The 115,343-nt window shown below is 36.6% G+C and carries 109 protein-coding genes, 4 pseudogenes, 1 riboswitch and 1 other annotated feature (1 of these 115 running past the window's edge); of the genes and pseudogenes, 75 read left to right on the plus strand and 38 right to left on the minus strand.

Annotated features, from left to right (window positions below; translation table 11 throughout):
* Positions 1-244, plus strand: a pseudogene (locus AC3CH7_RS07070) (transposase); the annotation flags it as partial.
* A 123-nt stretch (positions 245-367) separates the two neighbouring features.
* Here the strand turns inward: AC3CH7_RS07070 and trhA are convergent.
* Positions 368-1,003, minus strand: a complete 636-nt coding sequence (gene trhA / locus AC3CH7_RS07075; RefSeq protein ID WP_036168196.1) for a PAQR family membrane homeostasis protein TrhA — start codon at positions 1,001-1,003, stop codon at positions 368-370.
* A 274-nt stretch (positions 1,004-1,277) separates the two neighbouring features.
* Between trhA and AC3CH7_RS07080 the strand changes: the two genes are divergently transcribed.
* The 5 genes from AC3CH7_RS07080 (at position 1,278) to msrB (ending at position 4,801) form a co-directional block, all read left to right on the plus strand.
* Positions 1,278-2,120 (plus strand): DegV family protein, encoded by an 843-nt coding sequence (locus AC3CH7_RS07080; RefSeq protein WP_031418146.1) that lies wholly within the window; start codon positions 1,278-1,280, stop codon positions 2,118-2,120.
* 198 nt (positions 2,121-2,318) lie between these two features.
* Positions 2,319-3,248 (plus strand): GDSL-type esterase/lipase family protein, encoded by a 930-nt coding sequence (locus AC3CH7_RS07085; RefSeq protein WP_227256843.1) that lies wholly within the window; start codon positions 2,319-2,321, stop codon positions 3,246-3,248.
* A gap of 4 nt (positions 3,249-3,252) precedes the next feature.
* Positions 3,253-3,834, plus strand: coding sequence for a YpmS family protein (locus tag AC3CH7_RS07090; protein ID WP_012294355.1), 582 nt, complete (start codon positions 3,253-3,255; stop codon positions 3,832-3,834).
* A 12-nt stretch (positions 3,835-3,846) separates the two neighbouring features.
* Positions 3,847-4,380, plus strand: coding sequence for a peptide-methionine (S)-S-oxide reductase MsrA (gene msrA / locus AC3CH7_RS07095; protein WP_031418147.1), 534 nt, complete (start codon positions 3,847-3,849; stop codon positions 4,378-4,380).
* A complete protein-coding gene (msrB, locus tag AC3CH7_RS07100; protein WP_012294357.1) occupies positions 4,373-4,801 on the plus strand; it encodes a peptide-methionine (R)-S-oxide reductase MsrB in 429 nt (142 codons plus the stop codon). The genes msrA (AC3CH7_RS07095) and msrB overlap by 8 nt, the downstream gene beginning before the upstream one ends.
* Before the next feature lie 218 nt (positions 4,802-5,019).
* Here the strand turns inward: msrB and AC3CH7_RS07105 are convergent, their stop codons facing one another.
* On the minus strand, positions 5,020-6,861 hold the full coding sequence (locus tag AC3CH7_RS07105; RefSeq protein WP_031418148.1) for a methyl-accepting chemotaxis protein: 1,842 nt from the start codon (positions 6,859-6,861) through the stop codon (positions 5,020-5,022).
* 247 nt (positions 6,862-7,108) lie between these two features.
* On the opposite strand from AC3CH7_RS07105, the gene AC3CH7_RS07110 reads away from it, so the two are divergent.
* Complete coding sequence (locus AC3CH7_RS07110) at positions 7,109-7,327, plus strand: YozE family protein (RefSeq protein ID WP_031418149.1); 219 nt, start codon at positions 7,109-7,111, stop codon at positions 7,325-7,327.
* Between the two features lie 111 nt (positions 7,328-7,438).
* Complete coding sequence (gene deoD, locus AC3CH7_RS07115) at positions 7,439-8,146, plus strand: purine-nucleoside phosphorylase (RefSeq protein WP_031418150.1); 708 nt, start codon at positions 7,439-7,441, stop codon at positions 8,144-8,146.
* An 846-nt stretch (positions 8,147-8,992) separates the two neighbouring features.
* On the opposite strand, the gene AC3CH7_RS07120 is transcribed toward deoD, so the two are convergent.
* From AC3CH7_RS07120 to AC3CH7_RS07130, 3 genes are all read right to left on the minus strand, one after another.
* Positions 8,993-9,334: a hypothetical protein gene (locus AC3CH7_RS07120; RefSeq protein WP_031418152.1), complete on the minus strand. Its 342-nt coding sequence runs from the start codon at positions 9,332-9,334 to the stop codon at positions 8,993-8,995.
* A gap of 322 nt (positions 9,335-9,656) precedes the next feature.
* Entirely contained in the window at positions 9,657-9,779 is a 123-nt protein-coding gene (locus AC3CH7_RS07125; RefSeq protein ID WP_257216131.1) for a hypothetical protein, read from the minus strand.
* Between the two features lie 709 nt (positions 9,780-10,488).
* Complete coding sequence (locus AC3CH7_RS07130; RefSeq protein ID WP_031418153.1) at positions 10,489-10,698, minus strand: YjcZ family sporulation protein; 210 nt, start codon at positions 10,696-10,698, stop codon at positions 10,489-10,491.
* A 184-nt stretch (positions 10,699-10,882) separates the two neighbouring features.
* Here AC3CH7_RS07130 and AC3CH7_RS07135 point away from each other — a divergent pair, with 184 nt between their 5' ends.
* On the plus strand, positions 10,883-11,353 hold the full coding sequence (locus AC3CH7_RS07135; RefSeq protein ID WP_036161589.1) for a GNAT family N-acetyltransferase: 471 nt from the start codon (positions 10,883-10,885) through the stop codon (positions 11,351-11,353).
* A gap of 62 nt (positions 11,354-11,415) precedes the next feature.
* Here the strand turns inward: AC3CH7_RS07135 and AC3CH7_RS07140 are convergent, their stop codons facing one another.
* Both AC3CH7_RS07140 and AC3CH7_RS07145 read right to left on the minus strand, forming a co-directional pair.
* On the minus strand, positions 11,416-11,688 hold the full coding sequence (locus tag AC3CH7_RS07140) for a hypothetical protein (RefSeq protein WP_036168217.1): 273 nt from the start codon (positions 11,686-11,688) through the stop codon (positions 11,416-11,418).
* Positions 11,689-11,739: 51 nt separating this feature from the next.
* Entirely contained in the window at positions 11,740-12,270 is a 531-nt protein-coding gene (locus AC3CH7_RS07145; protein WP_036216087.1) for a GNAT family N-acetyltransferase, read from the minus strand.
* Between the two features lie 186 nt (positions 12,271-12,456).
* Here AC3CH7_RS07145 and AC3CH7_RS07150 point away from each other — a divergent pair, with 186 nt between their 5' ends.
* The 3 genes from AC3CH7_RS07150 to AC3CH7_RS07160 all read left to right on the plus strand — a co-directional run bounded on the left by AC3CH7_RS07150 (position 12,457) and on the right by AC3CH7_RS07160 (position 14,364).
* Positions 12,457-12,591 carry a hypothetical protein gene (locus AC3CH7_RS07150; RefSeq protein ID WP_257216129.1) on the plus strand — a complete coding sequence of 45 codons (135 nt, stop codon included), beginning with the start codon at positions 12,457-12,459 and terminating at the stop codon, positions 12,589-12,591.
* A 200-nt stretch (positions 12,592-12,791) separates the two neighbouring features.
* Entirely contained in the window at positions 12,792-13,121 is a 330-nt protein-coding gene (locus AC3CH7_RS07155) for a GNAT family N-acetyltransferase (RefSeq protein WP_230584403.1), read from the plus strand.
* A gap of 214 nt (positions 13,122-13,335) precedes the next feature.
* Positions 13,336-14,364: a serine hydrolase domain-containing protein gene (locus AC3CH7_RS07160; protein ID WP_012294371.1), complete on the plus strand. Its 1,029-nt coding sequence runs from the start codon at positions 13,336-13,338 to the stop codon at positions 14,362-14,364.
* A 32-nt stretch (positions 14,365-14,396) separates the two neighbouring features.
* Here AC3CH7_RS07160 and AC3CH7_RS07165 read toward each other — a convergent pair whose 3' ends face one another.
* Positions 14,397-14,702 carry a hypothetical protein gene (locus AC3CH7_RS07165; protein WP_012294372.1) on the minus strand — a complete coding sequence of 102 codons (306 nt, stop codon included), beginning with the start codon at positions 14,700-14,702 and terminating at the stop codon, positions 14,397-14,399.
* 96 nt (positions 14,703-14,798) lie between these two features.
* Between AC3CH7_RS07165 and AC3CH7_RS07170 the strand changes: the two genes are divergently transcribed.
* Complete coding sequence (locus AC3CH7_RS07170; protein WP_488381644.1) at positions 14,799-15,359, plus strand: AAA family ATPase; 561 nt, start codon at positions 14,799-14,801, stop codon at positions 15,357-15,359.
* 28 nt (positions 15,360-15,387) lie between these two features.
* On the opposite strand, the gene AC3CH7_RS07175 is transcribed toward AC3CH7_RS07170, so the two are convergent.
* The 3 genes from AC3CH7_RS07175 to AC3CH7_RS07185 all read right to left on the minus strand — a co-directional run bounded on the left by AC3CH7_RS07175 (position 15,388) and on the right by AC3CH7_RS07185 (position 18,766).
* Positions 15,388-16,566 carry a Ger(x)C family spore germination protein gene (locus tag AC3CH7_RS07175; protein ID WP_012294374.1) on the minus strand — a complete coding sequence of 393 codons (1,179 nt, stop codon included), beginning with the start codon at positions 16,564-16,566 and terminating at the stop codon, positions 15,388-15,390.
* A 323-nt stretch (positions 16,567-16,889) separates the two neighbouring features.
* Entirely contained in the window at positions 16,890-18,269 is a 1,380-nt protein-coding gene (locus AC3CH7_RS07180; RefSeq protein ID WP_012294375.1) for an MATE family efflux transporter, read from the minus strand.
* Between the two features lie 17 nt (positions 18,270-18,286).
* Positions 18,287-18,766 (minus strand): DUF6530 family protein, encoded by a 480-nt coding sequence (locus AC3CH7_RS07185; RefSeq protein WP_012294376.1) that lies wholly within the window; start codon positions 18,764-18,766, stop codon positions 18,287-18,289.
* Between the two features lie 671 nt (positions 18,767-19,437).
* Here AC3CH7_RS07185 and AC3CH7_RS07190 point away from each other — a divergent pair.
* The 4 genes from AC3CH7_RS07190 to AC3CH7_RS07205 all read left to right on the plus strand — a co-directional run bounded on the left by AC3CH7_RS07190 (position 19,438) and on the right by AC3CH7_RS07205 (position 24,161).
* A complete protein-coding gene (locus tag AC3CH7_RS07190; protein ID WP_036161596.1) occupies positions 19,438-19,908 on the plus strand; it encodes a peptide-methionine (S)-S-oxide reductase in 471 nt (156 codons plus the stop codon).
* A 28-nt stretch (positions 19,909-19,936) separates the two neighbouring features.
* On the plus strand, positions 19,937-20,440 hold the full coding sequence (locus AC3CH7_RS07195; RefSeq protein ID WP_198695970.1) for an NUDIX hydrolase: 504 nt from the start codon (positions 19,937-19,939) through the stop codon (positions 20,438-20,440).
* A gap of 167 nt (positions 20,441-20,607) precedes the next feature.
* Positions 20,608-20,946, plus strand: coding sequence for a hypothetical protein (locus AC3CH7_RS07200; RefSeq protein WP_036161603.1), 339 nt, complete (start codon positions 20,608-20,610; stop codon positions 20,944-20,946).
* A 152-nt stretch (positions 20,947-21,098) separates the two neighbouring features.
* Positions 21,099-24,161: a hybrid sensor histidine kinase/response regulator gene (locus AC3CH7_RS07205; protein ID WP_488381645.1), complete on the plus strand. Its 3,063-nt coding sequence runs from the start codon at positions 21,099-21,101 to the stop codon at positions 24,159-24,161.
* 27 nt (positions 24,162-24,188) lie between these two features.
* Here the strand turns inward: AC3CH7_RS07205 and AC3CH7_RS07210 are convergent, their stop codons facing one another.
* The gene (locus AC3CH7_RS07210; protein WP_241740631.1) at positions 24,189-25,055 is read right to left on the minus strand and encodes a DMT family transporter; all 867 of its coding nucleotides are present in this window, start codon (positions 25,053-25,055) and stop codon (positions 24,189-24,191) included.
* A gap of 215 nt (positions 25,056-25,270) precedes the next feature.
* Here AC3CH7_RS07210 and AC3CH7_RS07215 point away from each other — a divergent pair, with 215 nt between their 5' ends.
* The 3 genes and pseudogenes from AC3CH7_RS07215 (at position 25,271) to AC3CH7_RS07225 (ending at position 27,032) form a co-directional block, all read left to right on the plus strand.
* Positions 25,271-25,741, plus strand: coding sequence for an Lrp/AsnC family transcriptional regulator (locus tag AC3CH7_RS07215; RefSeq protein ID WP_012294382.1), 471 nt, complete (start codon positions 25,271-25,273; stop codon positions 25,739-25,741).
* 576 nt (positions 25,742-26,317) lie between these two features.
* A complete protein-coding gene (locus AC3CH7_RS07220) occupies positions 26,318-26,602 on the plus strand; it encodes an ArsR/SmtB family transcription factor (RefSeq protein WP_481276398.1) in 285 nt (94 codons plus the stop codon).
* Positions 26,603-26,649: 47 nt separating this feature from the next.
* Positions 26,650-27,032, plus strand: a pseudogene (locus AC3CH7_RS07225) (VOC family protein).
* Between the two features lie 49 nt (positions 27,033-27,081).
* Here AC3CH7_RS07225 and AC3CH7_RS07230 read toward each other — a convergent pair.
* Both AC3CH7_RS07230 and AC3CH7_RS07235 read right to left on the minus strand, forming a co-directional pair.
* Positions 27,082-27,261, minus strand: a complete 180-nt coding sequence (locus tag AC3CH7_RS07230) for a hypothetical protein (RefSeq protein WP_036161610.1) — start codon at positions 27,259-27,261, stop codon at positions 27,082-27,084.
* Between the two features lie 82 nt (positions 27,262-27,343).
* Positions 27,344-28,186 (minus strand): copper amine oxidase N-terminal domain-containing protein, encoded by an 843-nt coding sequence (locus AC3CH7_RS07235; protein ID WP_031418166.1) that lies wholly within the window; start codon positions 28,184-28,186, stop codon positions 27,344-27,346.
* Between the two features lie 141 nt (positions 28,187-28,327).
* On the opposite strand from AC3CH7_RS07235, the gene AC3CH7_RS07240 reads away from it, so the two are divergent.
* Positions 28,328-28,492, plus strand: coding sequence for a hypothetical protein (locus AC3CH7_RS07240; RefSeq protein WP_171821090.1), 165 nt, complete (start codon positions 28,328-28,330; stop codon positions 28,490-28,492).
* A gap of 130 nt (positions 28,493-28,622) precedes the next feature.
* Here AC3CH7_RS07240 and AC3CH7_RS07245 read toward each other — a convergent pair whose 3' ends face one another.
* Both AC3CH7_RS07245 and AC3CH7_RS07250 read right to left on the minus strand, forming a co-directional pair.
* The gene (locus AC3CH7_RS07245; protein WP_197223966.1) at positions 28,623-29,105 is read right to left on the minus strand and encodes a DinB family protein; all 483 of its coding nucleotides are present in this window, start codon (positions 29,103-29,105) and stop codon (positions 28,623-28,625) included.
* Positions 29,106-29,196: 91 nt separating this feature from the next.
* Complete coding sequence (locus tag AC3CH7_RS07250) at positions 29,197-29,814, minus strand: LysE family translocator (RefSeq protein ID WP_012294389.1); 618 nt, start codon at positions 29,812-29,814, stop codon at positions 29,197-29,199.
* Positions 29,815-30,058: 244 nt separating this feature from the next.
* On the opposite strand from AC3CH7_RS07250, the gene fabZ reads away from it, so the two are divergent.
* Both fabZ and AC3CH7_RS07260 read left to right on the plus strand, forming a co-directional pair.
* Positions 30,059-30,484, plus strand: a complete 426-nt coding sequence (gene fabZ, locus AC3CH7_RS07255) for a 3-hydroxyacyl-ACP dehydratase FabZ (protein ID WP_197223965.1) — start codon at positions 30,059-30,061, stop codon at positions 30,482-30,484.
* Between the two features lie 857 nt (positions 30,485-31,341).
* The gene (locus AC3CH7_RS07260; RefSeq protein ID WP_036168261.1) at positions 31,342-32,088 is read left to right on the plus strand and encodes a polysaccharide deacetylase family protein; all 747 of its coding nucleotides are present in this window, start codon (positions 31,342-31,344) and stop codon (positions 32,086-32,088) included.
* A 56-nt stretch (positions 32,089-32,144) separates the two neighbouring features.
* Here AC3CH7_RS07260 and AC3CH7_RS07265 read toward each other — a convergent pair whose 3' ends face one another.
* Positions 32,145-32,417, minus strand: coding sequence for a hypothetical protein (locus AC3CH7_RS07265; protein WP_012294394.1), 273 nt, complete (start codon positions 32,415-32,417; stop codon positions 32,145-32,147).
* A 797-nt stretch (positions 32,418-33,214) separates the two neighbouring features.
* Here AC3CH7_RS07265 and AC3CH7_RS07270 point away from each other — a divergent pair.
* The 6 genes from AC3CH7_RS07270 (at position 33,215) to AC3CH7_RS07295 (ending at position 40,584) form a co-directional block, all read left to right on the plus strand.
* Positions 33,215-34,729, plus strand: a complete 1,515-nt coding sequence (locus AC3CH7_RS07270; RefSeq protein WP_031418171.1) for a lmo1851 family serine protease — start codon at positions 33,215-33,217, stop codon at positions 34,727-34,729.
* A 71-nt stretch (positions 34,730-34,800) separates the two neighbouring features.
* Positions 34,801-35,703, plus strand: coding sequence for a CobW family GTP-binding protein (locus AC3CH7_RS07275; RefSeq protein WP_488381646.1), 903 nt, complete (start codon positions 34,801-34,803; stop codon positions 35,701-35,703).
* 444 nt (positions 35,704-36,147) lie between these two features.
* Positions 36,148-36,834: a CAP domain-containing protein gene (locus AC3CH7_RS07280; protein WP_012294395.1), complete on the plus strand. Its 687-nt coding sequence runs from the start codon at positions 36,148-36,150 to the stop codon at positions 36,832-36,834.
* Positions 36,835-37,056: 222 nt separating this feature from the next.
* Positions 37,057-38,490: a spore germination protein gene (locus tag AC3CH7_RS07285; protein WP_488381647.1), complete on the plus strand. Its 1,434-nt coding sequence runs from the start codon at positions 37,057-37,059 to the stop codon at positions 38,488-38,490.
* The gene (locus AC3CH7_RS07290) at positions 38,487-39,515 is read left to right on the plus strand and encodes a GerAB/ArcD/ProY family transporter (RefSeq protein WP_488381648.1); all 1,029 of its coding nucleotides are present in this window, start codon (positions 38,487-38,489) and stop codon (positions 39,513-39,515) included. The genes AC3CH7_RS07285 and AC3CH7_RS07290 overlap by 4 nt, the downstream gene beginning before the upstream one ends.
* Positions 39,505-40,584 carry a Ger(x)C family spore germination protein gene (locus AC3CH7_RS07295; protein WP_031418179.1) on the plus strand — a complete coding sequence of 360 codons (1,080 nt, stop codon included), beginning with the start codon at positions 39,505-39,507 and terminating at the stop codon, positions 40,582-40,584. The genes AC3CH7_RS07290 and AC3CH7_RS07295 overlap by 11 nt, the downstream gene beginning before the upstream one ends.
* A gap of 40 nt (positions 40,585-40,624) precedes the next feature.
* On the opposite strand, the gene AC3CH7_RS07300 is transcribed toward AC3CH7_RS07295, so the two are convergent.
* The gene (locus AC3CH7_RS07300) at positions 40,625-41,974 is read right to left on the minus strand and encodes an MATE family efflux transporter (protein WP_099805155.1); all 1,350 of its coding nucleotides are present in this window, start codon (positions 41,972-41,974) and stop codon (positions 40,625-40,627) included.
* Between the two features lie 170 nt (positions 41,975-42,144).
* Here AC3CH7_RS07300 and murG point away from each other — a divergent pair, with 170 nt between their 5' ends.
* A complete protein-coding gene (gene murG / locus AC3CH7_RS07305; RefSeq protein ID WP_012294400.1) occupies positions 42,145-43,221 on the plus strand; it encodes an undecaprenyldiphospho-muramoylpentapeptide beta-N-acetylglucosaminyltransferase in 1,077 nt (358 codons plus the stop codon).
* Positions 43,222-43,293: 72 nt separating this feature from the next.
* Here the strand turns inward: murG and AC3CH7_RS07310 are convergent, their stop codons facing one another.
* On the minus strand, positions 43,294-43,842 hold the full coding sequence (locus AC3CH7_RS07310) for a GNAT family N-acetyltransferase (protein WP_012294401.1): 549 nt from the start codon (positions 43,840-43,842) through the stop codon (positions 43,294-43,296).
* 541 nt (positions 43,843-44,383) lie between these two features.
* On the opposite strand from AC3CH7_RS07310, the gene AC3CH7_RS07315 reads away from it, so the two are divergent.
* The 9 genes from AC3CH7_RS07315 (at position 44,384) to AC3CH7_RS07355 (ending at position 56,561) form a co-directional block, all read left to right on the plus strand.
* Positions 44,384-46,411: a sensor domain-containing diguanylate cyclase gene (locus tag AC3CH7_RS07315; protein WP_281486477.1), complete on the plus strand. Its 2,028-nt coding sequence runs from the start codon at positions 44,384-44,386 to the stop codon at positions 46,409-46,411.
* 113 nt (positions 46,412-46,524) lie between these two features.
* Positions 46,525-47,202 (plus strand): response regulator transcription factor, encoded by a 678-nt coding sequence (locus tag AC3CH7_RS07320; protein ID WP_036168245.1) that lies wholly within the window; start codon positions 46,525-46,527, stop codon positions 47,200-47,202.
* On the plus strand, positions 47,199-48,584 hold the full coding sequence (locus AC3CH7_RS07325) for a HAMP domain-containing sensor histidine kinase (protein WP_036161625.1): 1,386 nt from the start codon (positions 47,199-47,201) through the stop codon (positions 48,582-48,584). The genes AC3CH7_RS07320 and AC3CH7_RS07325 overlap by 4 nt, the downstream gene beginning before the upstream one ends.
* A 232-nt stretch (positions 48,585-48,816) precedes the next feature.
* Positions 48,817-51,642: a 2-oxoglutarate dehydrogenase E1 component gene (locus AC3CH7_RS07330; RefSeq protein WP_036168246.1), complete on the plus strand. Its 2,826-nt coding sequence runs from the start codon at positions 48,817-48,819 to the stop codon at positions 51,640-51,642.
* A gap of 91 nt (positions 51,643-51,733) precedes the next feature.
* The gene (odhB, locus tag AC3CH7_RS07335) at positions 51,734-52,990 is read left to right on the plus strand and encodes a 2-oxoglutarate dehydrogenase complex dihydrolipoyllysine-residue succinyltransferase (protein WP_031418188.1); all 1,257 of its coding nucleotides are present in this window, start codon (positions 51,734-51,736) and stop codon (positions 52,988-52,990) included.
* A 297-nt stretch (positions 52,991-53,287) separates the two neighbouring features.
* Positions 53,288-53,474, plus strand: a riboswitch (Lysine riboswitch).
* Between the two features lie 118 nt (positions 53,475-53,592).
* On the plus strand, positions 53,593-54,450 hold the full coding sequence (locus AC3CH7_RS07340; protein ID WP_031418189.1) for a transporter substrate-binding domain-containing protein: 858 nt from the start codon (positions 53,593-53,595) through the stop codon (positions 54,448-54,450).
* Positions 54,451-54,619: 169 nt separating this feature from the next.
* Positions 54,620-55,345: an amino acid ABC transporter permease gene (locus AC3CH7_RS07345; RefSeq protein WP_012294408.1), complete on the plus strand. Its 726-nt coding sequence runs from the start codon at positions 54,620-54,622 to the stop codon at positions 55,343-55,345.
* A 12-nt stretch (positions 55,346-55,357) separates the two neighbouring features.
* Positions 55,358-56,092: an amino acid ABC transporter ATP-binding protein gene (locus AC3CH7_RS07350; RefSeq protein ID WP_012294409.1), complete on the plus strand. Its 735-nt coding sequence runs from the start codon at positions 55,358-55,360 to the stop codon at positions 56,090-56,092.
* A 271-nt stretch (positions 56,093-56,363) separates the two neighbouring features.
* Positions 56,364-56,561, plus strand: coding sequence for a DUF6501 family protein (locus AC3CH7_RS07355; RefSeq protein WP_012294410.1), 198 nt, complete (start codon positions 56,364-56,366; stop codon positions 56,559-56,561).
* Positions 56,562-56,607: 46 nt separating this feature from the next.
* Here the strand turns inward: AC3CH7_RS07355 and AC3CH7_RS07360 are convergent, their stop codons facing one another.
* The 4 genes from AC3CH7_RS07360 to AC3CH7_RS07375 form a co-directional block, all read right to left on the minus strand.
* Positions 56,608-57,681 (minus strand): toxic anion resistance protein, encoded by a 1,074-nt coding sequence (locus tag AC3CH7_RS07360; protein WP_447402953.1) that lies wholly within the window; start codon positions 57,679-57,681, stop codon positions 56,608-56,610.
* Complete coding sequence (locus tag AC3CH7_RS07365) at positions 57,678-58,328, minus strand: 5-bromo-4-chloroindolyl phosphate hydrolysis family protein (RefSeq protein WP_012294412.1); 651 nt, start codon at positions 58,326-58,328, stop codon at positions 57,678-57,680. The genes AC3CH7_RS07360 and AC3CH7_RS07365 overlap by 4 nt, the downstream gene beginning before the upstream one ends.
* A 722-nt stretch (positions 58,329-59,050) precedes the next feature.
* On the minus strand, positions 59,051-59,332 hold the full coding sequence (locus tag AC3CH7_RS07370; RefSeq protein ID WP_031418192.1) for an acylphosphatase: 282 nt from the start codon (positions 59,330-59,332) through the stop codon (positions 59,051-59,053).
* A gap of 42 nt (positions 59,333-59,374) precedes the next feature.
* Complete coding sequence (locus AC3CH7_RS07375) at positions 59,375-61,102, minus strand: methyl-accepting chemotaxis protein (RefSeq protein ID WP_012294415.1); 1,728 nt, start codon at positions 61,100-61,102, stop codon at positions 59,375-59,377.
* A gap of 87 nt (positions 61,103-61,189) precedes the next feature.
* Between AC3CH7_RS07375 and AC3CH7_RS07380 the strand changes: the two genes are divergently transcribed.
* The 3 genes from AC3CH7_RS07380 to AC3CH7_RS07390 all read left to right on the plus strand — a co-directional run bounded on the left by AC3CH7_RS07380 (position 61,190) and on the right by AC3CH7_RS07390 (position 62,743).
* Positions 61,190-61,510 carry a DUF1033 family protein gene (locus AC3CH7_RS07380; protein WP_227256844.1) on the plus strand — a complete coding sequence of 107 codons (321 nt, stop codon included), beginning with the start codon at positions 61,190-61,192 and terminating at the stop codon, positions 61,508-61,510.
* A gap of 222 nt (positions 61,511-61,732) precedes the next feature.
* Entirely contained in the window at positions 61,733-61,933 is a 201-nt protein-coding gene (locus AC3CH7_RS07385) for a cold-shock protein (protein WP_004230088.1), read from the plus strand.
* A gap of 324 nt (positions 61,934-62,257) precedes the next feature.
* Positions 62,258-62,743: a YkvA family protein gene (locus AC3CH7_RS07390; RefSeq protein ID WP_036161631.1), complete on the plus strand. Its 486-nt coding sequence runs from the start codon at positions 62,258-62,260 to the stop codon at positions 62,741-62,743.
* 52 nt (positions 62,744-62,795) lie between these two features.
* Here the strand turns inward: AC3CH7_RS07390 and AC3CH7_RS07395 are convergent, their stop codons facing one another.
* Together AC3CH7_RS07395 and AC3CH7_RS07400 are read right to left on the minus strand one after the other, a co-directional pair.
* Positions 62,796-63,620, minus strand: a complete 825-nt coding sequence (locus AC3CH7_RS07395; protein WP_031418196.1) for a S1C family serine protease — start codon at positions 63,618-63,620, stop codon at positions 62,796-62,798.
* 61 nt (positions 63,621-63,681) lie between these two features.
* Positions 63,682-64,290 carry a hypothetical protein gene (locus AC3CH7_RS07400; RefSeq protein WP_036161635.1) on the minus strand — a complete coding sequence of 203 codons (609 nt, stop codon included), beginning with the start codon at positions 64,288-64,290 and terminating at the stop codon, positions 63,682-63,684.
* 169 nt (positions 64,291-64,459) lie between these two features.
* Between AC3CH7_RS07400 and AC3CH7_RS07405 the strand changes: the two genes are divergently transcribed.
* The 4 genes from AC3CH7_RS07405 (at position 64,460) to AC3CH7_RS07420 (ending at position 67,730) form a co-directional block, all read left to right on the plus strand.
* Positions 64,460-64,930 carry a DinB family protein gene (locus AC3CH7_RS07405; protein ID WP_447402954.1) on the plus strand — a complete coding sequence of 157 codons (471 nt, stop codon included), beginning with the start codon at positions 64,460-64,462 and terminating at the stop codon, positions 64,928-64,930.
* A 79-nt stretch (positions 64,931-65,009) separates the two neighbouring features.
* A complete protein-coding gene (locus AC3CH7_RS07410) occupies positions 65,010-65,567 on the plus strand; it encodes a TetR/AcrR family transcriptional regulator (protein ID WP_012294422.1) in 558 nt (185 codons plus the stop codon).
* A gap of 19 nt (positions 65,568-65,586) precedes the next feature.
* The gene (fabF, locus tag AC3CH7_RS07415) at positions 65,587-66,822 is read left to right on the plus strand and encodes a beta-ketoacyl-ACP synthase II (RefSeq protein WP_012294423.1); all 1,236 of its coding nucleotides are present in this window, start codon (positions 65,587-65,589) and stop codon (positions 66,820-66,822) included.
* A gap of 164 nt (positions 66,823-66,986) precedes the next feature.
* Positions 66,987-67,730, plus strand: a complete 744-nt coding sequence (locus tag AC3CH7_RS07420) for an amidohydrolase family protein (RefSeq protein WP_036161638.1) — start codon at positions 66,987-66,989, stop codon at positions 67,728-67,730.
* Positions 67,731-67,779: 49 nt separating this feature from the next.
* Here AC3CH7_RS07420 and AC3CH7_RS07425 read toward each other — a convergent pair whose 3' ends face one another.
* The gene (locus AC3CH7_RS07425; protein WP_031418205.1) at positions 67,780-69,384 is read right to left on the minus strand and encodes an ABC-F family ATP-binding cassette domain-containing protein; all 1,605 of its coding nucleotides are present in this window, start codon (positions 69,382-69,384) and stop codon (positions 67,780-67,782) included.
* 1,163 nt (positions 69,385-70,547) lie between these two features.
* Here AC3CH7_RS07425 and AC3CH7_RS07430 point away from each other — a divergent pair.
* Together AC3CH7_RS07430 and AC3CH7_RS07435 are read left to right on the plus strand one after the other, a co-directional pair.
* On the plus strand, positions 70,548-71,084 hold the full coding sequence (locus AC3CH7_RS07430; protein WP_036161640.1) for an RNA polymerase sigma factor: 537 nt from the start codon (positions 70,548-70,550) through the stop codon (positions 71,082-71,084).
* Between the two features lies 1 nt (position 71,085).
* On the plus strand, positions 71,086-72,687 hold the full coding sequence (locus tag AC3CH7_RS07435; protein WP_447402967.1) for a DUF4179 domain-containing protein: 1,602 nt from the start codon (positions 71,086-71,088) through the stop codon (positions 72,685-72,687).
* Between the two features lie 799 nt (positions 72,688-73,486).
* On the opposite strand, the pseudogene AC3CH7_RS07440 reads toward AC3CH7_RS07435, so the two are convergent.
* From AC3CH7_RS07440 to AC3CH7_RS07450, 3 genes and pseudogenes are all read right to left on the minus strand, one after another.
* A pseudogene (locus AC3CH7_RS07440) lies at positions 73,487-73,675 on the minus strand (DUF6262 family protein); the annotation flags it as partial.
* Positions 73,676-73,997: 322 nt separating this feature from the next.
* Complete coding sequence (locus tag AC3CH7_RS07445; protein ID WP_080695195.1) at positions 73,998-74,435, minus strand: DUF3021 domain-containing protein; 438 nt, start codon at positions 74,433-74,435, stop codon at positions 73,998-74,000.
* A gap of 4 nt (positions 74,436-74,439) precedes the next feature.
* Positions 74,440-74,886 carry a LytTR family DNA-binding domain-containing protein gene (locus tag AC3CH7_RS07450; RefSeq protein ID WP_012294430.1) on the minus strand — a complete coding sequence of 149 codons (447 nt, stop codon included), beginning with the start codon at positions 74,884-74,886 and terminating at the stop codon, positions 74,440-74,442.
* A 174-nt stretch (positions 74,887-75,060) separates the two neighbouring features.
* Between AC3CH7_RS07450 and AC3CH7_RS07455 the strand changes: the two genes are divergently transcribed.
* The 7 genes from AC3CH7_RS07455 (at position 75,061) to AC3CH7_RS07485 (ending at position 79,543) form a co-directional block, all read left to right on the plus strand.
* On the plus strand, positions 75,061-75,684 hold the full coding sequence (locus AC3CH7_RS07455) for a CPBP family intramembrane glutamic endopeptidase (protein WP_012294431.1): 624 nt from the start codon (positions 75,061-75,063) through the stop codon (positions 75,682-75,684).
* Between the two features lie 430 nt (positions 75,685-76,114).
* Positions 76,115-76,537, plus strand: coding sequence for a hypothetical protein (locus tag AC3CH7_RS07460; RefSeq protein WP_036161646.1), 423 nt, complete (start codon positions 76,115-76,117; stop codon positions 76,535-76,537).
* 307 nt (positions 76,538-76,844) lie between these two features.
* Positions 76,845-77,807, plus strand: a complete 963-nt coding sequence (locus AC3CH7_RS07465) for a helix-turn-helix transcriptional regulator (protein WP_012294433.1) — start codon at positions 76,845-76,847, stop codon at positions 77,805-77,807.
* Positions 77,808-77,883: 76 nt separating this feature from the next.
* Positions 77,884-78,516: a type 1 glutamine amidotransferase family protein gene (locus AC3CH7_RS07470; RefSeq protein ID WP_012294434.1), complete on the plus strand. Its 633-nt coding sequence runs from the start codon at positions 77,884-77,886 to the stop codon at positions 78,514-78,516.
* 216 nt (positions 78,517-78,732) lie between these two features.
* Positions 78,733-79,104: an IS3 family transposase gene (locus AC3CH7_RS07475; protein WP_081112813.1), complete on the plus strand. Its 372-nt coding sequence runs from the start codon at positions 78,733-78,735 to the stop codon at positions 79,102-79,104.
* Between the two features lie 3 nt (positions 79,105-79,107).
* Complete coding sequence (locus tag AC3CH7_RS07480; RefSeq protein WP_012294436.1) at positions 79,108-79,434, plus strand: IS3 family transposase; 327 nt, start codon at positions 79,108-79,110, stop codon at positions 79,432-79,434.
* Positions 79,376-79,543, plus strand: a complete 168-nt coding sequence (locus AC3CH7_RS07485; protein WP_080695197.1) for an IS3 family transposase — start codon at positions 79,376-79,378, stop codon at positions 79,541-79,543. Before AC3CH7_RS07480 ends, AC3CH7_RS07485 begins: the two co-directional genes overlap by 59 nt.
* Positions 79,544-79,646: 103 nt before the next feature.
* Here the strand turns inward: AC3CH7_RS07485 and AC3CH7_RS07490 are convergent, their stop codons facing one another.
* Together AC3CH7_RS07490 and AC3CH7_RS07495 are read right to left on the minus strand one after the other, a co-directional pair.
* Positions 79,647-80,303 (minus strand): response regulator transcription factor, encoded by a 657-nt coding sequence (locus tag AC3CH7_RS07490; RefSeq protein WP_012294438.1) that lies wholly within the window; start codon positions 80,301-80,303, stop codon positions 79,647-79,649.
* A gap of 184 nt (positions 80,304-80,487) precedes the next feature.
* Positions 80,488-80,847: pseudogene (locus tag AC3CH7_RS07495) on the minus strand (glutathione-dependent formaldehyde dehydrogenase); the annotation flags it as partial.
* 1,189 nt (positions 80,848-82,036) lie between these two features.
* On the opposite strand from AC3CH7_RS07495, the gene AC3CH7_RS07500 reads away from it, so the two are divergent.
* The 7 genes from AC3CH7_RS07500 (at position 82,037) to AC3CH7_RS07530 (ending at position 88,153) form a co-directional block, all read left to right on the plus strand.
* Positions 82,037-82,375, plus strand: coding sequence for an ETX/MTX2 family pore-forming toxin (locus AC3CH7_RS07500; protein WP_258858680.1), 339 nt, complete (start codon positions 82,037-82,039; stop codon positions 82,373-82,375).
* A 498-nt stretch (positions 82,376-82,873) separates the two neighbouring features.
* A complete protein-coding gene (locus AC3CH7_RS07505; RefSeq protein WP_012294440.1) occupies positions 82,874-83,854 on the plus strand; it encodes an epsilon-toxin family protein in 981 nt (326 codons plus the stop codon).
* A 160-nt stretch (positions 83,855-84,014) separates the two neighbouring features.
* Positions 84,015-84,344 carry a hypothetical protein gene (locus AC3CH7_RS07510; protein ID WP_012294441.1) on the plus strand — a complete coding sequence of 110 codons (330 nt, stop codon included), beginning with the start codon at positions 84,015-84,017 and terminating at the stop codon, positions 84,342-84,344.
* Between the two features lie 24 nt (positions 84,345-84,368).
* Positions 84,369-84,701: a DUF4288 domain-containing protein gene (locus AC3CH7_RS07515; protein WP_488381649.1), complete on the plus strand. Its 333-nt coding sequence runs from the start codon at positions 84,369-84,371 to the stop codon at positions 84,699-84,701.
* A gap of 1,019 nt (positions 84,702-85,720) precedes the next feature.
* Positions 85,721-86,158, plus strand: a complete 438-nt coding sequence (locus tag AC3CH7_RS07520; protein ID WP_036218312.1) for a helix-turn-helix domain-containing protein — start codon at positions 85,721-85,723, stop codon at positions 86,156-86,158.
* Positions 86,155-87,336 (plus strand): macrolide family glycosyltransferase, encoded by a 1,182-nt coding sequence (locus tag AC3CH7_RS07525; protein WP_036218308.1) that lies wholly within the window; start codon positions 86,155-86,157, stop codon positions 87,334-87,336. The genes AC3CH7_RS07520 and AC3CH7_RS07525 overlap by 4 nt, the downstream gene beginning before the upstream one ends.
* Positions 87,337-87,805: 469 nt before the next feature.
* On the plus strand, positions 87,806-88,153 hold the full coding sequence (locus AC3CH7_RS07530; RefSeq protein ID WP_243432493.1) for a DUF5839 family protein: 348 nt from the start codon (positions 87,806-87,808) through the stop codon (positions 88,151-88,153).
* 836 nt (positions 88,154-88,989) lie between these two features.
* Here AC3CH7_RS07530 and AC3CH7_RS07535 read toward each other — a convergent pair.
* A complete protein-coding gene (locus tag AC3CH7_RS07535) occupies positions 88,990-89,706 on the minus strand; it encodes a hypothetical protein (protein ID WP_197149045.1) in 717 nt (238 codons plus the stop codon).
* Between the two features lie 886 nt (positions 89,707-90,592).
* On the opposite strand from AC3CH7_RS07535, the gene AC3CH7_RS07540 reads away from it, so the two are divergent.
* A complete protein-coding gene (locus tag AC3CH7_RS07540; RefSeq protein WP_031415857.1) occupies positions 90,593-91,615 on the plus strand; it encodes an alpha/beta hydrolase in 1,023 nt (340 codons plus the stop codon).
* Between the two features lie 287 nt (positions 91,616-91,902).
* On the opposite strand, the gene AC3CH7_RS07545 is transcribed toward AC3CH7_RS07540, so the two are convergent.
* Positions 91,903-92,826 carry a GNAT family N-acetyltransferase gene (locus AC3CH7_RS07545; RefSeq protein ID WP_227256845.1) on the minus strand — a complete coding sequence of 308 codons (924 nt, stop codon included), beginning with the start codon at positions 92,824-92,826 and terminating at the stop codon, positions 91,903-91,905.
* Positions 92,827-93,443: 617 nt separating this feature from the next.
* Here AC3CH7_RS07545 and AC3CH7_RS07550 point away from each other — a divergent pair.
* The 3 genes from AC3CH7_RS07550 (at position 93,444) to AC3CH7_RS07560 (ending at position 99,192) form a co-directional block, all read left to right on the plus strand.
* The gene (locus tag AC3CH7_RS07550) at positions 93,444-94,943 is read left to right on the plus strand and encodes a methyl-accepting chemotaxis protein (RefSeq protein WP_012294449.1); all 1,500 of its coding nucleotides are present in this window, start codon (positions 93,444-93,446) and stop codon (positions 94,941-94,943) included.
* Positions 94,944-95,678: 735 nt separating this feature from the next.
* Positions 95,679-97,370 (plus strand): multicopper oxidase family protein, encoded by a 1,692-nt coding sequence (locus AC3CH7_RS07555; RefSeq protein ID WP_488381650.1) that lies wholly within the window; start codon positions 95,679-95,681, stop codon positions 97,368-97,370.
* Between the two features lie 673 nt (positions 97,371-98,043).
* Positions 98,044-99,192, plus strand: a complete 1,149-nt coding sequence (locus AC3CH7_RS07560) for a copper amine oxidase N-terminal domain-containing protein (RefSeq protein ID WP_488381651.1) — start codon at positions 98,044-98,046, stop codon at positions 99,190-99,192.
* Between the two features lie 138 nt (positions 99,193-99,330).
* On the opposite strand, the gene AC3CH7_RS07565 is transcribed toward AC3CH7_RS07560, so the two are convergent.
* Positions 99,331-99,531: a hypothetical protein gene (locus tag AC3CH7_RS07565; RefSeq protein ID WP_031415863.1), complete on the minus strand. Its 201-nt coding sequence runs from the start codon at positions 99,529-99,531 to the stop codon at positions 99,331-99,333.
* A 590-nt stretch (positions 99,532-100,121) separates the two neighbouring features.
* Here AC3CH7_RS07565 and AC3CH7_RS07570 point away from each other — a divergent pair.
* The 5 genes from AC3CH7_RS07570 to recQ all read left to right on the plus strand — a co-directional run bounded on the left by AC3CH7_RS07570 (position 100,122) and on the right by recQ (position 108,536).
* Positions 100,122-102,008: an FAD-dependent oxidoreductase gene (locus AC3CH7_RS07570; protein ID WP_031415865.1), complete on the plus strand. Its 1,887-nt coding sequence runs from the start codon at positions 100,122-100,124 to the stop codon at positions 102,006-102,008.
* 176 nt (positions 102,009-102,184) lie between these two features.
* Positions 102,185-102,404, plus strand: a binding site (T-box leader).
* A gap of 45 nt (positions 102,405-102,449) precedes the next feature.
* Complete coding sequence (gene argS / locus AC3CH7_RS07575) at positions 102,450-104,123, plus strand: arginine--tRNA ligase (protein WP_031415866.1); 1,674 nt, start codon at positions 102,450-102,452, stop codon at positions 104,121-104,123.
* 100 nt (positions 104,124-104,223) lie between these two features.
* A complete protein-coding gene (locus AC3CH7_RS07580) occupies positions 104,224-105,399 on the plus strand; it encodes an MFS transporter (RefSeq protein WP_488381652.1) in 1,176 nt (391 codons plus the stop codon).
* A 256-nt stretch (positions 105,400-105,655) separates the two neighbouring features.
* On the plus strand, positions 105,656-106,756 hold the full coding sequence (locus tag AC3CH7_RS07585) for a hypothetical protein (protein ID WP_488381653.1): 1,101 nt from the start codon (positions 105,656-105,658) through the stop codon (positions 106,754-106,756).
* Positions 106,757-106,763: 7 nt separating this feature from the next.
* On the plus strand, positions 106,764-108,536 hold the full coding sequence (recQ, locus tag AC3CH7_RS07590; protein WP_031415869.1) for a DNA helicase RecQ: 1,773 nt from the start codon (positions 106,764-106,766) through the stop codon (positions 108,534-108,536).
* Positions 108,537-108,613: 77 nt separating this feature from the next.
* Here recQ and msrA (AC3CH7_RS07595) read toward each other — a convergent pair whose 3' ends face one another.
* Entirely contained in the window at positions 108,614-109,135 is a 522-nt protein-coding gene (gene msrA / locus AC3CH7_RS07595; protein ID WP_012294459.1) for a peptide-methionine (S)-S-oxide reductase MsrA, read from the minus strand.
* 176 nt (positions 109,136-109,311) lie between these two features.
* Between msrA (AC3CH7_RS07595) and AC3CH7_RS07600 the strand changes: the two genes are divergently transcribed.
* The 3 genes from AC3CH7_RS07600 (at position 109,312) to AC3CH7_RS07610 (ending at position 111,961) form a co-directional block, all read left to right on the plus strand.
* Positions 109,312-110,262, plus strand: a complete 951-nt coding sequence (locus AC3CH7_RS07600; RefSeq protein WP_012294460.1) for an LCP family protein — start codon at positions 109,312-109,314, stop codon at positions 110,260-110,262.
* Positions 110,263-110,326: 64 nt separating this feature from the next.
* The gene (locus AC3CH7_RS07605; protein ID WP_012294461.1) at positions 110,327-111,526 is read left to right on the plus strand and encodes an AI-2E family transporter; all 1,200 of its coding nucleotides are present in this window, start codon (positions 110,327-110,329) and stop codon (positions 111,524-111,526) included.
* Between the two features lie 69 nt (positions 111,527-111,595).
* On the plus strand, positions 111,596-111,961 hold the full coding sequence (locus AC3CH7_RS07610) for a cupin domain-containing protein (protein WP_031415875.1): 366 nt from the start codon (positions 111,596-111,598) through the stop codon (positions 111,959-111,961).
* A 43-nt stretch (positions 111,962-112,004) separates the two neighbouring features.
* On the opposite strand, the gene AC3CH7_RS07615 is transcribed toward AC3CH7_RS07610, so the two are convergent.
* Positions 112,005-113,180 (minus strand): aminotransferase class I/II-fold pyridoxal phosphate-dependent enzyme, encoded by a 1,176-nt coding sequence (locus AC3CH7_RS07615; protein ID WP_012294462.1) that lies wholly within the window; start codon positions 113,178-113,180, stop codon positions 112,005-112,007.
* Positions 113,181-113,491: 311 nt separating this feature from the next.
* Between AC3CH7_RS07615 and AC3CH7_RS07620 the strand changes: the two genes are divergently transcribed.
* Entirely contained in the window at positions 113,492-114,307 is an 816-nt protein-coding gene (locus AC3CH7_RS07620; protein ID WP_012294463.1) for an ATP-binding protein, read from the plus strand.
* 250 nt (positions 114,308-114,557) lie between these two features.
* On the opposite strand, the gene AC3CH7_RS07625 is transcribed toward AC3CH7_RS07620, so the two are convergent.
* Together AC3CH7_RS07625 and AC3CH7_RS07630 are read right to left on the minus strand one after the other, a co-directional pair.
* Positions 114,558-114,878, minus strand: coding sequence for a hypothetical protein (locus AC3CH7_RS07625; protein WP_031415877.1), 321 nt, complete (start codon positions 114,876-114,878; stop codon positions 114,558-114,560).
* Between the two features lie 258 nt (positions 114,879-115,136).
* A protein-coding gene (locus AC3CH7_RS07630) for an enoyl-CoA hydratase/isomerase family protein (RefSeq protein ID WP_012294465.1) crosses the window boundary here: on the minus strand, positions 115,137-115,343 show its final stretch. 588 nt of this gene lie beyond the right edge of the window; 207 of the gene's 795 nt are visible here — the last part of the coding sequence; its start codon lies off the right edge, out of view — the gene reads right to left on this strand; its stop codon occupies positions 115,137-115,139.

The following is a 115,343-nucleotide window of genomic DNA, read 5'->3' on the forward strand; positions in this document are numbered from 1 at the left end:
TGTTGTGCCAAAAGATAACATGCTTCGCCAGGTCAATGAACTTGTTGAATTTTCATTTTTTTTAGAAGAGCTAAAAACAAAATATTGTTTAGATAATGGACGTAATACCATTCCTCCAATTCGCATGATTAAGTACTTATTATTAAAAGCGATGAATGATGTATCAGACGTCGACCTAGTAGAGCGCTCAAAGTATGATATGTCATTCAACTATTACTTGGATATGGCAACAGAAGATCCAGTGAGACAGAAATAAGGCACTTCCTGTTCAAAATTGAACAAGAAGTGCCTTATTTTTATCTGAAAAAGGTTCGATTTTATGAAAACATAAGTTTTTCAGTGCCCTCTTATGAAGGGAGCGACTTTTTTATAAATAGAAGTACACACAAGCGTACATGGAAGCACAGCCAGCTAGCACAAAAAGATGCCATATTGCATGGTTATAAGGTAGAGAGCGCCAAGCATAAAAGATGGCACCAATCGTATAAAACAGCCCACCCGCTAGCAATAAAGCAAAGCCGTAAAAGCCTAAGTATAGATAAACGGGCTTAATAGCAAAAATGATTAACCAGCCCATGCCAATATAAAATATTAAAGATAGGACTTCAAAACGATTGATGAAGAAACATTTAAAAAGAACACCTAGGACAGCCAATGTCCAAATAATACATAACAAAGTCAAACCTAATGTGCCACCAACGGCAATTAATAAAAACGGCGTATACGTACCAGCAATTAAAATGTAAATGGACGAGTGGTCCAAAATAGCGAAAAAGTGTTTATATTTTTCTGGCATACTGTGTAGCAATGTGGACATTAAAAACAAGATGATGACAGAGGCACCAAAAATACTAAAAGTAGTAATATGTAGAGCATTACCTGTTTGCACAGCTGTAAGCAGTAAAACAACTAGAGCCGGAATACTTGCAATAAAACCAATACCGTGTGTAATGGCATTCCACAGCTCTTCCTTCCAAGATTTATAGTCAAATGAATCAATCATTTACAACACTCCTTTCGTTCATGTATTTACTATACCCCAATAATTTATATATGAACATTTACATTTGTCATATATTTCATATCAAAAATGTCATAAGGCTGTCATATTCTTTTAGGGGCTTTGATAGACAAGAGATAAAGGAAACGCTATAGTATCAAAGGTAGCGTTTACATTCTAAAGAAATCAAGGCTTAACCTAATGACAAATGTCATGTTTACATAATGATTCATTAGTCTATATAATAAATTTTAATGAAGTAAAAGGATGTGTCGAAGTGGGACGAATTCATATAGTAACGGACTCAACTTGTGATTTAACTAAAGAAGAAGTAGCACAGCATGGCATACATATCGTGCCATTAACAATTCAAATTGATGGTGAAACATATATAGATGGTGTGGATTTAGAGCCACAACCTTTTTTAGGCTTAATGAAAAATGCTAAAAATTTGCCGAAAAGTTCGCAGCCTGCACCAGGGAAATTTAAGGAATTATATGATGAGTTAGGCAAAGATGGCGATCAAATTATATCCATCCATATGACAGGTGGTATGAGTGGCACGGTGGAGTCAGCACGACAAGCAGCTCAAATGACAGACGCCGATGTGACTGTGATTGACTCACGCTTTATTGCAATTGGTCTAGCTATCCAGCTACGTGAGGCTATAAAAATGCGCGATGCTGGAGCAACGGTTGAGGACATCGTGGCCCGTCTGGATAAAGTACGTGCAAACACACATTTGTATGTGATTGTGGATACCCTTGAGAATCTAATTAAAGGCGGTCGAATTGGTAAAGGAAAGGGCTTTATCGGCTCATTGCTGAACATCAAAGTTATTGCTAACCTAGAGGGTGGCGTTTACAATCCTGTTTCCAAGGTTCGTAGCCATAAACAGGTTGTGAATTACTTATTTAAACAATTCCAAGCAGATACGGCTGGGAAAACAGTTAAAACGGTCGGTATTTCTCATGCAGATGGCCTCATCACAATGGGTAATCCATTAAAAGAGTTAATCGAAGGAACTGGTTTTGATAAAGTTGAGATTGCCTTTACATCCCCAATTATTTCGACACATACTGGACCAGGTGCAATCGGATTTATTTATTTTGCAGAATAATAGTGAGGAGCTACTACATAAGTAAATGTAGTGGCTTTTTTTCATTTTTTACCTTTTAGCTGGATGCTTGTTCGGCATTTGGAAAAGAGGAAATTTGACAACAACACAAAATTATGGAGAACAGAGGGTAAGTCACTTTTCATTAGGGTATGAACTATTCTATAATAGAAGGTACAGAAAGGGATGGAAGGTGGTCAAATGGACATTTGGCGATTTATGTTGTCATGTTTGATCGTCTTAGTACTAAGTGGTTGTGCAATATCAATCGATGAGCCGAATCCGCAAGCAGAGCCTGACGGCGAGCAAGCAGAAACGGAGCAAGATATGACGCAGGATGAGCAACAAACAGTAGAAGAGGAAAAAACCTCCAAGAATATGCTGACGCAAATTTTTGAACATTTTTTTGAGCCATCAGCAGAGGATTTATCGCAAATTGATGAAGAAAATGCAAAGCAACTGCATTACTTGGCACTGGGAGATTCATTAACAGATGGTGTCGGTGATGAGTATAGTCAAGACGGTTATGTAGGAAGATTAGCAGATTCATTGCTTACGTGGCCTTCGATTTCCGAGGTGGATGTTGATAATCGTGGCAAACGGGGCAGACGTAGTGATCAGCTACTAAAATTAGTGAAAAAAGGGCATTATGATGAAGAGTTGCAGCAAGCGCAGCTCATTTCTTTAACAATGGGTGGCAATGATGTCATGAAAGTGGTTAAACAGGATTTGTTTAATCTGAAGCGTGACGCATTCGATAAAGAATTGCGGACCTATAAGCAGCGCTATAGCAAAATCGTTGAAGGAATTCGTGCAAAAAATCCGACAGTGCCTATCCTACTCATTGGATTCTACAATCCATTTTCGATTGTGACCAATGAGGCGAATGAATTCGATACAATTATCACAGAATGGAATAATGTGATTGAGGAAGTAGCGAGCGAAGATTCCAATGCATGCTACGTATCGGTGGAGGATTTATTTGATTCAAATGAAGAGCTCGTCTATCATACAGATTTTTTCCACCCCAATGCAAAGGGATATGAAAAAATGACAGAACGTATACTAGCAGCAATGGAGCAGTGTGGTATGGAAGAAAAGATTAACAAGGCAATAGGCTTCGAGGAGTGACAAAATGAATAAATGGAAAGTCGCGTTTTTCGCCTTAGCAGGCACAGTGCTTTTTGCAATCCTCCTCGTCGTTTTTTTAGCAACTAGACCAGTAGATGGAGTCGATGTTGCGAAGAGTTCAGCAGGTGAAAGTGAAAGCAAAGGGAATGTACTCGTGGTGCAAACCACAACAAAGGAATTAGAATCGATTTCCAAAAAATATTTAAAAGATGCAGCAAAAGGCTCGCCTTTACCACTTGATTTTACAATCGGCGATGATATTCAATTACGAAGCACACTTACCGTGTTTTATACGGAAATCCCGATTTCCATGAATTTTGATCCAATTGTGGATGACAAGGGCAATATTATTTTAAAGCAGACGGGAATGAATGTCGGGCTATTAAACATTCCGCCGGAGACGACCATGAAAATTATGCGGGATTCGGTGGAATTCCCTTCTTGGATTACCGTGAACCCCAATAAAGCAGAAATCTATATTGATTTATCGCGAATTAACATAGCATCAGGATCACGTGTCCGTGCTAAAGAATTAGACTTACCAAATGACAAAATTTTATTAGAAATTATTGTTCCTGGTGAATAAGGAGTGAAATGAATGGCAAAGCAATATGCAACATTTGCAGGAGGCTGTTTTTGGTGTATGGTCAAGCCATTTGACGAAACACCTGGCATTGAGTCGGTGCTATCAGGCTATACAGGTGGACATGTTGTCAATCCAACCTATGAGCAAGTGTGCTCAGAAACTACTGGACATGTAGAAGCCGTGCAAATCGTATACAATGATGATCTTTATAGCTATGAGCAACTACTATCCATCTATTGGACCTTAATAGACCCGACAGATGCAGGAGGCCAATTTTACGATCGTGGCGAATCCTACACAACAGCCATTTACTATCATAATGAAGAACAACGACAACTAGCAGAGCGTTCAAAGGCTGATTTAGAAGCCTCTGGAAAATTTGATAAACCGATCATGGTGAAAATCTTACCTGCTAGCACATTTTACCCGGCTGAGGACTATCACCAATATTATTATAAGAAAAATCCAATGCACTATGAACGCTATTCGGTTGGAAGTGGTCGCCGAGCGTTTCAAGAGCACCACTGGGGGAACAAACATGAATAAAGAACAACGTTTAAAAGAACTCACAGACATGCAATATTATGTGACACAGGAAAATGGGACAGAACCACCATTTCGTAATGAGTTTGATGAGCATTTTGAAGAGGGCATCTATGTAGATATCGTCTCTGGGAAACCACTATTCAGCTCATTGGATAAATACAACTCAGGCTGTGGCTGGCCAGCATTTACAAAGCCCATCCAAAAAGAAGAAGTAACTGAACACTTCGACACTTCCCACGGTATGCGTCGGGTAGAGGTACGCAGTAAAGAAGCAGACTCCCATCTAGGACATGTCTTCCCAGACGGCCCAAGTGAACTAGGAGGCTTACGCTACTGCATTAACTCAGCATCCCTACGTTTCGTAGCAAAAGAAGATTTAGAAAAAGAAGGCTACGGCCAATTCCTATCATTATTCAAATAAAATATCATCCTAGCAAGAGCGACCTTGCTAGGTTTTTTTGTGCATTAACTAAGTAGAGGATAGAATGTGTGAAGTGAGGATAGAACGAGCGGATAGCACCTCTGACCTTGGCTGATTCACACCTCGCCATATTGAAGCATCTCCTCCTCAAAAAATAAGAAGGAATCCTTTCATTGGAAGGATTCCCTCTTAAATTTACAATAACGTTTAGAAAAAACTTAAACTTTAAATGCTCCTACTAGATTTCGCAGGCTGTCAGCTTGTTGAGCAAGCTCAGTGGCAGCCGCGTTGATTTCCTGCATGGAAGCGGAGCCCTGTGTGGCAGCGGCGGCGGATGTTACGGTGTTAGCCGCGGACTGCTCAGCATAGGCATTGACGTGAATGAAGTCGCTCGCTACGGCATTGCTAAAGTCAAGTGTAGATGCAATTTTATCCACCATGGCTGCAATTATCGTTGTTGTTTCTTGTGTATGCGATAAAATGTTGGCCAAAGATTGATTGGTTTCATTGGTTACTTCTACGCCTCGAATGACCGTAGTGACTCCTTCATGGTTTTGAGCAATAATAGATGTAACTTCATCTTGAATAGATGTCACGATAGCAGTTACTTCCTTGGCAGCACTTTGGGATTGCTCAGCTAGTTTTCGAACTTCATCCGCTACCACGGCAAAACCTCGACCATGCTCGCCAGCTCGAGCCGCTTCAATCGCTGCATTTAAAGCTAGTAGATTTGTTTGCTCGGAAATGGCTGTAATGGTACCAATGATTGATGTAATGTCGGCAGATTTACGACCTAAAGCCTCGACCGTGGATGTTGTGGAAGCCATAGTTTCTTCGATTGATTGCATAACAAGCGAAGATTGCTCCACAGAAAGGCTTCCTTCATCGGCTGCTTGCTGCATGGCTATAGAGGCACGATGTACGGCACTGGCTTGTTCGTTCAATTGATGCATAGAGTGCTCTAAATCACTCATTTTTTGTTGTGCACTATTCATACTAGAAATGGTATTATCACTATCGCTTGCAATATCTGCAGTCGCATCCGCAATATCTTGAATGGTACGAGCATTTTCATCTGCTAGCGACATGAGCTCCTGACTACTGCTTGATACATGATCAGCCAGTTCACTTACACGTCGAATTAAATTGGAAATGGATTCAATCAACGTATTTGTGGAAGCAGCAATAATGGAAAATTCATCATGATTTCGCACTTTCACACGCCTCGTCAAATCGCCTCCTGCCTGAGCAATATCAAGGATGGAGTCATTAATCGCTTGTGTATTACGTTTCAAAGATTTAAAGAGCATAAAACCAAACATAACAATGGCTAAAAACCCTATAATAGATACGATAAAGAATGTAGTGATCGAAAGGTTTACTTGTTGATTAAGCTTGTCTAATTTAGCTTTATTCGATTCATCCATTACAATATTTATGGATTCAATATTATTATCAATATGGGTTTTCATTGTTTCCCCAGTAGCCCCCATCATAAGCTTACGGGCCTGCTCAAGACCAAGTTCATCACGCATAGTCATCACTTTTTTTGAATAATCCAAGTAATTTCTATAATACTGGTCAATGGCCTGTATATGACCAAGCTCAACTTCCCGATCCTGAAATTGTTCATTTAAAGCCGTTAATTTTTTATTAATAGTATCAATTTTCAAATGATATGAAGTAGAATAAATGCCATTACCTGTAATTAAGTAACTTTGTTCCAAATTCGTCAGCCTTGCAATCTCATACGCAAGTTGATTTACTGTTAACTGCTCTAAGACATTCTTCTTAGTGAAATCCTCCATCTCCTGCTGAAGCTTCTGTATATTGACATAAGACAATATACCCATTACACCATTAATTACAATAAGAAGTGCGAACATCATAAGCACTTTTCCTCTAATTAAATGGTAAAAACGTTGTCGTTTTACTCTATTAGGACGGGGATTGATCCCGTTTTTCTCTTGTATAGAAGCTTTCTTTCTCTTAAAAAAGCTAAAAGTGAAGAGAGTCGGGCGTTTTTTTGCTGCATCATGAATATTCTTAGTCTTTTTCATCGCATCACCTTCCTAATTTTTAGTAATCGATTTCCATTTTATCTTATTTTACTAGATATTTCTATTATTTTTTCTAAAAATTTAAATTTTTCTGATAGCTATAGCTGTGACAAAAGTCAGGATTGTCCAAGAAAATAGTGCTAAAACCTTGGATAGGTAATATATCTTAGTAGTGGAAATTATGACGAATAACGGTTTTTCTGATACACTATCGAAAAGTAAATGCAAGAAAAGGGGAAATTGTGTGATGAAAAAAAGTTTTTATTTATATGTCCTAACATTTCGGGGCGGCGACTGGTCAGACCCTAAGGTACGGTTTGCAGAGGAAATGTTTCATGAGCATAATTTTCCAAAGCAAAGCACAGACTTTAACGAACTATCCAACTACATTGAATCCTATGCTACAGAAAATTTAACAATTGAAGCTTTTGATCATTTGTGGGAATTATATGAGGGACAGGCATAATTGTACGAAAACTATAAATAATTTTTTAGTTGCTAGACGTCTAGCATTGCGTAAATGACAGAAACACAGTATTATTTATAGTGATAACTGACAGAAAAGAGGGATTGCAGTATGAGTGTTCATATTAATGCAAAAAAAGGTGAAATCGCTGACACAATTTTACTTCCAGGAGATCCACTTCGTGCAAAATACATCGCGGAAACATTTTTAGAGGATGTAACTTGCTACAACGAGGTACGTAATATGTTTGGTTATACGGGTACGTATAAAGGCAAACGTATTTCAGTACAAGGAACTGGTATGGGTGTGCCATCTATTTCAATCTATGCGACAGAATTAATGCAAGAATATGATGTTCAAAAATTAATCCGTGTAGGTACTTGTGGTGCAATTCAAAAAGATGTGAAAGTGCGTGACGTGATTTTAGCACAAGCAGCAACATCTGATACACGTATGAACCAAATCATTTGGGGTGGAGCTATCGACTTCGCACCAATCGCAGACTTTGACCTATTATTGAAAGCGTATAACGCAGGGAAAGATGCTGGACTTAACTTACAAGTAGGGAATATCTTCACAGCAGATTTATTCTACTCAGATGAGCATCAAAATGAAAAATTAGCACAATACGGTGTACTAGCTGTAGAAATGGAATCAGCAGCTCTTTACACATTAGCCGCTAAATTTGGCCGTAAAGCACTTTCTGTTCTAACAGTAAGTGACCACATCATTACAGGTGAAGTAACAACTTCAGAAGAACGTCAAACAACATTCAACGACATGATGGTTGTCGCATTAGAGGCAGCTATTCAAGACTAGTTGATAAAACAGCGTTTTCAACATGTATGAAATACCTTAATAAAAGCAACCGACCAAAAAACGACCATTTTTGTAAAATGGAGTTAAAGTAGTCGGTTGCTTTTTCTTTATCTTTCATAGTTAAGTGACTATAGTTAACTCCACTGTTCCTCTTTATCTTGTGCTACAATTTTTAATTAAATAACTTTTTCTTTAATCTCATCTGATATATATTTTATCTTCTCAAGTCTCTCAACTACGTAAACGTATTTTAGTTGAGTCGCTGTTGTGAATACACTCGGTAGGTCTTCATCTATACCATTGAATTTTTCGTATGCTAATGCAAGATTGTTATAGTCTTGTTGTACTTCGTTTGCTTTTCCTTCTGTTTTAGTAATTAAAGGATCGAAATCGCCATTCATTACTATTTGAATATATTCTTTTTCGTCTGCTGTAATTTCACGACTATAGGCTCCTACTATTTACACTCCTGTTTTTCTTCACCACATGCAGCTAAACAAGAGTGTAAAAGATGGGTGAAGGTTGTTCTTTGCGGGTTGAGACTAATCAATTGGATGGAATTTTTTTATGTTGCTATTTCAAAATTTAAGCTGGATGATAACAGGAATATAGAGGATGAGGTTAAGTTCGGAACCCGGATTAAGTATGGAAGTAATGAAAGAATTTCATCAAGTGCTGGGTGAGGCGATTGACCATCAAAAAGAAAGAGTAGCGTTGCCATAAGTAAAAATAAAAGGGCTAAAAAATAACTAAAGGTATAAAGAGTGCACTTCTTTATACCTTTAGTCCACAATAAGAGCCTGTTAAAAATAAGGCTCACACGTTTTTAAGCATAGATTTATAAAATTAAAGAATTTGCGTTAATTCTGAATTTACAAATCGTTGGGCATCGATAATTACACCTGAAGCTGTTCGACCGTACACACTGTATAATCCTCCAGTTTGATTAGGAACAATTTCAACCTCATATTGAGCAGAACCACTCACACTTGGAGTTACAAATGTAGAAGCGTTGGCATTAGCAGCAAAAGGAGTTGTTGATAATAACTGTCTCGTGCCGTTTAGTCTGAAAACCCTTACTACTCCTGTTAATAAACCTCCAGTAAGATTAAGAACTTTGATACGAACGCTAGAGGCATTAGCTGGTAGATTTCCTGTATTTTCAATTGGACCAGTAGTTAAAGGCATGTAATTTTCACCTCCTTTTAACTTAAGATTAATAATCTGCAGATTACATTTTCATAATATGCATTACGCTTCTACATTCTATAGACTTATTAATCAAGTTTCTTTAAAAACAAAGGTAAAGTGTGAATTGTTTAGTAGAAAATGTATTATTAGTGAATCTATAAACATAGGTGAATCCATATAAAAAGACAAAATACCCTAGTAGTTGCAAAATATAATATGGAGAGATCAAAAGAAAACGGACATATTGAGGAATAAACAAAATAGAGCGATTAAAATACATCGCTCTATAAGCCTATTATGTATGTATGCTTTAAAGAAATTACTGGCTTCTTTCGAGTTCGTCGATACGTTTTTCTAATTTTTTGATTTTAGAATCAGCTGAAATAGCAAAGACAAATGACAAACAAGCAAAAGAAAAAGCCATAAGTGCAAAAGAGTCCATTTAAATACCTCCTATTATAAAGAAAAAGTGTTGTAATTAATTTACGGATGCAAATGGAAAAGGTTTCAAATTTACGATTGAAAAAGAGAAAGCTTCAGCGTCTTCACACGCTACAGCTCGAATTGAGATACAAAGGTTACCACCATCAAAAAAATGCGAGCAGAAATGGTTATAGGGGCAAAAACAGCACAATACGGAATTGGGGTTACTTGACTAAAGGCAACTGGTGGCATAAGCAAACCACTTATGATGTGATGAATAAGATAGTGGTGAAATGGTAAATATCTTTTTGAAATACAGAAGCAATCCTACAAGTTCTGGGGCAATTAAAAAGAGACCACCTTTTTACTGGCGGTCTCCTTTAAAAGCAGTCGACTTTCGGTGACCAAAAGCGACCAACCTCTTATATTTAGTTAACGTAATAAAAAGGTAAACAATTTTAGTTGTATTTTAAATAGTGTAGAATGTTGTTAAATCAACATTCATGAAGTATCCTGTTCTTTAAAAAAGTACAAGTAATTCAACGACATGATGGTTGTCGCATTAGAGCCAGCTATTCAAGACTAATATCGTAATTTGTGAAGCAACCGACAAATGTTAGTCGGTTGTTTTTCTTTTTTTTCTTAGTGAAAATCCAAGGGCCACCTGGCTGTAAAGGACCCTTGGATGATTGACAAAAGAAGTTATAGTTATCTCTTATCACTAATGATTAGCAATCTTCTTTTTGCATGAATGTTGCGCCAACAATGATGAGTAGAATGAATAGAATCACGATTAAGACAAATGTTGAACTATTACCTTTGCCATGGTCCATGCAGTAGCCCATGTTATACTCATTACCATAACCGCTGTAACAGCAATTGTAATTACCTACACTACCATAATATCCTGCATTTCCTACGTTTCCGTAATATCCCATGAAAACCTCTCCTTTCTTCAATTTATAGTATGTAATTTGTCATTGAAGGGAGTGGGGTATTCGTCTAATGTCAGCTAAAAAAGAGTCACGGATAGATAAGGTCTATCCTGGATACATAAATAAACGCCAATGTACTCCAATTTGAGGTACTATAAAATTAGCAAAAGAAAAGGAGAAATAAAAAATGTTTACCTTTCATAAAAATGATAGGACATTCGTGGAAATCGAAAAGGATATTATGAACTCAAATCAGGAATATAATTTAATCGCCTATGATCAAAAGGTTCTTGGGAATGAGGATATTCTAGCTATACATGAAGAAACAGAAGAATTACAGGTTGAAAGATACTTGGTAAAAAAAGGGGATGACTTTCTAGCTATTTTGGATTATGGCATGTTAAGCCCTCGTCATCAAAAACCTTGGATCAGTCTATTGGCGGTCCATAAAAAATATCAAGGTTTAGGATATGCCAAAAAAATATACATGATGTACGAGGAATTAATGAGAAGTCAACGAGCAAACTGTATTCATATCGCAGTACATTCTACTAATAAAGGCGCTGTCAACTTCTGGACTTCGCTTGGTTTTATACAGTTTGACGAGAGAATTTACGAAGATAAAGTTATCCTAAGCTTTGAGAAGATTTTAATTTAAGCATTCTAACTGTACTCCTGTTTATTTTTAAAGAAGTAAAATATAAACAGGAGTGGTATATATTAAAATTTTTTGAATACACCGACGAGAAGTATAACCAGCCCAATGAGAAATAAAAAGGGGAACAAGATGACCATGAGTCCTACTGCTGCAAAACCGTCGCCTTCTTTTATGCCATACAAAATAGAAACCACCCAGGCAAACAGTGGTGCTATGACTACCATTAAAGTGATTCCCCAAATAATGAATGTTGTTTTCTTCGATTTACCGAGACATATAATGAAAACGATAGATACGATTAACACCAAAGCAATAACAACAACGCCAATCGCCAATTTCAACCCTCCTAATCTGTAGTTAAAGGCTGCCAATTCATTTGGGTGCTTTTATGCATCCCATAATAGTTCTACTACTTTATTGACATCATCCCATTCATAAACTAGCTCCTCTACTACTTTGCCCCCAATATTGATGTCTAGGCTTGTTAAAAGCTTTGCGCCAAAATGTTCGTAGAAATATTTTGATGTATTGTCAGCCAACACCTCTACATATATTTTGGAATAGTTTTTCTGCTGAAAGAAAAGAAATAGTTCTTTCAATAAAAGCTTACCTAGTCCGTTCCCTTGATAGGCTTCTAGGAGATAGAGTGTTTCTAAATAAATGGAATTGGGAATAGGTGCTGTTTCTCTTTGAGTCGCAGAAGAAAAGCCAATAATATCTCCGTCGTCATTTTCAGCTACAAGTATAAATTTAGTAAGATCTTCGAGATGACGTTCCCATAAAAGTGTTCGTTGTGTATAAGATAATTTTTCTAAAAATTCATCTGGAATTATATCTTTATAGGTTGTTCTCCAACTATCGACATGTACTGTCCCAATACCTGTAGCATCTTCGACGATTGCCTTTCTAATTTTCATCATGAACCCTCCCAACATCTATCTTTTAAGTAATATAACATACCATTATTTGGATGGATAATATAAAATAGGAGATACGTATCGTGCAAATTAGTGCAGAAACCTACAAACACCGCAATCATTCGTTATTTCTTGGTACAAGAATAAGAAACACATACATATCACTTATGAAATAGGAGGTTTACCATGAGTAGCAGCTATCAGGTAAGAGACAGCTATTTTATGATTGTTGATCCACTTTCAGTGATTATGATCGGCATGACTTTTTTATTTCTACTAATGTTTGTTTTAGTGTTGTGGAAAAAAAGAAACAACGTATAACATGCCTCGACTATATCCTTATTAAGGGAGTAGGGATAATTCATCCATCCCAACGCTTTTATGAAATAAAACAAGGTCTATCTGTATAACCATAATAGAAAGGTAGAGTGCATTGGAAATTATTCAACCTTATCCTATTCAACCCGCAGTGAAAGTATTATTATCCTATGCCACATCCAAAGCAAAGGTGGATCAGGCATATGATTTGTATGTACATTCCCTGGCATGGAAATTTATATGGCTATTACATGGATCAAGAACTTGTTGGCTGTATAGGAATTGAAATAGGTGATGCACATCCGTGTGTCATTAAACATATAGCCGTATCGCCAGCGCATCGTGGGAAAGGAATTGGGCGTAGGATGGTTCAGTCTATTCACCATCATCATTCATTTTCTTCCATTTATGCCGAAACGGATAGAGATGCTGTGATTTTTTATAAAAAGATAGGATTTCACATGACAAGTTTAGGAGAAAAATACCCAGGTGTGGAGCGGTTTGCCTGCCTATTAACGGGTCCTACATTGTAGCATACAGCTTTCAATTAAATACGTCATAAATTATCCATCTACATAGGGAAGAAAGGAGCGGCATCTATTAAAAAGATTTTCGGAGTGTTAGTAATTGGTCCCTTTACCTTATCCATAAGAGAGAACAATGTGAAACGTCATCGTTATGGGGAAATTTATGGTGCGGTAGTGAACAGTTATTTAAAAAAAATTTAATTAAATTAGGAGAAAATGGATGAATACAAATTTAGATAACATCATACTGGACATTCAACAGAAGATTAATTTTTCAGGTACCGTGCTTGTAGAGAATCCAAAGCAGGGTATCGTAGTCAACCAAAGTTTTGGGTATGCAAATCGTTCTGAGGAAATCAAAAATCATGCAAAAACTCGTTTTGGTATTGCCTCTGGCTGTAAGATTTTTACTGCAATAGCTATTTGTCAGCTAATAGAACAAGAAGAACTTTCTTTTGACACTAAACTATGTGAATGTCTCAATCAGTCATTTCCACATTTTGATAAGGAAATAACGATTAATCATTTACTGACGCATACATCAGGGATATCAGATTATTTTGATGAGGAGGAAATGGATGATTTTGAAGAGTTGTGGATTGAAAATCCAATGTATCAGCTTCGAACATTGAGTGATTTTTTACCTTTATTCCAAAATCGTCCTATGAAATATCAAGTAGGTGCTAGATTTCACTACAATAATGCAGGTTATATTTTATTAGGATTAATTGTTGAGCATATATCAGGTATGGTCTTTTCAGATTACATTCAACAATTTATTTTTGATCGTGTAAAGATGACGGAATCTGGCTATTTCTCATTGGACGCTCTACCTTCTAACACGGCCTTAGGCTATATCGACAATGCAGATGGTACATGGAAAACAAATATCTACTCATTACCTGTCAAAGGTGGTTCTGATGGGGGAGCATTTGTCACAGTAGGTGATATGGCGAAGTTATGGGATGCTCTGATGAACTTTGAACTACTAAATGAAGCTTTAACGAAGCAACTTCTATTAGCACATGTAGAAATGAGTGAAAGTAGTGGTTATGGACATGGCATCTGGATTAAGAAAAATAGTCATCAATCTATTTTGAAATATCATGTTATGGGGTACGATCCTGGAGTATGCTTCCACTCGGCATATTATCCAGAATCCTCTTTCAAGGTAGTGATCTGTTCCAATCAATCAAATGGAGCAATCGATATGATGAGAGGGATAGAAGAGGGGTTATTTTTAATTTAAGAACTTTGAATTGTACGTAGTCCCTAACAAATTTAAGGGGAAAACCGATTTTGTTTTTTTAGTTTTTTCTGCTTATATGTAATATAAGAGGTTTTCAAGGAAGCATAACTACCAATAGCTGCATAGCCATAAAACCAGCCCATAAACAAGCCAGCTAACAGGTGGTGGCGATGGCTGATGAAGACGGAAATGAGTAAGCCGATAACTAAAGCGATGAAGGGAACCCAAAAAGGTTTAATATGGCATAGCTTTTTCATCAACTGTGTTAGCATCATCACCACTGGAACAGCGATGACGGCATCCCAAAAGTTCGTATGTATTAGTGGGAAATGTTCCATTTATTTTTCACCTCGATTAGAACTATTTACAACTATTATTTGCTGTGAAAATTATTTTATACTCAAAAATTAAGAGCATTTTCTAGGAGGTAACAAATGAAATTTGTCCTTATATTTGGTCCTCAAGCTGTTGGGAAAATGACAGTTGGGCAGGAATTAGCCAAAATAACTAATTTAAAGCTATTTCATAATCATATGACAATTGATTTAGTTAGTCATTTATTTGACTACGGTACGAAAGAGGGGAAGAGATTAGTCAATTTATTTCGACAGGAGATTTTCAAAGAAGTTTCAGCTAGTCATTTATATGGATTAATTTTCACATTTGTTTGGGCGTTCGATGTTCAAGACGATTGGGATTATGTAAAGGGGGTTACTGAGCTTTTTGAATCCAAAGGGGGCAAGGTATACTATGTAGAGCTTGAGGCTGCTTTAGAAGAAAGACTGCATCGCAATAAAGGCTCGAATAGACTGAAGCATAAGCCTTCAAAAAGGGACCTTATTTGGTCTGAAAATGACTTGTTAACCTCAATAGAGAAAAACAGATTGAACTCTTTAGAGGACGAAATCCAATTCTCAAACTATATAAAGATAGACAGCACAAATTTAAGTGCGGAAGATGTAGCAAAAATAGTCCAAGAGCAATTTCACTTATAAAAAAAAACGCTTGGCTCCCAAGCGTTTTTTATTCAGGAGAACCCTGTCTTTTAACTTTAATGATTTCTGAAAACGTTTTGCGTCCTGGATTTATTTGCTGAACATCAATAGATATTTTACGAATAGAGTTCTCTTGTAAAGGGATTTTTCCTTCTTTTTCTATTTTTCTCCATGCTTTGACGTTATCTCGATAGAGTACCTCTGATAATCGAAAAATATCTACATCTAATTTTAATCCCTCCGTATAGGTTTCTCTGATTTCCTTTTTCACTTCCTGAATAATTTGTTTTTTCAATTCCTTTTCGCTGACTTTCCCTTTAAAGCCTTGGACGGTTGCATGAAGTTTTAATTCCACATCAAAATAAACATCCTCTTTATTTACAATAGGTATTTTTTCTACTTGTAATTTATTAATACTAACGGTCAACTCCTCGTTACCGTCAGTTCTTAATTTAAAGGTGATTTCACCTCGGTTTGTGTAATTATGCATCCATTGATTACCTCTAGCAGCCTCATCCTTCAAAAAACCTTTTACGCCGTCTTTCGACAAAATACCGACACCTGAAAAATACGTTTCTTCTACCTTTTCATCGACCGTTTGCCAATCTTTTTTGATGGAGACATAAGGTACAGTCACTTCGTGGTTTGGCTCATTTAACCCAATAACGATTTCTCGTAAATTTTTTGGTTCAATAAACGTTTCTTGTTCTGTTGGGTTGATTGGGTTACTTAGTTTTGAAGAAGACAGTGAATTTTTTAATATTGGTGAGACAAGGAGGACATCGTTCACTGATTCCTTTGTACAATACATCCAAATTTGATATCTTGTATCTCGAAAGCGAATAAACGTATCAATAACTGGGATAAACCGCTCATTTTCCATGGCTCTCTCTGAGAAGATAATATATCTCATATGCCCCCAAAAAATTTGCTGGTCAGACGATCGGTACAATTTGTAGATAGCTTCTTCTATGGTTTTTCCCTTGGCATGACCAATTTCAGCAGGTTCAGTATTTGACCTGGGTTGAATGGATTTAGCGACATCTGCAAAATTAATAATTTGTAAATAGACCTCATATTCATCATTAACGTAATCAACACCGACTGCATTGATATAGTACATTCTTTGTGGCTCTGTAATATCCCAGCAACCTGCGAGCAGGGTTGTAAGAAAAATCATCACTATAAATTTGAAGGTTGTTTTCATGGTTTCTCCACTCTCAAGTAGCTATTTTATAATAATAGCTTGGACAAAAGGTGGTGTTTTTATAAAAAAAAGTAGGGTAATTCAATATGTTTTAATTGTCTATTAAACCTTGGGGTAAAATAAATCGAAGAAGATGAAAAAAATATTTTTTTATTTGTAACTTTTTTAAACGATATACGCCTAATTCATTAGTAGAATACAAAAAACTAAAGCAAGGTAGTAAAATTCACTTTTCACAAGATGACCAGGGCTCACTGACGAGCACCTGGTCATTTTGTGTTTATAGAAAAAAGGACATGAGCTCTTTTCATGTCCTCAATCCTTTAATCGTTAAGCATTGCTTTTAATGTTCGTTTTTGCCAGCCTAGCTTGAAGTAGGTATATTGCATAATGAAATGTACACAGAAGGTAATTGGGTAGGCGAGCCATACACCATTTAAGTCTAATGAAGTGTGGTGGGATAATAGGAACGCTAACGGTACCTGAACTACCCAAATAGTAATAACTAAGAAAATTGTAGGCCATAAAACGACGCCTGTTGCACGCATCGTAGCTGAAACCGTTTGTGTATGACCGAAAATTAAATAACTCCAAAAGGCGATATATAAATAATTTTTGGCAATGAGTACAGTATCATGTGAATCGATAAAAAAGGCCAAAATTGGCTCAGCAAATAGATACATGATAAGTATAATCGCACCACCTAAAAGATAGTTAATACGAACACCCATTTGGCGAATTTTTTTAATCATTTCTGTAGAATTCGCTCCTAATGCTTGAGCGACAAATACAGATGTGGCAATAGCAATACTCATCGCAGGTACCTGTGCATAACTAGCCACCTGATTCACAACACCATAAGCTGCAGTTGCATTGGAGCCATAAACGTTAACAAAGCCTATGACAGCTATTTCTGCCACAGATATAGCAACCATACTAATACTAGATGGAATCGCTAGCTTTAATAATGAAGCTAAAATATCTTTCTTTAATTTAAAATGCTGTAAAATAGATTTGTCTAAACGGAGTAAATGCTTGGTTTTATGCAAATATGCCAGTAACAGAATCATTGTTACTAGGTTTGATAGCACAGACGCATAAGCAGCGCCATTTAAGCCAAATGCAGGCAGGCCAAACCAACCGAAAAGTAATGGAGGAAGGAAGGCGATATTTAACACAACACTGATTACTAAAAATAGGAATGGTGTTTTCGAATCACCAACTCCACGCATAAAGGTTGTATACACCATATACCAGAACATAATTGGTAACGTGAAGAATAAAATTTGGGCATAGCTAATACTCATATCTAATATATTAGCCGGTGTTTGCATAAAACGTAAAATCCATTCAATAAAAAAGCCACCAAAGATTGCCACAACAATGGATAAAATCGTTGTGAAGGCGAGCGTTACACCAACAACCTCCTTCATCCTAGCATGATTACCAGCCCCGAAGGTTTGCCCCACTAAGATGGAGCTACCTGATCCAATACCAATGGCAAATGCCATTAAAAAGAAGAAAAATGGAAAAAAGGCTGAAATCGCTGCTAATGCATCGACACCCAAATTACGCCCCACTAAAAACATGGCAAAAACCTGCCCAACGGATTGTAGGACATTTGCCAACATAACCGGAATTAAAAAATTTAAAAAGGCCTTCCGAAGCTTTTGATCGTCTTGTAACATTTGTGCATTCATCATTATGTTCCTCTTGAGTTTTAATAACCCATTTCTTTTAAGATTCGTGACAATGTGCGTAGTCGTTCACCGATTAACTCACCATCATTATTTAACGCTTGCTGAAAGAGCTGAATATCTTCATGGATTTGCTCATTTTCTGTACAAACCTCCACAGTCATGGCATCGCCCTGTAAGCCTACACGCTTAATCACGGGGTTTTCTTCATCATATAAATGCTCATAGCGATAGGCCTCTTTAAAATGAAGTTGCGCCTCACAGACTAAAATAGCAAGGTCAAGCACACGATGTAGGGGAAGCTCTTCTGATTGACGAGACCATTTGCCACCTGTATGACGCCAAACCTTTGCTGAAATATCCACCTTGCCTCTGTCATTCCACTGAGCTAAGCCGAGAGAAAGCCCTTGAGCATCAGTTTGATAGGCTGTACGTCCATCGATATTGGCATAGTTTTCGGCAACAATTACGGGTTTATGTTTTAAATGTGTGGGGATGTTCATGAAAAAAACTCCTTATCATTTGGATTTAGTAATTTACTAAATTACTGCTTTAGTAAATTTAGCATTAGCGACTTCATAAGTCAATCTTTAGTGGAAATAAACTTTATTGCATTGGCTAGCGACAAATTGACGGTGATGAAGCTAATTGTGATTCTACGTTTTCCCTTCTTTTTTGAATCATATGGAGATGGACGATTTATGCTGCTAGGCATTAGTAAATAGAATGATAACGAAGTATTTATAAAGGGAAGGAGTATGTACAAGTGTAGGTGTAGGGAAATACATATTTTAAAAAGTATGCTGAATGTTCTGGACTATGTCTTGTGGATTATAGCAAACTTCAATTTCGTCGGTCTTCTTCACTTGTGTTCGGGGGAAGCATTTAGATGATAATCAAAAAGTTCTTAATAGAATGTTTAGATAAGCTGTAACTTTTTCAGGATGAAAACAACTACTGTAATAGTAGGATACAAAACTAAAGCAAAGTAGTAAGCTTCACTTTTTCACAAAAGGACCAGGCTTCCCAACATAGTGGGTATCCTGGTCCTTTTATGTTGAGAGAAAATTGCCTGTAATTTGGTTGAATTTCATGGTAGTATGGAATAAAAATTTAGGAATTTCTTACAAAAATATAGATGGGACTATTTTTTACTATAAAGGGGGGAATGAGATTGGAAGTAGTATACTTTGCAGGTGGTTGCTTATGGGGAGTTCAAGCTTTTATAAAAACGTTACCAGGCGTTGTGTTTACAGAGGCAGGAAGAGCCAATGGAACAAGTTTTACACTTGAGAGTGATTACGATGGGTATGCCGAATGTGTAAAAACAGGATTTGATCCGTCCGTTGTATCCATCAGGGAATTAATGGGGTATTTTTTTGAAATGATTGATCCTTACAGTTTGAATAAACAAGGACAGGATGTAGGCGAGAAATACAGAACTGGCGTTTATAGTGAAAATCCGGAACACTTACTTGAGGCACAGGCGTTTCTTTGTAAGAGAAATGATTATGATTTGATTGTTGTTGAAGTATTACCTCTGACAAATTATGTAAGAAGCGCAGAGGAACATCAAGATAGGTTAGCGAGATGTCCAAACGATTATTGTCATATTCCAGTAGAACTATTAAATAAGTATCAGTAAGAGAGATTATTATTTTAGGAGGAAATAATTGACAACCACTTATGTGAATTGGGGAGAATCCATCGTTAAATTAACTTGGGAAAAAAATAACTTATTGCCCCCACATCATCTAATAACAAGTGTTCACGGCTTTTGTTTTCAAGGGGATCAATTAGTATTGGTGGATGTAAATCATCGAGGATGGGATTTTCCAGGAGGACATATTGAACCGGGTGAAAGCCCAGAGGATTGCTTAAAACGGGAAGCACTGGAAGAGGGCTATGTGGAAGGGGAATGTAAGTTGATAGGGCATATTATCGTTGACCATAGTGAAAATCCATTATGGACAAAAAATAGTCCCTACCCTAAAATTGGCTATCAACTATTCTACAAAATGACGATAACAAATCTGCTCCCATTTGAGGGAGAATTTGAATCTGCTCAACGTATGTTTATAAATCCGAATGATATTGCTTTTTATTATCACAAATGGAATATTCTTTATAAGGAAATATTGGATTGTGCACTACAGCAAAGACCTTCAAAACAGTAAGGTTTTTTCATTTTCAGCAGAGTTAATAGTAGACCATACACGGCTCTTCTAAATGTTTAAAATGAAACAGACGTGCCCAGTTGGAGATAAACGTATACAGTGTTTTCATGAAAAATGAAAACTTTACCAATAATTTTCGTAAATTGAAAAGAGAGGGGGGTTTTTTAATGAACCGAAAATATTTTATTATGATGGTTATTGCATTTATGATAGAATTCGTCCTAACTTATTGGATTGCCTCCGTATTTTCTGTCAGATTTATTGAGGTTATGTTTTTCACAGGGGCTGCCTTTACATTAGGAACGCTCTACTTTACAAGTAGTGGAGGAGCTATGTCAAGGTTTTTTGCAGCACAATCTGGAGCCATAACAGGCATCATCCAGGAGCGAGATCGATTTCAGTTTAAAGCAGGTCCTGTATTTATAGCATCACTACTATTCGTACTGATAGGTTTGGTATTCTTTATCTTACTTGTTACAGGCATCATACCACCGCAGAAGATATAGTATTTATGGGAAATCAAGATAGTCTCTAGACTGTCTTGTTTTTTTTAGGGCAAAATGGGTTGTTCAGATTCTGTATAAGTTGAGTTGGTAGAATAGGTGGTTATTGAATCACTCTACCATTTTAGATTTAGGAGGTGTTATGGTCATTCACTATGAAACATAGAATTATGGCTATCATTATATTATTTATAGTGTTGTTAACAGGTTCTCGTATGTTGTGGCTCCATTCATTTACGCAGCCAGATCAACCATCTGCAATAAAGGGGCAAATCGATGTCCGTGATTTTGATTTTCAACATGATGCATTAACACTTGATGGCGAATGGTCCTTCCATCCATCACAGTGGTTGATGGATCATCAATCCTCCAACCACTCATACATACAAGTCCCAGATGGTTGGGACAACGTTTTTCGGAAAGGAGAGCAAAGCCCATTTGGATACGGCTCTTATCAACTAAAAATACTGGTTAATACAGAAGAGGCAAGAACCTTTAGTTTAAGAGTTCCAAGTATTCGCAGTGCTGCAGAAATATATGTAAACGACCGCTTAATTGCGAAATCAGGAGAGCTAGGTGAAAATCGAGCGCAAACAATGGCTAAAAATATACCCTTTACAGCATCATTTGAGATAAATGGTGAAAGTGAAATCGAACTGGTCATTCAAGTAGCCAACTTTCAAGATCCTCGTAATGGGGGAATTGTACGCTCTATAAAATTTGGACAAGAAGATGTGATCAATCGGGAGACACAATTGTCCATCACGATGCAGTTATTCGTGGCAGTGGTCTTGGTCCTGCATGCCATTTACTCTGTTATCCTCTATTTAGTTGGAAATAAAGATAAACGCCTACTATTCTTTTCGATCTTAACCGTAAATATCATGTTTTATTATTTATTAGGAAGTGATGATAAACTTCTTTCATTTTGGTTTCCCATCAATTATGATTGGGGATTTATATTAGTCCATCTTTCTATGGTAGGCATTGGCTACTCGTTATTGCAGTGTATAGAGCACTGGCTACCGCCACATTTACAGCACTATAAACGGATGTACACTTTTTTCTGCTTGGTGGCAATCCTATTAGCCTTTACTTTACCGATACGTTATCTTGTTTCCATACAAGCTTTTTATATGGTTATTTTAGGGGCTCCCATAGTGATTACTTTGATTTTGATGACCGGAAAATCCATCAAAGATATTCGCAGTAATGTCTTTATTTTATTAGGCCTAGTGGCTTTTGTGAATAGTATCCTTTGGGATGTCATGCTGCTGATTACAGGAATTAAAGTCATTTCTTATCCATTTGATTTGATGGTGACAATTGCCTGTTTAGCGACATTGTGGTTTAAAGATTACGCAAAGGTACATGCCGATACGAAGAAGCTTGCTCATAAATTGCAAGAGACTGATAAAATTAAGGATGAATTTTTGGCAAGTACCTCTCACGAATTACGGAATCCACTTCATAGCATCATCAATATGTCCAAAGCGGTACTTGATCGTGAAGCCAATCGGTTAACTGCAAAAAGTGTGACTGATTTAGAAACTGTCCTGTCCGTAGGTAATCGGATGTCTTTGTTGTTAAATGATTTGCTGGATGTCGTAAGTTTGAAAGACAATACACAACAATTACAACTAAGTAGGGTTTCCATCCATTCCATTGCTGTGGGTGTTTTTGATATGCTGCGCTTTATGATTGAGGGGAAGCCTGTTCAGTTTGTCCTGAAAATACCTGAAGATTTTCAAAGAGTGCTAGCTGATGAAAATCGTGTGATTCAAATTGTCTTTAATTTAGTGCATAATGCTGTGAAATTTACGAATGAAGGGTCGATTACAATCTCGAGTTATACACGCAATGGAATGGCGAACATCGTCATTACGGATACAGGCATTGGTGTGGACGATGAAACCATGCGTCGAATATTTGAACGATATGAGCAAGGGACGATCAGTAAAACTATGGTAGAAGGAGGGTTTGGGCTAGGACTAAACATTTGTAAGCGGCTCATTGAATTGCATGGCGGTACATTGAAAGCCCAATCTATTGTTGGACAAGGCTCGACCTTTACATTTACATTGCCCTTAGCGGTTGAATCGAATGTCCAAGAGCCACTTGAAAAGGGACGACAAAGTGTTAGCAAGATTCCAGAGCGCATAACACCTTTACAAACTGACTTGGAACATGAACAGAGTACGGAGTTTAATCATCCGCGTATATTGGTAGTGGATGATGAGCCTATTAATTTGCGGGTCGTTGAGACCATTTTAGCGAATGAACAGTATGACATTGTTACGGTGACAAGTGGTATAGAAGCGCTAGTATGTATTCAGTCACACGAGTGGGATTTAGTTATTTCAGATGTGATGATGCCGAAAATGTCAGGGTACGAATTAGTTCGTCTTATTCGGAAGCAATTCTCCATCACCGATTTACCTGTATTATTACTGACAGCGCGTAGTCAACCCCAGGATCTTGAAAATGGTTTTTTAGCAGGTGCAAATGATTATGTGACCAAGCCTGTCGATGCCCTAGAGCTACGATCACGAGTAGCGGCTTTAATAAAGGTGAAGCGATCTATACAGGAGCGTCATCGTATGGAGGCTGCTTGGCTGCAGGCACAAATTGAGCCTCATTTTCTTTTTAATACGTTAAATGCCATTTTAACGTTGAGTGAAATGGATAGTGAGCGAACAAGTAGATTAGTAGAGGCACTCAGTGATTTTTTAAGAGAATCCTATAATTTTCAAAATGTTGAAGCACTTGTGCCGTTAGAAAATGAACTTACGTTAATTCAAGCTTATCTCTATATTCAGCAGGAGCGCTTCGGCGATCGTATTCAGGTTAAATGGGATTTAGAGGCATCTACAGATGTGCTTATTCCATCATTAACGATTCAACCCTTAGTTGAAAATGCCTTACAGCACGGTATTTTAAAACGTACAGAAGGGGGAACGATCCATATTCGGATTTATGAAAGTGAATCACAACTTGAAATTACGGTTTCGGACAATGGTGTTGGCATAGATGAACAACGATTGTCCCAGTTGCTTCAGACAAAACGACAGCCATCCGGAAGCATTGGCTTAATGAATACCCATCTTCGTCTTCAACAGCATTACGGACAAGGATTGCACATTACGAGTAAGCTTCATGAAGGAACGGCTGTTTCTTTTGTGGTTCTTGTAAAGAAGCCTGTAAAACAAAATGCATGACACTTCAGTGTGCCATGCATTTTTTCTTTATATAATCGCCTGCGGAACTTTTGCTTTAAACTGAGTGAATAAATAGCATCCCACAATGACGATAAGTCCACCAATTCCCTGAAGCCAAGACATATTTTCTCCAATAAATAAATAGGCGAGAAGGGCGGTGAAAATTGGATTGAAGTTTAAAAAAATCCCCGATGTTGTCGCGCCTAGCTTCTGTAAACCGATATTCCAAAATACCATACAAACAACGGTTGAGATAATACCCGTATATAGCATGGAAAGAATGAAAGATGTATTGACATTTGTGAAGGTGAAATCTGTGCTCGTAAATGGTAGGAGCATCAGCACACCAAATATTCCTGCATAAAAGGTAGCCATTAATGGTGAGGTTGTTTGCATAGCCCATTTACTACAGACGGAATACAGTCCCCAAACACACACGGCTGCCAACATCCATAAATCACCTGTATTGAACTGGAAATCCAGCAATAGCTGCCAATCTCCTTTTGAAAGAACGAGAACTACTCCGAACAAGGATAAAATCATTGCCGATAACTGCCACTTTGTTATTTTTTCTTTAAGCAAGACAAACGAAAACAGGGCAATGGATATTGTATTCATAGTAGAGATAAGCCCAGCATTAGTAGATGTCGTACGCTCCAATGCTAAAAATTGAAAGATATTAAAGAAAGCAACCCCAGTAACCCCCATCAACATTAACGGAACAATGGCTTGTTTTGGAGGAACTAATTTTTTTTCTTTCCACCAAACTAAAGGAACAAGGACAATGACAGCAATTAACCATCTGACCGTTGTCAATGTCAAAGGTGATGCATGTGCAACAAGCGTCTTGGCAACAACAAAATTTCCACCCCACAGTAAACTTGTGATAAGCATTAGACCTATATACAATTTAACCAAAGCTCGTAACACCCTCTTTTACCTTTATGTATACTAAGAATCATAGCATTAATTGTGAATTGACTGTATAATATTTTGTGAAAGTGATTTTATTTGAAATAAACTAAAGTTATTGTGATTTTATAAAAATAATCTTCGGAAAAATAGCTTCGTAAATACATAACGAAAAATAATCGAAAGGGGACACAGCTATGGAGGATAGCAAAACGAAAGGTCTAGACAGTATGGATCTTCAAATTTTAGATATTTTGCAGAGAGAGGTTCATATTAGTAATGCCGAATTGGCTAGACGTGTAAACTTATCGCCACCAGCGACACATACAAGAGTCAAACGATTGGAAAACGAAGGATACATCGATCAGCAAGTTGCTATTTTAAATCAGGAAAAACTAGGATTTGATTTACTGTGCTATGTTTTTATGAGTACGGATATCCATCAAGCGAAGGAAATAGAAGAATTGGAAACGAGCTTAAAAACGATGACAGAAATATTGGAATGTCATTGTTTAACAGGTGCCTATGATTACTTATTAAAAATCGTCATTCGAGATCGACAAGAATTGAATCGATTTATTCGGAAATTAAATAAGTTAGGGATCTCTAGAATTCAAACAAATTTATCGTTACGGGAAATCAAATATTCCACGGTGTTACCCTTATAAAAATACAGCAAGTGTGAGTGTTCTACTCATGCTTGCTGTGTTCCTCTTCATGAGAGCTTTTACTCACATGGATTTACTAATACCTGTTTCGTTTTGAATGTCCATGGTGCAATTGTGGAAATTATTTCCTAGTTGGGAGGACAACGAATAAGCGTTAACATTGCTGGTTTAAACCCAGCAAACCAAGCACTATACCAGAAATTGAATAGTCGCATCGCATTACGACAAATATGTAGATAATGATAACAACACAAGACGACATTTTATTTGGCTTAGCGGTTTGGCGTATTTTAGCTGATGTTGTGAATATCTAAAGCGTGAATAATGAGCAGTTGTACAATTTTGCAAAATTGCCCTAGTGAATAAGCATTGCAACAGATATCCATTTGGTAGCTTTTCTTTAATGTGATAGTGCACGACTAACGCCATGTGCTTTAATGGTGATTATAAGACTTAGCTGTCCTCGACAGGTTTTCTAAAAAACGTGTCGGGGACAGCTTTTTTTGTGTGTTTTTGCAAATGATAGACGCTAAAAAATTTAAAAAGAGGGCAAAAAAAGTTGTCTATACTCGTTTTATGAAATGGGACAAAGATGCTATATTTAAAGCACTTGCGAACTTGACTAGGAGGCTTATCATAGATGAACTATGTGAACGAAATGAAATGACCTTGTATGAGCTCACGGTTCGTCTACTTTTGAAGTATGAGCTTTCCATAAAGAGACAAGCAATTGCTAAACATCTTGTTGTTTTGGTGGGGACCGGGCTTGTCACTTTCATGAGGAAGGGCAACTACCGAATTGTTATGTTTTACAATGAGCCACTTATTGAAAGAGTGGGTAGAATAATTTTACGAACATGAACAGGTGGAGGCAAGCAAGTTGCTAACTAGCAGAGGAGGCTATTCAAATGAACATTATTGTGAACAGTATTTTTGTAACAGACCAAGCAAAGGCATTGTCATTTTATACAGAAAAGCTTGGATTTGTAAAAAAGGAAGACGAACCATTAGGAAAACATAGATGGCTGACGCTTGTATCGCCAAATGATTTAGAAGGAACTGAGCTTTTACTGGAGCCGGATGAACATCCTGCCGCAAAGGATTACCAAAAGAGAATATTTGCTGAGGGTATCCTGCCACGATGTTTGGTATAGCAGATATTCACGAAGAATACAAGCAATTATTAGAAAAAGGCGTAGAATTTACGATGGTGCCAACAAAAGTGGGAGCGGTCACAATAGCGGTCTTAGATGATACTTGTGGCAATCTTATTCAGATTATCCAAAAATAATTCATATTGAAAGCGTGTTTAGAGTCTAGTCCAAACACGCTTTTTTTATTTATTTGTGTATTGCTAAACCTCGGTCAACATTTAACAAGTCGAGGTTTTCTTTTGGTTGTGCATTCACGGTCTGTTCTTTAGCTTCAGCTTCTTCGCTTGGTGGCGCTTCCTCTGATGAACAGGCTGATAAAGCAAATAATAAAAATAATACCAAACTAAATGACAGTAATTTCTGCATGAGGCAAACCTCCATCCATAAATCGTTGATATGAATATTTTGCACATTTTCATACAGAATATGTTTAGTTTACTGTTATTTTTTAAGCAACGGTGTTGCTAATAATTTTGTTGAATCCGTTGTTAGTGGCCGCATTAATAAGCTTTTGAATAGACTCCTTGTTAATATCTGAGAATATATACCAACTATCATTACTAACATCATGGAGAAGAACAGTAGGATAACCTTCTAATAATTCATCCGGGAATGCCTGATTTAATGAGTACATATCGAACTGCTGAACACTTTTATTGTCAGCGTTTAAAAAATCATATTGTCCAAGCTTATAATAAGATCCAGGTACGTCCAGATTTAATTGCCAAGAATAGTCTTTAGGAGCTTCTACTTTAGCTCCTTTTTGCTGAAAAATCTTGAACATAGCGTGATGATAGCTATTGCCCTTCATTTCTTGAATAATGCCACCCATCGTCATGTGATATTCATAGTGAAGGGCCTTGATTTTTTGATTGTTTAATAATAATGGCTTAGTGGCAATAGTGACAGTACTTTGTTTGTAATCAACTTGACTGCCGAATGTTTCCGCAATAAAGCGAAGCGGTACATAAGTACGATTGTTTTTAAGATATGGTGTTGCATCCAAGTGCTCGGCCTTACCATTTTTCATGACGGTCTGACTGTTTAATGTTAACAAAACAGTTGATTGGTTCATGGTAAGAGTAATTTGTGAATCCTTCCATTGAACCTGTGCACCTAGATTTTCACTAATTACTCGCAAAGGTACCATGGTACGATTGTTTTTGACCTCAGGTGCTGCATCTGTTTTCACAACAACTTCGTCAATCATAAGCTGAGGTGTTGCTGCGTCAGCAGGGGAAGCTGTCCATAATACAGAGGTTAATAATAAGCCTGTAAAGATTTTTTTCATGGAAATTATCCTCCTTTATTTTTACGACCTTATTTTACCATAAAATTCAATTACGATTGTGATAGTTTACTATTTATTAATTTTTAACAGTGTATAAACCGGTTTTGAAATCGAATACTAATCGTGAAAGGAGGTTTTTTTGTGAAGTTTTTAACTTGGGGCATAGTAGGTGCAGCATTGTTCGCTGCTATGAAAGGTTACGGGAAATCAAGTCAAGGACAGAAGGATAGCTACCAACAAACGACAACACCTGTTCAATTAGTAGCTAATGCGAATCCTTTGACAGCTAATACACCGAAACAGTAAGAGGCGTCACGGCTTATAGATTATGTTGATCTATAAGCTTGTTATATTTTACATAAAAATCCTATAGTTGCTTGATAAAGATAGATAGAATATTGGTTGATGTCAATCACCCTTAAGTGGCAAAAGGATTTTAAGAAGCTTCCTGCTGAGACTCCTTTAGAATCCGATGAATCGTTAAGACAGCCTGTATATGCATGCCCTCATGGAAAATAGTCCGCCATAACACTTGTTCAATGGTTTGCATGCCCATCTCAATAGGGGAAAATTCTTCCATAAGTCGATGACCATATTGTTCCTTTAGCTGTTCTGGCTGCTGTGCCAGTAATATTTTTAATGCCTCAAAAGATGGCGTATTTTCATCAAAATCATCAGGTGAGGTGCCGAACCCAAACCAGTGAACGAAAGAATTTAATTCCTCTTGTTTTTCTTTCGTTAGAGCCTCTATCCATAAATATTGATCAAGATATAAATGGCCCATATTCCAGCGGATATTATTGCGGAAGCCAGTTGGAATGATATGGGCCTTTTCCTCTGTTACATCATCTAGTACTTGTAGTAGCTCGCTCCGGTAATGCTGTAGTTGTTGAAATAAATTTTCTTGTCGCTGATACATTGTAAAACCTCCTTTAAGTATGTATTAGCTATTTTCACCTAATTTCCTGCAAAAAAAAGAAGAACTCTGATGAGGGTTCTTCTAGTCACATTTATTTACTTTGTGTTTGCAAAGCTAGTCTTACACCGAGACCGATATAGACAAAGCCAACTGTTTTTTCAAGCCAACGGGAGCTGCCACTTGCTTTTGTAAAGATTTTTTCACCGATAAAGCTTGTCACAACAGCTAGTAAAATAGTATACAACGCGCTCATTACTACGAAAGTAATGCCAAGTGTCAGCAGCTGGACTGTAATAGATGTCTCATTATGCTGGATAAATTGTGGTAAAAAGGCAAGGAAAAATAAGGCCGTCTTTGGATTTAGTATTTCTGCTAAAAAGCCTTGGCGGAATGATGTACTCGCAGGGCTTTGTTCCACAGTAGGTTGTTCAATTTTCTTCGGTTTCGTAACAAGCATCTGTATCCCTAAATATACAAGATAAGCTACACCAACATATTTCACCACTTCAAAGGCTGTGGCAGATTGCATTAAAATAGCTGATAGACCTAAAACGGCTGCTAACGTATGGACTAAGTCACCGAGGCCGATACCTAAGGCTGTGTAAATGCCGTTTTTCTTACCACTTTTTAGCGTTTGTGTAATGGTGATAATAACTGCAGGTCCTGGAATTAAAAATAATAAAAGAACTATTGCGATAAAAGATAACATGCTTACCATCCTATTCTAATAAACTAATCATTCTAGGGTGAATGCATGACATATTATATTCTAGTGACTATAGAACTGTCGATAAAGAAATATTGAAAAAGGAATGAAAAAATATTCAGAAAATATTTGAACGAGGTGGTTTATTCAGATTGAATGGAATTTTTATGCATGTAACGATATTATTAGTACCAACTAATAATATTTAATGATAGAATTAGGTCATTAAAAAATGGGAGGTATCTTCATGTTAACTAGTCAACAAATTCAAGAAATTTTGCCACATCGCTATCCATTCCTTTTAGTAGATCGCATTGTGGAATTAGAGGAAGGGAAACGTGCGATAGGTCTTAAAAATGTGACCATCAATGAGGAGTTTTTTAATGGACATTTTCCTCAGTATCCTGTAATGCCAGGTGTGCTCATTGTGGAGGCATTAGCCCAAGTTAGCGCTGTAATCATGCTGACGAAGGAAGGCAATGAGGGAAGACTAGGATTACTGGCAGGAATAGATGAATGTCGCTTTAAAAAACAAGTGAAACCTGGAGATCAATTACGACTTGAAGTTGAAATTACACGCATAAAAGGCTCAATCGGTAAAGGGAAGGGACTCGCGACAGTTGATGGAGAAATGGTTTGTGAAATGGAGCTTGTGTTCGCGTTTGGTAATTAATGTACGCAATGAAGGGACAATTTTGCCATGTACAGCGCTTATAGCTGAAGCTTCTTTGTGAAAATGGTCATTAGATGCCTCTAAGCGCATTACACCACTAACTTTCTTTCATATAGTACATTTATGAGAGAAAGAGGGGTTTGGGTCGCTGTTTTTGAACGAAAAGAAGGGCTGTTAAGGGCTGAGGATGCATTGGATAATGATTTTTGTGATCGATTTGTACAAAAAAGCATAAACAGATTCACCATAAAAAACGCCATCGAGCTATCTATCAGTGCTATTTTTTTTTTTTTTCATCAACAATATACAAAGCTATAGAGCTAAGGCTATATAATCCGTATTTTATGGCAGCAGGCGTATCAAATTATGCGTTTAAAGCCAATTTCTATAACATTGAGCGGGGTCATTTTGTCCATTTTTATGTTGATTGCTTCCGTTTTAAATGGCTTGTCCAAATGTAGTATTTGCGATATTTTACAACTTATCAAAATGAAGATGAGCATTATTCAGAGCATCATTGAACATTTACATTTTTAGCCTCTTAAAACGCCAGAACATCGTGACTCGAATAAATGGTCCAATGGTTTATCAAAAAGCTGTTTAACGCTTCACCATAGTCTACATAAGACCAAGTCTAATAGGTCAAAGCGAAGGCTATCAAAATGCCTATAGTCGAAATCTTATTATGATGGACGAGCTTAATTTAGAAGATTTTGGTGTTGTTGGAAAACCTATCTTCACGGCCATTATCTCTCAGTTATGGTAAAATGCATTTTTATTATTTATTGAAACGTAAGCATTTTTTTGCGAATTCCTCAAATAATAAAGTACGAAAAAAATTTTGGGGACGTGAAGATTTGAAAAAAGTATTACTGTTTTTACTGCCACTTTGTTTGGTTACGGTGTCATTTTTTTATGTCAAGGCGAGTACTTATGACAATAAAGGGAGAAAGTATTATGAAGAAGCGGGGCAAATACTATGGGAAATCCAAACGGAGGAGAAAATCATTGCTCTTACTTTTGATGATGGACCACATCGCACCTACACAGCGGATGTTCTGGATGTTTTGGATAAATATCAAGCAAAAGCCACTTTCTTCATTGTCGGTCAAAATGCAGAAAAAAACCCTGAGCTTATTTCGAGAATGTACGATGAAGGGCATGAATTGGCCAACCACACCTATACGCATCCTTTAAAAACAAATGTCTCGAATTTGATGAAGGAAATTGATCAAACCAATGCAACTCTTTACAGCATTACCGGCTTTAAACCAACATTATTCCGTCCGGTGGAAGGGCAATTCTCCGATGCAATGATAGATGCAATTGCCAAAGAGGGCTATAAAGTGGTGATGTGGTCCTGGCATTTGGATACGCTTGACTGGAAAAGTCCAGGAGTTAATCGAATAGTGAATACCGTATTAAAAGGAGTAAAGGCAGGTAATATTGTGTTATTCCATGATGGTGGAGGTAACCGAGCACAAACTGTGAAGGCACTGGAGCAAATATTACCGGAGCTTGAAAAACAGGGTTATCGATTTGTGACGGTTTCAGAATTGCTTGAAGTGCAGATGGCGCATAAAAAAATGGAAAAAAAACAGTAGTGTTGAGAGTCTTCTTTCAACACTACTTTTTATGGTGCTATCTCTTTATGTAAAGGTTATTTTAACAATTTTTTGATGTGCTTCAGCTCACTAATTAAGTAATCAATTTGCTTCTGCATAGTATCAATTTGAACGTTCGACTGACTGTCTCCATTATTATTTTGAGAAGTATCCTTATTAGCGTTGACAAGTGCCTCTAGTGCGAGACCTGATGCAATAGTCTGTAGGCCATCTCCTAGTGTTGAAATGGCAGTACCAATATAAGCTAACTTAGCTGCATAAATTTCTAGGGAATCATTGTTTTGATTGGGCTTATTATTTCTTCCCATTATTTTTCCTCCTTATGTTTGTCATTACTTGCATCATATGCGTGAGGAAGAGAAAAGGAGAACGATTTAATTGATTCACAGGAAATGGTAAAATTAACAGAACGACAACATATTGGAGGAGCGGTCATTGACATATATAGAGATCGTTGAGATGGATAGACAATTGTTGGGCTGAATAGGCTGTTATTGAAGGAGCAAGAAAAATGGGTTCCTGCATTTCCCTGTTAATTGGAATAAACGATTAGTAGGCTTTCTTATATGTGGAAGTTACGACGGAAAACGTCTTAGTCGCAGCCAGCAAGCTATGCCTCTCAGTTGACCTGGTTCAAGATTAAAAGCATGGAAAAGTTGATGGAGAAATCGCCGCCACCCTATGAGGTCTTCTCTGTCATCTATAATGGACAGCTTATTTCTTTTCACCGATTAACGGTTCATTCGGTCTATAAAAAGCTTCAGCACAGTATTAGGAGTACCTGTGTAAAAAAATGTCCATGATTTGAAACTTTTTGAGTCATTGGCACGTTATATTCTTATAGTATTTCTATGAGTCAATTGATTTTTTAGTTGACTGCTACTAGGAAATGAGTAAAATTAGAAGGCAGTACCATTATATACCTAAAGCTTTTATAGGGAACAATGGATTCATGAGCATTAGGATGCTAGATGGTTGGAAGCATGATCAGACAAGGTCTGTCATAAAATTTGGACAGTCTTTTTCTTTTCGTCTTCTGTATAACCTGTTAAGATGGTAATAGTGTGACAACAAGTTAGTGTATATGAGAGTGGTGACAATCAAGATGGATGAACAGAAAAAAGAAAGTACAGAGCAGCAGCAAGAGCCAACGCCTGCTGAAATCAAGCCAGCAGGACAATTTATACAATTAAAACCGTTTAAATTCATCATGCTAATGTTCTTTACAATTCTTATTACTGCCGGCTTAACGATTTTTGCGTTAACATTTGGTGATAAGAAAGTGGTAGAAGTGAAAGTTCCTGTAGAACGTGAGGAATTTACGAAATTATATGAAGCATTTGATTTACTGAAAAATAACTATTACAAAGATATTGAGGATGAAAAAGTAGTTGATGGTGCTATTAATGGCATGTTCGATGCATTAGGCGATCCGTACTCTGATTTTATGGTGAAGGAAGAAGCAGACCAATTTAACTCTGGTTTATCTTCAAGCTTCCAAGGAATTGGTGCAGAAATTCAAGAACGTAATGGTTATATTACAGTTGTGTCACCGATCAAAAATTCTCCTGCTGAAAAGGCAGGCTTATTACCAAAAGATATCATCTTAACGGTCGATGGGAAAAGCATTCAAGGCTTCAGTGCTACAGAAGCAGTTGCGTTAATTCGCGGCGAAAAAGGAACATCTGTAAAATTATCAGTGAAACGTGGCGAAAATACTGAGCCTATACAAATGACTATTGTTCGTGATGAAATCCCAGTAGAAACTGTATACGGTGAGATGCTTGATGGCAATATTGCCCATATTCAAATTACATCGTTTAGTGAACAAACTGCTCAAGAGCTTGAAAAAATCCTTGTTGAGTACGAAGGCAAAGGTATGAAGGGGATTGTTTTAGATTTACGTCAAAATCCTGGTGGCTACTTAAAGGCTGCAGTGGATATTTCTAATTTATTTGTACCAGAAGGCAAAGCCATTGTGCAGGTACAAGAAAAAGATGCAGAACCAGAAGTCACAAATGCGATTGCTGGTAAAAAATACGATTTACCAATCACTGTTCTAGTTGATGGTGGTAGTGCTTCTGCCTCTGAGATTTTAGCTGGTGCCTTAAAAGAATCTGTTGGTGCAAAGGTGGTTGGTGAAACATCCTTTGGTAAAGGCACAGTCCAAAATGTCACTCCGTTGAAGGACGGCTCTAATCTGAAATTTACTACAGGTAAATGGTTAACGCCGAACGGTAACTGGATTAATGAAAAAGGGATTACTCCTGATGTTAAGGTTGCTTACCCATCATATGCCTCGTTACCATACTTGAACGCTTCTATGGAAATGAAGGCAGGTATGCAATCAGACACTGTGAAGGCGGCAGAAGAGATGCTTCAAGTACTAGGGTATGAACCTGGTGAAGTAGATGGTCTTTTCGATGACAATACAGCGCGTGCAGTAGAACAATTACAAGCTGCGAATAATCTTGAAGAGACAGGTGTTTTAACAGGAAATACAACGTATGCATTAATGGATGCGTTACGTGCAAAAATGAAAGCTGATGATCCTCAGTTGTTAAAAGCGAAAGAGCTTCTATTAGGTACAGCTGAAAAGGCTGAGGAAACTACAAACTAACAAATACAGCTGTCGCAACAGTCGTCTTTCACGGCATCTGCGACAGCTTTTTTTATAGGAGGAAGAAGAGAATGAAGGATGTATACCTATTTAGTGGCTTTTTAGGGAGTGGCAAAACATCAATGCTGACAGATGTAATTCGCCAACTAAAAGAAAAAAATTTAAAGCCCGCCGTTATTATGAATGAACTTGGCAAGCTACCATTTGACTCACAGGCCGTGGAAAAGGATATTCCACTCAAAGAGATGCTAGAAGGCTGTATTTGCTGTTCAGGTGCTGAAAAGACGGAGGCACAAATTCAATCTCTTCTATTAGATAGTGATTTTGATGTATTAATAATTGAAACAACTGGTGCTGCTCATCCAGTTGAGGCATTAGATGCGGTGTATTCACCATTGTTTGCTGATCAGCTTAATGTCAAAGGCATTGTTACAGTGGCAGATTCTAAGCTATGGCTTCACCGTGATACTCTGACACCACAAGTACGTTCTCTATTTATGGAACAAATTCGCCATGCTCACTTATTACTAGCGAATAAAACAGATCTTTTAACAGAGGCAGAGCAAGGGCAAGTAGTCTATGAGCTACAAAGCTTAAATCCCCATGCATTTATTTTGCAAACGACAAATGGACGAGTACCTTTGTCATTGTTAGAAAGCTTAAAGGCAACCGCACAAATGGATAAAGCTGATATTGTAAAAGCGCCGATAGCCTCTATGCAACTTGGCTCGCGCTTAGTAGAATTCGCTGATATGGAGTTTACCCAGGAGCAATTTGAAGAATGGGTACGTGCCTTACCTGAAACAATTTATCGAATGAAAGGATATGTACCGATTGAAGGAGTTAAAAATCCAATGCTATTCCAATATGCATATGGCATGGTTCAATGGCTACCGGAATATATAAAAATGCCAGCGAAACTTGTTATTATCGGTGAAAACGTAGGATCTCTTCCTGTCATTGGCATTCAATAAAGAAAATGTAAACCTGTGGATATTTGCACAATTTAGACAATGTGTAGATTACGCAGGTTTTTTTATTTTTATGTAAAGAGAATGTAATGTGTCTGTAATATGTTTGTAATATAAATGGTGAGAAGAGCCACTAGAAGTAGTGATATCACAATTCTGGGGGCTTTCGATAAGGATATTTAGAGGGACTGAATCAGTGAATAACGCATACATTTTGGTCTCGCTTTCGGGGCAAATTTACGATAATATTAGCTAGATTTAAAGGGGTGTCAACCCTCTTTCAAACGTAAGTATTTCATAGATTGGTTAATCCTACTAAAAAATATAGCAAAAAAACGTAGATTTTTCGCGTATTTATTTCCGCGTTGGGGTAGTTAGCAAATGCTGGTAAGAATTGAATGAAAATTATCCTTTACGATAAATGGCATAGAAGGAGGAATTGCAAACATGAAAAAAACACTAACTGCAATTTGTGCAACATTTCTTTTAGCAGCTCCAATTCAAATAGCTTCTGCTGCTACAAATACAACAGAGGGGAATTCAGTAAAGCAAACAACAAACTGTAAAGTTTATTATAAATGGTCTAACAATCATAAATGGAATATTCAATTCCCGCAGGCATCTACACCATCTAATGAGACGCCTTCAACAAATACTAATAATACGGCAGCAACGCCAAACAATAATCAATCATCACAAAACGAAAAACCAGCAACACCACCAGCTAGCTCTACACCTTCAACAACAACTTCAGATGTGAACGCATTTGAACAAGAGGTAGTAAAATTAACAAACGCTGAACGTACAAAAGCTGGTTTATCACCATTACAAACGGATGATAAATTAATGGCGGCAGCTCGCGAAAAATCACAGGATATGCAAAGTAATAACTATTTCTCACATACAAGCCCAACATTCGGTTCACCATTTGATCGTATGAAAGCTTTAGGGATTACCTATAAAAGTGCAGGAGAAAACATTGCACAAGGTCAACGTTCACCACAAGAAGTAGTGCAAGCGTGGATGGATTCACCTGGTCACCGTGCTAATATTTTAAATGGTAAGTTTACGCATATTGGTGTAGGCTACGTGAAATCAGGTAATTACTGGACGCAACAATTTATTACTAAATAAGAGTTGTGTTCAAGAAAATGTCTTATAAGTCTACTAGGCTTATAGGGCATTTTTTTGATGGCATGAAGGTAGAAAAGGGGGATGTACAGTTACAGCTAAAAATATTTTTCAGTAAGATGCCAAGATGATATCGTCAGGGCATCTTTTTGGGCGATGAATCCCTCTATAACGCGTTTGAAATAAGCGAAAAATGCTTATACTCTCAAGTAGAGGAGGCGTTTTATGGATAGAGTGGAATATATGATGAAAAGCCTGCAAAAAGCATTCTACCATTCCTCTGATTTGACAGTCAGACAGGTAGATTGGCATGAAGGAAATACTGCTATTTTATGCTTTTACACGTCTCTTGTAGATGCGAAGGAAGTGCAAAAAGTTCTAGATACCATTTATGCACGTTTAGATTCCGATAAACCTTTTTGGAGTGAAACATTAATTACAACATTAGACAATTTTTCATTACCCCTCGCCATTGAGCGAGTATGTCAGGGAGAAACCATCGTTATTTTGCCTGAGACAGGAAAAATGCTGGCACTTACTATAGTGAATGAAGTTCGTCGAAATCTCGAAGAGCCGAGTAACGAAAGTATTTTGCGCGGTTCACATGAAGGTCTGATTGAACGTGTGGATACCAATTTAGCGTTAATACGTAGGCGTGTCAATAATCCTGCACTGGTAGTAAAATCATTTACGATTGGTCGACAAACGAAAACAAAAGCCTATTATCTTTATATGGATGGGGTAATAAAGCAAGAGACATTACAAGAGATGGAGAAGCGGATTGCAGCTCTTCAAATAGATTATTTTTATAGCTCTGGTCAATTAAGTGATGCGTTAGAGGATTCGGTATTATCTCCCTTTCCACAATTGTTAAATACGGAGCATCCAGATCGTGTAGTAGCCAATTTAGTAGAGGGTAAGGCTGTAGTCATGACGGATATTTCACCGACGGCTTTCATTGGTCCTGTTACTTTTTTTTCTTTCTATCAAACGCCAGATGACTATAATGGTCGAGTTGTCGTCGGTTCTTTTTATAAAATTGTTCGTCTTCTGTCATTTATAACTGCCGTTTTTTTGCCCGCTTTTTATATAGCGATCATTAGTTTTCACTTTGAAGTCCTACCTTTGGAATTAAGTAATCAAGTGAAAAACGATGTCAATGAAATTCCTTATCGACCATTGATTGAAGCGTTGATTCTAGAGATTATTATGGAATTAATTCGAGAGTCAAGTATTCGATTACCACAATCGGTAGGACAAACGATTGGAATCGTAGGGGGGTTAGTAATAGGGGATGCTATCGTAAGTGCGGGATTAGTATCCAATTTAATGGTAATAGTCGTCGCCTTAACGGCTATTTCCAGCTATGTTGTCCCGTCGGTTGAATTAAATAGTACCATTCGGATGATACGTTTTCCCTTTATGGTGCTAGCCTCTTTGTTTGGGTTTTTAGGGATTGTCGTGGGGGTTGTCATATTACTCATTCATCTTATTAATTTGACGTCTTTGAAACAGCCTTATTTTTCGCCTATCATTCCTTTTCAACCGAAGGCTGTGCTGAAAATTTTTTTACGCTGGCCGTTTATCAAGCCGACCGTGCAAGTCACATCTTTCCAACCACCAAAGGATGAACAAGCCAAAAACGAGGATACACCATGAATATTTCCTTGACGAAGGCGCAGTTCTTTTTACTATTATTTATATTTCAAACGGGTATTGTCTACATCGCCTTTCAAACGCCGTTAATTAGCTCCAGTAAAAATAGCTCATGGTTAATTTTTATTGTAGCGAGTGTGATACATTATGGCCTACTTCTATTTTTTGAACGGTATCATTCGTATTTCTATTTAAATGTTTTTTTTCGTTGGGTTTATCAAATCTATTGGCTGTTATTGACTGCTGCGTTTATTGCCTATATGAGCTATGTTTTGGCATCGTGGGTATTGCCACAAACACCTGAGTGGATAGTCGTTGTCATTATTGTTGTTCTATCGCTATATGCCAACTTAAGTAGACCCGGAACGGTCATCAATATTGGTGTGATGTTGATTCCCATTATTTTCCTATTCGTCACTTTTCTAATGCTAGCGATACCAGATTTAACTTGGAGTAATCTTTTCCCCATAGAATGGAATCATACAAAACAAATAGGAGCTGGTTTGATTCATAGCATCTATGCGTACTTTGGGATTGAAATGTATCTAATTTACCGACCATTTTTACAAAAAGATTTACAGGTAAAAGGAAAGCCCTTATTGATGTATCAGCTAGTTATTTTTGTGTTTTATTTTATTTCAGTTCTTTTTACACAAATGTTTTTCTCAATCGAAGAAATCAACCTCATACCGGAGCCCATTATGTATATTTTAAAATCCCAGGAAGTTACATTTGTCAAGCGACTTGATATTTTTTTCGTTTATATTTGGCTTTCTTGGTCAATTGTCACCATCATGATTTTTGGTCTATCTTTTCGAATGCTTCATTTTGTGAAAAAAAAGCAGCATCCAAATAGTCGTATTATTGTGTATCATATTTTTCTAGCCATCCTACCACTCTTTGTCATTCATTTTCGAAGCATTGAGTTGATCAAAAATTCCTTACACTATGTATTTATCTTCTTTACTTTCTTATTACCCATAGTCATTATCGGTTGGAATAAATGGAGGGGAAAAAGTGTATCGTAAAGGGCTAATGATTGCCATGTCGTTCTTACTGCTAGCTGGATGTTGGGATGAGCGCCTTTATAAAAACTCTTCCGTTGTGACACTCGTAGGGATAGAAGGATATGTTGGAGCGTATAAAGGTTATTATGCCTATCCGACTTCGATGACTCAAGACACGGAAATTATCGAAGCAGAAGGATTGTCACCCCGTGAAGTCCGGACAAATGCAAATTTAAAAGTGGAGCAAACACTTGATTTATCGGAGCTATCAACGATTCTAATTTCTGATCATACAGCGAGAGAATCGATCTATGAATTATTGGATATTTATTTTCGGGACCCCCAAAATCCTATATCTATTAAAATGGCGCTTACGGATGGGGATGTCAAACCGTTTGTAGATTTGACAAAAGATTTAACGAATAGTGCTGGAAGCTATTACCAAAGATTTATTGAAAGTTCAGAAGATAATACCTATTTTCCGAAGGTCAATTTACAAGAAGTAGGTTCGATGCTTTTTGATCAGACAATTGATATAGCTTTGCCTTATTTTCAACTTAGTGAAGATAAAAAGCATGTGGTGGCAGGAGGCTTAGGTTTATTTACTGGACCAAGCTTTACGGGCACTGTATTAACACCGTCCCAATCCTTAACGATGCTGCTATTAATGAATCAAAAAAGTAAAGCGGCACGGATGAGCTATCTGTGGCAAAAGGATGGGAAAGTCAATCCGATTACTGTCGATGTATTAAAGGTGAAGCGTAAATGGACTGTCAATGAGGAATTGCGAACAATAGATATGAGCTATACCATTGATGTGGAGGTTGAAGAATTTCCGCACGATCATTTATATAAGGATGAAATTTTTCAGGACGTACAACAAATGATAGAGGAAAAAATGCAAGCTGAATTTGAAGAAGTCTTGCGGATTCTTCAAAATCAAAAGTCTGATACATTAGGGATTGGTCGTTATATTCGGGCTTACCATCCGAACATGTTTAAGGAAGAAGATTGGCATACAGAATTCTCCTCTTTATTACTCAAACCGAAAGTGGATGTAAAAATCATTCGAACAGGAGTTTTACGTTAAAAAATCGCCTTTCCTAGAACTTAGGATAAGGCGAATTTTATTAGGCAGCAGTCACTCTTTTTTGAACAAGTAGCAAGCGAATCAATAGTGTAGCAGCGCCAGTAGTCAATCCTGCAACGAGTCCAATCCAATAGCCAAAAGGCCCTAAATCTGTGTGGGTCGCAAGCAAATAACCAACTGGTAAACCAATTACCCAGTAAGAAATAATGGCCATAATAAATGTTATCATTACATCTTTATAGCCTCTTAAAGCACCTTGTACAGGGGCTTGGATGGAATCTGATAGCTGAAAAATAGCGGCAAAGACTAAAAATTGCACGGCATATTCAATTACGTTACTATCTGTCGTATACATGTGCGCAACGGGTTCACGGAAAATAAAGAGTATACAAGCAGAAATAAAGCTAAAGATGATGGCAGTACCCACACAAAGATAACTATATGTACGTGCATCTCGCATGCGGCCTGCACCTATTTCAAAGCCCACTAAAATGGTGACACCCATCGAAATGCTTAGGGGCACCATATAAAGGAGGGAAGTGAAGTTAATCGCAATCTGATGGGCAGCAATAATGGTTGTGCTAAAATTACTCATCATCATTGTGACGGCTGAAAAAATACTTGTTTCTGCGAAGAGTGAAATGCCAATCGGCACACCAATCAGCAAAATTTCCTTCCATTGTAGCCATGCAGGCTTGCGCCAATCGTGAAACATACGAAATCGTTCAAAAGGCACTCGTTTTGCGATAATCCAAGCAGTAATGAAGAAAATCAGCCAGTAAGTAATGGCTGTGGCTACCCCGGCTCCAATTCCACCAAGCTCAGGTGATCCAAATTTTCCGAAAATAAAAATGTAATTCAATACAATATTAATAGGTGTTGTCATTAAGGTAATGATCATCGTGACACGTGTTTGTCCGAGTGCATCAATGAAACAACGCATAACAAAAAATAAAAATAGTGGTAATAGACCAGCGCACATCGCATAGATGTAGCCCTTAGCTATAGTATGTACAGATGTTTCTAAGCTCATTTTGCTAAGTATCCAATCGATGCCAAAGAAAAGTCCGATGAAAATAATGATGGACAGTGTAATGGCGACATAAATGCCTTGTTGAACAGCCTTTTTAGCATCCATTTCCTTTTTTGCCCCAACAAGCTGGGAGACAATCGGTGTTATGGCTAGGAGAATGCCAGATAGTCCTGTATAAATCGGCATCCAGATGGAGGAACCAATCGATACACCTGCTAAATCAGACGTCCCATAGCGACTTGACATTAACACATCAAAAAAAGAAACAAGGTAGATGGCTACTTGTGTCACTAGAATAGGGATAATCATTTTTAAAAGTAGTGCGTATTTTTCTTTCAAAGTGGATGTTTGATACATGTATGATACTTCCTTCATTAACATAATGAACAAGTATAGCATATGTAAAGAGAGAAAAGCTGAAATTTTATGGCTTCATCTATATCTTTTCGTTGGCATATAGTAAAATAGAACACTGTAAACAAAAAGTAGTCTACCTACAATGGTTTTTAAGGAATAGGAGAATTCATGTGAAACAACAAACAATCATTTTAACCGGTGGTGGGACAGCTGGCCATGTATCGTTGAACCAAGCGATACTCCCGTCTTTACTTGAACTAGGTTATGATGTCCACTATATTGGCTCAGAACAGGGTATTGAAAAAGAATTAATAGGCGAGGCTTTCCCTGATGTACCTTTTTATGGTATTGCAAGCGGCAAATTGCGTCGTTACTTTTCAATGAAAAATTTTACTGATCCATTTAAGGTGCTTGCGGGAATGATGCAGGCTTTTCGTATTATTAAAAAAGTAAAGCCGCAAGTCGTATTTTCGAAAGGGGGCTTTGTTTCTGTCCCTGTTGTCATGGCAGCCAAACTGGCAGGTGTTCCAGTCGTAATCCATGAATCAGATGTGACACCTGGGCTTGCCAATAAAATTGCTTTACCTTTTGCCTCTCACGTGTTCACCATTTTTGAAGAAACATTGAAGCATTTACCAAATGATAAAGCAACTTGTACAGGTTCCATCATTCGTCCTGAATTGTTGGAAGGGGAAAGAGCAAAAGGATTAGCATACTGTGGCTTTACGACATTAAAACCTGTTTTGCTTGTCATGGGTGGAAGCTTGGGCTCAGTGGTTTTAAATGATGCCCTTCGAAAAAATTTACCAGAGCTTTTAAAACAGTTTTATGTAATTCATCTATGTGGGAAAGGGAATTATGATGAAACGTTAGCTTCATTGCCTGGCTACAAACAATTTGAATATGTGACGACAGAGTTGCCTGATTTAATGCATGCAGCAGACTTCATTGTGTCTCGAGCGGGGTCAAACTCTATCTTTGAATTTTTGGCACTTCATAAACCGATGCTTTTGGTGCCATTATCTGCTCAAAAAAGCCGTGGTGATCAAATATTAAATGCTAATTTATTTAAAAAGCAAGGCTATGCAGAAGTGTTACAGGAAGAAGCTTTAACAAAGGAATCCTTCATGAAGTCTGTTTATACATTAACAGAGCGACAAGTGGAAATGGTTGAAACGATGTCCAAAACAAAGAAACCAAAAACGCCTGACGAGATGGCGTCATTAATTTTGCACTATCAAAAATAAATATCCATTAAAAAAGCTATGAGGGATGTCGATGATGACAACACCTCATAGCTTCTTCTTATAGTAATAGGCTTACATTGCTTGTTCTTCGCCTTCTTGCATTTCATAAGCAGTTGTTAAGTAGAATAAATCCTTTGGAATTTTAAATAAATCAAATTGTGCCATACCACTATTTACTTGAGCTAACAAAGTTGGGTGACTTTCATTAGCGCTCACAACATAGGGTAATTTTAACGCAGCACGCTGTGATTTTATATTTTCAACGCGAATACGGAGGAATACCGTATGAAAATTATATTCAAAAAATAACTCGTTTAAAAAAAGCATTTTTGCCTTTTGATTATAGCCTTTTCCTTGGTAAGGGAGTCCAATCCACGTTCCTAAAAAACCTGCACCGTCTTCAACATCGTGTATACTAATGGTGCCGATTGGTTGACCCCAGTCATCAGTAATGGTCCTCGAGATAGCGAGTCCTCTCGCTTCCTCTTCGATCAATTGCTTTGTCATAAACCAGTATTCATCAGCGGATGTGGCTTTCTGACGGACAAAAGGGAATACAGAAGGGTGTGATAATAGCTCATAAAGCTCTGTACATTCATGCAGGTCTCGATGTTTAAGCATACGAAACGCCTCCTTTACTAGGGTAGTTAAAACAATTCCGTTGAAGCATAAAGAAGAAAACTAAATTTCGTACTGGAATTAAAACCCAAAGAACTAGACGTTATAACTATGATATTCCATAATCTCCCGCTGTCTTACTGATTTCGACCATACCGAAAAAAGACTAGTTTTTTAAATATAATATAACATGCTAGCTGTTTGATGCAATCATTTTGCTCGTAAAAAACAAAATTTTAAGTTTAATAGTCAGTAAATTCTGATAAATGGATAGAAATGATTCATTTATTTGCCATATTTAAAATTAAGTAAATTCTATTACTTTTATCTAAAATTAATCAATTAAATAGTTCTATAGTATTATGTTTTTATATTTAAATAGTTAAATTATCAAAAATGTCCTTAAAAGGATATAATTTATCTAATTCTAGAACGGTAATTTTTTATTTTTATGTTATAATAGCAGAATTAGTTTTTGCGTATAATGACGTATATACATAGCATTTTATTATGATGGCAATGGCCTTTTTCTGGAGGTGACAGTATGGAGTATCTTTTAAGCGAAGATTTTTTTAATGAATTATTTATTGGCAATGATTTTGTTTTTCTTATGAAAAAAGTAAAGGAAGATTTTCAATATATTCGCTTAAACAATGCAGCTCGAGAACTGTTATCGATCGATGTAATTGGAAAAATGCTTTCCGCCGTTACCTCGAATCGAAATTTTTCGATCATTCAGAAAAACTATCATCATGCAATTGAAGAACATATTCAGGTTGACTATGTAGATTATGCATATGTACAGTCGGAGGTTCGTAAATATGAAACAACTGTACGCCCTTTGCGCTATAATCAGGAAGACTTTGTTTTAGCCATTACAAAGGAAATTCATTATGACCGTAGTATTGAAGATAAGTTTTTGTTTATGCGGTCCCTATTCGATCATGCCTTTTTTTCGACTGTTGTGTTATCAGCTGAAGGTATGATTTATGAAGTGAATTCAAGCTTTATGGAAGATTTTCAAATAGATAATGAAGCCGTCAAACAAAAAATGTTTTTTGATTTACCGATTGTTCCTAAAGAAGAAATTCAGCAAATTAAATGGTATCTACAACAAGCGGCTAGAGGAGAAAACGTTCATGAAAAGTTTGTAAGACTGCTTACGTTGGATCACCAAGAACGCATGTATTTACTGTCACTTTCGCCTGTCATGCAGGAGGATAATTCCTTTGCAATCTTTCTGATTATGCAGGACTTCACACAGTTCACCTTGCAAAAAGCAGAATTACGTTCGAAATCTCACGGCTTTGAAGTGTTTAAGTCGGCATTAAATTCAGCTACGGCCATTGCTATTTTAGATAGTGAATGTCATATTTCAGAAGTGAGCGAGATGTTTTTACAAGCTTCAGGTTACACAGAAGAGGAATTAATTGGTCAGCCTTATGCGCTACTTAAGCCACGGTACCAAACACAAAATTTTTTACAATTAATCAATGATAAACTTGCTAGTGGGGAAATCTGGCGAGGAGAGCTGTGCTATCGGACCAAATATCATGCTGATTATTGGGTGGAGGCAACTATCGTCCCATTAAAAAATGAGTTTGGTGAAATTGAACAAATTTTAACCATTAACTATGATATTACAGACAAGAAAAGAATGTTCACAGAACTAAAAAATATTGAACGAACTTTCCGTCTCATTACGGAAAATACAAATGATTTAATTGTCATCACGAATGAGGATGGAATCATTATTTATGCTTCACCCTCCTATGAAATATATTTAGGCTATGAAAATGTGGAGCTACAAGGTCAGTTTTACAGTGCCATTATTGATACAGAAAGCCAGCATGAATGGCAAACATTTATAAATAACTATACTGGTCAGACAGATACACAGTTCGAGCTTTTATTGAAGGCGAAGGACGGCACACCTATTTGGACAGAAGGCAATGTCACGGTGGTTCATGACCCTGATCGAGAAAAAGTTTCACAAATTATGATGGTGTCCCGTGAAATTACCCATCGTAAAGAGAGAGAAAATGATTTGCTGTATCTTGCCTACCATGATTCTTTAACACAACTTCCTAATCGCCGTTATTTACAAAAAGAGTTTCCGACAATATTGGCAGAAGCCAACGAAAACAATGCAAGTATAGCGATGCTTTATTTAGATGGGGATGATTTTAAAGCTGTCAATGATCGCTTTGGCCATGATACAGGGGATGCTTTTATTCAGAGCTTTGGTCAGGCTTTGAGCAAAACCGTTAGAAGTCATGATATCGTTATTCGAATAGGGGGTGATGAATTTCTTGTCATCCTCACAGGTCTAACGAGGGAAATTGAAAAAAGGCATAGTCAAATTATGCATATTATCCGTCGCATTCGAGATGAATTAGCAACAGGCTGGATGATTGAGAATCATCAGTTTACGCCAACTGCTTCAATAGGAATCTCGTATTATCCTGATCATGCCCAAACATTGGATGAATTAATGGATTTGGCTGATCAAGCACTATATAAATCAAAAGAAGCAGGGAAAAATAATCTCTATATTTCGGAAGCCCATTAAAAAAGTCTGTCCACAAATTATTCGTTGTGAGACAGACTTTTTATTTGATGTTATGCTATAACAGTATAGGGATAAAAATCCTACATCGTTATTTCGGAATAGAAGGTGATTATGTGCCTAAGAAAATATTATTAGTGGAAGATGAAAAGCATATTGCGCGTTTTGTTGAGCTCGAATTACAGCATGAAGGCTATGACGTGACGGTTGCCTTTGAAGGGCGGGAAGGGCTATCCCTGGCAACAACAGATGCATTTGATGTGCTATTACTAGACGTGATGCTACCCGGTATTAATGGTATTGAAATTTGTCGGCGAATTAGGACACAATCTCAAGTGCCTATTATTTTAATAACGGCAAGAGATGCTGTTATGGATCGTGTAGCTGGTCTAGATGCTGGAGCAGATGACTACATCGTCAAGCCATTTGCGATCGAAGAACTATTAGCAAGAATTCGAACGATTATACGTCGTGCAACAACACAAGAGCCAGCAAATAGTGAATGTTTGAGTTTGCGTGATATTGAGATAGATATTGCAGCCTATGAAGTTTTCGTGCAAGGGAATAAACTCGACCTAACTAAGACAGAATATGATTTACTGAAACTATTAATTGAACACAAAAATAGAGTTTGTACACGCGAGCATATTTTAACGTCTGTATGGGGCTATGATACAGATATAGAGACCAATGTGGTAGATGTGTATATACGTCATTTACGGTCTAAGCTCCCAGGTGATACGAATGCCTATATTGAGACGGTTCGAGGGGTTGGGTATGTGATGCGTGAATGAATCAGTTACTTATGTACCTCCGTCGTCAATCTTTGCAGAAAAAATGGATGCTCACCTCCAGTAGTGTGATTTTTTTAAGCTATACGATTATTTGCGTGGTTGTTTATATTTCCCTCCATACGTGGCTATTAAATGATGAGGAAAGCAAAGTTGAACGGACTAGCAGGGATATTATTTCATTTTTACAATCACAGGGACCAGATATTACGATTCAACAAATTCAACAAAATACTGGTTTGCTCAAATCGATTGTCGACCGAGATGAAACTGTTAGAATGTTTAATGCGGACGGCGTGGATATTTTGCGTATCAATAATACTTCAGCTGCTGCACCACTTAGCTCCATGCAGGAGATTTTTGAGACGACCATTGATAAGCAGGATGTACTGGTCATGAATGAACCAATACGCTTAGGCTTTTTTCAAGGATATGTCCAGGTTGTCCATCCGCTCACTGGTTTTCAATCGCTCATGCATTATCTATTAACAGCCATGCTCATCGCAGGTGTTGGGGCATTGGTGTTATCAGGTTCTATTGGATATTATCTAGCCAATTATTTAATGAAGCCATTGCGTGAATTACGTGCTTCCATGAAAATGGTGATGGATCAAGGCTTTAATGAGCCCATACAGTTAACCAACACGTCACACGATGAGATTGGTGATTTATTGAACATGTACAATGCCATGATGAATGAGCTGCAAATTTCTTTTACACAGCAGCAACAATTTGTCGCTGATGCTTCTCATGAGCTTCGTACGCCCATCCAAGCAATTGAAGGACATCTTTCTCTGTTGAAAAGATGGGGCAAAAATGATCCAGCTATTTTAGAGGAGTCGATTGATACTTCATTAACAGAAATTGCTCGCATGCGTAAAATGATTGAGGAATTATTAGAGCTTGCAAGACGTGAGGAAAAAGATGAAATGAGTGAGGCGAATGCACTAGCTGTAATTGAAGCTGTTATCGATGAAATGGAGCTTGTACATCCAAAAGCGCGAATTATGCTGTCGAAAAATGATGAAATAGGTCCTTTATTTATAACTGAAAATGCACTAAGTCAAATCATTCGTAATATAATAGAAAATGCAATTCGTTATTGTGAAAAAATTCCTGAGATACAAATTTCTATTTCAGTTGCTGGAAATTATGCATGTTTAGAAATTGCTGATAATGGTATAGGAATAGCAAAAGACAATATTCCTTTTATATTTGATCGTTTTTATCGAGTGGATGAGGCAAGGAACCGTAAAATTGGTGGAACAGGCTTAGGATTAAGTATCTCGAAGATGTTGCTTGAAAAGTATAATGCCACGGTAGAAGTCAAGAGTGAGGTTAATATTGGAACCGTTTTCTCGTTAAAGATCCCGCTAAAATATTAAGAAAAATGCACGCTTTATTTCATTATTCTATCCTTTGCGAAAAAAATTGCTTAATTTGCTAAAAAGAGTTGTATTTTTTGTGAAGAGTAGTAAGATTGAGATGGAAAAAACGTTCTTTAAAATATGGAAAAGTAGTGTGAAACATTCTTTTAAAGAACGGCTAAATATTATATAATTAATTGCAATTTAATTAATGGAACTGCCGTAAGGCAAAATTTGGAGGTCATTTTTCATGTCGAACAACGTTACAACTGTAAGTTCTCCATGGTCAGCTTTCTCTGGTCCTAACCTAGGATATGTGATGGAGCAATACGACTTATTCTTACAGTCTCCTGAAGAAGTAGAACCGGAGTTAGTTTCTTTATTCCAACAATTTGGTGCACCAGTAGTAGTAGAAGGTGAAGTAGCTGTAGCTAGTCATACAGCAGCGGCTCCTGCTGGCGATTACAAAAAAGTGTTAGCCGCTGTGAGATTAGCCGATGCAATTCGTTCACGCGGTCATTTAGCGGCAGATATTTATCCTCTGAAAAACCGTGAACTACAAACAGCTCAAATTGACGAAAGCGCGTTCAACTTAAGCGCTGCAGATTTAGCTGAAATTCCTGCAGCAATCTTCTTCAAAGATGTGCCAGCAAACGTGAAAAATGGTAAGGATGCAATTGACTATTTAAAAGCTATTTATACAAATAAAGTAGCGTTTGAATATGAACATGTAGTAGCTACAGAAGAACGTAATTGGATTCAAGCGCAAATTGAATCAGGCTCTTTCCAACAAGCACTTTCTTCTGATGAAAAGAAAGCCTTATTAGATCGTTTAACACGTGTTGAAAATTTTGAGAAATTTATCCATAAAACATTTGTAGGACAAAAGCGTTTCTCTGGTGAGGGCTTAGATACGCAAATTGTACTATTTGATGAAATCATTAAAACTGCAGAAGCGCTAAGTGTTGAAAAAGTACGTATTGGTATGGCACACCGTGGTCGCTTAAATGTTTTAACACATATTTTAAATAAACCTTATGACATGATGTTCTCTGACTTTGCACATGTATCAAATGATTTATTTATGCCGGAAAATGGTCGCCTTGAAATTACAAAAGGGTGGACAGGTGATGTGAAATACCATATGGGTGCTTCTTATAACCGTGATTCAGGTATGAATGTGAAACTTGCCTACAACCCATCTCACTTAGAAGTGGGCAACCCAGTAGTTCTAGGTGCTACTCGTGCAACACAAGATGACACTTCAAAGCCAGGTCAAGCGGTTCATGATCGTACAAAAGGCTTAGGAATCCTAGTACACGGTGATGCAGCATTCCCAGGTCAAGGTATCGTAACTGAAGTATTAAACTTCGCTAAAACTGAAGGATTTACAACTGGTGGTACTATTCATATTATCGCGAATAATATGATTGGTTTCACTACGGAACAATATGATTCTCGTTCTTCTGTTTACTCATCTGACCCAGCAAAAGGGTATGAAGTACCAGTAGTTCATGTGAATGCAGATAGTCCAGAAGCAGTGGCTCAAGTAGGTCGCTTTGCAGCTAACTATCGTCAAAAATTTGGTAAAGATATTGTTGTTGATTTAGTTGGTTACCGCCGTCACGGTCATAACGAAACAGATGATCCAACGGTTACAAACCCAGAAACATATAAATTAGTTTCTAAGCACGAAACTGTTCGTGCGTTATATGGTGCAGCATTAGTAGCAGAAGGTCTTGTATCAACTGAAGATGTAGCAGCATTAGATACAGCTATCTATGCAGAAATGCAAGCTGCTTACGATCATGTAAAAGAAATGGCTTCAAAAGATGAGCATCATCAATTAGAAATGCCAGAAGAATTAAAAGTAGAGTTCCCACAAATTGATACAGCAGTTGGTGCAGAACGTTTAGGTAAAATCAACGAAGAGCTTCTAGTGTTTGAAGAAAACTTCGAGCCACAGAAAAAGCTTGGAAAAATTTTAGAAAAACGTCGTGATGCATTTGCATCTGCAAAAATCGATTGGGGTCATGCGGAAACTTTAGCATATGCAACAATTATCCAAGATGGCACACCAGTACGCTTCACAGGTCAAGATGCTCAACGTGGTACTTTCTCACAACGTCACTTAGTGCTTCACGATAAAAACAATGGTAATGTCTTTACACCACTTCATCATATTTCTGGTGCAAGTGCATCCTTTACAGTACACAACTCACCACTGACTGAAGCAGGGGTAGTTGGCTTTGAGTATGGTTACAATCTAGAAAATGGCCATGTATTAACAGTTTGGGAAGCACAATTTGGTGACTTTGCGAATATGGCACAAGTAATGTTTGATAACTTCATTTCAGGGGCACGCTCTAAATGGGGTCAAAAATCTGGCATGGTGATTCTATTACCACATGGTTATGAAGGCCAAGGTCCAGAGCACTCTTCAAGCCGTATGGAACGTTATTTACAAATGTCAGCAGAAAATAACTGGTTTGTAGCAAACTGTTCAAATGCAGGTAACTACTACCACTTATTACGCCGCCAAGCAGCGTTATTAGGTACTGAAGGTGTTCGTCCACTTGTGGTTGTATCACCAAAATCATTATTGCGTCATCCATTAGCAGCAGCTAATGCTGAGCAATTAGCAGATGGTTCATTCCAAGAAGTGATTGAACAACCTGGCTTAGGTACAAAAACGGATGCTGTAGAGCGTATCGTATTAGGTACTGGTAAAGTGATGATCGACTTAGCAGATCGCGTGAAAGATGGAGAAGGTTTCGATCACTTACACATTGTTCGTGTAGAACAACTTTACCCATTCCCAAAAGAGCAAGTTGCTGGTATTATTGCTAAGTATCCTAATGCTAAAGAAATCGTATGGGTACAAGAAGAACCTAAAAACCAAGGCTCATGGAATTATGCTCTAGAAACATTATATGAACTTGCAGAAGGTAAAAAGCTTCGCTATGTAGGTCGTCCTGCAATGAGCTCAACTTCTGAAGGAGATGCAGATTCTCATAAAGCAGCTCAATCATCACTTATTGAAGAAGCAGTTGCTGAGCCAGTAAAGGTTAAATAATCACATATAAATATTGATAGCTGGGCTACTTGCCCATAAGCAGTAGCCCTTTTATGTGCATCATGCACGTTAATCAAAGGAGGAAATGAAAGTGGCTGAAATTAAAGTCCCTGAATTAGCAGAATCGATTACAGAAGGTAGTATCGCACAGTGGGTAAAAAAAGTGGGCGATCGCGTTGAAAAAGGTGAATTCATCGTTGAACTTGAAACAGATAAAGTAAACGCTGAAATCATTTCTGAAGAAGCAGGTGTATTAACACAAATTTTAGCTGAAGAAGGCGATACTGTACTAGTTGGTCAAGTTATCGCAATTGTAGAAGCAGGCGAAGGCGCAGCAGCTGCACCAGTAGCGGCAGCACCAGCTGAAGCAGCTCCAGCTCCAGCAGCGCCACAAGCAGCACCTGCAGCACCAGTAGCAGCAGCACCTGTAGTAGAAGAAACTTCTGGTGAGCGTGTCATTGCATCTCCAGCGGCACGTCGACTTGCACGTGAAAAAGGTATTGACCTTGCAGCGGTATCACCAGTAGATCCACAAGGCCGTGTACGTGTACAAGATGTAGCGGCACATGGTACAGCACCAGTAGTAGCAGCACCTACACCAGTAGCAACTACAGGTGGCCCAGTTGTATTCACACCAGCAGCTAATTCTGACCGTGTAACGATTGAAAAAATGAGCCGTCGTCGTCAAACAATTGCAAAACGTTTATTAGAAGTTAAACAATCAACAGCAATGTTAACAACATTCAACGAAATTGACATGACAAACATCATGGCACTTCGTAAACGTAAACAAGAAGAGTTTGTGAAAGCAAACGACATCAAACTTGGTTTCATGTCATTCTTCACTAAAGCTGTTGTTGCAGCACTGAAAAAATACCCATACGTAAACGCTCAAATCTCTGGCGATGAAATTCATTTAAATAACTTCTTTGATATCGGTATTGCAGTATCAACTGAAGAAGGTTTAGTAGTACCAGTTGTACGCGATGCGAATAGCAAAAACTTTGCAGAAATCGAAAAAGATATCGCTAACTTAGCGACAAAAGCTCGTGATAAAAAATTAGGCTTAAATGACATGGCTGGTGGATCATTCACAATCACAAATGGTGGTGTATTCGGTTCATTAATGTCAACACCAATTATGAACGGTACGCAAGCTGGTATTTTAGGTATGCACTCCATTGTAAACCGTCCGGTTGCAGTAAATGGTGAAGTTCAAATCCGTCCAATGATGTATGTAGCACTTTCTTACGATCACCGTATCATCGATGGAAAAGATTCTGTAGGATTCTTAAAAACAGTTAAAGAGTTAATCGAAAATCCTGAAGATTTATTATTAAATTCATAATTCCTTTAAACCCTGCAAACTTTGCAGGGTTTTTTCTTGGCTTCTGTATCACTAAAGTCATTAGTAATTTTGATAATCCAAAACTATTTACTTAGTATAAAAAGAATAGGTAGTAAAAATATGTTGTTTTCCAGCAGATATATGGATAAAAATACGTAGATTAATAATGGATAGGGCAAGCATAATACCCTAATATTGTCATTAGTCAGAAAAATGATAAAACTCTCTTGACGTACATACTAGTTTTATAGTAGTATCTAAATATCAATTAAATAAACAAACCTCACTAACAAACATCAGTGAGGTAGAGGCGCGGTATTTATTAGTTCATTGTTGAGTACAAGCAAACAAAGACGCAATGAAGAAGGAAATATCGCCGAAGTATAAAAGGAGCTCGTACTTTTATGCTGGGTCTGCAGTGAATAAGTGCAGGACTGTCCTAGTAAATTCATTTCCAGGTTTACTAGGTTGTGCTATCTCGGAAACATGGAATACTAGTGAGGATTTGGGCAACTGTCATAAAAGGTAAGACCTAAGTTCACAAGACTTAGGTCTTTTTTCGTACAGTTGTCTTATTTTTTTACAGAAAAGGGGAGTTTTTCATGAAAAGAAAATGGTTGTTAGTAATGATCTCTATCATGACGGCAATTGTGCTAGCTGCATGTGGCACTAGTGACAAAAAAGAAAGTAGTTCAGGTGATGCTGGCGCAGATAAAGAAGAAGGCGGCGGTGAATTCCGAATTGGAATGGAGGCGGGCTACCCACCATTCAACTGGACACAGCAAAACGATGCAAATGGAGCAGTAAAAATTGCAGATAACGCAGAGTATGCAGGTGGCTATGATGTACAAATGGCGAAAAAAATCGCTGAAGGTTTAGGCAAAGAATTAGTGATCGTCAAATTGGAATGGGACGGCTTAGTACCAGCGCTACAATCTAATAAAATTGATGCAATCATCGCGGGAATGTCGCCAACAGAAGAACGTAAGAAAACAATTGATTTTACTGAAAACTACTATACTTCTGATTTTGTAATGGTTATTAAAAAAGGTAGTAAATATGAAGGTGTCAAATCAATCCAAGATTTCTCTGGCGCAAAAATTACATCACAACTGAATACTTCCAACTACAATGTGATTGATCAAATTAAAGGTGTCAATAAACAAACAGCAATGGAAAGCTTCCCAGCGATGCGTGTAGCTTTAGAGGCAGGCAAAATTGATGGATATGTAGCCGAACGTCCTGAAGGAATTTCTGCGGCAGCTGCCAACGATAAATTCACATACGTAGCATTTGAAGAAGGCTTTGATACAGATCTTTCAAATACTTCGATTGCTGTAGGCTTACGTAAAGATGATGCTAATCTAGAAAAAATCAATGAAATCCTAAAAGGTATTTCTGAAGATGATCGTCAAGCGATAATGGAAGAAGCTATTTCTCAGCAACCAGCAGCACAATAAAAAAATGGCACGGACTAGTTGCTAGTCCGTGCACTATCATTTCATCATTATTAAAATGAGAACCTCTCTACATAATGATAATGTCCTAGCGAAATAAATCATAGACTAGTAGAAAAAGCTAGGGCACGAAAAAGATAGCAAGCAACATGACATTGTAAGGAGGAACATCATGAGTCTTGAATGGATACTTTCAATTATTGAAAACAACTGGCAAATGTTTTTACGAGGTGCGTATTATACGTTACTGATTTCGACTATAAGTACAATTATTGGTGCATTTATCGGATTTTTCATCGGAATTATGCATACGATTCCAGTTCGTAAAAAAGGTGTGAAATTTTATAGCTTAAAGCTTATTAATTTTATACTCACATGCTATGTTGAATTTTTCCGTGGTACACCAATGATTGTACAGGCTATGGTTGTCTACTATGGATTAGATATCGCATTTGGCATAGACATGCACTTTATTACAGCGGGGATTTTAGTCGTTTCACTTAATACAGGTGCCTATATGGCAGAAATTGTCCGAGGTGGTATCGTATCGATTGATAATGGTCAATATGAGGCAGCATCAGCTATCGGTATGAATCACTTCCAAATCATGCTTCACGTAGTCCTACCACAAGTAGCACGAAACGTACTGCCTGCGACAGGCAACCAATTAATTATGAATATTAAAGATACAGCTGTACTAAACGTTATTGGAGTAACAGAATTATTCTTCCAAACAAAATCAATCTCCGGTAACAACTTCCGTTATTTTGAATCGTTCTTTGTAGCTTGTATTCTTTATTTCATAATGACATTCACTGCATCACGAATCCTTCTCTATGTTGAAAAACGTTTAGATGGACCAGATGCCTATCAAAAAGAACAAAAAGAAGCAATATAGGGGGACGCACAAATGGCAGTCATTAAAATTGAACATTTAAGTAAATCATTTGGACGTAACCAAGTGTTAAAAGATGTTAATTTTCAAGTGGAAAAAGGAGAAGTTGTTTGCTTAATAGGCTCCTCTGGTTCAGGCAAATCCACTTTACTTCGTTGCATTAATTTATTAGAAACACCAAGTGGTGGGCAAATTATTTATCAAGGGGAAGACATCCTAGATGAAAAACACAATATCCAAGAATATCGAACACATTTAGGGATGGTATTCCAGCAATTCAATTTATTTAACAACCACAATGTTTTAAATAATTGTACGGTGGGGCAAATAAAAGTTTTAAAACGCTCGAAGAAGGAAGCAGAGGAAACAGCGCTTAAATATTTGAACATTGTTGGTATGGAACAATATGTAAACGCAAAGCCTCGACAGCTTTCAGGGGGGCAAAAGCAACGCGTAGCCATTGCCAGAGCATTATCCATGAATCCTGAAGTGATGCTTTTTGACGAACCTACATCAGCACTAGACCCTGAGATGGTAGGGGAGGTATTAAAAGTGATGCGTCAATTAGCTGATGCAGGCAATACGATGCTGATTGTAACGCATGAGATGGAGTTTGCCAAAGAGGTAGCAGATCGCGTAGTCTTTATGGATAAAGGTGTAATTGTCGAAGAGGGCCCACCATCACAGGTATTAATAAACCCTCAGCATGATCGGACGAAAGAGTTTTTAAAACGAACATTAAAGCAGTAGGACCTCATCAAAAAAAGTGAGTCCTATAATAGAGACTCACTTACTTTCTGGAATTCCATTCTGCATAAAGGACAAAGCAGATTACGAATGCTATTGCAATAATAAAAAACCATTGTGGTACACCGCCAAAGCTCATCATAACACCTCAAATGTAAAATTATTTTTGGATAGATTAGGTATTGTATTTCTTTTTTCTCCACAAAAGCCTAAAAATATTATAAAATAGGCATTAGACATTAGCTTTATGCTAGTAAAGAGAGGTAGAGAGAATATGTTACATTTAAAATGGAAAGATGCGCCAACATTACGAACAGTGACTTGCAAACATACCAATGCATCAAAATACCTAGTATCAAATGTTTTAACAGTAGGAAAAGAATATGAAGTAAAAAATGAAACAGAAGAGTTCATTTTTATCATTGATAACACTGGCAACGTCGGTGGCTACTATAAAGATTATTTTGCATAAAAAGAAGATAGGGTGGTTCAGATCATTTACTGAGCCACCCTTTTTTTCATGAATCCCTCTGATAGCCTCTTATATCCGTCGTATTTTGCAACTGTTGCTTTTCCTGTTCCGTCGCCGTATGTAAGGCGAACACATCTTTTATAGCTGTTTGTAGCTCATATTGCGTTTCCTTAAATTTCGATACTTGCTGTTCGAATGAAGGTCTTGCAAAACGATCCTGTGTCTGTAATAATCGTTCCTCAAGCTGTGCATAATGATGATCCATATGCATGGATAGCATCATTGCTAGTTGATTTTTCCATAAAGGAATTAATGTGACAATGGAAAACTCAATTTTTTCAGCTAATGTTTGATTCGCTTGCTGTATCATACGAATTTGTGGTGCCGTTTGTAGGGCTACTTGTTGAGAAACCTGTAAATCATAAATACGTTGATCCAGCCTCTCAATTTGTGCAGCGAAATCATTTAGTTGTTGAATGGCAAGAGGCTGTTTATTTGCTTGGACACTTGTTATTTTTGTAGGAAGCTCCACCTCAATGGCCTGCTGCTTTTTCATTTGACCAGCTGCAATCGCAGTAGCTAGTTCCTCGAAAAATCCTCGATTATGTGTATAAAGTGCTTCTAAATTCTCTACATCCCGAATTAGTTGGAGCTGAGCACGTTCCAATTGCACCCCGATACGTTCCACCTGAATACTAATACGCTCAAATTCTGTTAGGGTTTGTTTCACAGTAGGCTCTGTTTTACCACCAAATATTTTTTTGAAAAAGGTTTGTTTTTTTGGCTCTAAAGCTGTCGGGTCTACGCGATCTAAGGTTTGCATTAAGGAGTCTAGCATTTGACCTATTTTGGTCACGTCCTTTTGCTTCACCTGCGCTAACATTCGATCCGCAAACTGGGACAGGGAACGCTGTGAATCCTGTCCTAAAGACAGCAATGATTCAAAATCAGTTAAATCAATTTGGCTGGCATATAGTAAAGCCCGACTTTGCGCAAGAGGCGATAGCGTTTCGTACGTCGCCATCGCCTCATTTTGTGGAGTTGTTTCTAAATAAGATTGTACTAATGGAGAAAGACCAGGAATGGTATTTAATTGAAAAGCATGTTCATCTGCCGTCATTTGTCATCGCCTCGCCAGTCCAATTGTTCTCTACGTCTAAGATTAGAACGATTTGCGAATTCAATCTCCATTTGTAGGTGGTCAATATCATTCGCAAGCGCATCCTTTAAATCAATTTGAATCGTATCATTTAAGTCCGTTAGTGTTTCACGCGTTTTTGATAACGTCAATTGAATTTCTTTATCCTTCACAGGCTGTCTAGAAAGCATTGTATACTTATCCGTTAATTCCACTGCTGAAGGTAAATGTGCATAGAAAAAGGGTTCAACATTGTAAAACTTACGTGGGTCTGTCTTGACAATTTTGACGATGTTTTTTGAAATACGGGTCATCTCCAGTAGTTGTTTAAAAGCAGATACGGAACGTACACGTAAATAGTTTTGACTTAATGTTTGAATTTGCTTATTAGCGGTTGATAATTGTGTTTCAATGTGTTTGAATTCTTCTTTTGTGATACCTGCTATTTGCATGACTTTCTTTTTTTGTCTATGTTTCAGCAACGCTGTACTCGTCGCATATGAACCAGCAAACAGTAAACCACCAAGGAAGAATCCAGGATTTGCTGCAATTGCTGCGATAGAAACAGTTGTTAGCGAAATAACGAAGCTAGCAGTATGTCTAGAAAAAAACTGTCCAATACTAAGCATTGTTTCTTCCTCCTTGCATTTCAATATGTCTATCTTCTTATACGAAATAATCGACATAAAGTTTCAATGAAAAATGAAACCTTACATAAATTTTACTGCGAATCGCAAATTTTCTCAATGATATTACCTAGAATAACTAGGATTAAGTTGTTCAGTATGTATGTCCACTTATTTTTAAGAGATTTGTGAACATCATATCGTATGGATTCGAAATTCTAATGATTAGGTTTATGTGCTGTCTAGCTTGAAATAAACGTGTTGACTTATTTTTCGATCGTGCGGTTCTATTTCCTAGTGTAAGAATTAAGCATGGATGTTACTTTTTTATTCCCTAATACAAAACATCAACAACTGCTTTTAAACGAACCACCAATCTAAGTGCTTATTTTAAAATAGTTTAATAAACCAAAATAGGATAATTATTGTATAATAAAGTCGGTATATATGATAATAGGATTGTGAAAAAAGAAAGCGGTGGAAAAATGAACAATAAAAAAGGAATAATTATTGCTAGCATCATACTCTTATACTGTGTAATTGACGTTATCTATACATTTGTATTATCTGGAAAAATCAATTGGTCTATATTATTTTTAGCCGTATGTATGATTGGTTTAATAGAGGTCGCCATATTCAATAATAAATACCTAAAAAAGAATATAAATCATTAATTATTATAGGGTGCATTTACCTTTAATACCTTGTAAAAAAGAAGAGCCAGACTAAACAATGTCTGACTCCATTCGTACATATCCTTTTAAATCATCATATAACTCTAAAGAAAATGAATTGGAATCGGCTTGGGGACTAACACCCTTTTGGACAAAAAGAAGGAATTCATTCAGCGCTTTTTCAGGTCCTTCTACTTCAACCTCAATTTGCTCGGCAGCATTCAATCTACAATACCCTTTTAGCCCTAATTCAATGGCTTTTTGTTTAATAAAGAATCGGTAGCCTGTCCCATAGACGTCACCAAAAAATTTAATACTTGCTCGTTTGTTCAAGGAAATACCTCCTACCATTAGAGAGGGGATGAGCCTCTCTCTTTATTGCATAACTCGTTCCTTTTCTAAATAGGCAATTAAGTTATTAATATAATATAGAACTTGAGTTGACGCTTCATCTACTTCTTTAAGATGGCTATCAGCTTGTGCGATATTGCCAGCTTTAAAGGCTGTTGCCGCACGCTTCGCTGATTCGTGGACAAGTAAATGATAATTGTCTAAATCATGATAATCCTGTAAATGACCGAAACGCTCCACCGTACGAGAAGCTGTATACCATTTGCCAAGTCGACATTCTCTATGCGAAGAAACATCACTTGGTTCAACATGTTCTAGGCCAAGGAACATGTTATAAATGCGCCATTTCCATAAAATATGATCAGCTTTAGATAGCTGTAAAAGGGCTATGGATGAAAGCTGTACATTATTATTGGCAATAATATCATTACGGAAACGATTGATTTCTTTCCCTAAAAGGTGGATATCACTGGATGTATTATGACTATAATCTCGAATATCTTCCTGCAAGCTAGAAATTTCAATCATTCTAGAGGAGACTTCATCGATGGCTGCCGCCTGTTGCTGCGAAATCGCTGCTGTATTGGTCACATCTAAGTTAATACCTTCAATCGCATGGACAATCGCATTCAATAATGGTAACGATTCTTTCGCCTCAACAGTTGCTTCTTTAATGATTGCTGTTGTTTCAGTAATCGAGTCGGAGACTTCATTGGAATAGCTCTTTAAATGGTGAACATTCGTTGAAACCTCGCTCAAAGCCGAGACTGTGCTTTCCGCAAGTTTTCGTACTTCTTGTGCGACAACCGCAAAGCCCTTGCCATGTTCACCCGCACGTGCAGCTTCAATGGAGGCATTTAGAGCCAGTAAATTGGTCTGGTCCGCAATTTGGTTGATTAATGTCACGACTTGTTCAATATCATTCACCCGTTTTTGTAATTCTGAAAAAGATTCTACAATCGAAGTAAACGTTTCTTCCGTTTTAAAGATTTCTGATAATGCATGTTCAATGGCATTTTTACCTTGTGTCGCATGGTCAACAGATTCAGTTGTTTTCTCAGATATATGAGAGGACATGCGGGCAACTTCATTGATTGAAGCGGCAATTTCCTCAGTAGCAGCTGTAGAGGACTGGATCTCCTCATTTTGCTTATCTAAACTAAATACTAAATCTTTCATATACATGATTTTGGCATTGACGTCCATCAAGGATGATATTTCACCCACAACATTCTCAATGATGCGCTCCGTCAATACCTCCACTAATAGTTCCTGATCGACATTGACAGCGGACTGGAAGGATTTCATAAACTGGAAGGCTTTATTGGGCTTCATTCCAAAGTTATGTAAAATATAAGTAGTAATATAAAAGGCAAACTGATTGAAAACGACAATTAATTTACCAGGCTCATATTGATGCTTACGGAATAAATTGAAAAACTTGACGGTTTCATCCACATATTCGTCATCCCGCGTTGCTAGGAAAAATTGTGTTAAGTATTGATTAATGTTTTCTTCACTAATGGTTAATTGAGAGGTAGGGGATATCTCACTTAAATAGTGGTGAAAAATGGCATTCATAGAAGGAGTAATATCTTTTAGCTTTTCGTAGAGCGTCTTTAAATGCTCTTCATCTTGCGTATTGAAATGGTTAAATGCCAATGTTTGATGGAATCGGCCTGTTGCACGTAAATCTGTACCACGTTTTAGTAGTTCTTCTAGCTCAGCTTTAGGTCGAATGCTTGAAAACATATAAAAACCTCCAAAAATTATGTATAATAAGGTAATAATAGCATAATTCAGGTGGTTTTAATAGACATTTCGGGTGTGTTTGCTAAAATGAAAATATCTTATGACAGCAAGGAATGGGCAAATATGTATACAATTATTTACATGAAAGCAGACTATGAGCCTTGGTGGAAATTTGAGGGCTGGGAAGCTTTTATTCAAACACACGATACATTTGAAGCAAAGGAGCAGTTTGAGCTGGCTTTACAGCATAAATTAGCACACTTTCGTTCAACATATGATAATGAAGCAGTAAAAGAAGGGCAATATTGGGCTTTTTGGTCAGAGGATGAAAGTTTCTACTGTGAGGCATGTGATGATGACGCACAAGTATATCATGGAATTATTGCATGTAAAATGGAAGATATGTAAAAATTTTTTGAAATAAAGTAAAAAAACAATTTTCTTTATTTGACAAAATTATGAATGATGGTTATACTTAGGTTAACAATTTAATTGCTTCACCGGAAACATGAATTCACATATTACAAAAAGTGATCGCATTAGTACGGTACTCTTTGTAATATGTGAATTTTTTTCAATCGCTGAAGAAATTACATATTGTTCACTTTTATTTTTTGGAGGTTTTCTTAAATGAAACAAGGTACAGTAAAATGGTTTAACTCAGAAAAAGGTTTTGGATTCATCGAAGTTGAAGGTGAAAACGACGTATTCGTACACTTCTCAGCTATCCAAGGCGAAGGTTTCAAAACTCTTGACGAAGGTCAAAAAGTGGAATTCGAAGTTGTAGATGGCAACCGCGGACCACAAGCTGCTAACGTAACTAAACTTTAATTCTCAGAAATTAAAATTACTTTCGTTAAACCCAGACATCCTATGCAAATAGGATGTCTTTTTTTTATATCATTGCAATGTTCAATGATTATAAATCTTAAAATGGGATAAATATAAAGTAGTACTGGCAATGTGCTATGAAATGGATAGCGCGGCAAAAGATGCAGATAGAAGTGTCAAAGTACTGGATCACGCGCAAAGCGGTGGATAGAATGAGCAGAGTGACGGATAGAACCACAAACGTGAAGGATTGTGCCATGAAAGTAACTGATTAGCGTCATAAAAAGGCAAACAAGGGTACTTACTATTGGAGGTAGATTTATTATGGAAAATTTAGCAAAATTACCGAATGAACAGGAGCAGCAAGATTTTTATCAGAAGTTACGTACAAAATTAGTAGAATTTCTTGGGTCGAAAAAGGGGAAAAGCAGTAAATTTACACCGTATTTAATGTTTGTGCCTGATTTATTTCATCTATTAGTGAAAACATTAACCGATGCAGGGGTGGATAAAAAAAGTCGGGCATTGATTGGTGCGTCAATTGCGTATTTTGTGTTTCCAATGGATTTGATGCCTGAGGGAATATTAGGATTTGGTGGCTATTTAGATGATATTGTGTTGGCAACATTTGTGGTGAATACGATTATTAATAAATTAGGGCCAGAAGTGCTGGAAAAGCATTGGTCAGGGGATGATCATCTTTTGCATGCCCTCCAGAAGGTCGCTGAGATTAGTGATGAGGTTGTAAGTAAAATACCTGTGAAATCAGCCATTGCTCAGTTTGTGAAACAGGAAAATAAAGATAAATAATATTATTATGTAAACTTAATAGCTGATAAAAATGAACCTGTATCTTACAGGTTCATTTTTTGTTCGCCTGTTCTAATATGTGGTGGAGTTGCTGGACAGGGACAAACAGACCAACTCGTCCTATAGGTTCATATTTCATTGTTGCGAAGATAACACCGATGACCTCACCCTGTTGATTAATGACGGGGCTACCACTATTACCCCGATAAACGGGCGCTTTCAGCATCATTACGGGTTCTTGCCACTCGTCTAATTGAATGGATTCCAGCAATGTTCCCTCATTAGCTATTCCTGTAAAGGCAAGGGGGTTACCGATAAAATGGATATGCTCATTGGAAGGGAAGGTTGGATCATCTGCTAACGGAAGATAAGGGAGCTGTTCTGCTTGTACTTGCAATAAGGCTAAATCCACATCCGGATAGCTTTCGATTAGCTCTGCTTCCATTACTCCTTCATCAGGAAACACAACGGATAAAGTTCGTGCTTGTCCTACTACATGGGCATTGGTGACAATAAGACCATCAGGTGAGATGGCAAAACCAGTGCCTTTACTGGAAGCTGTCGAAATTTCCACAACAGCTTTTTTGTAGGTTTGTATATCTTCTTGTGCGGATAGCTTTGTTGATACTTTCATAAATTCGATAGCTGGAATGGAATAGATTTGAAAAATAAGTGCGAATGTATTGAAAAACAGGACGAAAGCCATACTCCATACAATCCAGCGTACGAATGGCTTGGGTTTTTTTGTTTTTTTGCCTTGAAGACGGTCTTCTTGCTCTTGTGCTAATGCTTTTTGCTGTTCAGTTAACACAAGCTCAATAAATTCTTCTTCCGTTAATTCTTCCTGCTCGTTAGCTGGCTTATGTAGGTCACTCATAGGATGATGCCTCCTTTTGCTACATAACAGGCGCCCAAGCAGAACGCCTGCTATCATCATACTATTCTATTTTTTGTAAGGTTGATGTTACGACAAATGGCTGCTCTTGATCAGACTCCATTCTATCTTCCTTTTTGATGAGTCCAACCCCTTGTGCAAAATAATTGGTCGTTGTGAATTGATCTTCCGTGCGTGTAACTTGGATGACATTCGAATAGACTTTTGTTCCTGTATCGACTTTAGCGGTTATGGATTGAATGGTCCAGCCTTGAAAGCTTGTCCCTACTTGTATAGGTTGTTGCAGTACTGTTTCTAGCACAGGGTAAGCAGCTACTTCTGTTGAACTAGGTAAACGAGGGTTGCTGTCAACGGGTTCACGATAGATAAGCTCAATCTTTGAATCTGTAATGCGATAAATTTTTAATAGGGTGACACCACCATTATCTTCAACCTGAGCGATATGTTGTGGATCTAGATAGGTAGTTTGTAGGGTAAAGCTTGCAAATTCATTTCCTTCACCTTGAAAATAAGCGATAGAGCCATCAGGTGGGAAAAAGGTGAGTAGGGACATTTGATCTTGGACAATTGGGTGCACAGGTTCATTTTTTATTTCTTCATTGCACCCTGTCAGTAAAAGGGCAACAGTAAGTATGAGAATAGGATGTTTCATGGGCACACTCCTTCGCTACTTTTTATAATTATACGTGAATGCAGGGAATTATACGAATCATAGCTAATGTTTATTATAATATTATTATGTAAACTAAAAGCTAGAAACTTGTAACTAGGAAAAAATTTAACTAACATAGAATTGAAGTTAAAAAATGGGGGGCATGGTTATGTATAGACAAGCGGATGATTTTTTACAGGAATGGACAATGGCTGCAGAAGGAACATTGAAAGTATTACAGGCAGTAACTGATGACAAGTTAGATCAAAGTATCGTGGAGGGTCATAGTACACTCGGCTGGCTTGGTTGGCATTTAGTTGGAGCGGCTGGATATTTTAGTTATCTAGCAGGCTTAAAGGTACCAATGATTCGTCAAGAAGACCCTGTACCAACATCAGCAGTAGAAATTGTACAAGCGTATGCGAAAGTTGTGAATGGTATAAAAGAGGAAGCGGCAAAGCTTTCAAATGAAGATTTACTTGAAGTTGTGAATGGCTTTAAAGGACCAATACCAAAAGGCGCATTATTACGTGCATTAATCGATCATCAAACACATCATCGCGGACAAATGACAGTGCTACTTCGTCAAGCTGGTTTACCAGTACCGGGTGTTATGGGACCAACAAAGGAAATGCAATAGACTTCCATTGCAGCAGATAAACAACGTATCTGCTGTATTTTTAGTTGACACTTACCTACTAGTAAGTTAGTGTAGAGCCATGACAAATAGAAAATCACAAATTATCGAATTAACATTGAAGAATATTCAAGAAAAAGGTTTCACATCATTTAGTTATGATTATTTAGCGAAAGAGCTCGGTGTCACTAAAGCAAGTATTCATTATCATTTTGAAAAGAAGGAAGACTTAGGGCTGGCAGTTTGCGAAAGAATTCAAAAAGGATTAAGGGAGGTTTATACATTCATTAAGGAATCTACAGTTGCAGCTGAGGATAAACCTTTCGCTTTTATATTACAACGGATAAAATTCCTAGAACAAGATGGTGTTTGTCCCATTTCAGCATTGCATGCGGACTATCAAGAATTATCACCTGCGATGCAAGAAAAAGTTCAACAACTTAGCCAAATGGAAGTAGATGTCTTGGTGGACTTACTTCAGGATGCTAAGCACCATGGCTCATTAAAGTCGACAATGGATTTAGAGGCATTAGCCATATTGCTCATTTCTAGTACGAAGGGTGCCTTGCAATACAAACGCGTTTTAGGGGAAGATTTCTTTCACAAAGTGCTAGATCAATTAAAGGAACTGTTAAAGTAAACGAGGAGGAGAAACATAGATGGTACGTAGAGTAGTTGTTACAGGATATGGTGTCATCTCACCACTTGGTCAAACAGTATCAGACTTGTGGGGGAATATTAAAGAAGGACAATCAGGTATTAAAAGGTTAGAAGCAGAAGAATTCCACGGCATTAATACGCAAATTGCTGGTTCTATCACTGACTTTGATGCCACTAAGTATATGGATAAAAAGGAAGTAAGTAAATATGATCTTTTTGTACAATATGCACTGGCTGCATCTCAGCAGGCTTTGGAGCAAGCAAACTTAAATATGGAGCAAGTTGAGAAGGAACGTCTAGGTGTTTATATTGGCTCAGGTATTGGAGGAATTGAGACGATTTTAGCGAATCATCAAGCCATGCTTGATAATGGACCAAGGAAGGTTTCACCGTTTATGGTGCCGATGATGATTAGCAATATGGCCGCAGGGATTATCGCGATTAAAACAGGCTTTAAAGGGCCAAGCTTTTCACCAGTTTCTGCTTGTGCAACGGGTAACCAAGCGATTGGTGAAGCATTTTTAAATATACGTCACGGCTATGCAGATGGAATTTTAGCTGGTGGGGCTGAGGCACCGATAAATCCGCTGAGCTTTGCTGGATTTTCCCGTATGAAGGCGATGTCTACTAGAAATGATGCACCAGAACAAGCTAGTCGACCATTTGATAGTCAACGTGATGGCTTCGTAATGTCAGAGGGAGCAGGGATTGTGTTCCTAGAGGAATATGAACATGCTAAGCAAAGGGGCGCAACAATTCTTGGAGAGATTGTAGGCTATGGGGTGACGACAGATGCTTTCCATATAACAGCCCCTGACTATACTGGGGCGGCTCGTGCGATGAAACTGGCATTAAAAATGGCCGATATTGACGTGACCGCTGTCGATTATATCAATGCCCATGGTACGAGTACACCAGAGGGAGATAAATCGGAAACAAAGGCTATTAAAAGTGTATTTGGTGAGCATGCCTATCAATTAAAAGTGAGCTCTACTAAGTCGATGACAGGTCATCTTTTTGGGGCGGCTGGTGGAATCGAGGCCATCATTACCTTAAAAAGTATTATGGAAGACATCATTCCACCAACGATCAATTACGAAACGCCTGATCCAGAGTGTGATTTGAATTATGTTCCAAACGAGGCGCTTCATCAAACCGTCAACATAGCTTTGTCTAACGGTTTTGGCTTTGGTGGTCATAATGCTGTATTGGCTTTTAGAAAGTTTGAGGAATAATAGCATTCAATGGTATGAAATAAACGTTTCATACCATTTTTTTATGGTCTATAGGAAAGGGTTTACACCTGTATAATAAGTTTTACTTATGGACTTACACAAATAATCAATATTTTCGCTTATGTTCTTTCTATGATATGTTTAAAAGAAGGGGGGGATGGATAGTGAGAATTTTTGATGCGCATTTCCATATTATTAATTTTGATTTTCCAATTATAGAAAATCAAGGCTATACACCGCCAAGCTATGTGGTAGAGGATTATCAAAAGGAAACAGCTCTTTTTAATGTAGAGGGGGGCGCCCTTGTCTCTGGTTCCTTTCAAGAATTCGATCAGAATTATTTATTGAATTCTTTGACACAATTAGGTCCTGCTTTTTGTGGCGTGACACAATTACCGTATACAGTGACTGATGATGAAATCCTTCATTTACATAAAAATGGGGTTAGAGCCTTACGCTTTAATAGTCAACGAGGCGGTTCAGAGGATTTATCAAGACTTGATAGCCTGGCAAGAAGAGTGTTTGAGCTGGCAGGCTGGCATAGTGAACTTTATATAGATGCCAAATATTTACCTGAGATTGCTTCAACGCTTGAAGCATTACCAGCTATTTCAATTGACCATTTGGGCTTATCGGAGGAAGGGCTACCACATTTGCTAAAGCTTGTAGAAAAGGGTATACGTGTGAAAGCGACTGGTTTCGGACGGGTAGAATTGAATGTGAAAAATGCTTTGCAAGCCATCTATAGCATCAATCCAGATGCGTTAATGTTTGGAACAGATTTGCCATCGACAAGAGCTAAACGACCTTTTGAATGGGCGGATGTTGAAATGATTCAAGAGCTTTTTGATGAACAGGCTGCGGATAAAATTCTCTATCAAAATGCTAGGAAATGGTATAACAAGTAAATGCAAAAAATCCTCTACCCAAACGTACGGTAGAGGATTTTTATTGGGATTAGCTTAAACCTTGGCTATCTTTCCACTCTAAGAATTCATCATATGTTAATTGCTTATCTAAAATTGAACCGTCTTCACGGATTTCAATTACACGGTTAGCAATTGTTTGAATGAACTGATGGTCATGAGATGTGAAAATCATTGCCCCTTTGAAACGAATTAAGCCTTCGTTCAATGCTTGAATGGATTCAAGGTCAAGGTGGTTTGTTGGTTCATCTAGTAAAATCACGTTTGCTGTTGCAAGCATCATTTTTGATAGCATACAACGTACTTTTTCTCCTCCTGATAAAACAGAAGGTGATTTTTTCACTTCTTCACCAGAGAACAGCATGCGTCCTAAGAAACCACGTAGGAAGCTTTCTGTTTCATCATCAGGAGAATATTGACGTAACCATTCCACTAATGATTTTTCTGTGCCTTCGAAGTACTTGTCATGATCGTTTTCGAAGTAGCTTTGAGAGGTAGTTACACCCCATTTAAATGTACCAGCATCTGCTTCTTTATCTTCCATTAAGATATCAAGAAGCGCCGTTTTAGCAAGTGGGCTACCCAGTAAAACGATTTTATCTTCTTTGTTCATGGAGAAACGAATATCTTTGAATAGTGATTCGCCCTCATGGCTGGCAGTTAGACCTTCAACTGTTAATACATCATTCCCGATTTCACGACCAATTTGGAAATTGATGAATGGATATTTACGGCTTGATGGTTTAATGTCATCTAACTCGATTTTATCCAGCATTTTTTTACGAGATGTCGCTTGCTTCGATTTAGAAGCATTGGCAGAGAATCGTGCGATAAAGGCTTGTAATTCTTTAATTTTTTCTTCTTTTTTAGAATTTTGGTCTTGAGCCATTTTTTGAGCTAATTGAGAAGATTCATACCAGAAATCATAGTTACCTACATATAATTGGATTTTAGAGAAGTCCAAATCGGCAATATGTGTACATACTTTGTTTAAGAAGTGACGGTCATGGGATACAACAATGACTGTGTTTTCAAAGTTAATTAAGAATTCTTCTAGCCATTGAATAGCTTTTAAGTCAAGGTGGTTGGTAGGCTCATCGAGTAATAGTACATCAGGCTGACCAAATAGGGCCTGTGCCAGTAATACTTTTACTTTATCAGAACCTTCAAGATCACCCATTAGCATGTAGTGAAGGTCATCAGAGATACCTAAACCGTTTAATAATGTTGCTGCTTCTGAATCAGCTTCCCAACCGTTTAGCTCTGCAAATTCACCTTCTAGCTCAGCGGCACGCATACCATCCTCATCGGAGAAATCTTCCTTTGCATAGATAGCATCTTTTTCTGTTTTTACGTCATAGAGGCGTTTATTCCCCATAATAACAGTGTCAAGCACTGTATGATCATCGTATTCAAAATGGTTTTGTTTGAGGACAGATAAACGTTCGTCCTTGCCCATTGATACGTTACCCTCTTGTGCTTCAATTTCACCAGAAAGAATTTTTAAGAATGTTGATTTACCAGCACCGTTTGCGCCAATTAAACCATAGCAGTTACCTGGTGTGAATTTTATATTTACGTCTTCAAATAGTTTACGATCGCCATAGCGAAGACCTACATTACTAACTTGAATCATGCAAGTTCCTCCTTTTTTCACAATGGCTCTAGTATATCATGAAATATGTTCCATAGTCTATAAACATTATGACAGCAAGGTTTATTGGCAATTGCTTGAACGGGATATGTGTAGGAATAATGGAGTGTGGAAATACGAATCGAAATAAGTAAGGTTTTTAAACGTTTTTAGGGAAAAGAACAGGTAAGTAAATGAAATTGATTTATCCCTAATTTATTACCTTTTAATACTTAATTGAAAGGAAGATATTAAATGTCTAGAAAAGTAAAAGCATTGAGAATGGATGATGTTGTTTTTCAGCCTAGCTTACAACCCAAGCAATCTGGAGATAATACCAATATGATGGTTATGATACACCAGATTATAAAATAGCTTATTCCTTATCTTTTAGACTTGCTGAAATGAAAGAATTCAGAGTAATTACTGAGATTTCAATAGATAAGGAAACGAGATATAAAGTCTGTGTAATATCTGCTTAGAATTGATTACATTTATTTAAACCTAGCTTCTTGAATACATCTTGAAACCCTGAATCGTAGACACTTAAAAAGTGTAGACTATTCGGGGTTTTTGTTTTATGGCGAAACCCCTATAAATATCTATTGGAATATTAAGTGGCATGTGATTGGATTCATCTGTTCAATATTAAATTTAAAGCTTATTAATAAATGTTCATTTTAAGTAGACCCTAGTTAAACAAAACGATAATGTAGTAATATCAATGTATTGAGTTGTTTGTTAAAAGTTGTTGAATTAAAGGAATCAATACATATTAATTTTTGGTTATGTGAGAGTTAGTTCTGTTGATCAAAATTTAGATTCGCCAGTTGAAGGAGCTTGAAGTGTCACTTTAGGAATCATTTCCCACCTATTCTAACGATAAGTATAAAAAGCCAAATTTCTCATCATTAAAATTGAGAAATTTGGCTTTTATCGTTGCTCTGGAATAGCGCCCGGTTGCTGAGTATCAAGTCGGTGATTTGTCTTTTGCTTGTTAAAGTAAGCACGCCGTTAGTTTAAAGAAGTTTATAATTATAATAAGTGTTTTTGAATTATATAAAGTGCTTTCTCCATCAAATTCGAAGAAAGTATTCATTTGAAAAATGAACTATTTATAATGCTAAATTGTTACTTGTGTAGAAATCGGAAAAGGAGGTGGGATTGTGGAACAAATTAGCAATGAAAGGGTCTTGTTTCAAACATATTATAAGGACGTCTTCAGAGCTTGCTATTACATGCTTCAAAATAAATACGATGCAGAGGACCTTTGTCAGGATGTATTTGCAAAAGCTTTGAGTGAAGATTTCCAATCTATACAAAATCAAAAATCTTGGTTACTTAGTATTTCTATGAATATGTCTCGAAATTATTTAAAGAAAAAGAACAGACTGCTATTAAAAGAAAACCTTGATTTCCTATCATTGATACGAGTTGACAATACCCAAAATATTGAGCGAACAATACAGCTCAATGAAAATAAAAGTGAGTTAGTCGACTTAATGAACAAACTACCTGTTCGTATACGGAAGGTAATGGTATTGAAATATGTGCATGATTGTAAAGATAGAGAAATCGCTGAAATTCTAAAAATACCTGAAGGGACGGTTAAATCGAGGCTTTTTAAAGGTAAAAAATTAACGAAAGAGTTTATCCAAGTAGATGAAAATTTGTTATTTGAATGGAGGGATCATCGTGAGTAATATGGACGATTTAATGAAAGAAAAAGTGAAGTACGATCAAGTAGATTATCCTACTGAGAATGAAATGTGGAGTAAAATCATCCGTAAACAACAAAATCATAATTTTAAAACTAAAAAACATAGCTATAAACCACAAGTTATATTAACCGTCATTATGTTCACAATTGTTTTATCAGCCACACCTGTATTTGCTAAATATACAACAGAAATCTTGGACTGGATGCGAAATATGAATAGATCAGGCATTATTACTTCTTTAGAAAATGGCTTTGGACAGGAAGTCAATAAAACTGTAGAAAACGAAGCTGGTTTATTAAATATCCATAATATAATTTCAGATCAAAATGGTACTACTATTAACTTTAGCTTAGATATTGATCATAAATATCCAATCGATGCAGCAGATTTTGAACAAGCATTACTCAAAATAAATGACGGAAAAGAAATAAAGCTGGAGACTAACGCAGTATATAATCAGGAAACGGATCAAATAGTAGGGATTCTACATACAGATGAGGGAATCCCGCACAACAGCAATGTTACACTTCAACTTGGAGGTGTAAAGGAGACACAGTTGAAAAGTGTAGAGTTAAAAGATGTGCTTCAATCAAATGCGTTCCCTGAAAAGATTACTATTAATCAAGATGGAATATCACATATAGAATTCACTTCAAATGAATATCAAAACGGGCAGTATACATTGGATTATCTTATTGATCTGGAAAAGTCCAATAACATAGAAAATGCATATTTATCTTATAAAATTCAAGGTGAAAACATTGCCAATTTTGGCGTTACTTATAAACGTCCACAACCAAATGTCATTAAAAGTAGTGATTCACTAGAGATACCACAAGAAATGGTAGAAAAATTAGGGGTATTTTTAAGTTATACTGATACAGTAAGCTATAAACCAGATACATGGAGCCTAGATTTCCAATACAATCAGGATCTTGCTAAAAAATCTACATTTGTTATGAATATAGACGAAAAAATTGAGATAGGCTCTCAGCAACTTCAATTTAATGAGCTTGTTATTACACCGAGTGAGGTAAAGCTTTATTTTGATAAAAAATATATAGATTCTAATTCTAATATAGCTCATTTCAACTATCGTCAGTTTAAATTACGAATTGGTGAACAGGAATTATCGGGATATAATTTTAAAGATTATATTTCTTTTGAAACACTGGGGCTTATAAAGGATATTACGAATAAAGAAATTTCTCTTACTTTAAATGATGCGAAGGTTTCTTATGAAGCTGGGAAGCAAGACAAAGTAGAGCTAACAAATATTTCTGAAGTTCCAAAGACTATCAATGCAGAATTAAACGGGTATCCCATTGATATTACCTACTATACGAAAGGTAATGATTTAATTGTTGAATCAGAAAGTAAGAACGAGCAATTTGGAGGTATCACACAAAATGTTATTTATGAGAATGGCAAAAGAATCTTTGCTGAAACTCGTTCTAATGACGGAGTGTTAAGAACACACAACCAAGTAGAAACATTTAAAAATATAAAAGAAAAAGATATTACATTAAACTTCTTCCTTTATACTGTCAATGAGGATCGAGCTAAAACTATTGTTTTACAGTAAATCGTTTGCAGTGTAACTTCTTTCAGCAAATGTTTTATGTAACGTGAGTGAAACGGCAGTTACAAATGTTTTATGTAACGTAAGTGAAACGGCAGTTACAAATGTTTTATGTAACGTAAGTGAAACGGCAGTTACAAATGTTTTATATAAGTCTTTTCGTAGCGAAAGTACACGACTGCTTGGTGTTTTATGGTAGATTAAGGAGACTGTGAAGAACTGTAAGTCAACAACATGATAATAAAAGGATGACTCATTTGAGTATAAAAAAAGCGTGTTTTGATTAATTCAAAATACGCTTTACTATTTCCTTGGTTGTTGTTTTCGAAAAGATTATTGCTTTTCAACGCTTAACGCATCTAAATGAGTGATTTTTGTTTGCTTTACTTGTGTTTATGTATTGAAAGCTTCGCCTCAAAAAGCTTTCCACGACCGCTAAATACAATACATCTGCATCTAATTGAGGAATTTCCTCTTTGAAAAAATCAACTGTTATGATTTCTTAACTAGATTTTGTGCTTTATATGCTTTGATAAATACTTTCCCTGTTGCCATACTAACTTTTGTTTCTATTCTTTCTGGTTTGTTGTAATGAATAAAACTTTAGTTACGATATTATCTTTTCAAGAAATTTACAACAGTCGTTGCGAAAATTAGTATAAACCAATTTGACTGTTCAACAAACCATCACGATAGGTGCAGTTGTTGTCAATCCAATATTCAGCTAGGATTAACTAAAACGAGACAAATAAAAACACCTCAACACAATTTGCTTCGTTACAAACACCTTCTCCGGAGAATCTTGTTGAGTTCGTAGTGTTTCTATTCTCGAACGGATGTCCTTGTTGTTATAAAGTGTTGCTTTCGATACATAAGCTTCGCCAGACACACTATTAAAATTTATCCGTTCATTCGCTTTTATAAGCCTTTTAATTGCTTCATCTACTTTTTGATGTGTGTTAGCTAGACCTAAAAGAAAAAGGTCAACCAGAAAAAACTGGCTAACCTCATATTACAAACTTTGGCCAGATTGTGGAGGAACACTTTTCAACGGGATTTGATATTGTTGTTAAAATTCAGAGTGAGATTGTGAAGTTTCTCACTTAAACTAACAGGTCAGGTTAGTTGTATAATCTTCGGCTCATGCAGTTATAGCTGTATGAGCCGAAGAATAGTTAGTAGGGGATAAAGATGGAGACTGTTTAATTTAAGTCGTTTGAAAACGAATGGAAATATCCGGAAAATGAGGCTTGAATACAAAAGAGGCTTCTTATGTTGATTAACCTCTTTAAATAATTTTCTATCAAAGAAATCTATTGATTATTACTACTGTCTGTATGAACAATGATTTTCTGCTTCATTTTTTTTACTTCTGATTGACTATAAAAATAAAATAACAGCCAAACTAGTGCAAAAATTAATACATTAAATAGTAACAATAGAATCGTTAGTTTTATCGAAAATGTTGGAAGCCATTTTAAAGAAAAGGCGACAGCTATAAAGGTCCCTATAGCGATAAAAAAATGACAAGCACTTTGTTGTAAAAATGTTAAACGTTCTGTCCTATAGACGTATGAAGGTAGTATACAGGCAATGCCAACAGTAACTGATCCCAAAATTTGTTGTGGAAAATTAGATATAACAGCTTCTAAAAACAAATCCCCTTTCAACCAATATCCAATAAGATTTACAAAAACAAAAACTGTACAGCCCATACTTATTCCAAACCATAAATTCTTGAAAAAGTTCATGTACTTATACCCCCAAGCGCTCTTTAAATGATTTTTTATAATTGCGTGAAATGACTTCTTTTATTCCTAAAGTAAGCTCGATTTCCATTGTGCCATTAAAGGAAGCTTCAATATTTCTGATTTTTCTAGGATTAATGATGGCAGATTTAGAAATCCGAATAAATCCTTCCCCTAGTTGCTGCTCTAACTCGTACAAAGGTTTATTCATAAGTACACGATTACCATCGTCGCTATATAGTACTAAATCTTTGCCTTCCGTCCTAATAGCTATAACAGAATTAGGCTCGATAATATGCACTTTATTGTTAGCGGTCCCTGTTAAAATTTGTTGTTCTTCTTGTTGTAAGAGTGAGATTGCAGCCTGTATAGTTGGCGTTAATTTAGAAACGCAGATTGTTATGTAGGGTTCATCAATTTGTGGATCAATTTTTATGTCTATCTTCAACTCCATCACCTCTCTATAAAAATATACCATAAATTACAAATCGAATAATGCAGGTTGTCATCCATAAAAAGCATTTCACCTTTCAATAAAGACATGTTACATGTAACGTATTGTTGCTAAACTTTGATGTCGTTATATTAGGCCTTAGAAACATTAATTTAATATAAGGGGACAGTTAATATGAACGAGATCACAACGCTAAAAGAGCAAAGAAAGGCAGGATGGATATTAGCAAGCATATCAAGTATGCTTTCATTAAGTGTTATTTATTGGTATGTAACTAATCCTAAAAAATTTATTGAGAATGGGTTGGGCTATTCTCTGGAACTGCACTTGAACTTACCTATGTGGTTTTTCACTGCATTCATCGTAATCGGGTATATTTCCTATACAATTTCTGCAATACCTTTAGTAAAAAGCAATTTGTTTACATTTTCTTGGCTTAAATTGATTGGTATATGGGCTGCTATTGTAAGTGGAATAGTAGAAGAAGTCGTATTTAGACATTTGCTCATGGAGTATGTATTATCTATTGGATTTTCAAATCTTTCACAAGTAATAATCTCAGGAATTGCGTTTGGAATTGCTCATGGCGCATGGGTGTTATTGCGAGGAGAGATGAAAATTGCGCTTCCAGCAATTCTTTCAACGACAATCTTAGGTTGTCTACTTGCTATGCTCTATATTTATACTGGAAGGAGCACCTTTGCACCAATTGTAGCCCATATTCTAATCAATATGGTAATAGAGCCATGGTTGATGCTAGCTGCTATTTCAGGGAAATGGCAGCTAAATAAAAATTAATGGTAATAATTGAGAGGGATGTTGTGTAATTTCGCCTCTCGATATTAAATAATTTTATGGGAAAAGGTTATTTAATTTACCACTGTTAGCAAATTTGAAGTTTTTTCAGGACCTATGAGGTTCAGTTGTTTAATCTAAGCTCTTGAATTCCTATAAAAAAAACGGAGTAATCTTTCATTTTCTGTGATGAAGCATCGATTTTACCCGACGTGATGGCTAACGGAGTGATTTAGTTCAACAAGCTATAAGCGATTTTAGGAATAAGCCCATATTTTAGTTATTCCATTAAAGGGAGCTTTACTTGAAGATCATTGAGCTGCATAATGTAGCTCTTTTCTCTTATTGAACTAACGGGGCAGTTTAGTTGAAGAAGAGGCTGATAGTATAGTGAAGCGTTATAAAAGTCACCCTATAAAAGGAGTTTATTAAAATGAGTATGGCAACCTATATTGGTTTGAATTTTTCAGTAAAACTTAATGAGTATTATACAAAGGATGAAGTTGAAATTGATTACGTTTTCTCAGATCAAGAAAATCGTAATGTAGTTAAACAGAAGCATTTTACTACGCCCTATATTTATGAAGTTTCTGAGAAAGGTAAGCCTATTTGGCAAATGAATGAATATCAAAAGATGCATTCACCACATAACTACAAAAAATCCAAAAAGACTTTTCTCTATTTATGTCACTTACTAAAAGAGTTACTTCCACAAGGTGATTATTGTGAAGTTTATATTTGTTGGTTGGGTGAAGAAGATGAAGAGCGTGAGGGTGATTTGAAAATTAACTTAAATAATCTACAGATTGATGCAATAGATATTTATGAAAAATACTTTATCCGCATAGAAAACTAAAGATTCAACTTAAAATAAAATTAGCCTTCTTTTTGTTGAACTTACTAAACTAACGAGGCATTTAGTTGAAGAGTGTTTTTTAACTTGTTGTTCAACCTCCGAGCCAGATTGTTGAATAACACAGTTGATGAGTTATGCCCAAAAATAGAATTAGATTATGAAGAATTATACTTAAATTAACAAGACAGAATTGTCTAATTCATGGAAATAAGTTAAATTCTAATGATAAATGTAAAATTTATTTTTACTAATTAAGTAAAATAAACTTATATGATAGATAGTAAATTCCAAATAGAGGTGGATTTATATGCCTAAAATTGACAATATGTTAGCAATTATATGGATGCTTAGTTCAGGTGAAAAAATTACTGCAAAACAAATTGCAGAAAAGTTAGAGATGAATATAAGGACTGTTTATCGTTATATTGATACACTTTCAACAAGTGGTGTACCAATAATTTCAGACACAGGACATAACGGTGGATATACATTATTAAATAATTTTATTGAAGTTCCTCTTTTTTTTGATTTTGAGGAGCAAACTTCACTATTCCACGCTGCTGTTTTTGCAGAAGAAGCCGGATATTATGGAGGTGAAGCACTAAATAGGGCCATTTCAAAACTAAGTAAATACTCAAATCAAGAGCAGGAAACAAAGATAAATCAACATTTAACTAGTCTTGAAGTAATAAGTCGATTAGGTTCACTCTCTCTGGAACCTTTTTTGAAGGAGTTGGAGCAGGCCGTAGCTGACGGGTACTCAGTAAAAATTCTTTACCATAAAAGTGGCGAAAAGCAATTAAATTATAGATTGGTCGATCCGTACAGAATTATCTATTGGAATAATAAGTGGTATGTGATTGGATTTTGTCATCTTAGGAATGATATCCGTAGTTTTAGAATTGATCGAATTGAAAGTCTAATGCTAACCGAAAATAAGTTTAACCGGCCAGAAAATTTTTCAGCAAGTGACTTTTTTATGAAAAACCTCCTTCCAACTATAGAAGATAAGGAAGGGATTACTTCTTTAGTTATTAATGGGAATACAGGGACGTTGGGAGATATTTGCCAACATTGGTTTTTAGGACATTATTTACAAGAACGTACTTCTAATCAAGCAGTATTTCTTCTTGAAAAGGATATTATACATACATATGTACCATATTTACTTTTACCGTATGGTAAATCTATTCAAGTTATTGAGCCAATAAGTCTTAAGAAAAGACTTATTGAAGTTCTGTCGGAATTAATAAAATTTCATCAAGTATAATACAACTTCCCTGACGTTAGGTGTCAGGGAAGTTGTATTATACTAGGCATATCAATTCGGATAGGAGAGTTATTTAATGCAAACAAAAAAAGTTTATCTTTATGTTTTTAATACAATGTCAGACTGGGAATATGGATATTTAATTGCTGAACTAAACTCAGGGAGATATTTCAAAAAAGATTTAGCCCCATTAAGAGTAGTTACAGTAGGAGCTAATAAAGAAATGATTACTACAATGGGAGGACTGAGCATACAACCAGATATTTCTCTTGATGAATGTACGCTTAAGAGTAAAGATCTTTTAGTCTTACCTGGTGGGACTACTTGGAGAGAAGATATTCATCAACCGATCTTAAGAAGAATTGGCGAAGCTTTAAAACTTGGTACTATTGTTGCTGCAATTTGTGGTGCAACTGAGGCTCTTGCGAATATGGGATACTTAGATTCTAGAAAACACACAAGCAATGACTTAGAGTATATTAAAATGGTCTGTCCTAATTATAAAGGAGAAAAATTTCATGAGATGGGACCTGCGGTATCAGGTGTGAATTTAATTACTGCATCAGGGGTAGCACCTCTAGAATTTACTATGGAAGTACTGAAAAAATTAGATGTATTTACACCTGACACATTGCATTCATGGTATAACCTAAATAAGACTCATAAAACTGAATACTTCTTCCAGTTAATGAATTCAATAAATAGCTGATCTAAAAATCAACTTAGCAGTTTTATATTAGTTCAAATAAAAACCATGCTTTAGACACAATGTCAAAGCATGGTTTTTGTATATTACTTAAATATGTTTATGTAAGTAAATATGGTGAAGAGGCTCTGCAGGATAAACGTGGTCGTAAGAAAGAAGAACAGGAGTTAACAGCTGAAGAAAAATTCAAGCTAGAAATGAAACGTTTAGAACGTGAAAATGAACGATTACGTGAGAAAATGCCTTTTAAAAAAAGTTGGAAGAACTCGAAAGGAGGAATCGTTAACAAGCGTTCGTTTACAAAATAAATATAGAGCGATTCAAGAGTTACATGCGAAAGAAAATCTGCCAGTAATCCTTTTATGTGATATTGCCGGTTTATCTCGTGCTGCCTATTATAAATGGCTACAACGTACGCCAACAGTTAGAGAGCTAGAGAATAAAGCGATTCTTCAGGATATCCAAGCTATTTATCGACAAGTCGAAGAAATTTATGGATATCGAAGAATGACTTTAAATATCAATCGTAAATACAATAAAAAGCTCAATCACAAACGTATTTATCGATTAATGCAAATAAGTGGTTTATAATCCGTGATTCGTCGAAAAAGAAAGCGATATGTTTCTTCACCTGCACAACATGTCGCTGAAAATCGATTAAATCGTGAATTTACTGCAAGAAAACCCAACGAAAAATGGGTAACAGATGTGACGGAGTTCAAATTAGGAAATGGAAAGAAAGCTTATTTAAGCGCTATTCTAGATCTTTACGATGGCTCTATTATCAGTTATGTATTGGGGCATTCAAATAATAATGAATTGGTATTTAAGACGTTTGATTTAGCAATGCTTACTTTAAAAGATGGAGAACAACCGTTACTTCATAGTGATCGTTGCTATCAGTACACACCAAACATTTGAAGCGTTACAACAAGCGATTGAGGATTATATCCAGTTTTACAATAACGATAGATACCAAGAACGATTAAACGGCTTAAGCCCATTAGAATACAGGGCTAAAGCCGCTTAAAAGCTTTTTATTATTTCCACTGTCTACTTGACAGGGAGCAGTTCAAATATAAAGGCGTGGTTTTAAATCGTTTGATTGAATTCCTCTTCATGATTCTACAATGCTATTCATCAATTTTGTATCCGATACCTCTTACTGTTTTAATATAGGGTATATTTAACTTTTTTCTTATATTTTTTATATGGGCATCAATCTTCCGTGTTTCTCCTGAATATTCATAATCCCAAACCTTTTGTATAATGGTATTTCTAGTAAGAACCTTTTTCTCGTTACGAAGTAGTAGCTGTAAAATTTTAAATTCTTTTGTGGTTAACTGTATTTCCTCTTTATTTACATAAACTTTAATTCTTTTACAATCAACTTGAAGTTGATTAAAATACAAATAATTTTCGAGATTTGTATTATTGCTTCTTCTAAGTACTGCTTGTACTCGTCTAATCAACACATGAAATGGAAATGGCTTAGTTATGTAATCGTTAATCCCAGGATCAAAGCCTTTTATTTTACCTAGTTCTTCTTCTAAAGCAGTTAGAAATATAATGGGTATATTAAATTGACTGCGAAACATTTTGACCACTTCATACCTTTTGGGCATTTTTATATCGAGGAGAATCAAATCATAGGATTGGGATTTTAGTCTCTTTATTCCCTCGTCTGCATCAGATACTACTTCTACATAATAATTATGTGTCATCAAAAACTGCTTAATTAATTCTTGAACTTTTAAATCGTCTACTACTGCAAAAATTTTATAGTTCATTTGATATCCCCCTAGTTTGACATTATAACCACGCTATCTGTAGTTTATGTGGAGAAACCTAGATTTTCTACAAAATTACTCATTTAAAATAGGTGGTAGTGGTTTTTAAGAATGATTCAATGCCCCGGATCTATTGAAAAAGGTACTTTTGCAATAGAGAGACAAAAGTACCAAAACGCTATATTTAGGGTTTTAAAACCACTTTAATACAGTCTTCCTGTTTTGTATCAAATATTTCATAACCATGTTTTGCTTTTTCAAGAGGGAGGACGTGTGTAATGATATCACCTGCGTTCACTTTACCATCTGCGATTAAGTTATAGACATGAGGCATGATATGAACAACTAGGGCTTGTCCAGTACGAATCGCTACATTACGCTGGAACATATCTCCGAGTGGGAAGGCGTTGTATCGACCTCCATATACACCTGTAATTTGGATAGTTCCTCCTTTACGTACAGCTTGACTGGCTGTGACGATAGCTCCCATAGCACCACTTTGAAGTTTTACGCCACTTGAAAGAAATTCGAGAGGCGTCATTTTGAAAGAGGGGGAGTAGGGGAAATTCAGGTATGGGGGAATGAATAGTTTTAATTAAGAAGATTGTCCATATTAAGTAGTTAAAATAGACTTATACAATAATTATAAACAGAACTTGAAAGCATATATCTTTGTCAACGGTTGGATCGGGTTGTTGGTAGTAGCCTATCCAAATTCAATAAAAATCGAAGGGAAATCATTGTTGGTATTTTGCTTATGTAATAGAGTTCATTACTGTTCGATAATATTGTTCAAAAATTTATTATGCAAGCAGTACGTTAGTATGTAATTAAACCTGATACTATTCTACATTAAAAGATGGAATCAAAGCGCAATTTATCAAATAAAAAGAAAAAAATTGACCGAACTGAGGTTACACCCAGATGTTGTTTACTAAGTCCTTTTTAGCGAATCTGTTTTTGCATTATACTTTTGATATATGGGTGGCTCCAACAAATCAAATCCTGAAAGCACCATTTGACCAATGATGCCATATTGCAAGCAACAACTGAAACAATAGAGATTCTAGCTAAACTTAATCTAAGAATGAGAGACTTTAAAATAAGAAATATATCCTGAGAAAACAAGACTATTTAGAATAAGGAAGAGAGGTACAATAGTGTAACCTTATTGGAGGTATTAAAGTGTAAGTTACTCCGGAACTCTTCAGTGCCCCCCACGCTTACTGCAAATCATTACCCCATCGGGTCCCAGATTGCTTAACATACAAAGTTACTCCATTAAAAACTTCATAATTACATAAAAAAATGTGTCATTTGATGAAGAATTTTATTTTTTTACTGCTCTAATTAAGTATTATCACGTTGATTTCAATATTATTTATAATACAAAGTGTGAAAAAGTAAGAAAAACCCCACATTATGAGCCTCTTTTGAGTATGTTTATGGACAATTTGTAAAATACTGTGAAATCTAATAAACTATTAATAAATAAATTATTAGGATGTGATTCTAGAATAAAAAGAAAATATGTATCTAGTGGATTAATAATGTTACTTTATTAGGTAGTGGTCTTATTCCTAATATTGTCAAAGCTGCTGAAGTTCAAGAGCATAGAAATAATATTCTAAATATGGAAAACACAGGTCCACAAGGAGCCGATTCCACCCATAGCTGGTTTTATACCATATCTTCGTACTCCTGTATTCGGTGAAGATGTTGAATACTCTGGAATAAATTTCAAACAAAATAATGTTACAAATGTGGTACCTATATTTATGGGAGAAAATACTTTTATAAATAATTCAGAGCAAGAACAGACATTTAATATTACTTCTTTTAGTGAATCAATTACCAAAAGTACATCCACTTCCATAGAAAGTGGATTCAAATCATCCATTACTACAAAAGGCAAAGTTGGTATTCCTTTTGTAGCAGAGGGTGAGGTATCTGCAATCCTTGAATTTAATTTGTCCACTACAATTAGTACAACAAGCACCATTACTGCCAATTCACAAGCTGTTAAAGTTCCACCAAATAAAATATACAGGCATTTGTCGAAACAAAAATAATTCCTATAAACTAAAAAACATTGTAAATCAGTGCTTATTTATTCTTAGTTCTATTATTTGTGTTTGATAACATCGAAAGTTATGGGGCCTTCACCTCGTTCACTACGGTTTTAGTTTAGACGCTACCATTATACTGAATTTGGGGAGTTGCCCATCAGTATGAGGTATAGTACTAAGTATGTAAATTCTCTGCTCTTATTTCCGTTCAGTTTCTGTTATAGTTTTTCCACAAAAGGTTAATATCTTTTAATCATGTCTTGTACAGTACTGGGTGAGATGAATGAATTAAAACCATACCACTTCAAGCCCCAATCATACTGTAGATATTCCATTACTGAACATTCAATTAAAAATTATATTATTCTACCAATTATTAATTTTTATGGATTATGTATTATAAAATTAATATTTTTTGTTTATTAATCCAAAAATAATAACAACTAAACTTAGTATGTAGCCATACGCTAAATTATACATACTAAAATTGGAGGAGAAATTATGAAAAACAAAGCAAAAGTAATATTAATGGGAGCTACTATTGGTCTAAGTTTACTTTCATCACCAATAGCAATGGCGGCAAATGGAGATAGTAATGTTAAAGAGAATCAAAGTATAGCAAATTTTAGTCCCGTTAAAAATAGCTTTCCAGATGCAGCAAATGGTTCAAGGTTCCTAGTTAATTACTACGGCAGATATTTGACTTCTAATGGGCTAGGTTCAATTGGTAAACACCCAGAAAATATTGACTTTGAAGTAAAAAATACCTATGGTAAATTATCTATGGAACCTCAAGTAATTAGTCAAAATCCTCTTTGGGCTGGTCAAAGTGACTTACGAAATGATACCGATAGGGATCAAACGTTAAGCTCGCAGGAATTTCGCAAATCATTTTCAAATACTACAACGGCTACAACTGAACATGGATTTATGTTTGGTACTGAAACCAGTCTGGCAACAGGGATACCTTTTCTAGCAGAAGGTAAAATCACACTAAAGGCAGAATATAATTTTAGTAGTAGTCAGGCAAATGAGACTTCGGAAACTGTAGAATATGTTGCTCCTTCTCAATCTATTGTTGTTCCACCACATACTATTGCTAGAGTAGTTGCTGTATTAGAAATTAAAAAAATCAAGGGTGAAATGGATATTTATGCAGAAGTTGGATTAAATAAAGAAAAATTTGGTTATGAGGAGCTTCCAATTTCTAGTATGGGAGGACTTAAGTGGGTATCTCTCGGTTCGATTTATGAAGAGGCTTACAATCAAGCTAAATTATCTGGAACTCATGAATTTCCAGATATTAAAATAATATCAAGAAGTGTCAATAACCCTGATTATTTTTTAGCTAGTGGAAAGGGACGCTTCGAATCAGAATACGGAAGTCTATTTAATGTTCAAGTTGAATATATAAGCACAAAAAGTAATGAAGTTATAAAGACCGAGAATTTGATGGTAAGTCCCACAATAATTTCCGAGTAAATATATAAATAAAGTTATATATGTTGTGGATAATTAAGTGATTTATACATTTATTGTAATAAATAAATTGAATATTAACATTCAGGAAATTGGTCTAAAAGGTGCGACATAAAAAAGATATAAGATATTAGAAGACCTACTACTCCCATTTCGTAGACAGATGAAAAAACATACTCCTGCAGCTGCTATCGGAGTTCTATATTTCGTACCAGGTATAGGACAAGCGCTCGTAATTGGAACAGGAATCTTCACAGTAGGTTTGGCCACTTATAAAGTAGGAACTTGGATTGGAGACTGTATAAATTCGTTCATAGAAAAAGAGACAGCAGACGAATATATTTCTAAGAACAGAAAAGGCTCTATTAGAAGTGAATTCCCAGGGGAATATTACGGAAAAACTCTCAATGAAATCGAAAAAGATGCCAACAACGGCAATGCTGCAGCAAAAAAAGCAAAAAAATTGTTAAATGATAATCGCTTTAAAAAATAATTAAATAGTTTAGGGGTATAAATTATGAAGATATATTCAGTGAAAATATTATTAGAATCTACTGTAATACCAAACACCCATTCATCTAAAACATTCGAAGAAATTATCATATTGGTAGAAGCTCAAAATTCCGATGAAGCAGAAATAAAAATCCGCCAAAAATTTGTTGATGATACTTACATAAATGCAGATGGTGGGCAAACTACATGGAGTCTTGTAAAAATACTTGATATATTTGAAACTGTTGATCAATTCGAAGGAGATATGAATTTCAAAGAAGTTTATAGTCGCTTTTTACCTTTCGATAAACCAATTACTGCAGATGAAGTCATAAAATTATATTCCCTTGATAAATAAAAAAAGGGCAACAGTATTTAATACTGTTGCCCCTTTTTATTTCAATAAAGAAACATCTATTTCTTCAACACTCTATCATTTATATTAATTATCTGGAGTATAAGTGGGGTATTAATTATCATTGTCCTGAAGTGTTGAAACAAGATATTGTGAGAGAGCAGAGCAATTTATAGCTGCTCTTTTTATTTATGCTGTATTAAAAACAAGCTCAAAACTTATTCGTGGTGAATGGACTTTTGAGTTAATATATAAAGAGAATATTATCTGTTCAAGTAAAGTTAATTATAATATTCTTAATAATAGTTATAAAAAACACAAAAACCACCATGCTAAAAATACTGCTTTTTAGAGTAGACATAAGAATGTAAGGAGCCATCTGCTATGAGATTGGATTCTATCTTTGTTAGATAAAGATAATAAGTATAAAAGGTTTAAAATATTAGGTTTACTATTAGTTGCCTGCCTTATATTAGAAAACATACTATTTGAGACTGGGATATAACTAGTTATTAGTTCACGATAAAATAGGAATTACATACAACGATGCGTAAAATAAAGAAAGTTTGTATCCAACAGAAAACCAATCTAAGCGATGTAATACCAACATTTAGATTGGTTTTCTAATAAACTACATCAAAAATTAAACTTCTATTTTTACCCCCATCCTTACTTGGTTAGAACGTTGTGTCCAATTATTAAAACAAAATGAATCAGTAGTGAATATTCACAGAAAAACAGGTCTTTCTAGGAACACTGTTTACTCAATTAAAAGGCAATTAGAAAAATGAATGTAGATATGAAATAAAGTCACAACGTTAATAAACAGTTTTAAGTAAAATCCTGTGTTGGCATGCAGGATTTTTTAATTGTTCCACAAACGGGTCAGATCATGGAATATCGATAGGGTATCTTTCTTGCGTATGAATATTTGCCACAATATTTAACAAGAAATGTTATGAACTGTTGATAGATATCTCCTTAAATCCTCTATATTATAAAAATAAAAGGAGATGAAAAACATGATTGGTATGAATATTCGTGTTTTGCGTAAAAGGCATAAACTAAGTCAAGAACAATTGGCTGAAAAGGTAAACGTATCAAGGCAGACCATAGCGAAGTGGGAAAATGGGGAGGCTATACCTGATATTTACAAATTCAAAATGCTCGGTGATATTTTTCAAGTAACCATAGATCAATTATCCCAAAATATGAATGAAGAAGAAGCAAATCGGATTAGTCCTAAAGGGAAGCAGTTCTTTGGTGTTGTGAAGGTAGGAGAACGCGGACAGATTGTAATTCCAAAACATGCACGTGAAATGTATCAGATTCATGCAGGTGATAAACTGGTTGTTTTGGGAGAGGATGCGACAAAAGGAATCGCTGTCTTAAAAAGTGACGGCTTCCTAGAATTTGCAGAGATGATTCGAAATGCGGAATCCAAGGATGAGAGTGAATGAGTAAAATCATCTTTTTTTCGTTACCCGCACATGGTCACACCAACCCCACTATTCCGGTAGTAACCGAATTAATAAAGAAAGGTCATCAAGTTTGGTATTATTCCTTTTTAGAATTTCAGGGCAAAATAGAAGACACTGGTGCTTTTTTTATAGCTTGTGATGAATTCTTACCTAAAGTTACACATTTAGAATTGGATCGTAAGGTTGGCAAAGATTTTGCAGCATTAATTGAAATGGCTGCGGATATAACAATTGCTTTGGATAAAAAGGTGTGTAAAGAATTAAGGGATATTCAGCCAGACTGCATTGTATCTGACTCTTTATGTATTTGGGGAAAATTATTTGCTGCGAAACTAGGAATTCCATATATTTGTTCGACTACTTCGTTTGCCTTTAATCAGTATACAGCAAAACTAATGAAGCGGAGTTTCATGGAAGTCTGGAGAATGATTCTAGGCATGCGGAGAATTAACAGAAAAATTAAACTATTAAATGATCATGGTTATCGAGTAGAGAATTTTGTATCGTTAGTTCAAAATGATAATGAAACAGACACCATTGTTTACACTTCGAAAGAATTTCAGCCAATGGCGGATACCTTTTCTGGGCGCTATGCCTTTGTTGGACCGTCCATAAAGCAGTCTATACCGATACAGAATGAAAAAAGAGGTAGAAAAGTAATCTACATCTCTCTTGGAACAATACTAAATCAGAATCAGGATTTTTACCAAAACTGTCTCAAAGCATTTGGGAAGACAGACTATGATGTTGTGATGTCAGTCGGAGAAAAAACGGAGATTTCGTCTCTTGATAGCGTACCAGAAAATTTCATAGTGAAAAACGCTGTGGATCAGATCTCGGTATTACAGAAAGCAGATGTATTTATTACCCACTGCGGGATGAATAGTACGAATGAAAGTCTATTTTTTGGAGTTCCAATGGTTTTATTTCCGCAACATAGCGAACAAAGAATGGTAGCTGACCGAGTTGCCCAGCTCGGTGCAGGAGTAAAACTTAAAAGAAAAACTCCAAAGGATTTAGCAACAGCGGTAGCTGAAGTGCTTACAAATCGAGTATACCAGGAAGAAGCGCAGAAACTGTCAGAAAGCTTTAGGAAAGCTGGTGGTGCGTTAGAAGCAGCTAATGTGATCCTGAGTATAATTGGAGAGAAATCCTAACGCCTTTGTATTCTGCAAAAGTTTATATGGTGAACAAAACTTCAAGAAGCAGGCGCATTTCTTTATTAAGGAATGCGTCTTTCTTCATCTAAAGGGTCAGATTATAGAATAACGTACTTTAACGCTGTGGGAATTTACTATTCTGTAATCTTCAAACAAAAATTGGATGACAAAGTAACTGGGCTAACCCATGATATTCGAGATAATATCATAGAAGTAAAAGACTCTGCTAAATCAACGGTGAAACAGACCATTAATGTACTCAATATGCTGGTGCGAGTTTTCAGTCTGTAGGTAAGCACCGCATTGAGGCTTTTTGCCCCAGTTTTAAATTTTACCAGACCGTACAGCAGTTTTTTAAATGATAACAATAAAAGATATAAAGAAGTCTACTAAGCAGGCGTCTGATAAGAAAAGTAATCTTTACAATCGTTAAAAAAAACTTTATCAAACCCGTACAGGTTTTTTAATGGGCTTTAAAGCCTTTGTAGGTGTTATATATGAGTCATTGAAAAAAATCAAAGCAGAGGACAAGTTAGGGTTGTCTCACGGCTATTTAGAAACAATCAAATATCACTCATTAGATGCAGCCATTTCAGCCAGTGATCAATACGTTAAAATCAATCCTAAAAAGTACACATGGCATATCCCTAAGTATTTACTTGATTTAAACATCCAACCAGGTGATATTGTTAATGTCGGAAAACCAATTGCACGTATCTTAGTAACAGAAGTTTTTAGGGAAGAGATTGAAGAGACAGGAAAACAATATAAAAGAATTAGAGGGCTTTTGGAAAAAGTATCCCAAAAAGTATAAGTTTTTACAACATGCAAGGATCGGGTACTAAGAGTTATCTTAGTTGCGTGAAAAGAGCCAAGTATAACGTGCAGGATTAAGAGTGTGCTACAGCACACTCGAAAAGCGCGTCGCACTTGGGTTGGAACGGTATACGGGAGGGTTTGATATTGTATACATAACAAAGTAGAACTATATGGAGAACGAAATGATAGGTATACCGGTTGAAAAAGGAATGAAATTTTGTTGTAAGGGTAGCCAGAATAATCACCATTAAATTTCAGAGTGCCCTTCTACGCACCTTCAAAAATTCGGTGTGCTTAATGGCATAAAATCGGAATCCGATTTTTGACCTCTGGCGATTTAATTTTCTCTAAATAGTGTTCCCAATGGGAGTGTGGCCACACTCCCATTGGGAGGAGATTCCTATGACCTTTACGAATATTTAGTTGTTATTTTTCAAAAAAATAAGCAGTTATATTTGTTGTTGCTTTGCTCGAATTGTAAAGAAAAAACTATAAGTGAAAATAAGTAAACTATAATTATTAAGAGTAACGAATTGGTTATTCAAATCTAAAGACAGTAGGGATAATACATTGTCCCTACTGTCTTTAGATTTTTGAAATTTTTATTTTTTACTCTTTTCTGATGATTTTATAATTATTAAGCTAACGATACTTATAAGCGCAACTCCATACATAATAGTTTTATTGGTTTCGCCCCAAGTATCAACCATTGCTAGTAGAATTATTAGTAGTAATAAAAAGTAAAGTAAGTAACTTCGCATTTGTTAAACTCCTTCTTAAGTATAGGAAAAAAAGTAGAATTAATAAATTTCCACTTTTAACCATTCAGTGTTAAGCTAAATTCTTTAAAGCACGTTCATTAAAGAAGTAATTTTCATCTTCATGTTTATTATTTTCGTATGAAAATAAAGGTCCACAAGATCCTATGATTGCACTTATATTAAAGAAATCCATAAATAATTGTTTAGATGCTGAAGATAACTTACTAGCAACAGAGAAATCTTCTAGAGCTTGACTTAGAGCTTTAGTTTGGCTATACCCCTTGTCTTTACGATAATATTTATAATTTGTAAGAACTTGTTGCATTACTTTAGTGGCACCACCAAGAGTGTCTAATAATTTGTGAACTTTAAGGATTTTTGTTACAGGAATAAGTCCTCCAAGAGCTCCGACGCATGCAGCTATTTCTATAACTGAAAACGAGTAAGCTGAAATATTAGGAATTTGAACTTCACTTTCACCAATTTGCTCTAAGGAACCAAAGTTTAAATATTCGCCTTCAGCTGTGATTGTTAAACCAGAATGGTTTGATAACCATTCTGCGACTTCTTCAGCACTTTGCTTTTCAGATGGTAGTTGCTCAATTGCATGCAGTAATTTATAAAAATCACTATCTTTATTAAATCCTAATTCATTTAAATATAATTCTTCTTCATTTGTTAGTTCAGTTGCTTGAGTAGAAATTGCCGACATAGTTACTCCACCAACTAATAATGCAGAACAGCAAAATGTTGTGAATGTCTTTTTGAATAAACTATTATGAATCATTATTTTTTCGCCTCTTCCTTATAAGTATATACTGTAAATTTTTTTATTAATTGTAAATTATTCATATTATTTACTATTACAATAATAACATTATTGAGGTTTAATAGAAAGTGTTTGTAAAAATGACTAAATATTCCTTATTTTCTGTTTCATCTTAATTCTGCAGTGAAACCATGTTTGGTTATGCGATTTTATACACGTTGCAGGTAGTAAGACTACCCTTAAAACGCTGTCAAAACAAAGATATATAAAATTTCGTATACACAATAACTAGTGATTCAAAAAAAGGCAGTAACGACAAAGGTTGGTCCTTCATCGTTACTGCCTTTTTTTAATGTTATGTATAGTTGAAATGCATGAACGTGAATAATTTTTTAACTTTTTTTAAAAAAAAGGTTGTTAAACCGAAATGAAATTACCTTTATAGAATGTTAGATGGTTAGCCAATTATAACAAATACAAAAAATATCTATACTTCTACAACATTCTTGTATCCACACGCAGGTCAATGCTGAAACTGAAGAAGTTTCTGAGAAGAATTCTATCGATGAAGTAGATAAGGAGCTTCATACAAAATATAGACAGTATCATGAAAAACTCAAAAAGCCTAGGTACTCCACATTGCTATTCCACATACATAATATTCTCTTCTAAAGGTTGAAGGTTGAAATCTGATATAATTCATTTGTATGAGGTTCAATAATATCTAAATTAGACTCATTCATCTAATTAGATAAATATTGTGTGGGCGGAAAAAAAGAAGGAGGAAAATCAGAGTTTAAAGGACGCTGATCTTTTTTGCATAACGTAGGGCGTATCCACCCTCTTCTTTTTCCGTCAAGTGAATTTCATATAATAATGAAGTGAGGTAAGGTGTTCATTCAATTTGAAAACTAAAAAAAGATTTTATCAGAAAAAAAAGCGATGGATGATTCCCGTTTATATTATTGTCATTCCTATATTGCTTATATTTATAATTGGTCAGTTTACACCTGTACTTAATACCTTTATTATCAAGCAGCTTTTTGAATCTGATTCTTTTGCATCCCCTAAGGACATTGAAACAATAAAAAGGCAAGTCCATGTTGAAAAAGATATTGTTTATGATGAACATGGAATTGAGAATAGTCTTTTAGATATTTATTATCCGAAAAATATGAAGGAAGAACTCCCTGTTATTATGTGGATACATGGTGGTGCATTTGTATCAGGTAGTAAGGAACAAACGCAAGAATATGGAATGGCATTAGCCAATGAAGGATATGTTGTAGCAAATATAAACTATGCTATTGCACCGGTACAAAAATATCCGGGGCCAATCATACAAACTAACCAAGCTCTTAAATATTTACAGGATAATATTTCGAAATATGGCGGCAATATGAATCATTTATTTATTGGCGGTGATTCAGCAGGTGCACAAATTGCCAGTCAAACCATTGCGATAATAACAAATGAAGCTCTAGCAAAATCAATGGATATTCAACCTACAGTTGATAAAAAACAGTTAAAAGGTGCTCTTTTATTCTGTGGGGTTTATAACATGGATAAAATAGGTGCTCAGTCATCTCCAATAATAAAAAAAGGTATCCAATCAGTATTTTGGGCATATACAGGAACAAAAGATTTCAAGTCTTACTCTAGAATAGATGAGATGTCTACAGTTAAACATGTAACACCTAATTACCCACCTACCTTTTTGACAGTTGGAGATGCAGATCCACTAGCCCCACAATCAACAGAGCTTATAGATGTTCTCAAAAAGAATGGGGTGGAAGTAGAAAGTGTTTTATTTGAAGGAACAAATTCTGACCTAGGTCATGAGTATCAATTTGATTTTACTACTACGCACGCTGAACAAACACTTGGGAAAACGCTTGCCTTCATAAAGAAGTATAGTGGGAAATAGCTCAATACGCACATCAGGTTTGGTTTAATGAAATCGGCTTCTGTCCGTTACTAGTGAGCTAAAAAACATCACATGGTATTAATCATCACCTTTGTAGAAATACCTTGTAACTTCATCACCTGATTTTAATTTTACTTCTTGCCGATGACTTCCTCTCGTTCCCATAAAAATAAGCACCTCCGATTGATATTAGGATACATTACCCTAAATTCAATTGAAGATGCTTTTTTGTTTTGTCTAACCCGAAGGAGTCAGTTCAAGGGGCAGCCTACCCCTCTTTTTGTTACCTAATTGAGTTTTGTGAAGTATCTTATCTCTTCTTTATCCGTATAAAAGCCAACCGATTCGTATAGAGATAAGGCTGATTTATTTGTCGTTAGTACCATGAGAGTGGCTTTTTGTAGCTTATGAGACTTAAGATATTTCAAAGCCTGTGTAAGCGTAAACTTTGCAATTCCACGCTTTCTCCATGGTTCACGGACAAAAACGTCCTCAATTACACCGTAGTCTTCTTCCTGCCATGTCATTAGTCCGCCAACAATAGTGTCTATTTGACGTATGACCATGGATGTCCATAGCTTGTTTTTTTTGTATTCAGACAATCTATTAAGACCAAGTGGAGCATCTGGCCAAATTTCAGCTTCAATATTAAGGTAATCTCTTTCCTCGCTAGATGTCTCCATGCTCCAGTGTGAGAATTGAAACTCCTCCTGAAGTTTTAACTCCACAACCGGTTCAGTCAAATCTCGATTCATGCTATACAAACTATTCAGAGGGAGATATCCTTTTTGGATAAAAAACTGATTGTTTGCTGTTTCTTTCGAATCGTTACCTACACAAAGTATTGTTCCGTATTCTTGAGGTAAAGTTACCTTTAATTGCTTTGCTCTTGTTAAAAGATATTGATAGACTTTGTCGAGCAACGTAATGTCCTGTTCTCTTTCAGAAATGGTTTTCAGATTAATATATATAGAGTGATTGTTCTCTTTTGAACGACCTGGAGGAACAACGTTAATGATGCTAACTTGCCCCTTAGCGACCATTTTCCCATCTTCAAATGCGCAATAAACGTTACTCCAATTATCTTCGTCCCCGACCCACCAAAATGTCGCGTTGTCTTTTGCTGTTACTGATTGGTACAACTCACCAAGTAAAGGCATATCTCCATGTTCGAAGTTACGAATGAAAAATTCTGTTGGTGATTGGCTCAAAATAATACCCCTCTCAATAGTAGGGGGTTCCGCAGTTTAGAGGGCTAGCTATGCGTTTTCCCCTTGAAAAATTTGCCCTTTGCTAACATTTGTTTGCTCACAGTAAACTCCTCCTTTGACTATTATTACCATTTAAAATAACACACTTTAATACTTGTATCTACATATTTTTATCTCTATATTAATTTTTTTTAACAAATATATAATCGAATTTTGATAACACACTAATTCAATTCTTTTAATAAACCTTCAATGACAAATTCAATTAAAATATATGAATATAGCATTGATTTAGTATGTATTTAAAAAGATTCCTTTGTTTCGCGTTGGATAGCCCGAAAGAAGTAATCAAAAAAATCTCTTTTTATCATAATTCCTGGGAATTCACTAGTAATTTGAGTATTTGGATACAGATTCAAAAAAATATATAGTTCTTAAAGTAAATGAGGTAGCCGTTATAAGGAATATAGTGCATCTAAAAAATATATTATTTTTCGAGTGCTTTTTAACTATTTTTTCGGTTATAATGAGAAAAACACGAAATATGATTCTAGTTTTATAACTAATGATTCTTGAATTAGTCATGTAATCTATACACTATCGAAGGGGAACTAAGAATGTTTTTAAAAAAAGAACGGAACATAACAATTGGCGATCTTATTAAGTTGAGTGAGGCTCAATTGCAAATGGCTAAACAGGGTCAATATGATTTTGAGTATACTTTAGCTTCAACAAATGATGAGGAATTAAACCAGTTAGTACATAATTTAAATCAAGTAAATAGGCTTCGGAAAGAATCTGAAGATCAATTGCAGAAAAAATTGGGTAATGTATTGAAAAGTAATGAAATGGGTCTTTGGGAATTACGAGTATTAAACGGACGCTTGGATGATTCAAACAATGTTTTCACAGCTTCGTCAGAATTAAAAGAGCTCTTAGGGTTTGATAGTTATGCTCTTAAAGACAGTTTTCAAGATTTTTTGAAGGTAATTACAGAGGCGCATCGTTCTGATTTTAAAGAGATGCTAGAGGAGAGTTTAGAAACACAAACTCGATTTAATATGGAGCATTTGATATGCTGTCGTGACGGTCAAGAGCGCTGGATACAGACTACAGGAATGGCTTCCCATCTTGAAGATGATCAGTATCAAATCATTGGTTTGATGATGAATATTCATGATAAAAAAATAAACGTGGAAAAATTACAGGGATATGTAACACGTTATGATTTAATTAATAAAGCTCTGGTAGAAGCGCCATGGGATATGATTGTAGATCAAGGTAATCCATTAAATCCACAGAATTCCTTTTGGTGGAGTGAACAATTTCGAAGAACATTGGGCTTCAAGGATGAACATGATTTTCCAAATATTATGAGCTCTTGGAGTGATCGCTTGCATCCAGAGGACAAGCAGCCTGCATTAGATGCGTTTAGTGCCCATTTATTAGATTTTTCTGGGCGTACGCCATTTCAAGTAGATTATCGCCTTCAATTAAAATCAGGTGAATATCGCTGGTTTCATGCAAACGGTACAACGCTTCGTGATAATGAGGGAGCTCCTTTGCGAGTGGCAGGAACTATTCGAGATATTACACATGAAAAAAAGAAAGAGCAAAATGTGCAAGAAACTATGACACGTATGGAGGAATTATCAGCTTCTATTAATCAAATGGTTGATGGCATTAATTCTATTACTATGCAGGCACAGGAACTGGCGAACACACAGGAAAAAACTACAGAAGCTGCCAATGATGCGAAAGGGGTAGCAGATGAAACACAGATTATATCACATTTTATTCGAGAGATAGCAGATCAGACAAATTTACTAGGGTTAAATGCTGCAATAGAAGCCGCACGTGCAGGAGAACAAGGAAAAGGTTTTGGTGTAGTAGCTGAAGAGGTAAGAAAATTAGCAGTTAATTCGGCTAAGGCAACAGGTAATATTGAATCAAGTTTAATGCAAATAAAGGTTTCTATTGATACAATTATTGACTATATGGATAAAATTAGTGAGCTTGCGCAAATGCAGGCGGCTCTTACAGAACAATTGAATGCCTCGGCAGATGAAATTGGTACAATGTCACAGGATTTGGTGGAATTTTCAAAGCAACAATAAAATAAAAGAGTATTTCGCTAAAAAGCTTTTATATAAAGCAAATAGGGGAATTCTCATTAAAATAACCAGGTACTCCTAAAGTTTTTTATGAGTATCTGGTTTTATTTATGAGCTTTAAAAAGATGCTTTTTTTTTTGACATTCAGTACACCGAGTGCTAGCAGAGATATACTTAGATCAAGAGACTATCTAAAAGTCCCACAGAAACATATCTTATTTTTATTTATTTACTCAGATGGTCATGGTTTATCGGAGGTTGGAATTGCTATAGGATTTCATGTAGATGCTACGTATCTTCCGTCGATCGTAACAGGGATGCTTGTAGATAAAGTCGGACGAACATGGTGGAAAGGGGACTTTTTTTGTATAAAAAAGTAAATTGCCTTATATGGCGATGCAAGATTACTTGATTTATTCCAGTAAGAATTAAAAGTCTTTCGAAAAGTATAGTTGATGTTAAGGTAAGAATTTCTTTATCCTGTTATAGTGTCTAGATTGATAAAGATAAATGTACTCTCGGTTTCAAAATTGAAATATTTGATTACAAACATTTATCTCAATAAAAATAATTACCTTCAACTCAAATAAGGCGTCTTAGTAGAAGAAAATTGAGTTTTTATGTTGCCCTTCCTCCTTTACCTAAACATTTTTATCTGCTTATACATTTAATAAAGTAAGTCATATTGATTCTATGACTATCAATGACTATTAATTATTGATAAGGAGGCAATTAAATTTGAAATTAAAAAAGTTTATTGACGCATTACCAATTCCACCTACTATTAAACCAACTGGAATACGTGATGGAATCCCTTACTATGAAGTGTTGATGGAGCAGATAAAACAAAAGCTACATCGGGCCTTACCACCGACAACAGTTTGGGGATATAATGGTTTGTATCCTGGGCCGACATTTGATGTTCTCAGGGACCATCCCATTCTTGTAAAGTGGGAAAATAAACTACCTTTTACACACCTTCTGCCAGTGGATACTACTGTTCACGGTGCTGAACCTAGTCAACCACCTGTTAGAACGGTAGTTCACTTGCATGGGGGGCGTGTTCGCCCTGAAAATGACGGATATCCCGAAGCATGGTTTACCAAAAACTTCGAAAACTTTGGCAGCAAATTCCTACATGAAGTTTACTACTATCCAAATTGTCAGCGTCCGACAACTCTCTGGTATCACGACCATGCCCTTGGAATCACTCGATTAAATGTATATGCCGGGTTAGCAGGGTTTTACCTAATTCGAGATAAGGAAGAAGAAAAACTAAATTTGCCCAAAGGTGAATTTGAAATTCCATTAGTTATCCAGGATCGTTCTTTCTATGATGACGGTCAACTGTTCTATCCTTCCCAGCCCGGACAAAAACCACCACCTGCATCACAACCACCACCACCAATAGATCCTGATCTTCCGAATCCATCGGTTGTTCCGAGTTTTGTTGGAGATACAATATTAGTCAATGGAAAAATATGGCCCTATCTTAGAGTTGAACCAAGAAAATACCGATTTCGAATCCTCAATGGTTCTAATGCTCGTTTTTACCGTATGCGATTGAGTTCAGGTCAAGATTTTATTCAAATTGGTACGGATGGCGGATTATTAGAAAAACCTGTACGAGTTTCTGAAATCATATTGGCTCCAGCAGAAAGAGCAGATGTAATCATTGATTTTTCAAAACATAGAGGGCAGAATATCATACTGACTAATGATGCTCCGGCACCTTTTCCTGGTGGCGTTCCTCCTTCTCCAGATCTTTCGCAAATTATGGAATTTAAAGTTAAACAAAAATCTTCCCAACCGGATACAAGTACAGTACCCGAAACATTAAGTTGTTTAGAAAAACTTCAACCTAAAGATGCTATATATGTAAGAGAAAACTTTTTAGTTGAAACTACTGATGAATATGGCCGACCGTTGTTTGAACTCAATAACAAGATGTGGGTCGATCCCATTACAGAAACACCATATAATGGAACAATAGAAATTTGGGAACTTTATAATTTAACCGCAGATACCCATCCGATACATTTGCATCTAGTTCAATTCCAGATTCTCAATAGAGCACCAATTACCGTAGATGAAAATGGGAATATCATCAAAGTAGGGAAAGCAAAGAAACCGGATCTGAATGAAATGGGTTGGAAAGATACCGTACGTGCAAACCCGGGGGAAGTTACCCGTATCATTGCACGCTTTGGGCCGTTTACGGGAACTTATGTATGGCATTGTCATATTATTGAACATGAAGATCATGATATGATGCGTCCGTACCAAGTACTTCAAAATCATAATTTTGATCCATGCATCCCTATTTCAGGCGTATGCCGGGACGATTCATTTACCCAGTGCTGCGATCATGGCCATAAATATTGTGACTGTGAAAAGTATCATGACGAGGATGAGTCAAGTTTTCAATAATGAACATGATAAACCGATTCAAGATTCTAGCATTGTCCCTGAACTGGAGGTAAAATTTTCGCAAAATATTTTTGGTAATGGTGAAGGTATATCTTTAGACAATGATGGATGAAAGAACTTTTGAATGGACAACAAGCCGGCTTTACGAAAGGGAATCTTAGATTTATGAAGTTGTTGAACTAACGAGTGTCGACACTAAAGATAATGAGCATGTTTTGTAAAAAGATGGGTCAAAACATGCTTTTTATATTTGTTCTCATACGGAGGGTAAAACAGTCTCGAAACACTCGTTTTTTAACATACTAGAGAAAGAGGGAGGTAGGGAAAATTCAGTTATGGGGGAAATGAATAGTTTTTATAAACAAAAAAATCACTCTAAATGGAGTAGCATCAAAAAACCAAAAAAATTTAAAAGATAATAAAGATACAAAATTTCAAGTTTACATTAGCTATTCCCATTTATACCCTGCAAGGCAATATTTTTAGCCCCAATTCAGCCCCATATCGCCCCAAAAAAGCATTAATCTGCTATAGCTTGTACACTCTCGAAGGTCAGAGCAATAGCCATTAAACGTAGCAACTCTTAATAGAAAAGTGTATAATTTAGCTTATATTGGAAAATGCGAACGTAGTAGTAAATTGAAAATATGCAAAACGTATTGGGGACTATAAAATGAGAAGAAACATTATCAGTACAGTAGTAATTTTTTTATTAATTGTTCCTGTTAGTCTAACTGTGCAGGCAGCAAATCTATTTGAACTTTATAATGATATTACAGAAAATGACCTTCATAACAGTATCATTTTGTCGCCTGAAAGCTCAAAGGCATTTGTTAATGGTAATATGGTTTCTGCCATACAGCCAATTGTAATAGATGGAAGAACCTTAGTACCACTTCGCTTTATTTCTGAAGGATTTGGTGCAAGGGTAGATTTCAACCCTAAAAATAATACCATAACCATTAAAAATTCGGATAAAACTATAACCTTGAAAATAGGGAACAAGGCAGTAGATGTGAATGGCGATTCGATTCAAATGGACGTTTCTGCAGTCCTGCATCATAATACAACCTATATTCCTCTAAGATATATAGGGGAGGCATTTAATAAGAAAGTAGTCTATTTGAAGAATGAAAACCAGCAACCATATAGTTTGATTATTATCAGGGGTGTAAATGCTACGGAGCTTGAAAACCTTAGACTTGTTCGCATTTGTGAATGGCTATTTCAGGGGAAATCTATTGTCTATAGCGATCGTTTTATGGCTGTGATGCAAGAAAAAGGTCAATTATTCTATAGCAATTATTTTTCTGATTTTGAACCCTTTGTTTATGAGGAATTTATTGAGGATGAAAATATAGTTAAACTAGGAGATATTTGGATTAAAACGGATATGGGCAATTTTTATATGGACTACGCATACAGCACTACAAAAGAATTTATTTTATATTATGTGGATGGACAAGCCATTTCAAGAGTAGCCGTAGAAAAAGCACCGATTAAAGCTGTAAAACCTTATCAGAATCATGTATATTATCTAACAAGATATGAGCGGGGGATAGTAAATGCGCCTGAAACAAGTAATTTAAAATATGCAACACGAGCAAATAGACAATGGGTTTCTGATTATTTAGGCATGCCAGGTTTTTATTATGGTTTTGATACGATAGGTAATGCCTATAACTGGAAAATAAATGATAATGGCATCTATATTTTCGGTTATAATAGATTTGGCAATTTAAGCTCAGAAGATAGAAAAAAGACTTTTGGAAATTACAGGGTAGACTTAAAGGGGCACCATCATGAGGTCATCAACCCTTAAAGGTTGCGTTTTAAGCTGAATTGGCTGGTTTACGTTCTGTTTTGTATGGAACTTTAGCCAGTCAATTTTTATTTACTCTGTTCCCTATATCTGGAATGGGTACATGGTCGAATGGTTTATATATAGAGGGTTTAACTATTATTTGCGTTTCTTTTTAGTATAAAAAATAAACCAAATAAAATATAGGATTGGCATGAGTGACAAACCTAGTGAAACATATTTATGTTGCTCATTAGGTAAAATAATAATAGAAATAATCGCTAATATAATGGCAGGGAATACAGTGTAAAACCAGATTCGTACAGCTTTATTTTTAAAAGTAAGTTCAAATCGATCCATACAAGAGCACCTCATTTATTAATCCTAAAGACCATTGTTCGGATAATTGGGAATTATTTCCTAATAGAAAATATATCATAGTAAAATAAAAAATAGAAGTAAAATGGTAGGGGTGACGGATAAAACTAGCTCATTAAAGGTTATCGAAAAATATTTTTTGTCCTGTAACTTTATTTGAAGTTGATGCGTCTACTTAGTAGTGTATTTAACTATTTTTGAAAAAGAATAGTGAATTTACATCATTTACCAAAGGGTTTTTAGTTGCTTATCGACAAAAATATAGATTAAAATGATTCTGACTGTTTTTTTATCAGGTACAATGTATCCTGATCAACTACTTGTGCCCGCAAGCACATCCCCGTTTTGACTGCTTACTATAAGTGATGAAACAAACCTTGTCTGCAAATCGGAAAAATATCCCAATCCTTTATATGATGGAATACACGATAATTTCATAGAAAAATACTGTAGAAAATGATATGCCTTATGGTTGTAGGCAAAAAATCAATAGGACATTCAGCTCTTTCAAGTGGCAGAAATGATGATAAAATAAACATGTTATTGGAAATATTAACTATCGGAGGTTTATTATGGGTAAAGGCGTATTATGGACAGCCACTGCTATCCTAGTAGTTTTACTTGGGTTTGGAAGCTACTACTTTATTAAAGAAATAACGAACTCTATGGCATACAATAAATTAGTGGATGAGTATAAAAAGCCAGTACCCATCAACAATATAGAGTCTGAATATGATGTGATTGTCATTGGTGGTGAGCCTGAGGGTGTCGCTGCTGCTGTTGCTTCTGCTCGTAATGGAGCTAAAACCTTATTGGTAGAAAAACGTGAAGAATTGGGTGGATTATTTACATATGGGATGCTAAATTTTCTAGATATTCCACGTGATGGTCATAATAACTCCATCAGTGAAGGTATTTTTAAAGAATGGCATGAGCTAGTGAGAGGCAATGATGCTTTTGGTATCGTCGGAGCTAAAGCAGCGTTTAAAAAGCTGATTGATGAGGAACCCAATTTAACATTGTCGGTGCAAACGGAAGTAGTTAAAACGAATCTTCAACAACAACAACTAAATTCTGTTGAGCTAAAAAATGAATACGGTACATATGTCGTTAAAGGAAAATCATTCATAGATGCTACTCAGGATGCAGATTTTGCGACGATGTCTAAAGTTCCTTTCTTTGTTGGTGGAGAAGATATTGGAATAAAGGATAAGCGCATGGCTGTAACATTAATGCTTCACTTGAAAAATGTCGATTGGGATCAAGTAAAAAAAGCGGCTAAGTCAGATGTATTTGGCGGGGCTAACTTGAATCATACCGTAATGTGGGGCTTTACAAAGCTTCATGATGAATATAAACCTTTGCAAGAAGGTACAAGATTAAGAGGGTTAAATTTAGCCCGAGTGGATGATGAATATTTTATTAATGCATTACAAATTTTCGGAATTGATGGTTTAAATGAGAATTCGAAGCAGGCTGCCATAGCTGCAGGTAAAAAAGAAACATTGCATGTACTAAAATATTTACAGGAAAACTTCCCCGGATTTGAAAAAGCAGAAATTGTCAGCTTCCCGGAAGAGCTTTATGTACGAGAAACTAGACATATTTGGGCTGAATATCAATTACCAATGTCCGATATTTGGCAGAATCGTGATCATTGGGATAGTATTGGGATTGCCTCTTATCCAGTAGATGTGCAGGCTCAAACACCACATGATTATGGGTATGTTATTTCTGCGCCAAAGCAATATGCGATTCCATTCCGATCTCTAGTACCAAAGGATATCGATGGATTACTTGTTGTGGGACGCTCTGCAGGTTATTCATCTTTAGCAGCGGGAAGTGCCCGTATTGTCCCAACTGGTATGGTGACTGGTGAAGCGGCAGGGACAGCGGCAGCACTAGCTCTTCAACAAGATGTTACTTTTAGAGAAATGAGCAAGGATAAGAAATTAATTGCTACATTAAGAGAGCAGTTGGATAAACAAGGTGCCTATGTCGATTCATTTTCTGTGAACTATCCTTATCAGGGCAAATGGTATGATGAAGCCATTCAAACGTTAATTAACTATGGACTTGTTGTTGGCGGCTATGATAATGATTTAAAGGTCGACAGTAAAGCAACGAAAATTAAGTTTGCTAAAATGTTGAAAGAAAGTATGCTACGTGCCGGCGCAGAGAGTACAGCCGATAAAAAAGATAAGCTGGAGATTGTTATTAATAAGGTATATAGCACGGGTGATGAAGCTATTACGCGAGATGAGCTGGCACAATATTTGGCAGATGTGCTCATCGGTGAATCGACTGCAAATAGCTGGGAAAGTTTAATTGATAAAGAAATTGTTTCGGAAAAAGTAGCGAAGAAAGTGAAAGACAATAAGCAACTGAAGTTAAAAGAGATGTATGCCATCATGGCAGATGTCATTCATTATGTAGAAAAAGAACGTTCCTCTAAATGAGGAGCGTTTTTTTATGGTGGATCGTTTGGAATGCCGTCTGTAACTTGTGTAGACGAATGCAGAAGCAATCAGTGCTGCCTATGCAAAATTCTCTAAACGCTCTGAAGCAATGATTCATTCATACAAAAAGCATTGACGCCAAGCGAAGACTCCTGTAAAATATGTCAAAATCTTAGAAAAATTCGATGAAAAAGAGAGTAATTGATGGGACAACTGGAAAGCGAGTTAGGGATGGTGTGAGCCTAATACAGAAACCATGAATGAAGCGCACTTTGGAGAAGGTTCTCGAACTAAGAGTAGAGAATAGCGGGGCGTCACCTCGTTAACAATGGAAAGTGGTCATTATGAATGGCAACTAGAGTGGTACCACGGGATTACTATGCTCTCGTCTCTAATTATAGAGGCGAGGGCTTTTTTTATTGAAAAAAGAGGAGGATATACATGAATCAACAAATTGCAAAAAGTATTGCTGAAATTTTAAATCATCAGCTAACAGCTCAAGACGTGGAACAATTACTAGAAAAACCAAAAAGTTTAGAAAGGGGCGATATGGCATTTCCCTGCTTCACCTTGGCTAAAATATGGAAGAAGCCCCCTCAACAAATTGCAATAGACATCGCAAGCCAATTACAAAATGAGATAATCCATCAGGTGCAATCTGTCGGTGGCTATGTCAATATTTTTCTTCATCAAGTAAAAGTGACACAACAAGTGTTGGGTCTTATCATGCAGGAACAACAAAACTATGGTACGAATCAAGCAGAAAGGGGAAGTGTCGTCCTTGACTTTTCTTCGCCCAATATTGCTAAACCGTTCTCTATGGGACATTTACGTTCAACCGTCATTGGTAATGCCTTAGCCAATATTGCAGTGAAAAATGGTTATCAGGCTATTCGTATTAACCATCTAGGGGACTGGGGCACCCAATTTGGCAAGCTAATCGTTGCGTATCAAAATTGGGGTGATAAGGAAGCCATTACAGCATCCCCTATAGAGGAATTATTAAAGATTTATGTTAAATTTCATACTATGGCTGAACAAGATCCTATACTAAATGAAATGGCACGTGCTGCCTTTAAAGCATTAGAAGATGGTGATTCAGAGGCTTTAGCGTTGTGGCAATGGTTCCGTGATGTATCATTAGATGAATTTCAGACTATTTATCAGCTGCTAGGCATCAAATTTGATGAATTTACTGGAGAAGCCTTTTACAATGATAAGATGACAAAGGTTGTAACAGAGCTACAAAACAAAGGGTTACTTATGGAATCGGAAGGTGCATTTGTAGTGGAGATGGAGGAAATGCCTCCATGTTTAATAACAAAAACAGATGGAGCTACACTTTATGCAACACGAGATTTGGCTGCTGCCTTTTACCGACAGCAACAGTATCAACCCAACAAAATTTTCTATGTAGTGGGTAATGAACAAACTCTTCATTTTAAACAATTATTTCAGGTGATTGAAAAAATGGGATATGGCTGGGCAAAAGATTTGCAGCATGTACCATTTGGGATGATGCTTAAAGATGGTAAGAAAATGTCGACACGTAAAGGCAAGGTGGTATTATTAGCTGATGTTTTAGCCGAGGCGATTGCGACAGCTAAGCGTAATATAGAAGACAAAAACCCTCATTTACAGCAGAAAGAGCGAGTGGCTCAGCAAGTAGGAGTTGGAGCGGTAATCTTTAATGACCTAAAATATCATCGTCTAAACGATATAGAATTCTCCATCGAGCAAATGATGAATTTTGAAGGAGAAACGGGGCCATACGTACAGTATTCCTATGCACGTATTTGCTCCATCTTGGCAAAGGGAAATGTGCCTTCTCAATTGAAGTCATATGCTCCACTAGGACAACAGGCTTGGTCAATCATTTTATTATTGGAACAATTTCCGCAAGTGGTAGACGCCTCATTTAACCAGGCTGACCCATCGCTCATCGCGAAATATGCTTTACAGCTAGCGCGCTTATTCAATAAATATTATGCACACCAAAAAATATTAGCCGATGATGCCCAGCAAGCTTCACGTCTTGCGCTCTGTCATTGTGTAGGAATCGTCTTAAAAGAGTCACTAGCTTTACTGGGTATTGAGTCTCCAGAAAATATGTAGGGAACGGACCACTTACCCAATCATTGACCATTTATAGAATACATGGTAAAAGAATAAAAGAAAACTCTTCTATTGATTGGCAGCAGAGAGGATTAATCAAATGAATAAAAAACAATGGACCGTTTCACTTATCTTAGTGGTAATGAGTATATTTTTAGTCGCACTAAATATGAGACCGGCTGTAACAGCGATTGGACCACTCTTTAATGTCCTTATGATAAATTTACACGTATCCAATACAAGTATGAGCTTTCTGACATCTATTCCTGTTTTTTGCATGGGTTTATTTGCTCCTTTTGCTGTACCATTTCAGCGCAAGCTTGGCACAAAATTAGCAATCGTGCTATTAATGGCTATTCTTGTCTTCGCAAATGGGCTGCGCTTATTCCAAGAAAGCTATCTTTTATTAGTGGTTACAAGTTTTGCAGCTGGCTTGGCCATTGCGATGATTGGCCCTATATTAAATGCGTATAGTAAGAAAAAATTCCCTCAACGCTTTACGATTGTTATTGGAATTTACTCATTTGGTATAGGCGTTGGTGCGACATTAAGTGCAGCTTTGACTGTGAACTTTTATCACTATTTTGATAATCAATGGACAATAGCACTAGGGATTTGGGCCATACTTGCTATGGTCTCACTAATTATATGGAGCTGGGTAATCCCAAAAGAACAAGGGGCAGATGTTCAAAATTCGGCCAACAACGAGCCGGTACGTAATCCTTGGGTAACAGGTCGTGCTTGGCTGATCGCATTGTATTTTGGCTTACAAACCTCATTGTTTTTCTCAATGATGTCGTGGCTTACACCTCTTTTACAGGACAAAGGCTTGACGCTTGAGGTAGCGAGTATAATGCTGACATTTATGTCGATTATACAAATGATGGGTAATATTGCTGTGCCCATGCTTATGGAGAAATGGACAAATCGATTAGCATGGGTATTGGCGTTAGGCTGTTTTGGGCTGATAGGTTTTACATTATTATGGCTTATGTCAGGGATCTATTTGTGGTTGGCCGTATTTATTATCGGCATTGTTTTAAGTGGGCTATTTCCGATTGGTTTATTGTTACCGCTTGATGAGGCTAGAAATGATCAAGAAGCCAACAGCTGGTCATCCATGGTATTTTCAGGTGGCTTTATGTTAAGTGCCATCATCCCAGTTTTGATTGGCGTTTGCTATGACATGACAGGCAACCATACATGGACGTACGCCATCTTTCTAGCATTGATGCTTGGAATAATTGCCACGACAGGGCTACTACGAAAAAATTAATTCGAGAAGACATGCCATTCAAAATGCATGTCTTTTTTTCTGTCAAAAATATTTTGAAGGCCTAAAATCCATCCATTTTCATAGCAAATCGGAGAATCCATTAATTTTAATAGGTAGAATGAAATAGAACTGAAGGGAATAATGTATTTTACTACTATTTTAATTACAATAATTATATTATGTAAACTTGAAACATCCTAAGTCCTTGATTATGATAGACAAGAGAGATAGTTGAAAAGAAAGTTTTGGTGAAGGTATGTATAAAAAGATGCTCGTATTAGGAGCGGCGGCCATGCTGTTGACAGGTTGTGACAGTCAAATTGGTGCAGGTTGGTTTCAAGCAGAAAAAGCAGAGGTGCCAACAAAAACAGTGGCCAAGCAAGAAGAAAAGATAGTGCCTGAGGTTGAGGTGATAGGTGAGCATGGAGTTGGTGCAGGCATTATTATTCAGCAAAAGGAGGATGAGCTTTATATTTTAACTAATGGCGCACTGGTAGCCTCAAAGCCAACCGCCCTTGTGAAATTTGGTCAGGATAAGCTAGTGGCAGCGAATGTTCATTTCATGTCAACGGCACATAATGTTGCACTTTTGCAAGTGACCTATAAAGCGAATGTGCAAGTTCCAAAAATGTATGAAGGGGAGCTCAATCAGCTGTCAGTTTACGTGAATGGCTTACCTTATACGATTCAAAAATATCAAGATAAAATAGCTGCCTATTATATTGATACACAAGAAAAGCTACCATTAGGGAGCCCGGTGATGGAGGCGGAAAACGGAGCAATTGTGGGGCTTTATTTTAACCGCCAGCAGCAAGGAGAAGCACAACCATACATATTGCCGATAAAGGAAATTCAACCATTTATGCAAAAATGGTTAAAGGATGGCATGAAGGCGAGTATACGCCTATCCCAATCAAAAAATTTATATCCTTATATAGAGCAGGGGGATCAAGAAACCGTTCAGCAAGCCCTCGAGCAATACGGTGAAAATATTTTTGCGTATAATAAAGATGAAATCATTCTTTTTTTAGATACATTCCATAAGCATTTAAAAGGAGCTGTAACTATTCAAGATGCAAGTGTCATGGAGCCGATAGTAGGGTCAGAAGAATTGGAAGACACTCTGGGCGGCATGGTTGCTTACTATGCCTCTAAGCAAGCGAAGATTCATTTCTCGAACACAGACATTCAAGATATTCGTATAGTGAATCAGCATCTTCAGGTACGAGCTAAAACGGAGTATGTATTGACCAATGCAGCAGGGCAGGAAGCTCTTGCCCATTCCATTATGCTTTACGAAATTATGAAAAATGAACAGGGCGAATACAAGTTACTTCGTCTTACTACTGAGGAGTGAACTTTGCATGGAGCAAGCAAGACAAATGCTACAGCATCATTTTGGCTATGAAGCCTTCAGGCAAGGACAAGCCCAAATTATTGAACAAACATTACATGGACAATCAAGCCTGTGTGTGATGCCAACAGGTGGTGGGAAATCCATTTGCTATCAGATTCCTGCGTTAATACTTGAGGGGCTGACAATTGTCATATCGCCCCTTATTTCTTTAATGCAAGATCAGGTGGAAGCTTTACGAGCAGCTAATATTCCTGCTGCCTATATAAATAGTACATTAACAGCACAAGAAGTGAATGAAACGATGCAGCTAGCTAGTGCTGGTTATTTAAAACTACTTTATATCGCACCTGAACGACTGGAAAGTGCTTCCTTCCTTCAAGCATTGTCCTATTTATCTGTCCCATTAATTGCGGTAGACGAAGCTCACTGTATTTCACAATGGGGTCATGATTTTAGACCAAGTTATCGCTCCATTCAAAAGCTTTTTACACTGTGGCCGCAGAAGCCAGCTGTATTAGCTCTTACCGCCACTGCGACACCTGCTGTTTGTGAGGATATTCGGCATTTATTAAACATTGACGAAAATGCAACAGTGATGACAGGCTTTACGCGTGATAACTTGGCACTTTCGGTGCTAATTGGAGAAAATAAAGAACGTTATATTAAAAATTACTTACAGAAAAATAAACAGGAAGTCGGTATTATCTACGCCGCCACACGAAAGGCGGTAGACGCGATTTATGACATGCTTAGTCGTACTGGAGAAGCAGTAGCCAAATATCATGCGGGGCTATCAGAGGAACTACGTATGGCAGAGCAGGAGCGATTTTTAAAAGATGAGGCGCGTATTATGGTGGCTACCAACGCCTTTGGCATGGGAATCGATAAAAGCAATGTGCGCTTTGTCCTGCACTATCAAATGCCTCGGAATATGGAGAGCTATTACCAAGAAGCAGGGAGAGCTGGTCGAGATGGTCTTCCAAGTGCTTGTATATTATTGTATGCCTCCGGTGATGTTCAAACTCAGCGTTTTCTTATTGAGCAATCGCAAGACGAGGCACGAATACCACAGGAATTAGCGAAGCTCCAAACAATGGTCGACTATTGCCATACAGAGGGCTGTCTTCAAAATGCTATTTTAGCGTATTTTGGTGAAGTACAAGAGGAGCCTTGTGGTCGCTGTAGTAATTGTAATGATGGTCGTACCGTGATGAATGTGACAGAGGATGCACAAAAGGTACTGGCTTGTGTTGTACGGATGGGCCAAAAATTCGGCAAGACGATGGTAGCACAAGTACTCATCGGCTCCAAAAATCAAAAAATGACGGAATTTGGGTTTGCTCGTTTATCCACCTATGGTATTTTGAAGGGACATTATTCGTCTAAAGATGTCTCGAACTTTATTGAGTTTCTAATTGCAGAGGGTTTATTGGCTGTTAAACACGGCACATATCCAACTATTTATGTGTCAGCCGAGGGCAAAGAAGTACTACTTGGCCAACGACAGGTCATGCGGAAAGAAGCTGTAACGGTTAAAAAACTGGTAGATAATGATCCATTATTTGAACATTTACGTGTGTTGCGAAAAGAAATTGCAGATGAAGAGAAAGTACCGCCATTTGTAGTATTCTCGGATAAAACATTGCGTGAATTATGTGACAAGAAGCCAGCAGAATTGGACGATTTACGCCACATAAGCGGCATTGGTGAAGTGAAATTTGATAAATACGGCAAACGTTTCTTTGAGGCGTTACAATCGTTTTTAGAAACACCCATCTAGGACAATTTTCGATCAAGCACGTGCTTTTACAAAAAAGAGAGGTGTCTCAATGAAATGGTTGAGGCACCTCTAATTGTTTATTGATCCCAATGCTTAGTTATAAATTCATCACGGCCGGAAATAGCACGGTCTTGCTGATAGTGATTAGCTTCTTTTTTATAGTAATCTTGGTGATAGTCTTCCGCAGGATAGAAGCGTTCAGCATCCCGAATTTTGGTTACAATAGGTTTATCGAAGCGTCCACTAGTGGCAAGCTTTTCTTTCGAGGCCTCGGCGATTTTCTTTTGTTCATCCGTGTAAGTAAAGATGGCCGTTGAATAGGACTCTCCACGATCATGAAACTGTCCGAAAGCATCAGTGGGATCAATTTGCATCCAATAAATGTCTAACAGTTGTTCATAGCTAAAAATGGCTGGATCGAATTCAATTTCGACGACCTCTAGATGGCCAGAAGTCCCTTTCTTAACATCCTCGTATGTTGGGTTTTCTAAATGACCGCCCATATAACCAGATGTTACTTTATGTATACCATCCCACTCGACGAATGGCTTAACCATGCACCAAAAACAACCGCCAGCAAAAGTAGCTTTTTCTATCATGTACATCATCCTTTCTTTTGTGAAAATATTATAGCATTGTTTGGCGAAAAAACTGAGCATTTGGGTGTAAAATAACAATAAGATAGTTGAAGTTGGGACTTCCTCTATCAACAAATGAAACTTTCCGGCTAATCAATCGTTACATTAACTATAAAAAAATAGAGGAGTTAGTCATTATGGAAGAGCAAGATTATACAAGACGCTCACAACGTCCTAAAAACCGAAAGCTTCGTAAAGGGAGAGCAATTTTCACATTATTATTACTGTGTATCATAGTAGTGGCAGGCTACTCGATTATGCAGTACCGCAGTGGACTAAAGCTTGCCAATCAAACACAAGTCGAGCAGGAGGATTTCTCTGGCGATACGTTAAAAGGCGATATTGAAAATTACTTAATTCTCGGTGTCGATACACGTGGCGAGGAAAAATCTCGAACAGATACGATGATGGTATTATCTTGGAATAAATCAAACAACGATATTAAACTGGTATCCTTTATGCGGGATATTTATGCGGATATCCCTGGCTATCAATCCTATAAGCTTAATACAGCGTACTACTTAGATGGGGTACAGCTACTTAAGGATACACTAACAAATATGTTCGGCTTACCGATTCACCATTATGCCCTTATTGATTTTAAAAACTTTGAATCGTTGGTGGATATTTTAGCACCTAATGGTGTTGAGATGGATGTTGAGAAGGATATGTCCGAAAATATTGGGGTAGAGTTGAAGCAAGGTGTACATCATTTAAATGGACAGGAGTTACTAGGCTATGCACGCTTCCGTCATGATGCAGAAGGTGATTTCGGTCGTGTTGCTCGTCAGCAAAAGGTCATAGAGGCCTTAAAAAATGAGCTTTTGACACCTGCGAATGTATTGCATTTACCAAAATTCGTAGGGGCAGCACAAGGCTATATTACAACCGATTATTCTTCTGCTGAAGAAATGCAACAAGTGCTAAAATTACTATCAAAGGGCAAGGTGAACATTGAAAAAGCAACGATTCCAATCGAAGGAAGCTACCAATTCCAAAACTTTAGCCATGCCGGCGATTCGATCGTGATTGATGTGGAACAAAACAAAGCCTTTTTAAGCGATTTTTTAGGCATTTCACTGGAGTGATGTTTAGCAAAATCCAGCATTATCCTGTAATATAAAGGTAGAGTTTTTTGATTGGGGTGGATATATGGAAAAAGAAAGACCAAAAGAACGTTCAAACCTGTTAGCAACCAAGTTTATTCGTTTCTTAGGTGGTAGAAACCTATTATTTACGCTGGTTATTTTATTATTAGTTGCATGTGTTATTTTTATGTTTAATCAAGTTTCCTTTATCTTTACCCCGCTTCAAGTGTTATTTGAAGTCGTCATTTTACCAGGGGTATTAGCTGTCATTGGGTACTATTTATTACGTCCATTATTGGCGATATTGGTTAGATGGCGTATTCCAAGAATTTGGGGTATTTTAATACTCTACATCGCGGTAGTTGGGGTCATAACACTGCTCGTTGTGTTGGTTTATCCGTTTTTACGTGACCAATTTACGAACTTAGTGCAGGAATTCCCAGAGTATTTTATGAAGTTTACGGAAAAATTTGTTGCATTCTTTAATCATTCACGTTTTAACGATTATTTAGATAAAATTAACTTTGACTACAATGAAGTGGTTAAAAACTTTACTACTGATATGGTAAAAACTGTGAAAGATACGGCTACAAATATAGCACAGGGTGTAGCATCCGGTATTACGGGTTTCCTATCAACGTTAACAGGCATCGTCCTATCGCTTGTAACCGTACCATTTATCTTGTTTTATTTACTAAAAGAAGGCGAAAAATTACCGAAATTTATGCTGAAAGTATGCCCACCGCGTATGCGTAAAGAAGTGACTGAAATTTTCCATGATATGGACAAGCAAATAAGTTCTTACATACAAGGGCAAATTTTAGTATCTATGTGTATTGGTGCAATGGTCACAATTGGCTTCTTAATAATTGGTATGAAATATGCTTTATTGCTCGGCTTCCTTGCGATGATTACAAGTGTAGTGCCTTATTTAGGTCCTGTTATTGCCATCACACCAGCCGTTATTATCGCTCTTGTCACATCACCATTGATGTTGATTAAGCTAGCGATTGTATGGACGATTGTTCAGTTAATTGAGGGAAAATTTATTTCTCCACAAATTATGGGGAAATCGCTCAGTATTCACCCAATTACAATTATCTTTGTATTATTAACGGCAGGCTCGCTATTTGGTGTCCCTGGGGTCATTTTGGGGATTCCAGGTTATGCAATCTTTAAAGTGCTTGTGACTCATCTATTCAAGCTATTTAAACAGCGCTATAACCGTTATGAGGATGACGTTCACCAAAAATATGATGTATAAGAGGATACAGCTACTTCGCTTGACAGTAGCTGTGTTTTTAATAGGAAAAAAAGAACGGGGGAAAATAGCATGACCTACATACCTATTAATTTTCAAGAAAAATTTGCAAAATTCCAAGAGCACTGGTCTCCAAAGGTAATTGCTGAGATGAATGAATATCAATTCAAACTGGTTAAAGTAATCGGAGATTTTGTTTGGCATAAACATGATGATACAGATGAAGTGTTTATGGTGATTGAAGGGGAGCTTGTCATTGAATTTCGTGATGGAGAAGTAAGATTAAAGGAGGGTGAAATGTTTGTCGTACCACGCCAAGTTGAACATAAACCTTACGCTGCAGCCGAGTGTAAAATTTTGCTCGTAGAGCCTGCTGGGGTAGTAAATACGGGTGAGGAAAAAACTGCGCTTACTGCTGAAAATGATGTTTGGATTTAATGAATAAAACCCTTCTAGCATGTTGTTAGAAGGGTTTTCTATGTTAGTTTTCTTGTAGTAATTGTACTTGCGCTAAACGATCGACAGCTTCCTGAAGGATTTTCGCTGGTTGCACAAGTGCTAAGCGCAGATAACCTTGTCCTGCCGTTCCAAATACAGTACCTGGAACCGTAACAATGCCAACCTGCTCAATCAATTTAAAAGCGAGTTCGGTGCAATCCATATCATATGGATACTTTGCCCAAACAAACATCCCACCGTTAGAAGGTGCTGCGTCCCAACCTAGTGCCTGTAAGCCATTCATCAATGTTTGATGACGCTCAGAAAAGGTTGCACGTAGGCTTGCTGTAATTTCTTCAGCGTGATCGAGGGCAACGACAGCTGCATCTTGAATAGGCTCAAAAATACCGAAATCTAAATTCGATTTTAATTGCTTTAAAATCGCAATCATTTCAGCATTTCCTGCGATATAGGCAATCCGTGTTCCTGCCAAACTAAAGCTTTTGGAAAGGGAGTTAATTTCCATCCCTACTTCTTTTGCACCTGGTGTAGCAAGGAAGCTAATCGGTCCATCGCCCGTAAAATAAAACTCAGAATAGGCTGCATCATGCAGGACGATGATGTTATATTTTTTAGCAAAGGCAATCACTTTTTCAAAATATGCTAAGGATGGCATCGCTGGTACTGGATTTCCTGGTAAGTTTAAAATTAATAGCTTTGCTTTATGGGCAATATCTTCTGGTACAGCGTCTAAGTCTGGAAGGTAGTTGTTGTCAGCTGTTTGAGGCATGTAATAGGGTGTTGCACCAGCTAAGTGAATGCCTGCGTCATACGCAACGTATGCTGGGTTTGTCGATAGCACGATGTCTCCAGGATCACAAAAGGCCATTGGAAGATGCACTAAGCCTTCTTGAGAGCCAATTGTTTGAATGATTTCAGTAGTAGGATCTAAATCAACGCTGCTACGGCGCTTATAGTAGCGGCTGACAGCCTCATAAAAACGCTGTGTGCCTGTAAGTGTATAGCCATACGATTCAGCTAAACCTGCTCGATAAGATAGATGTTCGCGAATTTTGGCATGTGGAGGAAGATCGGGGCTTCCTAAGCTTAAGTCAATCAGAGTCATGCCCTTTGCCTGCTGCTCTCTCGCAAAATTTTTCAAATCTCCGAAAATTGCTGGTGTAAATAATGACATTTTTTTAGATGGTACGATTTTCAAGACTAGTACACTCCTTGTAGTTGTATAACAGAATAGTAGTTCACATTTTATCATACTAAAGCGAAGAAAGGGACAGATATTCTGAAAAAAGAAAATATTTATATAATGTAGAGGATGTGCGCATAGGCTAGCGAAAATGGATTGCCTAATGTTGGGGAAACCTACTGTAAATTCCGTAAATGTAGAAGTTGTATTATACTTACTATATAGTTTTTCAGTGGGAATCATGGAGTAAACCGATTCATCAAACATCTCTATCAAAGCATGAGGAACAGCTATAAAGATTAATTAGCATAAGAGGGGGGAGGACTTTGAAGGTATATTCGTTAAGTGGACCAAGCGGCACAGGAAAAAGCACTAGCGCTCTATCTTTTGCCCATAAAATTGGCGTACAGGCGATTATCGATGATGGATTACTCATTGTCAATGGCGTGAGAGTCGCAGGAGTTTCTGCTAAATTTGAAAAAAATACAATTACCGCTGTAAGGCGTGCCATTTTTACCGACCAGGAGCACCGTGAGGCAGTCAAGAAGGCGCTAGCAAGCCATCGAGTGGAATCTATTTTACTAATTGGGACGTCAACGAAAATGACGAATAGTATTGCGAAGCAGCTGGAGCTAGGCGCTATCGAGCATTATTATGATGTGGAAGATATTCGTTCCTTTAAGGACATTCAAAAAGCTCGTTTTATTCGACAAACACAAGGGAAGCATGTTATGCCGATCCCTTACCGACAAGTTGAGCAAAATTTCTTTAAGCGACTGGTGCTAAAGGGAATGGAGATTTTTTCAACAAAACGTGAAAAGATTGGGGAAACAACCATTGTTCGTCCTGATTTTCAACGGGAGTATATTGAGATTAGTAATCATGTTTACGTCCAGCTACTTACGTATTGCTGTCAACAACAGGATTTTGTGCAAAAGGTGGAGCAAGTCCAATTTGTACTTGGTGAACAGGTCCAAGCTATTTTGTCCCTACAGGTAAGGCTACCGATTGATTATCCGTTAGCAGCACGTTTATATAACTTACAACAGGCGGTGCAGACGGAATTTTATCAGCATTTTGGCTATGAATTGGATGCTATCCACGTTCATGCCAAGTCAGGTATCCAAAAGAAAAAATCATAAAAAACTCTTACTCCTGTCACTTTAGGAGTTATTTTGCACTTTTTTCAATCGTATAAGGAAATATAAAAAAGCCCAATTTCTTAGCATAAAAATTGAGAAATTGGGCTTTTATCGTTGCTCGGGTTTAATATTTATTTGATTCCAATTACTAAACTGCCTCGTGCGGCTTCAACAAGTTATTGTTTGTTGTATGTAAAACTTTATATGTTGCTCTCAAAATATTGCTGATACCTGTTGAAATAAACTTTCTTTAATCAGCTTGATTTTTACGATGAACCTCAGTAAGATCTTTTAAATAATATAATGAATAGTCATCTCTAATATCCACTTCAAAAAAGTAATGATTTTTAGTTTCTATATCTTTAACTTCTATTTCAAACAAACCCATTCCTCTCATGTAATCGATTTCTTCAGGTTTTAAATTTTCTCTAGCAATGCCATAGTTAGTTTCCATATAGTTTTCCACATAGTTGTATACGATAGCGTTTCGAGATTTAGAATTAAAATAATTGTAATTAACAAAAATAACTACTATACAAAATAAAAGATTAAAGATAATTATTTTTTTCATTTACCTCTCCTTCCACCATATCAAGTATCAAGACTATATTTATTAATGATTTCCATTTTTTAAACTAGTAAAATGCGATTTTAGTGTCATTACCTAGCAATTTCAATATAATTGCAGAGTTAACGTTATATTTATATCACGTATAGTACTATTAGGAGCTAACGTTTGACCTCTAACATTGTACCTGTGGAAGCGTAGGTATTTCCAAGTCCAGGTGCAGGTACTCCTGTCGCCAGTGGGCGAGAAGAGTACCTATTTTTATTTGGGCTGACGCGTAAACTGTGGCTGGCGTTTTTCAACGAATGCTCGACAACCTTCTGCAAAATCATTGCCGACAAATGGCGTGGAGCCTTTCCATAAGGCTGGAACACTATCGAGGCATTCTTGGACAGACTGCTTTACTGCCAGTAAGGATTCAGGAGACATTCCCGCCACAAGCTTACCCATGCGGATCATGTATTTATT

Source organism: Lysinibacillus sp. F12 (assembly GCF_057773605.1).

What these genes read in the sequence shown, in the direction of transcription:
- AC3CH7_RS07550 (WP_012294449.1), top strand. Translation starts at nt 93,444, where the DNA reads ATGTTTTTAAAAAAAGAACGGAACATAACAATTGGCGATCTTATTAAG.
- AC3CH7_RS07165 (WP_012294372.1), bottom strand. Translation starts at nt 14,702, where the DNA reads ATGGAACATTTCCCACTAATACATACGAACTTTTGGGATGCCGTCATC.
- AC3CH7_RS07105 (WP_031418148.1), bottom strand. Translation starts at nt 6,861, where the DNA reads ATGAAAAAGACTAAGAATATTCATGATGCAGCAAAAAAACGCCCGACT.
- AC3CH7_RS07405 (WP_447402954.1), top strand. Translation starts at nt 64,460, where the DNA reads ATGTATAGACAAGCGGATGATTTTTTACAGGAATGGACAATGGCTGCA.
- AC3CH7_RS07560 (WP_488381651.1), top strand. Translation starts at nt 98,044, where the DNA reads ATGAGAAGAAACATTATCAGTACAGTAGTAATTTTTTTATTAATTGTT.
- AC3CH7_RS07360 (WP_447402953.1), bottom strand. Translation starts at nt 57,681, where the DNA reads ATGACGGCAGATGAACATGCTTTTCAATTAAATACCATTCCTGGTCTT.
- AC3CH7_RS07610 (WP_031415875.1), top strand. Translation starts at nt 111,596, where the DNA reads ATGACCTACATACCTATTAATTTTCAAGAAAAATTTGCAAAATTCCAA.
- AC3CH7_RS07625 (WP_031415877.1), bottom strand. Translation starts at nt 114,878, where the DNA reads ATGAAAAAAATAATTATCTTTAATCTTTTATTTTGTATAGTAGTTATT.
- argS (WP_031415866.1), top strand. Translation starts at nt 102,450, where the DNA reads ATGAATCAACAAATTGCAAAAAGTATTGCTGAAATTTTAAATCATCAG.
- AC3CH7_RS07310 (WP_012294401.1), bottom strand. Translation starts at nt 43,842, where the DNA reads ATGCTTAAACATCGAGACCTGCATGAATGTACAGAGCTTTATGAGCTA.
- AC3CH7_RS07175 (WP_012294374.1), bottom strand. Translation starts at nt 16,566, where the DNA reads ATGAAAACAACCTTCAAATTTATAGTGATGATTTTTCTTACAACCCTG.
- AC3CH7_RS07455 (WP_012294431.1), top strand. Translation starts at nt 75,061, where the DNA reads ATGAACGAGATCACAACGCTAAAAGAGCAAAGAAAGGCAGGATGGATA.
- AC3CH7_RS07490 (WP_012294438.1), bottom strand. Translation starts at nt 80,303, where the DNA reads ATGAACTATAAAATTTTTGCAGTAGTAGACGATTTAAAAGTTCAAGAA.
- AC3CH7_RS07285 (WP_488381647.1), top strand. Translation starts at nt 37,057, where the DNA reads ATGGATAGAGTGGAATATATGATGAAAAGCCTGCAAAAAGCATTCTAC.
- AC3CH7_RS07185 (WP_012294376.1), bottom strand. Translation starts at nt 18,766, where the DNA reads ATGAACATCCCCACACATTTAAAACATAAACCCGTAATTGTTGCCGAA.
- AC3CH7_RS07270 (WP_031418171.1), top strand. Translation starts at nt 33,215, where the DNA reads ATGGATGAACAGAAAAAAGAAAGTACAGAGCAGCAGCAAGAGCCAACG.
- AC3CH7_RS07085 (WP_227256843.1), top strand. Translation starts at nt 2,319, where the DNA reads ATGGACATTTGGCGATTTATGTTGTCATGTTTGATCGTCTTAGTACTA.
- AC3CH7_RS07110 (WP_031418149.1), top strand. Translation starts at nt 7,109, where the DNA reads ATGAAAAAAAGTTTTTATTTATATGTCCTAACATTTCGGGGCGGCGAC.
- AC3CH7_RS07470 (WP_012294434.1), top strand. Translation starts at nt 77,884, where the DNA reads ATGCAAACAAAAAAAGTTTATCTTTATGTTTTTAATACAATGTCAGAC.
- AC3CH7_RS07245 (WP_197223966.1), bottom strand. Translation starts at nt 29,105, where the DNA reads ATGTATCAGCGACAAGAAAATTTATTTCAACAACTACAGCATTACCGG.
- AC3CH7_RS07475 (WP_081112813.1), top strand. Translation starts at nt 78,733, where the DNA reads ATGAACGATTACGTGAGAAAATGCCTTTTAAAAAAAGTTGGAAGAACT.
- AC3CH7_RS07565 (WP_031415863.1), bottom strand. Translation starts at nt 99,531, where the DNA reads ATGGATCGATTTGAACTTACTTTTAAAAATAAAGCTGTACGAATCTGG.
- fabZ (WP_197223965.1), top strand. Translation starts at nt 30,059, where the DNA reads ATGTTAACTAGTCAACAAATTCAAGAAATTTTGCCACATCGCTATCCA.
- AC3CH7_RS07445 (WP_080695195.1), bottom strand. Translation starts at nt 74,435, where the DNA reads ATGAACTTTTTCAAGAATTTATGGTTTGGAATAAGTATGGGCTGTACA.
- AC3CH7_RS07215 (WP_012294382.1), top strand. Translation starts at nt 25,271, where the DNA reads ATGGAGGATAGCAAAACGAAAGGTCTAGACAGTATGGATCTTCAAATT.
- AC3CH7_RS07230 (WP_036161610.1), bottom strand. Translation starts at nt 27,261, where the DNA reads ATGCAGAAATTACTGTCATTTAGTTTGGTATTATTTTTATTATTTGCT.
- AC3CH7_RS07210 (WP_241740631.1), bottom strand. Translation starts at nt 25,055, where the DNA reads ATGCTTATCACAAGTTTACTGTGGGGTGGAAATTTTGTTGTTGCCAAG.
- AC3CH7_RS07265 (WP_012294394.1), bottom strand. Translation starts at nt 32,417, where the DNA reads ATGGGAAGAAATAATAAGCCCAATCAAAACAATGATTCCCTAGAAATT.
- AC3CH7_RS07570 (WP_031415865.1), top strand. Translation starts at nt 100,122, where the DNA reads ATGGGTAAAGGCGTATTATGGACAGCCACTGCTATCCTAGTAGTTTTA.
- AC3CH7_RS07135 (WP_036161589.1), top strand. Translation starts at nt 10,883, where the DNA reads ATGTTTACCTTTCATAAAAATGATAGGACATTCGTGGAAATCGAAAAG.
- AC3CH7_RS07435 (WP_447402967.1), top strand. Translation starts at nt 71,086, where the DNA reads ATGGACGATTTAATGAAAGAAAAAGTGAAGTACGATCAAGTAGATTAT.
- AC3CH7_RS07530 (WP_243432493.1), top strand. Translation starts at nt 87,806, where the DNA reads ATGGGCTTTAAAGCCTTTGTAGGTGTTATATATGAGTCATTGAAAAAA.
- AC3CH7_RS07130 (WP_031418153.1), bottom strand. Translation starts at nt 10,698, where the DNA reads ATGGGATATTACGGAAACGTAGGAAATGCAGGATATTATGGTAGTGTA.
- AC3CH7_RS07525 (WP_036218308.1), top strand. Translation starts at nt 86,155, where the DNA reads ATGAGTAAAATCATCTTTTTTTCGTTACCCGCACATGGTCACACCAAC.
- AC3CH7_RS07160 (WP_012294371.1), top strand. Translation starts at nt 13,336, where the DNA reads ATGAATACAAATTTAGATAACATCATACTGGACATTCAACAGAAGATT.
- AC3CH7_RS07125 (WP_257216131.1), bottom strand. Translation starts at nt 9,779, where the DNA reads ATGGACTCTTTTGCACTTATGGCTTTTTCTTTTGCTTGTTTGTCATTT.
- AC3CH7_RS07450 (WP_012294430.1), bottom strand. Translation starts at nt 74,886, where the DNA reads ATGGAGTTGAAGATAGACATAAAAATTGATCCACAAATTGATGAACCC.
- AC3CH7_RS07600 (WP_012294460.1), top strand. Translation starts at nt 109,312, where the DNA reads ATGGAAGAGCAAGATTATACAAGACGCTCACAACGTCCTAAAAACCGA.
- AC3CH7_RS07400 (WP_036161635.1), bottom strand. Translation starts at nt 64,290, where the DNA reads ATGAAACATCCTATTCTCATACTTACTGTTGCCCTTTTACTGACAGGG.
- AC3CH7_RS07505 (WP_012294440.1), top strand. Translation starts at nt 82,874, where the DNA reads ATGAAAAACAAAGCAAAAGTAATATTAATGGGAGCTACTATTGGTCTA.
- AC3CH7_RS07355 (WP_012294410.1), top strand. Translation starts at nt 56,364, where the DNA reads ATGTTACATTTAAAATGGAAAGATGCGCCAACATTACGAACAGTGACT.
- AC3CH7_RS07380 (WP_227256844.1), top strand. Translation starts at nt 61,190, where the DNA reads ATGAAAATATCTTATGACAGCAAGGAATGGGCAAATATGTATACAATT.
- AC3CH7_RS07350 (WP_012294409.1), top strand. Translation starts at nt 55,358, where the DNA reads ATGGCAGTCATTAAAATTGAACATTTAAGTAAATCATTTGGACGTAAC.
- AC3CH7_RS07375 (WP_012294415.1), bottom strand. Translation starts at nt 61,102, where the DNA reads ATGTTTTCAAGCATTCGACCTAAAGCTGAGCTAGAAGAACTACTAAAA.
- AC3CH7_RS07150 (WP_257216129.1), top strand. Translation starts at nt 12,457, where the DNA reads ATGAGTAGCAGCTATCAGGTAAGAGACAGCTATTTTATGATTGTTGAT.
- AC3CH7_RS07345 (WP_012294408.1), top strand. Translation starts at nt 54,620, where the DNA reads ATGAGTCTTGAATGGATACTTTCAATTATTGAAAACAACTGGCAAATG.
- deoD (WP_031418150.1), top strand. Translation starts at nt 7,439, where the DNA reads ATGAGTGTTCATATTAATGCAAAAAAAGGTGAAATCGCTGACACAATT.
- recQ (WP_031415869.1), top strand. Translation starts at nt 106,764, where the DNA reads ATGGAGCAAGCAAGACAAATGCTACAGCATCATTTTGGCTATGAAGCC.
- AC3CH7_RS07425 (WP_031418205.1), bottom strand. Translation starts at nt 69,384, where the DNA reads ATGATTCAAGTTAGTAATGTAGGTCTTCGCTATGGCGATCGTAAACTA.
- AC3CH7_RS07200 (WP_036161603.1), top strand. Translation starts at nt 20,608, where the DNA reads ATGAACCGAAAATATTTTATTATGATGGTTATTGCATTTATGATAGAA.
- AC3CH7_RS07155 (WP_230584403.1), top strand. Translation starts at nt 12,792, where the DNA reads ATGATTTGTATGTACATTCCCTGGCATGGAAATTTATATGGCTATTAC.
- AC3CH7_RS07460 (WP_036161646.1), top strand. Translation starts at nt 76,115, where the DNA reads ATGAGTATGGCAACCTATATTGGTTTGAATTTTTCAGTAAAACTTAAT.
- AC3CH7_RS07585 (WP_488381653.1), top strand. Translation starts at nt 105,656, where the DNA reads ATGTATAAAAAGATGCTCGTATTAGGAGCGGCGGCCATGCTGTTGACA.
- AC3CH7_RS07180 (WP_012294375.1), bottom strand. Translation starts at nt 18,269, where the DNA reads ATGATGAATGCACAAATGTTACAAGACGATCAAAAGCTTCGGAAGGCC.
- AC3CH7_RS07535 (WP_197149045.1), bottom strand. Translation starts at nt 89,706, where the DNA reads ATGATTCATAATAGTTTATTCAAAAAGACATTCACAACATTTTGCTGT.
- AC3CH7_RS07410 (WP_012294422.1), top strand. Translation starts at nt 65,010, where the DNA reads ATGACAAATAGAAAATCACAAATTATCGAATTAACATTGAAGAATATT.
- trhA (WP_036168196.1), bottom strand. Translation starts at nt 1,003, where the DNA reads ATGATTGATTCATTTGACTATAAATCTTGGAAGGAAGAGCTGTGGAAT.
- AC3CH7_RS07090 (WP_012294355.1), top strand. Translation starts at nt 3,253, where the DNA reads ATGAATAAATGGAAAGTCGCGTTTTTCGCCTTAGCAGGCACAGTGCTT.
- AC3CH7_RS07510 (WP_012294441.1), top strand. Translation starts at nt 84,015, where the DNA reads ATGAAAAAACATACTCCTGCAGCTGCTATCGGAGTTCTATATTTCGTA.
- AC3CH7_RS07275 (WP_488381646.1), top strand. Translation starts at nt 34,801, where the DNA reads ATGAAGGATGTATACCTATTTAGTGGCTTTTTAGGGAGTGGCAAAACA.
- AC3CH7_RS07605 (WP_012294461.1), top strand. Translation starts at nt 110,327, where the DNA reads ATGGAAAAAGAAAGACCAAAAGAACGTTCAAACCTGTTAGCAACCAAG.
- AC3CH7_RS07485 (WP_080695197.1), top strand. Translation starts at nt 79,376, where the DNA reads ATGGAGAACAACCGTTACTTCATAGTGATCGTTGCTATCAGTACACAC.
- AC3CH7_RS07580 (WP_488381652.1), top strand. Translation starts at nt 104,224, where the DNA reads ATGAATAAAAAACAATGGACCGTTTCACTTATCTTAGTGGTAATGAGT.
- AC3CH7_RS07385 (WP_004230088.1), top strand. Translation starts at nt 61,733, where the DNA reads ATGAAACAAGGTACAGTAAAATGGTTTAACTCAGAAAAAGGTTTTGGA.
- AC3CH7_RS07205 (WP_488381645.1), top strand. Translation starts at nt 21,099, where the DNA reads ATGAAACATAGAATTATGGCTATCATTATATTATTTATAGTGTTGTTA.
- AC3CH7_RS07315 (WP_281486477.1), top strand. Translation starts at nt 44,384, where the DNA reads ATGGAGTATCTTTTAAGCGAAGATTTTTTTAATGAATTATTTATTGGC.
- msrA (WP_012294459.1), bottom strand. Translation starts at nt 109,135, where the DNA reads ATGATAGAAAAAGCTACTTTTGCTGGCGGTTGTTTTTGGTGCATGGTT.
- AC3CH7_RS07250 (WP_012294389.1), bottom strand. Translation starts at nt 29,814, where the DNA reads ATGTTATCTTTTATCGCAATAGTTCTTTTATTATTTTTAATTCCAGGA.
- AC3CH7_RS07235 (WP_031418166.1), bottom strand. Translation starts at nt 28,186, where the DNA reads ATGAAAAAAATCTTTACAGGCTTATTATTAACCTCTGTATTATGGACA.
- AC3CH7_RS07170 (WP_488381644.1), top strand. Translation starts at nt 14,799, where the DNA reads ATGAAATTTGTCCTTATATTTGGTCCTCAAGCTGTTGGGAAAATGACA.
- AC3CH7_RS07520 (WP_036218312.1), top strand. Translation starts at nt 85,721, where the DNA reads ATGATTGGTATGAATATTCGTGTTTTGCGTAAAAGGCATAAACTAAGT.
- AC3CH7_RS07395 (WP_031418196.1), bottom strand. Translation starts at nt 63,620, where the DNA reads ATGAGTGACCTACATAAGCCAGCTAACGAGCAGGAAGAATTAACGGAA.
- AC3CH7_RS07290 (WP_488381648.1), top strand. Translation starts at nt 38,487, where the DNA reads ATGAATATTTCCTTGACGAAGGCGCAGTTCTTTTTACTATTATTTATA.
- AC3CH7_RS07465 (WP_012294433.1), top strand. Translation starts at nt 76,845, where the DNA reads ATGCCTAAAATTGACAATATGTTAGCAATTATATGGATGCTTAGTTCA.
- AC3CH7_RS07120 (WP_031418152.1), bottom strand. Translation starts at nt 9,334, where the DNA reads ATGCCTTTAACTACTGGTCCAATTGAAAATACAGGAAATCTACCAGCT.
- AC3CH7_RS07390 (WP_036161631.1), top strand. Translation starts at nt 62,258, where the DNA reads ATGGAAAATTTAGCAAAATTACCGAATGAACAGGAGCAGCAAGATTTT.
- fabF (WP_012294423.1), top strand. Translation starts at nt 65,587, where the DNA reads ATGGTACGTAGAGTAGTTGTTACAGGATATGGTGTCATCTCACCACTT.
- msrB (WP_012294357.1), top strand. Translation starts at nt 4,373, where the DNA reads ATGAATAAAGAACAACGTTTAAAAGAACTCACAGACATGCAATATTAT.
- AC3CH7_RS07280 (WP_012294395.1), top strand. Translation starts at nt 36,148, where the DNA reads ATGAAAAAAACACTAACTGCAATTTGTGCAACATTTCTTTTAGCAGCT.
- AC3CH7_RS07515 (WP_488381649.1), top strand. Translation starts at nt 84,369, where the DNA reads ATGAAGATATATTCAGTGAAAATATTATTAGAATCTACTGTAATACCA.
- AC3CH7_RS07220 (WP_481276398.1), top strand. Translation starts at nt 26,318, where the DNA reads ATGAAATGGGACAAAGATGCTATATTTAAAGCACTTGCGAACTTGACT.
- AC3CH7_RS07365 (WP_012294412.1), bottom strand. Translation starts at nt 58,328, where the DNA reads ATGCTTAGTATTGGACAGTTTTTTTCTAGACATACTGCTAGCTTCGTT.
- AC3CH7_RS07340 (WP_031418189.1), top strand. Translation starts at nt 53,593, where the DNA reads ATGAAAAGAAAATGGTTGTTAGTAATGATCTCTATCATGACGGCAATT.
- AC3CH7_RS07325 (WP_036161625.1), top strand. Translation starts at nt 47,199, where the DNA reads ATGAATCAGTTACTTATGTACCTCCGTCGTCAATCTTTGCAGAAAAAA.
- AC3CH7_RS07145 (WP_036216087.1), bottom strand. Translation starts at nt 12,270, where the DNA reads ATGAAAATTAGAAAGGCAATCGTCGAAGATGCTACAGGTATTGGGACA.
- AC3CH7_RS07300 (WP_099805155.1), bottom strand. Translation starts at nt 41,974, where the DNA reads ATGTATCAAACATCCACTTTGAAAGAAAAATACGCACTACTTTTAAAA.
- AC3CH7_RS07330 (WP_036168246.1), top strand. Translation starts at nt 48,817, where the DNA reads ATGTCGAACAACGTTACAACTGTAAGTTCTCCATGGTCAGCTTTCTCT.
- msrA (WP_031418147.1), top strand. Translation starts at nt 3,847, where the DNA reads ATGGCAAAGCAATATGCAACATTTGCAGGAGGCTGTTTTTGGTGTATG.